95 protein-coding genes and 3 pseudogenes are annotated in these 115,343 nt (G+C 37.3%); 37 read left to right on the top strand and 61 right to left on the bottom strand.

What is annotated here, in order from left to right:
* Window positions 1-642: 642 nt before the first annotated feature.
* The 7 genes from ACTYBU_RS05210 to nikA form a co-directional block, all read right to left on the bottom strand.
* Window positions 643-771: a hypothetical protein gene (locus ACTYBU_RS05210; RefSeq protein WP_445488134.1), complete on the bottom strand. Its 129-nt coding sequence runs from the start codon at window positions 769-771 to the stop codon at window positions 643-645.
* A 562-nt stretch (window positions 772-1,333) separates the two neighbouring features.
* Window positions 1,334-2,926 carry a multicopper oxidase family protein gene (locus tag ACTYBU_RS05205; protein ID WP_445487724.1) on the bottom strand — a complete coding sequence of 531 codons (1,593 nt, stop codon included), beginning with the start codon at window positions 2,924-2,926 and terminating at the stop codon, window positions 1,334-1,336.
* A 169-nt stretch (window positions 2,927-3,095) separates the two neighbouring features.
* The gene (locus tag ACTYBU_RS05200; protein WP_445487722.1) at window positions 3,096-3,905 is read right to left on the bottom strand and encodes an ABC transporter ATP-binding protein; all 810 of its coding nucleotides are present in this window, start codon (window positions 3,903-3,905) and stop codon (window positions 3,096-3,098) included.
* A 2-nt stretch (window positions 3,906-3,907) separates the two neighbouring features.
* The gene (locus tag ACTYBU_RS05195) at window positions 3,908-4,717 is read right to left on the bottom strand and encodes an ABC transporter ATP-binding protein (RefSeq protein ID WP_445487720.1); all 810 of its coding nucleotides are present in this window, start codon (window positions 4,715-4,717) and stop codon (window positions 3,908-3,910) included.
* Window positions 4,680-5,561: a nickel/cobalt ABC transporter permease gene (gene opp1C / locus ACTYBU_RS05190; protein WP_445487719.1), complete on the bottom strand. Its 882-nt coding sequence runs from the start codon at window positions 5,559-5,561 to the stop codon at window positions 4,680-4,682. Before opp1C ends, ACTYBU_RS05195 begins: the two co-directional genes overlap by 38 nt.
* Before the next feature lies 1 nt (window position 5,562).
* Window positions 5,563-6,495: a nickel/cobalt ABC transporter permease gene (gene opp1B, locus ACTYBU_RS05185; protein ID WP_445487718.1), complete on the bottom strand. Its 933-nt coding sequence runs from the start codon at window positions 6,493-6,495 to the stop codon at window positions 5,563-5,565.
* Between the two features lie 92 nt (window positions 6,496-6,587).
* A complete protein-coding gene (gene nikA / locus ACTYBU_RS05180; protein WP_445487716.1) occupies window positions 6,588-8,186 on the bottom strand; it encodes a nickel ABC transporter substrate-binding protein in 1,599 nt (532 codons plus the stop codon).
* A gap of 994 nt (window positions 8,187-9,180) precedes the next feature.
* On the opposite strand from nikA, the gene ACTYBU_RS05175 reads away from it, so the two are divergent.
* The 7 genes from ACTYBU_RS05175 (at window position 9,181) to ACTYBU_RS05145 (ending at window position 19,733) form a co-directional block, all read left to right on the top strand.
* Window positions 9,181-10,383, top strand: coding sequence for a trans-sulfuration enzyme family protein (locus tag ACTYBU_RS05175; RefSeq protein WP_445487715.1), 1,203 nt, complete (start codon window positions 9,181-9,183; stop codon window positions 10,381-10,383).
* Window positions 10,384-11,070: 687 nt separating this feature from the next.
* Window positions 11,071-12,210 (top strand): N-methyl-L-tryptophan oxidase, encoded by a 1,140-nt coding sequence (gene solA, locus ACTYBU_RS05170; RefSeq protein ID WP_445487713.1) that lies wholly within the window; start codon window positions 11,071-11,073, stop codon window positions 12,208-12,210.
* A 780-nt stretch (window positions 12,211-12,990) separates the two neighbouring features.
* On the top strand, window positions 12,991-13,800 hold the full coding sequence (locus ACTYBU_RS05165) for a MerR family transcriptional regulator (protein ID WP_445487711.1): 810 nt from the start codon (window positions 12,991-12,993) through the stop codon (window positions 13,798-13,800).
* 544 nt (window positions 13,801-14,344) lie between these two features.
* A complete protein-coding gene (locus ACTYBU_RS05160) occupies window positions 14,345-15,574 on the top strand; it encodes a trans-sulfuration enzyme family protein (RefSeq protein ID WP_445487709.1) in 1,230 nt (409 codons plus the stop codon).
* 313 nt (window positions 15,575-15,887) lie between these two features.
* A complete protein-coding gene (locus tag ACTYBU_RS05155; RefSeq protein WP_445487707.1) occupies window positions 15,888-16,583 on the top strand; it encodes a haloacid dehalogenase type II in 696 nt (231 codons plus the stop codon).
* Between the two features lie 322 nt (window positions 16,584-16,905).
* A complete protein-coding gene (gene gabT, locus ACTYBU_RS05150) occupies window positions 16,906-18,228 on the top strand; it encodes a 4-aminobutyrate--2-oxoglutarate transaminase (RefSeq protein WP_445487705.1) in 1,323 nt (440 codons plus the stop codon).
* Entirely contained in the window at window positions 18,216-19,733 is a 1,518-nt protein-coding gene (locus ACTYBU_RS05145; RefSeq protein ID WP_445487704.1) for an aldehyde dehydrogenase family protein, read from the top strand. Before gabT ends, ACTYBU_RS05145 begins: the two co-directional genes overlap by 13 nt.
* A gap of 225 nt (window positions 19,734-19,958) precedes the next feature.
* Here ACTYBU_RS05145 and ACTYBU_RS05140 read toward each other — a convergent pair whose 3' ends face one another.
* From ACTYBU_RS05140 to ACTYBU_RS05120, 5 genes are all read right to left on the bottom strand, one after another.
* Window positions 19,959-20,576, bottom strand: a complete 618-nt coding sequence (locus tag ACTYBU_RS05140; protein WP_445487702.1) for a nitrite reductase — start codon at window positions 20,574-20,576, stop codon at window positions 19,959-19,961.
* Window positions 20,577-20,878: 302 nt separating this feature from the next.
* Window positions 20,879-21,448, bottom strand: a complete 570-nt coding sequence (locus ACTYBU_RS05135; protein WP_445487700.1) for a permease — start codon at window positions 21,446-21,448, stop codon at window positions 20,879-20,881.
* Between the two features lie 148 nt (window positions 21,449-21,596).
* Window positions 21,597-22,166: a TetR/AcrR family transcriptional regulator gene (locus ACTYBU_RS05130; RefSeq protein WP_445487698.1), complete on the bottom strand. Its 570-nt coding sequence runs from the start codon at window positions 22,164-22,166 to the stop codon at window positions 21,597-21,599.
* A gap of 171 nt (window positions 22,167-22,337) precedes the next feature.
* Window positions 22,338-23,024, bottom strand: coding sequence for an MBL fold metallo-hydrolase (locus tag ACTYBU_RS05125; protein WP_445488132.1), 687 nt, complete (start codon window positions 23,022-23,024; stop codon window positions 22,338-22,340).
* 155 nt (window positions 23,025-23,179) lie between these two features.
* Window positions 23,180-23,434 carry an ATP-binding cassette domain-containing protein gene (locus ACTYBU_RS05120; protein WP_445487697.1) on the bottom strand — a complete coding sequence of 85 codons (255 nt, stop codon included), beginning with the start codon at window positions 23,432-23,434 and terminating at the stop codon, window positions 23,180-23,182.
* 235 nt (window positions 23,435-23,669) lie between these two features.
* Between ACTYBU_RS05120 and ACTYBU_RS05115 the strand changes: the two genes are divergently transcribed.
* A complete protein-coding gene (locus tag ACTYBU_RS05115; protein WP_445487695.1) occupies window positions 23,670-23,807 on the top strand; it encodes a hypothetical protein in 138 nt (45 codons plus the stop codon).
* 602 nt (window positions 23,808-24,409) lie between these two features.
* Window positions 24,410-25,252, top strand: a complete 843-nt coding sequence (locus tag ACTYBU_RS05110) for a metallophosphoesterase family protein (RefSeq protein WP_445487694.1) — start codon at window positions 24,410-24,412, stop codon at window positions 25,250-25,252.
* Window positions 25,253-25,380: 128 nt separating this feature from the next.
* Here ACTYBU_RS05110 and ACTYBU_RS05105 read toward each other — a convergent pair whose 3' ends face one another.
* From ACTYBU_RS05105 to ACTYBU_RS05060, 10 genes are all read right to left on the bottom strand, one after another.
* Window positions 25,381-25,833, bottom strand: a complete 453-nt coding sequence (locus ACTYBU_RS05105) for a hypothetical protein (protein WP_445487692.1) — start codon at window positions 25,831-25,833, stop codon at window positions 25,381-25,383.
* Window positions 25,834-25,930: 97 nt separating this feature from the next.
* A complete protein-coding gene (locus ACTYBU_RS05100) occupies window positions 25,931-28,618 on the bottom strand; it encodes a YfhO family protein (protein WP_445487691.1) in 2,688 nt (895 codons plus the stop codon).
* A complete protein-coding gene (locus tag ACTYBU_RS05095; protein ID WP_445487689.1) occupies window positions 28,615-28,992 on the bottom strand; it encodes a GtrA family protein in 378 nt (125 codons plus the stop codon). The genes ACTYBU_RS05100 and ACTYBU_RS05095 overlap by 4 nt, the downstream gene beginning before the upstream one ends.
* Entirely contained in the window at window positions 28,973-29,932 is a 960-nt protein-coding gene (locus tag ACTYBU_RS05090) for a glycosyltransferase family 2 protein (RefSeq protein ID WP_445487687.1), read from the bottom strand. Before ACTYBU_RS05090 ends, ACTYBU_RS05095 begins: the two co-directional genes overlap by 20 nt.
* A gap of 31 nt (window positions 29,933-29,963) precedes the next feature.
* Window positions 29,964-30,710 (bottom strand): glycerophosphodiester phosphodiesterase, encoded by a 747-nt coding sequence (locus ACTYBU_RS05085; protein WP_445487686.1) that lies wholly within the window; start codon window positions 30,708-30,710, stop codon window positions 29,964-29,966.
* Between the two features lie 436 nt (window positions 30,711-31,146).
* A complete protein-coding gene (locus ACTYBU_RS05080) occupies window positions 31,147-31,971 on the bottom strand; it encodes a carbohydrate ABC transporter permease (RefSeq protein ID WP_445487684.1) in 825 nt (274 codons plus the stop codon).
* A 16-nt stretch (window positions 31,972-31,987) separates the two neighbouring features.
* A complete protein-coding gene (locus tag ACTYBU_RS05075; RefSeq protein ID WP_445487682.1) occupies window positions 31,988-32,857 on the bottom strand; it encodes a carbohydrate ABC transporter permease in 870 nt (289 codons plus the stop codon).
* Between the two features lies 1 nt (window position 32,858).
* Complete coding sequence (locus tag ACTYBU_RS05070) at window positions 32,859-33,938, bottom strand: ABC transporter ATP-binding protein (RefSeq protein ID WP_445487680.1); 1,080 nt, start codon at window positions 33,936-33,938, stop codon at window positions 32,859-32,861.
* Window positions 33,939-34,272: 334 nt separating this feature from the next.
* Window positions 34,273-35,568, bottom strand: a complete 1,296-nt coding sequence (locus ACTYBU_RS05065; RefSeq protein ID WP_445487678.1) for an ABC transporter substrate-binding protein — start codon at window positions 35,566-35,568, stop codon at window positions 34,273-34,275.
* Between the two features lie 665 nt (window positions 35,569-36,233).
* A complete protein-coding gene (locus tag ACTYBU_RS05060; protein WP_445487676.1) occupies window positions 36,234-37,103 on the bottom strand; it encodes a DUF1835 domain-containing protein in 870 nt (289 codons plus the stop codon).
* A 538-nt stretch (window positions 37,104-37,641) separates the two neighbouring features.
* Here ACTYBU_RS05060 and ACTYBU_RS05055 point away from each other — a divergent pair.
* The 3 genes from ACTYBU_RS05055 (at window position 37,642) to ACTYBU_RS05045 (ending at window position 41,861) form a co-directional block, all read left to right on the top strand.
* On the top strand, window positions 37,642-38,310 hold the full coding sequence (locus tag ACTYBU_RS05055; protein WP_445487675.1) for an HAD family hydrolase: 669 nt from the start codon (window positions 37,642-37,644) through the stop codon (window positions 38,308-38,310).
* A 270-nt stretch (window positions 38,311-38,580) separates the two neighbouring features.
* Window positions 38,581-39,804, top strand: coding sequence for a mannitol-1-phosphate 5-dehydrogenase (locus ACTYBU_RS05050; protein WP_445487674.1), 1,224 nt, complete (start codon window positions 38,581-38,583; stop codon window positions 39,802-39,804).
* 278 nt (window positions 39,805-40,082) lie between these two features.
* Window positions 40,083-41,861 (top strand): glycoside hydrolase family 13 protein, encoded by a 1,779-nt coding sequence (locus tag ACTYBU_RS05045; RefSeq protein ID WP_445487672.1) that lies wholly within the window; start codon window positions 40,083-40,085, stop codon window positions 41,859-41,861.
* Between the two features lie 109 nt (window positions 41,862-41,970).
* Here the strand turns inward: ACTYBU_RS05045 and ACTYBU_RS05040 are convergent, their stop codons facing one another.
* Entirely contained in the window at window positions 41,971-43,545 is a 1,575-nt protein-coding gene (locus ACTYBU_RS05040; RefSeq protein WP_445487670.1) for a response regulator transcription factor, read from the bottom strand.
* A 644-nt stretch (window positions 43,546-44,189) separates the two neighbouring features.
* Between ACTYBU_RS05040 and ACTYBU_RS05035 the strand changes: the two genes are divergently transcribed.
* On the top strand, window positions 44,190-46,784 hold the full coding sequence (locus tag ACTYBU_RS05035; RefSeq protein ID WP_445487669.1) for a glycoside hydrolase family 31 protein: 2,595 nt from the start codon (window positions 44,190-44,192) through the stop codon (window positions 46,782-46,784).
* Between the two features lie 175 nt (window positions 46,785-46,959).
* Complete coding sequence (locus tag ACTYBU_RS05030; protein ID WP_445487667.1) at window positions 46,960-49,497, top strand: glycoside hydrolase family 31 protein; 2,538 nt, start codon at window positions 46,960-46,962, stop codon at window positions 49,495-49,497.
* Between the two features lie 165 nt (window positions 49,498-49,662).
* Here the strand turns inward: ACTYBU_RS05030 and ACTYBU_RS05025 are convergent, their stop codons facing one another.
* Both ACTYBU_RS05025 and ACTYBU_RS05020 read right to left on the bottom strand, forming a co-directional pair.
* On the bottom strand, window positions 49,663-50,928 hold the full coding sequence (locus ACTYBU_RS05025) for an extracellular solute-binding protein (protein WP_445487665.1): 1,266 nt from the start codon (window positions 50,926-50,928) through the stop codon (window positions 49,663-49,665).
* Entirely contained in the window at window positions 50,928-52,760 is a 1,833-nt protein-coding gene (locus ACTYBU_RS05020) for a sensor histidine kinase (RefSeq protein WP_445487664.1), read from the bottom strand. The genes ACTYBU_RS05025 and ACTYBU_RS05020 overlap by 1 nt, the downstream gene beginning before the upstream one ends.
* 188 nt (window positions 52,761-52,948) lie before the next feature.
* Here ACTYBU_RS05020 and ACTYBU_RS05015 point away from each other — a divergent pair, with 188 nt between their 5' ends.
* Window positions 52,949-53,497 carry an aldo/keto reductase gene (locus ACTYBU_RS05015; protein WP_445487662.1) on the top strand — a complete coding sequence of 183 codons (549 nt, stop codon included), beginning with the start codon at window positions 52,949-52,951 and terminating at the stop codon, window positions 53,495-53,497.
* A gap of 207 nt (window positions 53,498-53,704) precedes the next feature.
* Window positions 53,705-54,424 (top strand): metallophosphoesterase family protein, encoded by a 720-nt coding sequence (locus ACTYBU_RS05010; protein ID WP_445487660.1) that lies wholly within the window; start codon window positions 53,705-53,707, stop codon window positions 54,422-54,424.
* A 153-nt stretch (window positions 54,425-54,577) separates the two neighbouring features.
* Here the strand turns inward: ACTYBU_RS05010 and ACTYBU_RS05005 are convergent, their stop codons facing one another.
* Window positions 54,578-55,324, bottom strand: a complete 747-nt coding sequence (locus tag ACTYBU_RS05005; RefSeq protein WP_445488130.1) for an HAAS domain-containing protein — start codon at window positions 55,322-55,324, stop codon at window positions 54,578-54,580.
* A gap of 4 nt (window positions 55,325-55,328) precedes the next feature.
* Complete coding sequence (locus ACTYBU_RS05000) at window positions 55,329-55,655, bottom strand: PadR family transcriptional regulator (protein ID WP_445487657.1); 327 nt, start codon at window positions 55,653-55,655, stop codon at window positions 55,329-55,331.
* 631 nt (window positions 55,656-56,286) lie between these two features.
* On the opposite strand from ACTYBU_RS05000, the gene ACTYBU_RS04995 reads away from it, so the two are divergent.
* The 7 genes from ACTYBU_RS04995 (at window position 56,287) to ACTYBU_RS04965 (ending at window position 62,635) form a co-directional block, all read left to right on the top strand.
* Complete coding sequence (locus ACTYBU_RS04995; RefSeq protein WP_445487655.1) at window positions 56,287-57,108, top strand: inositol monophosphatase family protein; 822 nt, start codon at window positions 56,287-56,289, stop codon at window positions 57,106-57,108.
* On the top strand, window positions 57,086-57,844 hold the full coding sequence (locus ACTYBU_RS04990; protein WP_445487654.1) for a glycerophosphodiester phosphodiesterase: 759 nt from the start codon (window positions 57,086-57,088) through the stop codon (window positions 57,842-57,844). Before ACTYBU_RS04995 ends, ACTYBU_RS04990 begins: the two co-directional genes overlap by 23 nt.
* Window positions 57,845-57,953: 109 nt before the next feature.
* The gene (locus ACTYBU_RS04985; protein ID WP_445487652.1) at window positions 57,954-58,793 is read left to right on the top strand and encodes an ABC transporter permease; all 840 of its coding nucleotides are present in this window, start codon (window positions 57,954-57,956) and stop codon (window positions 58,791-58,793) included.
* Window positions 58,794-58,811: 18 nt separating this feature from the next.
* Window positions 58,812-59,789: an ABC transporter ATP-binding protein gene (locus ACTYBU_RS04980; protein WP_445487650.1), complete on the top strand. Its 978-nt coding sequence runs from the start codon at window positions 58,812-58,814 to the stop codon at window positions 59,787-59,789.
* A gap of 3 nt (window positions 59,790-59,792) precedes the next feature.
* On the top strand, window positions 59,793-60,944 hold the full coding sequence (locus ACTYBU_RS04975) for an extracellular solute-binding protein (RefSeq protein WP_445487648.1): 1,152 nt from the start codon (window positions 59,793-59,795) through the stop codon (window positions 60,942-60,944).
* Between the two features lie 37 nt (window positions 60,945-60,981).
* Window positions 60,982-61,812, top strand: coding sequence for an ABC transporter permease (locus tag ACTYBU_RS04970; RefSeq protein WP_445487647.1), 831 nt, complete (start codon window positions 60,982-60,984; stop codon window positions 61,810-61,812).
* Window positions 61,813-61,921: 109 nt separating this feature from the next.
* Window positions 61,922-62,635, top strand: a complete 714-nt coding sequence (locus ACTYBU_RS04965) for a GntR family transcriptional regulator (protein WP_445487645.1) — start codon at window positions 61,922-61,924, stop codon at window positions 62,633-62,635.
* 245 nt (window positions 62,636-62,880) lie between these two features.
* Here ACTYBU_RS04965 and ACTYBU_RS04960 read toward each other — a convergent pair whose 3' ends face one another.
* The 7 genes from ACTYBU_RS04960 to ACTYBU_RS04930 form a co-directional block, all read right to left on the bottom strand.
* Window positions 62,881-63,747: a hypothetical protein gene (locus tag ACTYBU_RS04960; RefSeq protein WP_445487643.1), complete on the bottom strand. Its 867-nt coding sequence runs from the start codon at window positions 63,745-63,747 to the stop codon at window positions 62,881-62,883.
* Between the two features lie 117 nt (window positions 63,748-63,864).
* The gene (locus ACTYBU_RS04955; protein WP_445487641.1) at window positions 63,865-64,281 is read right to left on the bottom strand and encodes a hypothetical protein; all 417 of its coding nucleotides are present in this window, start codon (window positions 64,279-64,281) and stop codon (window positions 63,865-63,867) included.
* A 72-nt stretch (window positions 64,282-64,353) separates the two neighbouring features.
* Entirely contained in the window at window positions 64,354-65,493 is a 1,140-nt protein-coding gene (ssuD, locus tag ACTYBU_RS04950; protein WP_445487640.1) for an FMNH2-dependent alkanesulfonate monooxygenase, read from the bottom strand.
* A gap of 17 nt (window positions 65,494-65,510) precedes the next feature.
* Window positions 65,511-66,356 carry an ABC transporter permease gene (locus ACTYBU_RS04945; protein ID WP_445488128.1) on the bottom strand — a complete coding sequence of 282 codons (846 nt, stop codon included), beginning with the start codon at window positions 66,354-66,356 and terminating at the stop codon, window positions 65,511-65,513.
* Window positions 66,356-67,360 (bottom strand): aliphatic sulfonate ABC transporter substrate-binding protein, encoded by a 1,005-nt coding sequence (locus tag ACTYBU_RS04940; protein WP_445487638.1) that lies wholly within the window; start codon window positions 67,358-67,360, stop codon window positions 66,356-66,358. Before ACTYBU_RS04940 ends, ACTYBU_RS04945 begins: the two co-directional genes overlap by 1 nt.
* Window positions 67,361-67,379: 19 nt before the next feature.
* Entirely contained in the window at window positions 67,380-68,147 is a 768-nt protein-coding gene (locus tag ACTYBU_RS04935; RefSeq protein ID WP_445487637.1) for an ABC transporter ATP-binding protein, read from the bottom strand.
* Between the two features lie 395 nt (window positions 68,148-68,542).
* On the bottom strand, window positions 68,543-68,980 hold the full coding sequence (locus ACTYBU_RS04930) for a GNAT family N-acetyltransferase (protein ID WP_445487636.1): 438 nt from the start codon (window positions 68,978-68,980) through the stop codon (window positions 68,543-68,545).
* A gap of 125 nt (window positions 68,981-69,105) precedes the next feature.
* Between ACTYBU_RS04930 and ACTYBU_RS04925 the strand changes: the two are divergent.
* Window positions 69,106-69,558: pseudogene (locus tag ACTYBU_RS04925) on the top strand (MarR family winged helix-turn-helix transcriptional regulator).
* Between the two features lie 79 nt (window positions 69,559-69,637).
* On the opposite strand, the gene ACTYBU_RS04920 reads toward ACTYBU_RS04925, so the two are convergent.
* Together ACTYBU_RS04920 and ACTYBU_RS04915 are read right to left on the bottom strand one after the other, a co-directional pair.
* The gene (locus ACTYBU_RS04920) at window positions 69,638-69,970 is read right to left on the bottom strand and encodes a DUF1904 family protein (protein WP_445487634.1); all 333 of its coding nucleotides are present in this window, start codon (window positions 69,968-69,970) and stop codon (window positions 69,638-69,640) included.
* A 611-nt stretch (window positions 69,971-70,581) separates the two neighbouring features.
* Window positions 70,582-71,124 carry a hypothetical protein gene (locus tag ACTYBU_RS04915; protein WP_445487632.1) on the bottom strand — a complete coding sequence of 181 codons (543 nt, stop codon included), beginning with the start codon at window positions 71,122-71,124 and terminating at the stop codon, window positions 70,582-70,584.
* Window positions 71,125-71,556: 432 nt separating this feature from the next.
* Here ACTYBU_RS04915 and ACTYBU_RS04910 point away from each other — a divergent pair, with 432 nt between their 5' ends.
* On the top strand, window positions 71,557-73,728 hold the full coding sequence (locus ACTYBU_RS04910; RefSeq protein WP_445487630.1) for a methyl-accepting chemotaxis protein: 2,172 nt from the start codon (window positions 71,557-71,559) through the stop codon (window positions 73,726-73,728).
* Between the two features lie 174 nt (window positions 73,729-73,902).
* Here the strand turns inward: ACTYBU_RS04910 and ACTYBU_RS04905 are convergent, their stop codons facing one another.
* Complete coding sequence (locus ACTYBU_RS04905) at window positions 73,903-75,084, bottom strand: NupC/NupG family nucleoside CNT transporter (protein ID WP_445487628.1); 1,182 nt, start codon at window positions 75,082-75,084, stop codon at window positions 73,903-73,905.
* Window positions 75,085-75,609: 525 nt separating this feature from the next.
* On the opposite strand from ACTYBU_RS04905, the gene ACTYBU_RS04900 reads away from it, so the two are divergent.
* Window positions 75,610-75,822, top strand: a complete 213-nt coding sequence (locus ACTYBU_RS04900; RefSeq protein WP_445487626.1) for a Fur-regulated basic protein FbpA — start codon at window positions 75,610-75,612, stop codon at window positions 75,820-75,822.
* 111 nt (window positions 75,823-75,933) lie between these two features.
* Here ACTYBU_RS04900 and ACTYBU_RS04895 read toward each other — a convergent pair whose 3' ends face one another.
* From ACTYBU_RS04895 to ACTYBU_RS04885, 3 genes are all read right to left on the bottom strand, one after another.
* Entirely contained in the window at window positions 75,934-76,878 is a 945-nt protein-coding gene (locus ACTYBU_RS04895) for an LCP family glycopolymer transferase (protein WP_445487625.1), read from the bottom strand.
* 193 nt (window positions 76,879-77,071) lie between these two features.
* Window positions 77,072-77,971, bottom strand: a complete 900-nt coding sequence (locus ACTYBU_RS04890; RefSeq protein WP_445487623.1) for an SDR family oxidoreductase — start codon at window positions 77,969-77,971, stop codon at window positions 77,072-77,074.
* Window positions 77,972-78,371: 400 nt separating this feature from the next.
* Window positions 78,372-82,988 carry a lamin tail domain-containing protein gene (locus ACTYBU_RS04885; RefSeq protein WP_445487621.1) on the bottom strand — a complete coding sequence of 1,539 codons (4,617 nt, stop codon included), beginning with the start codon at window positions 82,986-82,988 and terminating at the stop codon, window positions 78,372-78,374.
* 512 nt (window positions 82,989-83,500) lie between these two features.
* On the opposite strand from ACTYBU_RS04885, the gene ACTYBU_RS04880 reads away from it, so the two are divergent.
* From ACTYBU_RS04880 to ACTYBU_RS04860, 5 genes are all read left to right on the top strand, one after another.
* The gene (locus tag ACTYBU_RS04880; RefSeq protein WP_445487620.1) at window positions 83,501-85,717 is read left to right on the top strand and encodes a peptidase domain-containing ABC transporter; all 2,217 of its coding nucleotides are present in this window, start codon (window positions 83,501-83,503) and stop codon (window positions 85,715-85,717) included.
* Entirely contained in the window at window positions 85,710-86,186 is a 477-nt protein-coding gene (locus ACTYBU_RS04875) for an AraC family transcriptional regulator (protein ID WP_445487618.1), read from the top strand. The genes ACTYBU_RS04880 and ACTYBU_RS04875 overlap by 8 nt, the downstream gene beginning before the upstream one ends.
* Window positions 86,173-87,447 (top strand): HlyD family efflux transporter periplasmic adaptor subunit, encoded by a 1,275-nt coding sequence (locus ACTYBU_RS04870; protein WP_445487617.1) that lies wholly within the window; start codon window positions 86,173-86,175, stop codon window positions 87,445-87,447. The genes ACTYBU_RS04875 and ACTYBU_RS04870 overlap by 14 nt, the downstream gene beginning before the upstream one ends.
* Window positions 87,448-87,474: 27 nt before the next feature.
* Window positions 87,475-88,263, top strand: coding sequence for a hypothetical protein (locus ACTYBU_RS04865; RefSeq protein WP_445487615.1), 789 nt, complete (start codon window positions 87,475-87,477; stop codon window positions 88,261-88,263).
* Window positions 88,264-88,359: 96 nt separating this feature from the next.
* Window positions 88,360-88,734 carry a hypothetical protein gene (locus ACTYBU_RS04860; RefSeq protein ID WP_445487613.1) on the top strand — a complete coding sequence of 125 codons (375 nt, stop codon included), beginning with the start codon at window positions 88,360-88,362 and terminating at the stop codon, window positions 88,732-88,734.
* Window positions 88,735-89,642: 908 nt separating this feature from the next.
* Here ACTYBU_RS04860 and ACTYBU_RS04855 read toward each other — a convergent pair.
* Together ACTYBU_RS04855 and ACTYBU_RS04850 are read right to left on the bottom strand one after the other, a co-directional pair.
* Entirely contained in the window at window positions 89,643-90,086 is a 444-nt protein-coding gene (locus ACTYBU_RS04855) for a TlpA family protein disulfide reductase (protein ID WP_445487611.1), read from the bottom strand.
* Window positions 90,087-90,178: 92 nt separating this feature from the next.
* Window positions 90,179-90,721 (bottom strand): peroxiredoxin, encoded by a 543-nt coding sequence (locus ACTYBU_RS04850; RefSeq protein ID WP_445487610.1) that lies wholly within the window; start codon window positions 90,719-90,721, stop codon window positions 90,179-90,181.
* Window positions 90,722-91,157: 436 nt separating this feature from the next.
* Between ACTYBU_RS04850 and ACTYBU_RS04845 the strand changes: the two genes are divergently transcribed.
* From ACTYBU_RS04845 to ACTYBU_RS04830, 4 genes are all read left to right on the top strand, one after another.
* A complete protein-coding gene (locus ACTYBU_RS04845) occupies window positions 91,158-91,682 on the top strand; it encodes a DinB family protein (protein WP_445487608.1) in 525 nt (174 codons plus the stop codon).
* 372 nt (window positions 91,683-92,054) lie between these two features.
* Complete coding sequence (locus tag ACTYBU_RS04840; protein ID WP_445487606.1) at window positions 92,055-92,879, top strand: aldo/keto reductase; 825 nt, start codon at window positions 92,055-92,057, stop codon at window positions 92,877-92,879.
* Window positions 92,880-93,640: 761 nt separating this feature from the next.
* Complete coding sequence (locus ACTYBU_RS04835; RefSeq protein WP_445487604.1) at window positions 93,641-95,194, top strand: PTS transporter subunit EIIC; 1,554 nt, start codon at window positions 93,641-93,643, stop codon at window positions 95,192-95,194.
* 172 nt (window positions 95,195-95,366) lie between these two features.
* Window positions 95,367-96,728, top strand: a complete 1,362-nt coding sequence (locus tag ACTYBU_RS04830) for a sulfatase family protein (RefSeq protein ID WP_445487602.1) — start codon at window positions 95,367-95,369, stop codon at window positions 96,726-96,728.
* A gap of 73 nt (window positions 96,729-96,801) precedes the next feature.
* Here the strand turns inward: ACTYBU_RS04830 and ACTYBU_RS04825 are convergent, their stop codons facing one another.
* The 4 genes and pseudogenes from ACTYBU_RS04825 to ACTYBU_RS04810 form a co-directional block, all read right to left on the bottom strand.
* Window positions 96,802-97,758 carry a formylglycine-generating enzyme family protein gene (locus ACTYBU_RS04825; RefSeq protein WP_445487601.1) on the bottom strand — a complete coding sequence of 319 codons (957 nt, stop codon included), beginning with the start codon at window positions 97,756-97,758 and terminating at the stop codon, window positions 96,802-96,804.
* 342 nt (window positions 97,759-98,100) lie between these two features.
* Window positions 98,101-98,241, bottom strand: coding sequence for a hypothetical protein (locus ACTYBU_RS04820; RefSeq protein WP_445488148.1), 141 nt, complete (start codon window positions 98,239-98,241; stop codon window positions 98,101-98,103).
* A pseudogene (locus ACTYBU_RS04815) lies at window positions 98,225-98,656 on the bottom strand (transporter substrate-binding domain-containing protein); the annotation flags it as partial. The pseudogene ACTYBU_RS04815 and the gene ACTYBU_RS04820, both read right to left, overlap by 17 nt.
* A 301-nt stretch (window positions 98,657-98,957) precedes the next feature.
* Window positions 98,958-100,148 (bottom strand): MalY/PatB family protein, encoded by a 1,191-nt coding sequence (locus ACTYBU_RS04810; protein ID WP_445488126.1) that lies wholly within the window; start codon window positions 100,146-100,148, stop codon window positions 98,958-98,960.
* A gap of 236 nt (window positions 100,149-100,384) precedes the next feature.
* Between ACTYBU_RS04810 and ACTYBU_RS04805 the strand changes: the two genes are divergently transcribed.
* Complete coding sequence (locus tag ACTYBU_RS04805) at window positions 100,385-100,816, top strand: hypothetical protein (RefSeq protein WP_445487599.1); 432 nt, start codon at window positions 100,385-100,387, stop codon at window positions 100,814-100,816.
* A gap of 267 nt (window positions 100,817-101,083) precedes the next feature.
* Here the strand turns inward: ACTYBU_RS04805 and ACTYBU_RS04800 are convergent, their stop codons facing one another.
* The 15 genes and pseudogenes from ACTYBU_RS04800 to ACTYBU_RS04730 all read right to left on the bottom strand — a co-directional run bounded on the left by ACTYBU_RS04800 (window position 101,084) and on the right by ACTYBU_RS04730 (window position 114,345).
* Entirely contained in the window at window positions 101,084-102,022 is a 939-nt protein-coding gene (locus ACTYBU_RS04800; RefSeq protein WP_445487598.1) for a ring-cleaving dioxygenase, read from the bottom strand.
* Window positions 102,023-102,102: 80 nt separating this feature from the next.
* Window positions 102,103-102,501, bottom strand: a complete 399-nt coding sequence (locus ACTYBU_RS04795; RefSeq protein ID WP_445487596.1) for a DoxX family protein — start codon at window positions 102,499-102,501, stop codon at window positions 102,103-102,105.
* A 28-nt stretch (window positions 102,502-102,529) separates the two neighbouring features.
* Window positions 102,530-102,943, bottom strand: coding sequence for a MarR family winged helix-turn-helix transcriptional regulator (locus tag ACTYBU_RS04790; protein ID WP_445487594.1), 414 nt, complete (start codon window positions 102,941-102,943; stop codon window positions 102,530-102,532).
* Window positions 102,944-103,155: 212 nt separating this feature from the next.
* Complete coding sequence (locus tag ACTYBU_RS04785) at window positions 103,156-103,959, bottom strand: DUF4097 family beta strand repeat-containing protein (protein ID WP_445487593.1); 804 nt, start codon at window positions 103,957-103,959, stop codon at window positions 103,156-103,158.
* Complete coding sequence (locus tag ACTYBU_RS04780; protein WP_445487591.1) at window positions 103,952-104,512, bottom strand: HAAS signaling domain-containing protein; 561 nt, start codon at window positions 104,510-104,512, stop codon at window positions 103,952-103,954. Before ACTYBU_RS04780 ends, ACTYBU_RS04785 begins: the two co-directional genes overlap by 8 nt.
* Entirely contained in the window at window positions 104,505-104,828 is a 324-nt protein-coding gene (locus ACTYBU_RS04775; RefSeq protein WP_445488124.1) for a PadR family transcriptional regulator, read from the bottom strand. Before ACTYBU_RS04775 ends, ACTYBU_RS04780 begins: the two co-directional genes overlap by 8 nt.
* Window positions 104,829-105,091: 263 nt before the next feature.
* Window positions 105,092-105,829 (bottom strand): Ig-like domain-containing protein, encoded by a 738-nt coding sequence (locus tag ACTYBU_RS04770; RefSeq protein ID WP_445488122.1) that lies wholly within the window; start codon window positions 105,827-105,829, stop codon window positions 105,092-105,094.
* A 66-nt stretch (window positions 105,830-105,895) separates the two neighbouring features.
* Window positions 105,896-106,783, bottom strand: a pseudogene (locus tag ACTYBU_RS04765) (glycerophosphodiester phosphodiesterase); the annotation flags it as partial.
* A 770-nt stretch (window positions 106,784-107,553) separates the two neighbouring features.
* Window positions 107,554-108,087, bottom strand: coding sequence for a helix-turn-helix domain-containing protein (locus tag ACTYBU_RS04760; RefSeq protein ID WP_445487589.1), 534 nt, complete (start codon window positions 108,085-108,087; stop codon window positions 107,554-107,556).
* A gap of 19 nt (window positions 108,088-108,106) precedes the next feature.
* Window positions 108,107-109,036 carry an oligopeptide/dipeptide ABC transporter ATP-binding protein gene (locus ACTYBU_RS04755; RefSeq protein ID WP_445487588.1) on the bottom strand — a complete coding sequence of 310 codons (930 nt, stop codon included), beginning with the start codon at window positions 109,034-109,036 and terminating at the stop codon, window positions 108,107-108,109.
* Window positions 109,037-109,996 (bottom strand): ABC transporter ATP-binding protein, encoded by a 960-nt coding sequence (locus ACTYBU_RS04750; RefSeq protein WP_445487587.1) that lies wholly within the window; start codon window positions 109,994-109,996, stop codon window positions 109,037-109,039. It lies immediately after the preceding gene.
* Between the two features lie 14 nt (window positions 109,997-110,010).
* Entirely contained in the window at window positions 110,011-110,883 is an 873-nt protein-coding gene (locus tag ACTYBU_RS04745) for an ABC transporter permease (protein ID WP_445487586.1), read from the bottom strand.
* Between the two features lie 16 nt (window positions 110,884-110,899).
* Entirely contained in the window at window positions 110,900-111,904 is a 1,005-nt protein-coding gene (locus ACTYBU_RS04740; protein ID WP_445487585.1) for an ABC transporter permease, read from the bottom strand.
* An 18-nt stretch (window positions 111,905-111,922) separates the two neighbouring features.
* Window positions 111,923-113,512, bottom strand: a complete 1,590-nt coding sequence (locus ACTYBU_RS04735) for an ABC transporter substrate-binding protein (RefSeq protein WP_445487583.1) — start codon at window positions 113,510-113,512, stop codon at window positions 111,923-111,925.
* 188 nt (window positions 113,513-113,700) lie between these two features.
* Entirely contained in the window at window positions 113,701-114,345 is a 645-nt protein-coding gene (locus ACTYBU_RS04730; RefSeq protein ID WP_445487581.1) for a M15 family metallopeptidase, read from the bottom strand.
* 422 nt (window positions 114,346-114,767) lie between these two features.
* Here ACTYBU_RS04730 and ACTYBU_RS04725 point away from each other — a divergent pair, with 422 nt between their 5' ends.
* Window positions 114,768-115,220, top strand: coding sequence for a YfmQ family protein (locus ACTYBU_RS04725; RefSeq protein WP_445487579.1), 453 nt, complete (start codon window positions 114,768-114,770; stop codon window positions 115,218-115,220).
* Window positions 115,221-115,343 lie beyond the last annotated feature (123 nt).

Below are 115,343 nucleotides of genomic sequence, written 5' to 3'. Positions count from 1 at the left end.
CTGAGACTGTCCAGCCATGTAAAGTACCGTTCCAAAAACTGTTTATCAATCCCGAACTCTGTACGCATAGCCTGAATCATTTCATCCGTTGGATAATTAACATGGTTTAACCGAAGCGCATTTTCCACCGGATCCTGACTCTTAAATTGATGATAAACTCTATCGTTGCTAAAAAGTCAATATTTTTTTGAAATTTATTATTTCTATGTTAAGTTATCTTACACAATAGAGCGAATTTACTTTAATTTGTGTAAAATAACATCCGATTCGGTTTGACTATGAAGTAATCATAGAGTTTATAATTTTCAAATAACAACTCTGTTGCATATGAGGAGAACATATCAATGAAGGAAACCAACCTCACCAGGCAAACCGAAATATTAAATAAAGGAGCTTATCAGGACTTACCCACTCATTGGGTATAAACCCCAATTTAATTTCATTTCATTTCCTATCAAACCAAGCCATCGTTAAGTGATGAGGCCAATTTTCATTTAAAAACCTTGCAAATTTCTGTGCCTATAAACTTGAATTGAGTCCTTGTTTTTAACTCAGACTTCGCAGCAGGTATGAAAAAGAAGATCAACTACTTGGCCGTAGATGATTTCATTTTTCTTACCCGTTTTTTTCATTGAATTTCCCTTAAGCAAATCGGACCAAGGATTCAGCAACCATTAAAAGACTTAAATGAGCATGGACATGATTTTCATCGGTTGAATGACAATCGTTTAACCCTATTTCTTGCTTTGCATTTCTGAAATAAATTTCAATAGACCATCTTTTTTATAAATTTGAACAATTTGTGTAGTTTGAGCACCTAATTGATTACTGATCAGCAAGGCGAAAATATCTTCCGATTCACTACTTTCTTGGTCTTCTTCTAAATTTGCGGTGACAACAGCCTTAACAGGTTTTAAAACGGGCTTTTAAGATATCCTTAATGTTCTTTTCTTTCTCCAGAAAGAAAAGATGGGCTTGGCCTCTTTAAATAATGCTTCTGGTCGGATCGCGATGAATCTCTCTTTCTCATGGATCGTTGTCTTGCAGTCAAAGGGGTATTGCTTTTTGCTTTCGTCACCCAATCAAATTCAAGTTTTTTATCTCTAGATAGAGTTCTTTGGCCAAATACCAGCTATCCATAGCCACCCATAGGTGCAAGTTGATTCTCTAATTGTTTCAGCATAGATGAAGCTAAATCTAGTTTCGTTTCATGAGGATCCTTCCCATTGTCTTTTTTCCAAATGGAATAAAGTAAAGGATACTATAACCTTGTCGATTTGATCGCATGAATCAGAACAAGGTTCATAGCTAGAGTGTAGGTCTTCGCACACTACTATTCTGGTATATTATTCACTTCAGGATCTAGTGTGAAATTTGGGGTATAACCTTTATAATTCACCATTGTTGCCATTCCTGCCGAAGCATGATGCAGGTCATGACAATGGAACATCCAATTCCCCGGATTATCTGCTTTAAATGCGATGACATATTCATCCCCTGGTTTTAAATTAACCGTATCTTTTATAATAGTGCCTGTTACCTGCTTCCCGTTTTTGCTTAATATTTGAAAAAATTGTCCATGCAAGTGCATTGGATGATCATCCATCATGGAATTATTAATCAACTTCACTTTTACAAAATCTCCCTCTTTAACGGAGATATGTTCAATATCAGGAAATGTCTTTCCATTAATAGTATAGACCATATCCTTACTATTCATTTTTGTATTAAGATCCATCGTATATTCTACATTGTATTGTTGGTCTAAAGCGAACCCTTCGCTTTTCTTTTCTCCATAATTAACAAATTGAAATTCTGGCAAATCGTCAGCCTGATTGGTTTTATCTTTGGAATCAGCTGCCCCTTCATACTGAATGAGTGCTTTCATCCCCTCTGCACCTTTCATATCACCATGGCACTCCAAATACCATTTCCCCGGATTGTCTGCTAAAAATTCAATATCATATCGTTCACCGGGTGCAATCGTTATAAGTTGATCTTTTATTTCCTTTGGTTCCTTTAATTCCTGTCCATCAATTGCAGCAACCTTAAATTTATGACCATGCAGATGAATCTTATGAGACATATAGCCAATATTCGCTAACCGAATACGAACTCTCTCTCCTTCTTTAACCGGAATAGATTCAACGGAGTTTCCACTCTTTCCATTAATGGTAAAAACATCGTAATTATCCATGCTATGCCCCATCGATTCCATACTGTGACTATCTTCGCTTTCCTTTTCTTCCTCATCCATTCCACTCATATTACTATGGTCCATTCCACCCATGGAAGAAGCCGATTCCTCAGGGCTGCTCATCCATTCATCTAAAAGCAGTGAATAATCACGATCATAGGTTTTTTCTTTCGGCTCAACAATAAAAGAACCATAGAGACCTTTATCCACTTGATTTACACTATCTTGATGAGAATGATACATATAGGTTCCAACATCGGAAGCAGTAAATTCATACGTAAAGGATTCTCCAGGTTTAACAGCATTTTGAGTTACCCCAGGTATACCATCCACTTCATTTGGAACAGGAAGTCCATGCCAATGAATCGAAACTGGATCAGGAAGTTCATTTTTCAATGTAATTTTAACCTTCTCTCCTTCCTTCACTCTTATTTGAGTTCCCGGAACGGAACCATTAAATGTCCATGCATTCACGCTCACTTTTTCATTTAACGAATGCTTTACTTCTTTTGCAACGAGTGTAAATACATTTCCAGTCATTGTTTTCGTTTCTACGGCTTGCACATTATCCACTTTTTTATCTTTTTCTTTCTCTTCTTTCTTCCTATCCATCTCCCCATGGTTCATATTCGTATGATCCATATTGTCCATACTATTATTTTGAGTAGAAGCGCATCCCGCCAATAGCAAAAGAACAAAAGATGCTAGAGCAATAAATTTAAGTTTCATAGAAGTTCCTCCTGTTTGTTATTAAAACGATTCTAGCTAGTAGTGTTTATGTAATTTAAGTTTAGAAAAAAGGAGGCCAAAAAATATTTCTTCTTTTGGCGCTCCCTTTTTCTACGATTATGAATTTTCAGATATCTTTTTCGATAAAAAGGCTAAGCATTTCCTCACATTATACTACTTGAAGGGGAGGAAGATTTTTATTCAGGTTGCATTTATTTTTGCCTATACATAATGGCATTACGGAATTTAACAGCCTTTGCGCATAGTCATTTGTTGCGAGGGCTAATTCATCACTTGCTAAATCTTCTACTATTTTTCCTTTATGAAGAAAAAGAATCCTGTCACACAAATTAGCAACGGCTTGTAAATCATGAGCGACAAAAAGATAGGTCATATTCATTTCATGCTTCAATTTATGGAGCAGTTCTAATATTTGAGATTGAACGGACACATCCAACGAACTGATTGCTTCATCCAAGACGACGAATTTAGGATGAGTGGAAATTGCTCTGGCAATACATACTCGCTGAAGCTGTCCTCCACTAAGCTCATGTGGATATTTATTGATCATGGTTGATGGAAGGCCTACTTTTTCAAGCAGTGCACAAATTTTCTCGTGAAGATTTTTTTTATCCCCCGCCATTATCATAGGCTCTGCAATAATATTTTTAATTGTAAAAAACGGATTTACAGAAGAAGTATAATCTTGAAAAACAACACTCATTCCACCGCGATTTTCTTTCATCCATTTAGAGGCAGAAATCCCTTCAATTATTACAGAGCCTTGCTTCGGCTTTTCTAAACCTAAAATGACTCGGCTTAGCGTGCTTTTGCCACTGCCACTCTCTCCAATCAAGCCCACGCATTCTCCTTCTTTTATCGAAAAATCAATGCCTTTTAATACGTCCAGCTTGCCACTATAAAAAAAACCGCCTTCTTTGTTATAGCTTTTATAAACATTCTCTACTTGCATAAACATGTTTATACCCTCCTCAGCATGGATTGTTGGAATGATTCAGCCAAGCTTACTCTTGTATCGATTAAATATTTCGTAAAAGAATGGCTTGGTTTTGCAAACACTTCTTCTGCATTTCCATATTCTACACTTTCCCCGTTGCGAATAACGATGATATTTTCAGCTAAATATTGCACTACTCCCAAATCATGTGAAATAAAGAGGAGAGCCGTTCCAGTTAGTTCACGAAGTCGCTTAAATTCTTCCACCACTTCTCGTTGATTGATGCAATCCAACGCAGTGGTTGGTTCATCTGCTATAATAATATCCGGCTTCATTGTCAAGGCAATTGCAATCATGCATCGTTGAAGCATTCCTCCTGACAGTTGATGCGGATATTTCTCCATCACCTGTTCTGGATTATGAATACACATTTTTTCAAGTGCTTCTAGTGACAGCTGTACTGCTTCCTTCTTCCTCACCCCTAGGTTTTCACGAAATGTCTCTATCATTTGCTTCCCAATTGTATAAAGAGGATTAAAGGAGGTCATGGCATCTTGTAATATCATGCAGATCCTTTGGCCCCTTATTTTTCTTAGCGACTTTTTAGACTCCTTCAAAAGATTCTTGCCATCGAAAAGTATTTCTCCCGTCACTTGAAGCCATGGTGATGTTAGACCTAAAATAGCTTTTGCTGTCATTGATTTGCCACAGCCGCTTTCCCCTGCGACTCCAAGGCAAGTATTTGCCTCTAATGAAAAACTAAGATTTTTTACAATGGTTAATCCTGTTCGGGTATCATGCACTGATAGATTTTTTACTTCGAGTAAAGACATTCCTTTTAGCTCCCTTCTTTTGATAAAGTTTAGGATTCAGCGCAGATTGGATGCTGTCGCCGAGAAAATTAAATGAAGCAACCACTATTAAAATAGCTAATCCAGGTACAAGCATTTGGGATGGGTAGGTAATCATGATATTCTTTGCTTCATTTAGCATCATTCCCCATTCAGGTGTTGGAGCTTGTACACCTAAACCTAAAAACGAGAGTGCAGAAATATTTAATATAACCCAGCCAGTATCTAGTGTTGCAAAAACCGCGACTTCACCGGATACACCAGGAAGCAAATGCTTCCTCATAATATGATTCGTGCTGCAGCCAGAAACTTTGGCAAAGCGTATATAATTTTTGTTTGTATATTGAATCACAACGGATCGAATCATGCGTGTATACCACGCCCATTTAGCAATAATGTTGGCAATTACTACATTAAGCAAGCCAGGTCCTAATACACCAACAATAGCCAGAATCATTACTTCCGATGGAAAAGAGAGCATGATATCACAAAATCTCATAATAATTTCGTCTACTTTTCCACGGAAGTATCCTGCAATAATGCCTAAGATGGTACCAATAGCAATCGTAATGAGCGTTGTAATTAAAGCATACAAAATTGTTGTTCGAATGCCATAAAGAAGCCTTGATAGGATGCATCGTCCTAAATTGTCTGTTCCTAAAGGATGCATTGCACTCATCCCTGCATATTTATGAACCATATTCATTTTTGTAGGATCATGCGGAGCAAGAATCGGTGCAAAAATCCCAGCAGCAGCAACTAATAGAATAATAGACATACTTAGCACAGCCACTTTGTCAGCCATTAAACGCCCCCAAAAAGTCATATTACATCTCCTTTCTTAATCGTGGATCAAGTAATGTGTTCATAATATCAACTACGAGATTGCAAAAAACAAATAAAATACCCATTAATAGAATATATGCTTGAATAATCGGCAAATCTGAATTAAAGATAGCTGTAACACATAAACGTCCTATCCCTGGCCAAGCAAAAATATTTTCTACAATTACGGTGCCTGCAATCAATTTTGGAATAGACATCCCTAGCGCGGTCAAAGATGTATGGAGAGAGTTTTTAAACAACTTTCTGATGATCGTACTCCCTTTTAGTCCTCTTACTTGTGCATAAAAAGTAAAATTTTCATTTTTGTTTTTGATCATATTGTTTCGAATAAGTCGCACATATGTGGAAACAAAAGCAAGCGACAGTGTTACTGCAGGGAGAATAATAGAGCTTGGCCTCTCCATCCCACTTGTATCAAACCATCCCAGGTTTACCGAAAAGAACCACATGAGCAGAATGCCAATCCAGAAACTAGGCATCGCAGCACCTATAAATACAAAAGCACGTATAAACTTATCAAAAACACTTCCTTCAAAAATGGAGGAAAGAACACCTAAAATAATACTTACACTTAGAATAATAAAAAGGGCAGCAGCAGCAAGAGAAAGTGTAGCTGGCAACGCAATGGCAATTTCATTCAAAACGGGTTGATGAGAAACATAGCTCATGCCAAAATCTCCACGTAAACTATCAGCAATCCATTCTCCATATCGAGCGAGGAAAGGTTTATCCAATCCCAATTCTCTGCGCATCTCTTCTATCATTTCATCAGTTGGAGAGTTCACTTGATTAACACGCAAAGCTATTTCTGCTGGATCACTCGATCGTAAGTTTATAAGGATAAAAGCCAAAAAGGAGATGCCGAAAATAATTGGGATGACCGCAATTAATCTTTTCACAATATAGCCTTTCAAATGATCACTCCTCCTTTATTTACTATAATATGGGATATATACTATCTACCAATCAAACGGAGTAAGGCTTCCGCTTGATTGGCAATGCAAAATTATTCATTAAAATACATTTTTTCAAAAGGAACTTCATATTGATTTAAATTGAATCCAACACCTTTTACATCTTTGTTATAAATTACTTTTGTAACAGAGTATGTTAAAGGCAAATACACATATTCCTCATGTAAATAGGTTAAAATTTGTCGATACATATCCTGTCGCTTCTTATCATCTTGCTCTATCATAAGATCAGTGATTGTCTGATCCAGCCATTCTTTTTTCTCTAGACCAACTTGTGTTTGGTAATCACCGGTTGCTGGAACTCTAAATGAGGATACATAAGTATGAGGATCATACGGCAATCCCCAAGAAAGGGAATACATTAAATCAAATTCACCCGTTTTCTGGCGATCTAAAAATGCTTGTTTTTCTTCCCCTAATATTTTCAAACTAATCCCTACTTCTTTAAGATCGTTTAGCATAGATTCGCTAATTGTCCGTTCTTGGGCATTGTCTGCGTTATAATAAATGGTTATCTCTAATTTTTTTCCATCTTTATAACGATAGCCATCACCTTTTAATTCCCATCCATCTGCCTCTAAAAGTTCATTCGCTTTATCCGGATTGTATTTAATCCCTTTTAATCCTAAATCAGCGTAAGGAATATTAGGTGCAAGCAGCGTTTCTGCTTCTTTTTCAGATCCATTTAAAATTCCCTCCGCAATCGAACTTTTATTAACAGCATATTGAATTGCTTCCCGAATGGTTTTATCCTTTGTGAAGTCTGCGTGAGCATTTAAAAGGATCGCTCTTGATGCAATAGGACGGCTTTTTAGTGTACTATACTTTCCTTTTTCCTCTAACGACTGGAAGGTATCATTGTCAACCATGTCTCCATCGGAACCAAATAATAAATCAATTTCCCCTTTCTGTAGAGCAAGAAGAATGGTTTGCTGATCAGGCATTACTTTCCATTTGACCGATTTCAATTTTGGTTTTTCTCCCCAATAATTTTCATTCGCTTCAAAAATAGCAAATTGATCCTTCTTATGCTCCGTTAATTTAAAAGGTCCTGTACCAGCATAGCTTTTCACGCCATTAGCTGTCGTTCCATCGATAAAGCTATTCGGCGAAATAAATCGGAAAGGACGAGTAAGAGCCAACTCCGTAAGTGTTGGATAATACGGATGTTTTAATGTAAGCTGGAAAGTATTTTCATCAACAGCCTTTGTATCTTTAATTTCTAAGACAAAATTGATCCAAGCATGTCGTTTCATATTTCCTAATATAGCATCAAAATTTGCTTTTACTGCTTCTGCATTAAAAGGGGCACCATCCGTAAACGTTACGCCTTTTCTCAAATGAAAGGTATAAACAAGCCCGTCTTTGGAGATATCCCAGCTCTCAGCCAGTGCTGGCTGAATTCCCTTTTCATTTATCGTAACGAGAGGTTCGAATACCATATTTTGAGCACTCATTTCTCCCGAATAAAGATGTGGGTTAATATCACGGATATCTTTTGTACTCGCATAAACTAACTGATCCGATGATCTATCTTGACTTTTAGTAGCAGCCTTACTGCCTACACAGCCACTCAGTAATAAAGTTGCACAAACTATTAGTAACCAGATACTTGTCCATTTTTTTGACATATTTCGACTTCCCCCACCCATAATTTAGTTACATCTTGAACAATTGTCACAAAATGTCTAAAAACAATTATTCTATTCTTTATGAAGAAACAATGAATTTTTTCATTTTTACACTATGAATACAGTAAAATTTATTTCTAGTAGTTAGTATTTCATAACATTGATGAGGATTTCTTGATGAGTTTGTTCCAAAGTTGTGGTAGGTAGATGATGATCAGGCTAACTTTGCAATTATTGTATCTGTAGTTCTGAAGTATATTGCTTTCGATTCCCCCTTCAATCATTTTATTTACCCTTGGCCAAGGATACATTATGTATAAAGTGAACCTTTCCATCAGTGGGGGCTTTCTTCATCCGCCCACTGATGGTTAGTTGAACTTATCGGACCTTACGGGCACTTATCCCCACCTAGCTTCCTCGATTTCTCAGCATTTAGAGGCAGGGGGCTTACCACCCGTTAAGAGTGGGATAAAACTAGTCTAATTTTATTGTGAAATGCAAGGCTATTACTCATATGGTAGAAAACCTTACGTTTGACTGTTAACTTGATGCTAGTATATAAACAGGAATATTTACTTGTCAATAATAAAAAAATGAAATAATTTTAATTTTTATACTTTTTAGAATATTTATTTTGATCTCAATCGAAACTTTTTTTGCCTCAAATTGTATCCCTTTTCCTTTAAAATTAAGGCTTTGTTGCCTTTCCCCCATTTAAAATAAAAATCTCATAAAAAAATAATGAATATACTAAAAAAAAATTTTTACGAGAAGTCTATTTTTCTAAATTCATTCATGCTGTTGACTGTATAGCAATAATAGAGTTTATAATAATTTCAACAAAGAAATTTATGAGGTTTGGACACATTATCTGATTCATTTTCGGAAAATTCAGATATAAAAAACCAAACGAATCTACGAATCTGCATCTCCCTTTATCTATTTGTTTTATTATCAACCACCTAAATTTCAACAAACTGAAGGAGGAATTATAATGGATGAAAAAATGTTCAGCAGGGAAACAGAAATATTGAATAAAGGTGCTTACCTTAAAGGAAGGGCAGATTCTCCAGAAGCAGCTCCTCTCTATTTAACTACAGCATTTAATGTAGAGGATCTAGATGATTTAGAGGATATGTATTCTGTTCAAGGTTATACCTATATTAGAACAAGAAATCCAAATCGCAATGCTTTAGCAGAATTAGTAACATATCTGGAAAAAGGGGAAAACTCTCTCATTTTCAGCTGCGGAATGGCAGCTATCTCCACAGCTTTACTTTCTATTTTAGAACAAGGTGATCATGTTTTATCCGACAAAACACTTTATGGGGAGACAATTGATCTACTTGAAGGATTATCAAAGTTTGGGATTTCTGTTACTTTTATAGATTTCACCAATTTAGAGGAAGTACATAATTCTATTCAGCCTAATACCAAAGTTTTGTATACAGAAACGATTTCTAACCCAATGATTACTATAGTAGATATAGAAGCTTTAGCCGCTATCGCTCATGAGAATAAAGCAAAGCTGGTAGTGGATAATACTTTCACAACCTCTCTTGTTATACGTCCTATTGAAAAAGGAGCAGATATTACGATCAATAGTTTAACCAAGTTTGCTAATGGTCATAGTGATGTCTCAGTTGGTTCTATTACAGCTTCTGAAGAAATTATAAAAAAAGCCTACAGCCTGCAAGTTTTGTTAGGCACAACCGCAAACCCATTTGATGCCTGGATGTGTCAAAGAGGAATGCGTACAATGGATCTTCGTGTTCAAAAACAAATGGACAATGCTGCAAAACTCGCAAAAGCTTTAGAAAAGCATCCAAATGTGCTGAAGGTTCACCACCCTAGTCTAGACGGCCACCCTCAAAATGAATTAGCACAGAAGATTTTCGAAAATGGATATGGCGGAATGCTCAGCTTCGAAATGCCAAACAATAGAGAAAAAATAAATGAATTTATGCGTCGTTTAAAAATAGCTCATTATGCTATGACTTTAGGAGGCTATCGAACAACCATCTCTCATCCCGTCAGCTCTTCCCATTATGCAGTACCAGAAGAAGAACGACTTAAAATGGGTATTACTTTTGGACTTTTAAGAGTATCTGTAGGAATTGAAAGTCCTGATGATTTAATTGCTGACTTCTCACAAGCACTCGATGTATTCAATGAAGAAATCAGCTATATTAAATAAGAAAAGCTCAAGCGCCTTGGTCATTGCCGTACGAACTGGAAGAGCTTCGACTGAGATAAAGGAAACACGATGAGCGTTAGCGAATCGATGTTGACTTATCGTAGGGAGAAGACCTGAAGTTCGATAGGCAATAGGCGCTGGAGCTAGACAGCTATCTGACTTCAGAAAACTTATACTTTCTTATCTCTTAAGAAAAGCGAAAGCGCCTTGGTCATTGCCGTACGAACTGGAAGAGCTTCGACTGAGATAAAGGAAACACGATGAGCGTTAGCGAATCGATGTTGACTTATCGTAGGGAGAAGACCTGAAGTTCGATAGGTAATAGGCGCTGGAGCTAGACAGCTATCTGACTTCAGAAAACTTATACTTTCTTATCTCTTAAGAAAAGCGAAAGCGCCTTACTTATCGACGTACGGACTGAGGGACTTTGACTGAAAAAGGGGAAGCTTCCTTCCGTATTAATATAGTAAAGAAAAGAATATTTTTTCCTTTTTTTCCGTGTTTCTTCTATTATATAGTGTTTTCATTTACATTAAATTTCTGCTAACAGCAACATCATTTAATTAGATTATTTCATAACAATATAAACTCTCTCATTAGGATAGAGTTTATATTGTTTTAATAGTGAATTATTCGTTACCTGAGAATGATATAAAAACGGATCTAAAATAGAAAAGGGGTGCTAACATGTTTGATGCAGATATTGGTATCATTGGAATTGGAACGATGGGAAGCATGGCAATGTGGCAATTAGCCAAAAGCGGTGCTTCTATCATTGGATTTGAACAATTTGGCACTGGCCATGATCGTTCTGCTGCTGGTGGAGAAACACGGATTTTTAGAACTGCCTACCCTTCTGGTTTAGAATATATCCCCTTATTAAAAGAAGCAAAAAATTTGTGGTTGCAGCTAGAATTTGAAACTGGAAATGACCTCTATACCCAAACAGATGGGCTCGCTATTGGTGACCAAAATTCGATTTCCTTAACAAATATGATTGAAAGTATTCATACATTTCAGTTGGATCATGAAATACTTTCCTTTGATGATGCAAAAAAAAGATTTCCTCAACATAAGCTTTTGCCGAATCAAATAGCCATTTTAGACAAGCATGCAGGCTTTCTCCGTCCTCAATATGCGATTGTTTCTGCTGTACAACGAGCAGAAGAGCTTGGTGCAATGGTTTACCGGCAGACTCGTGTTGAAGAAATTAACTCTGATAAAAATGGTGTATGTGTGAAGGCAAATGGAAGGGAGTATAAATTTGGCCAAGTCCTCATCACTACAGGACCATGGGCCAGTACACTTCTTCCTTATTTTAACAAACTTATCGAAGTGAGGAGATTAATTAATACTTGGTTTGTCCCGAAGGATTTACAATTATTTTCGCCCGATACATTTCCCGTTTTCCAAAGAGAAGGAAACCATGTCTATTATTATGGAATACCATCTGTTGATGGTGCAACCGTAAAAATATCACGAAGCACAACAACAAATGATCGAATGATAGATCCGGATTCTTTAAACAGAACGATTGAATTAGAAGAACTAGCAAGCATTAAACAATTAGTACAAGATCATTTGCCTGATCTTTATCCCGATCCAGTTCGTGTCAGCGCCTATATGGAAGGGTATACTCCTGATCACCATGCTATTGTTGGAAGATTGCCAGATGATAGTAATATCATGGTGGCATGCGGTTTTTCAGGCCACGGATTCAAAATGGCACCTGCTATTGGTAAATTAGCAGCAGATATCCTATTAAAAAACGCAAGCACTTATTCCATTGACCATCTTTCTCCAAATAGATTTATAGCTGTCAATTAAACTATTTCATCTAGCAAAAATTTCCAGAAATCAGGTAGTAATTCCAATCCATCTGATTACAAAAGCTCCCTTCTAAGATATTGGGAGCTTCATCTGTTAATAGGGGGAAATTAGTAAAATAATGGGTACACAAAGATCATTTTCCTTTGCTATGCCCCTTCCTCTTCCTTCATTATTGGTTTTCAATCCTATTTTTTCTATTATTATGTATATATTTTATTAAGGTGGTAGTCAGCAGCTTTTTTATGTTTATTAAAACCCTAATCTTAGTAAAGAGTTATATGAATCTTTACATTTTTTTATATTTGATTATTAAAAATATCTAAAAATTCAGTTATAATAAAAAAAGCGCAAGCTCCCTTGCTCATCGACAGAATAAGCTGAGTTCCACAGGATGTGGATCACACAATGAAGACATAAGGATGTGGCGTTCTTAATTTGTGTACCTTAAGTGAGATAAGGCGAACCTTCCATCAGGGGATGATCTTTCCCTAATGGTTAGTTGAGTCGATCAGGTTTTTACGGGCAGTTTTTTGTGCGCTATCCATTTTTATTGTACTTTCTTACTGCCCGTTAAAACGTGATAAAGGAAACACGAAGAACGTAGTGATTCGATGTTGACTACGCAAGCGAGGTGAGAGAAGCTTTGAAGTGGATAAAAGTGGTCCGACTAAATAACAGATAAGAAAAACCGGAGCTAGACCATTATCTAACTTCAAATATTAATACTGATTACATAAAAAAGGCCTATCGGGCAACATAAATGAAAGGAGCAATCCATTGAAAAACCTATATTCTATCGGAGAAACAGCAAAACTAATGGGTATTTCAGTTCAAACACTTCGACACTACAGCAAAATTAGATTAATCAACCCTCGATATACTAATCCTGATACAGGATATCGATATTATTCAGTAGATCAATTTCACTATATTGATCGGTTAAAATACTTACAAAGTTTCGGCCTTTCTCTTACAGAGATTGACACAATTCTCTCAAATGGCAGTGTTGATACTTTGCTGCCCTATTTAGAAAAACAAAAAGAAAAATATATACAGGAAGTTAAAAAAGCTCAAGAAACAGTGGAAGATATCGAATGGTATATTAATTATTTCCAATATATTGGAACCGATAGTTTCCCGGATATACCGTATAAACTGCAGCTAGATAAACGATATATGGTTGCCGTCCCTTGCCTTCCAGGAGAAAGCTCCACTTCCTACCATATACGACTAAATGAAACAAAAAGCAGTGCACCATTAAAATTGCTAAAATATAAACGTCAATTTTCGTATACATTAGATTTTGATTATTTAATAGAAAAGAAACTAAAACCCCTTCATCTTGGAATGTTTTTAAAGGACGACCCAAAAATGGAATCTGAGTATATTATGGAAATCCCAGCTGGTGAATATTTATGTTTCCGCGGGCGAATTCTGACAGATCAATGGAATCCAGCAATCGTATCAGAATTCTTTAAAAATAGTCCAAAGCCTACTTTAATTTTAGCCAACGAATACGAGGATAATCTTGTTGAATATTCTCATTGTATGTATGAAGTACAAATTCTTCTTCCCCCTTCTAAATAAGCACAGGAAACAGCATGTACCAGCTATGAACATGCTGTCAGGCTGTCGACAAACGCTCGATTTCTTCGTTGTTCGCCTTGCTCGGAGCTCATTACAGGTAAACAGAGGATTAACGACTAAGTACGTATGAAGGGAAAATCGACTAACTGCGCAACGTCCTGTTGCCCGCCGCTCCTCCCAAGGCTTCACGCCTCGAAATACAAACGTTTTCGATCAGCCTTAAGTTCCTGCAAATAAAAATATATCTACACTCTAACAGCATGTATCAGCTATGAACGTGCTGTTTTTTCTTATCGATATCTGCAATGCTTCTCTTTAAAATATATTATTTTAAACTTTTGTGAAAATTTTTAGAAAATTCTGTTGACTCTTTAGCAATGATAGAGTTTATGCTATTGGTAACACAAACAAGCAATAACAAGATATTTACATCTTGTATATGCTTATTTTATATTTTGCAGCTGACAGCTTGTTAAATTTCTTCATCAAAACAAATAAGCGAGTCAGCATACAAAAAATACAAACAAGAAAGGAAGAGAATAGGATGGAATTTTTTAAGGAAGAAATGCAGTTTTCAAGAGCATCAGAGTTGTTATATAAAGGAGAAAAAATAAAAGGGATGGATTTAAAGCCCGAAGTTGCACCTATTTTCTTAACAACTGCTTTTACGATGGATAATTTATCAGAGGTGAAAGATACCTACTCTGAAAAAGGATATACATATATCCGTACTTGCAATCCAAATCGAGATTTGCTTGCAGAGGCTATCTCTTATTTGGAAGGCGGAGAAAAATCACTCATCTTTTCTTCTGGGATGGGAGCAATCACGACTACATTAATGACTGTGTTAAAACCAGGAGACCATATTATCTGCAATTCCGATATATATGGGGAAACATACGATGTAATGGTATTGCTGATGAAAAAGTTTGGAATCGAATCAGATCTTGTTGACTTTAGTTCACTAGAAACGGTTGCTAATACGATAAAACCAAATACAAAAATGCTTTATACAGAAGTAATGAGTAATCCAACAATGGCATTAGCTGATTTGGAAGGATTAGCGGATATTGCTCATGCAGAAGGTGCTTACCTAATGGTGGACAATACCTTTACCACTCCTCTAGCTATTAAGCCAATTGAATGTGGTGCAGATATCGTTATTAACAGTTTAACAAAATATGTAAATGGTCATAGTGATGCAATCGGGGGTTCTATTACCGCTTCTGAAAAGATAATCGACGAGATTCATCCAGTTCGCATGCTTTGCGGAACACCTGGAGATCCATTCAGCTCTTGGTTAATTCTTCGAGGACTGCACACGATTGAGCTTCGTGTACCAAAACAAATGGAAACAGCAGCAAAACTGGCAAAAGCGTTAGAAAATCATCCTTTCGTAACAAAAGTAAACCATCCAAGCCTCAAGAGCTTCCCACAGCATGATCTTGCGAAAAAAATGTTCACCGATAAAGGATATAGCGGCATGTTAAGCTTTATCGTTCCAGAAGATATGGAAAAAATCGATGCATTTATGAACAATCTGCATTTTGCTCACTACGCACCAACATTAGGAGGGCTTCGTTCTACATTAAACCATACATGTACATCTTCCCACAGCCATGTACCGGATGATGTAAGACGTACAATGGGAATCACGCCAGGCATGTTCAGATTATCCGTAGGGATTGAAGACGCAGATGATTTAATTGCTGATTTCACCCAAGCACTTGAGGTTTTTAGAGAATCAGAAGTTGCTTCTGTTGTTGGAAAATAATGAATAGATGTACTTTATCCCACTCTTAACTGGCAGTAAGACCCCCACCTCAAGATCCTGAAAAATCGAGGAAGCTAGGTGGGGGACAACTGCCCGTAAAAGTCCGAACAATAGAATACAGACTAAGAACGCCACGTCCTTATGTCTTCGTCTGCATGGCTTACATCCTGTAAGGCTCAACTAACCATCAGTGGGGGATGAAGAAAACCCCCACTGATGGAAAGGTTCACTTTATAAAGCAGTAGATAATGATCATTTTTACACTTAGTCGCTTATTAAATTTAAATTATTAATATATTAGGAGGAATTGTATATGACTGCACCAAAAGCTATTACGTTTGATTGTTTCGGGACTTTAATTGATTGGGAAGGAGAAATTCAAAAGTTTTTCAAAGGAATCCTTCAAAAATATAAGATCGAAAATGCAGATATCGTTGCCCTGCAAAGACATTGGGAAAATATTCAATTTGATTATATTCAAGAAACATACCGCCCTTATAAAGAAGTGCTGAAAACAACCTTGCCAATGGCTTTCCGCGATTATGGATATCCTTTCAGCCCTCAGGATTGCATTGAATTCTCTGAATCCATGGGAAATTGGCAGCCATTTTCTGATACAAAAGAGGCATTGCTCGAATTAAAGAAGCACACAAAAATTGTGCTTATTACCAATACAGACGATGCTATTATTGCGGAAACAGTAAAACAAATTGGAGTAGAATTTGATGAAATCATTACAGCAGAACAAGCAGGAGCATATAAACCAAGCCATAAAGGCTTCCATTTAGCACTCGACCGATTAGGATTGGATAAATCTGAAATTCTTCATGCTGGTTTTGGATTTAAGTACGATGTAGTGCCAGCAACTGAGCTAGGAATTGAATCCTGCTGGATTAATCGCTATGGAGAAGTGCGACCAGCAAATGTTAAAGAAACTTATTTAGTAGGCGACATGAAAAGCTTTGCCCTCTTGGTAAAAGGAATGGCAGCTTCAGCTGTTACTGTATAACAATTAATCTTTTTAAATAGCTGTTTTCTAAAAGTTTGTTGCTTTTTTAATAAGTTGAAAAACCTTTTAGAATTACGGAGCAGCCTGAATACACGTAAACTCCTGTAGGAATAGCGAGACAGACGAGACCCTGCAGAAGTGAAGCGACGAAGCGGCTCAGGCGTAGCCCCGCGGAAAGCGAAGTGTATTCAGGATGTGGGTTAAATAACAACAATCTATTCGAAAAGAGTTTTTTTAAATAGATGAATGAAGGAGCTTCCTAATAATTTGATGGAGCTCCTTTCAACTTACTAAACCACTAAAAAATGGAGGGGAAATACATATGGAAACAATCGATCAAATAAAGCAGAAGGAACAGTTGATACAAGATTGGGATAAGTATGTAACGAGAGGGGTAGCAACTGCTGAAAAGAATATTGCCGTTAAGTCCCATGGCTGCTGGGTCGAAGATATCGAAGGAAATAAATACCTTGATTTTGCAGCTGGCATCGGTGCTTTAAATATGGGCCACACACCATTTGAAGTGGTAGAAGCCATTCAAAAGCAAACAGCTGAATTAATCCATACATGTTTTAGTGTCATTGGCTATCCATCCTATATTCAATTAGCTAAAAAACTCACAGAAATATGTCCAATTCCTGATGCTAAAGTTTTATTGGCTAACAGCGGAGCCGAGGCTGTTGAAAATGCCATTAAAATCGCTCGTTATGCTACAGGAAAAACTCATGTAATTGCGTTTAAAAATGCTTTTCATGGCCGTACATTCTTAACAATGACATTAACAGGCAAATCTAATCCTTTTAAAATAAATTATGGACCACTTGCTCCTTATATCCATCATGAATATTATCCTTATCCTTACCGTTCCCCCTTTGGAAGTACAGAAGAGAAAGTGGTGGAAAAATGCATGGAACAGCTGGAAGACAATATCAACTCTATTTATACAACAGACGATATTGCTGCCATTATAGTAGAACCAGTTCAAGGGGATGGCGGATTTATTGTAGGACCCCCTCTTTTCTTTCAGGCACTGCGAAAAATATGTGATAAATACAATATTTTATTAATAGTGGATGAAATTCAAACAGGGTTTGGAAGAACTGGCAAGATGTTTGCAATCGAACATGCAGGAATCACCCCTGATTTAATGACAGTAGGCAAATCTTTATCATCTGGTCTTCCTCTTAGCGCTGTTATTGGAAAAAAAGAATTAATGGATGCTCCAAAACCTGGTGCACTTGGAGGGACTTACGGTGGAAATCCTGTCGCCTGTTCCGGTGCATTAGCAGCAATCGACTATCTGGAAAAAAATAATCTCTGTGAAAGAGCAATGATTATAGGTGATCTAATTATGAACCGCTTAAAGGATTTTCAAACCAAATTCCCCCAAATTGGCGATGTTCGAGGGCTTGGTGCCATGAATGCGATTGAAATAGTAAAAGACCCTGTAAGCAAGGAGCCTCATGTGGAATTGACGAACCAAATACTAAAAAATTGCCGTGATAATGGCTTGCTAATAATAAAATGTGGACAATACGATAATGTCATTCGTTTATTAGTGCCTCTTATTGCGACAGAAGAGGAAGTACAAAAAGGGTTAAATATATTAGAGCTGGCTCTGGAGGAATCAATATGGAAAAATTAATGAACATGAACGTAAACAGTAAATCAATGGTATCTGCTAATGAGGCTAAGGTAGAAAAAGAAATGAATATAGATAACGTAATCAGCATGTATAAAAACGGTGAATGGATCATATCTGCTAATGATGCAAGGCTGGATATATATAACCCTTGGAATAAGGAAAAACTCGCTACATTAATAGAACCTACTTTTACCGAAATGAAACAGTTAATTAAAAACTCTGTTGAAACCTTTCACACCAACAAGCTTTCTTTGAATGAAAGATCAGAAATATTAGCCATGACTGCAACTCTACTAAAAGAACGAAGAAAAGAAATAGCTGTTATTATTGTAGAAGATTGCGGCAAAACAATCAAAGATGCAGAAGCGGAAGTGAATAGAGCCATTGATACATTTCAAAGTTCTTCCGAGGAAGTAAAAAGAATGTATGGGTATACGGAAAGTTTAATGCCTTCTGCCGGATCCGATTCCTCTCTAGGAATAACCATTCGAGAACCAGTTGGAGTGGTCTGCGCGATAACTCCCTTTAATTTTCCTTTAAATTTAGCAGCACACAAAATTGCCCCTGCCCTTGCAGCAGGAAATACAGTAATTTTCAAACCCTCTGAGCAAACTACCAGAACGGGAGAGCTCCTTGTCAATCTATTAGCCGAAGCTGGATTGCCAAAAGGCTTCCTAAATATGGTCGTTGGCACCGGTAAAAATGTGGGAGATATTCTATTAGAAGACGAAAGAATAAACTTTTACTCTTTTACTGGAAGCGCCAAAGTAGGACTCCATATTAAGAATAAATCAGGCTTCCGAAGAGTAGCCTTAGAATTAGGCTCCAATGCCCCTAATGTTGTTCATTTCGATGCAGATATTAAACTTGCAGCTGAGACGTTAGTGAAAGCAGCGTTTGCATGTGCTGGACAAGTCTGCATATCAGCACAGCGGATTTATGTTCATTCTGATATTGCCCAAACATTTATCGAATCATTTGTTGCGTTAACAAAAAAACTGCAGGTGGGAGACCCTCAATTACCCACTACGGACGTTGGACCGCTAATTAATCGATCGCAGGCAGAACGCATGGAAGAATGGGTGAAAGAAGCTGTTTCAGATGGAGCAGAAATCATATACGGAGGAAAGCGCACAGGTTCTTTATATGATCCTACCATTCTAATAAATGCAGATAGTTTAAGTAAAGTAATGTGTGAAGAAATTTTTGGTCCAATTGTAAATATTCAAGTGTACAACGATTTAAATCAGCTTATCGAAATGGTAAATAATAGTAAATATGGGCTTCAAGCAGGTGTATTTACAAGTAATATACATACAGCAATCAGCCTGGCAAAACGTTTCAAAGTAGGAGGAGTTAATATCAACAATGCTTCTATTTCAAGAGCGGACTCTATGCCATATGGTGGGATAAAGCAGAGCGGCATCGGAAAAGAAGGTCCTCGTTTCGCAATGGAAGAAATGACGGAATTGAAAGTCATTACACTTAATACGAAGGGTATTTAGTATGGAGAAGGAAAGCGAAGTGTATTCAACCTGCGGACCCTTTTTTCAGGATAGACACCCATGCAAATAAAGATTCGCAACATGAGACATTCCTCAACATCCCCGAGGTGGGGGTCTTACTGCCCGTTAAGAGTGGGATAAAAAAGGATGGGTGTGCCTTGAACAAGTTGGCACATCCATCCTTTTTTGATTCTATCAGCTTTCAATTCTATTATGCTTGAAACGTTAACTTATACTCGCAATAATGTTGTCCTTGCCCATTCTATTAACAAATCGGTGGAATTGCTCTCGTTTTTTCCCACTTTCCTTGTATAAATGGATTATTTGCTCAACTGCTGAATATAATTCTTCCGGTGTTAGTTTTTCCATTACGAGACTGCCCACCGTTGCATCTTTGCCCTTTGCTTTTCCGCCAATATATAAATTGTACGTATCTTTTATTTTCATAATTCCTATATCGTTAACTAAAGGCTCCCCACATCCGATTGGACATCCCGTATAAGCCGGTTTTAGCGTAAAAGGAACAGGAATCCCTGCAATTCTTTTATTTAGCTCGATAGCAACAGGCATTCCCTCCTCCTCTGAACCTTTGCAAAAGTTGCATGTTCTTAAACTCTTGACGAAGTTTCCAACTTCATAACAGCTGAGTCCAGCATCTTCCAATTCAGCAATAATCTCTTCCTTTTTTCCTTCTTCGATTTCCAAATAAAGCTGTTGAAAAGTGGTCAACTCCAGCTCCTCTCCAGCTCCTATATATTTTGCCAGTAAAATTAGCTGCTTTGCATTCAGTTTTGCTCCAAAATGAATACCACCATTAACTGCTATTTTTATTCTTTTATTCAAGACAACCACTCCATTCTAGTTAAATATTTCTCATTACAAACGAAGTCCTTTTTACTATACCCCCCTATAGTATATTAGTTATCAATAATATACTATTTAAAGGTTGTTTTGTAAACCTATCTTCCTTTATTTTATTTATTATTTAAAATATTCTAAAAATAAATAACTCAAAAGTATTTAGAGGTGATAAATGTAGTCCTATAGTTTTTAACGAATATGCTCTTTTTTTCCGCCTCTTGGCACAAAAAAAGGGCAACTAATTAAGCCACCCTTCCCAGCAATACTGTCTTACCCTATATATTCTATCTAGCCATAAAATCACTTATCAATGCTAAAATCAATAATACACTCACTAAACCACTTGTAAAGAGGCCAAGTTTTTTGCTTTGTTTATTTATATCCTTTTTCATGGAGCGATAATACATCATTCCCCCTATTACAACAATCAGCAGCTCAAGCAGCATCGAAGCAACTGGCCATTGCCACAACCCAAATCCTATTTGTGGTAAACGCCCAAGATTGCCTGGGAGTATGCTTAAATCAGGACGGTGAACAATGACATCCAATATCCAGTGGCTGAAAACGACAGATCCGATAACAAATGCCTGTTTTTTCCCTAAAAATCGTGAAGCAATGAGCCCGACAATAAGGGAAATAATGATGGAACTAACGAATGAATGAGAATAATCGATGGAAAAAATGCCGGCACCATAGCCCCCATCTCCTACCGTTTCTATACTTTCTGAACCTGTCAACAATAATGGAACAAAAGCAATATCAAGCAGCTGCGATCCTGCCATTAGTGTCCATAATGGAATATCCGGGTTTTTCGCTTTAACTATGGCTGCGAGTCCAAAATGCCCTGCAAACATAACTAGTTCATCTCCTTTCTTCTTGCCTTGCTATCTAAAATCCCACAGACTATAGTAAAAAGAAGTGTAAAGACAATAAAATTCATTAATGTTGCCCTCCCGTTTTATTGGGACAAATTCGAGTTAAGGCCTAAGGTCACTCCCTAATTTATCCCTTCATTTTTTCTATTCCAGCTAAAAAAGTGTCAATCAATAGTCGGAAGCTTTTATCTATATCCAGTGGAATGCCAAATCCATTTTTCAGCTCGATGGAGGCAAATCCATGAAGAATGCTTCTGAATCCACGAATAGCATGAATGGATGCCCTCTCATCTAAATCATAATCTTGCAGCACATCAACAAGCAGAGCGATAATTTTATCGGATATTGCAACAAGTTCTGTTTGTTCTGGGTCTGGAGCCTGTAAAGTTAAATCATATAATCCAGGATGCTTCCTTGAAAAAGCGATATATGCCTTGCCTAAAGAATGAATAGATTCTTCTTTTTCCAATCCTTCTGCAGCCTGCTTTAATTCTGCGTATAAACTTTCCCCTCCAAGAAGTGTCAAACGATTAAACAATTCCGACAAGCCGTTGATATGATTATAAAGAGACGGTGATTTTATATTCAGGCGTTTTGCTAAATTTGCCATCGTCACCTCCTGCAGCCCTTGTTTATCTGCTATTTCTACAGCTGCTCTTATAATATCTTCTAGTACGATTCCTGCTCTTGGTGACATAATATACTTCTCCTTTACTTAGCTATTTATCTCACTCTTAACTGGGCAGTAAGACCCCCGCCTCAAGATTACGAGAAATCGAGGAAGCTAGGTGTTGAAACTCGCCCGTAAAGGTCCGATAAGTGCAACTAACTATCAGTGGGGGATGAGGAAAAACCCACTGATGGAAGTTTACTTTATTATTTTTTGCAATTGATCTTGCGGGTTTTCCAGCAAGTTCCCATGTCCTACAGCTAAAAGCGAAATGGGAAGCAGCAATATTTTTTTAGCGCTATTTGCTGCTGCTTCCTTATTCCACGTTGCCATGGCTGGGAAAGGAAATAAGAGTTTCCGCTGTCCAGAAATTGCTAAACCGCCTTGTGTTTGAAACGCATCTCCAGCGATTAAACTATTATCCCTAGTGTCTAAAAAAGCCATGCTGCCAGGAGTGTGGCCCGGCATTTTAATACAAGTCAACGATCCTATTCGATCTCCCTCTTTTAGCAAAACATCTGGCTTAGTCACTACATTTTTCGGAAGCCCTCCTCTTAATGGAAAAGGCTCTTCCTCTTTATCAATGGAGTGATCTCCATTTAAAATGCGGGCATCTCTTTCCGAAATATACACTTTTGCATCAGGAAGATGTTGTTTTAATACATCTAATGATCCAATATGGTCTCCATGGGCATGTGTTAGTAGTATTCTTGTTATTTTCTTTTTTAATTTCTCCGCAGTCTCCAGTATTTTCTTATGGCTTGGAGGCAATGCTGCATCGATTAATGTAAGCTCGTTTTCTTCCTCAATAATGTAGCAGTTCACTGGAAATACATGAGGCAAAAAAGTTAATTGATACAAAAAATTTCTTCTTACTAATCTCATTCTTTTCACCCTTTCTAATAAAACTAATGCTGTTAGTTTTATAATAACTAATACCATTAGTTTTAACAAGCACTTTTTTTACAGGATTTAAAAAAATGATGAAAATATAATAATTAGGGTAGTTAAATAACTTCCCCCAGAGTGTAGACAAAGTGTTAAAAGCACAGACAACTGACAAAATAAGATAAATTAGAAGCATATAGGGGAAAATCTGACTGAAATAACCGTACCGAACCAGTGCTTGCCTTCATCAGACCAAGCAGCATTAAAATAGTGGTCGTTTTGCCCGCACCATTCGCACCTAAAATAGCCACTGTTTCTCCTTTTTTTATGGTAAAAGAAATAGCATCTACTGCCTTATGATTGTGAAATAATTTGGAAACATTCTGTAATTGAATAATATTTTCCATGCTCAACACCTCCAACTTTGTACTTCCATTGTAAGACGGATGACAACACTTGATTAGTCGCAGATGTCACCAATCTAAAATGACAAATGTCATAAGGAAGTGAAATGCACCAGCTTTTTCTCGTTGCTCACCCGCTTTTTTCCGGCCGCTCACCACCCATTTTCTATACATCATGTTTAAAATGTTCTATACCGTCTATATAGTAAGTAGAAAATAAAAGGAGGTTTTTTGCTACATGAGTAAAATGGAACAATTAAAAGAAAAAGCAGTGGATGCAGCAAAAAAGGCGCAGCATAATGAAAAGGTCCAAGAAAAAGGAAAAGAAATGGCTGATAATTTAAAAGAAAAAATGAAAAAGAAATGGAATTTATAACATAAAAAGCAAGTCCCCAGTAAACGAATGACCTTTCGTCTGACTGGAGGCTTGCTTTTATCCCACTCTTAACGGGCAGTAAAACCCCCGCCTCAAGATGCTGAGAAATCGAGGAAGCTAGGTGTTGAAACTCGCCCGTAAAGATCCGAGGGAGGTACACAAACTAAGATCGCCACTTCCTTATGTCTCGTTTGTGTGATCCACTTCCTGTGGACCTCAAGCTTTCCATCAGTGAAGGATGAACCAAACCTCCACTGATGGAAGGTTCACTTTATATTTCCTTATACTTCAATTGGGACCTACCTCTTCTATTATAAAATAAACCAACCATCTCTACTTTCTCCAAAATCCACTTTAAATTTTCTTGTTTTTTACATTTATAAACAAAAATAATACTATAGATGGTGTTAAGTTTTTCGTTTTTATTAATGAATCTCTTTAAAATAATACGAAATTCATTAGGAAAACATCCAGATTTTACATTTTATTAATACGATTCCAACTCCCCATTAATATTCATCCATTAACCTATAACTAGTTAGGGAGCCAATTTTATCCTAGCTGATGATGTTCACTAATAAATAACAGATAGGAGAATGAGGATGAAAATTGTTGTAATGGGTGATTTGCATTTTCCGGCAATTGATGAGTCAGTAACAGGTTTATTGGATGCACGTGCTAATTTCTATCGAGTATTTATTGAACGTTTTTTAGAGGTGGATGCGGATATGCATGTATCAGTTGGAGATTTAACTAATTTTGGTCTTAAGCTGGAATTAGAGGGTGTTTATAAACTATTAAGAAAAAGAGACCGGAATTTTTTCCACGTTTTAGGAAATCACGATTTATATGGCCTAACAAGAAGAGAAGTTCTCGCTATTACGGATCAACCTCGCTATCATTCTATTACTACAGAAACTGCAGTATTTGCCTTTTTAGATACGGCGAAAGAAATGGATTTTGAAGATTGGGGAGGCTGGATCGACGAGGAACAATTAAATTGGTTTCAGGAAGTAGTATGGACATCCGGAACAAAACCATTAATCGTGTTTGCACATCATCCTGTATATAACACGACGAAAAACTCTGATATGGATAAAGGCTCCATTCATCCTAGCATCGATATGTGGAAAATTTTAGAACAAAAAGATGGGATTGGCATATATGTAAATGGTCATACCCATGTTGATTCCATCGTACAGCAAAAAAATTGGACTTTTGTCCAAACCTCAGCATGCCTGGACCAACATGCATTCCGAATAATCGAGGTGGAAGCAGATGAAATTAACATTTCTTCCATTGATATTACGGATAAAGACGTTGTAGATAATGCGGCAACTATTTACAACAATATCAAACATTTTAACCATTCACCAGATGCTCGAGGAATGGAAACAGATCGTCACTGCCGCATCTCCATGCCGCAAGTTAAACATTTACTGTAAAAGGATTTGGCTTCATCTTAAGAAAGTTACATAATATCCTTTATTTAGTAGAATACAAGAATAAAAACACCCACTATATGAAAAAATTGGCGGGATTCCCCTTCCATTCACTTCATATAGTGGGTGTTTTATTTTATTTCTACAACAAATGTATAGGAAGAGTCACCGTTCGGCCATTCAGCGAATAATTCAATGACATATTTTCCTTCCTCTGAAGGTAAGCTTAACTGCTGTTTTTTCACAGCTAATTCTTTCCCTCTTTGTTCTCCCTCCCATAAATAGGCGTGTAATTGCGGATGGGATCCGTCACTAAACACTACATCTGCTGCTGAATTTGGTTTTACTAAATTTACGTTCAAATCTTCGGCTATTTGTAATGGTGCAGCAGCATCCGCGATAACGGCATGATTTGAAAATAACCCCTTCTTTTCCCAGCTATAGCCTCCTTTTGTTGTTGCCATCTTTTCATCCTTTATTTTTACAATAGCTGCTGGCGGTTCGTCACTCGATTGAACCGTACAGCCAGTTACAATAAGTAAAAAGAACATGTAAATACCGATTAAATATCTCTTATGGTTCACGCCTGATTCCCCCTTTTTCCTTGTTAGACGTGAACCATTGATAAATGTTACATCTCAGGAACCTAAACAGATTCACTCACTAAATAAAATAAACAAACTACATGGAATGTGGCAAGCGAGCGGAAACAGCAACTGCTTTCCTTCTTCTAAAAACAAACAGAACGATGATTAACGAACTAATCGTTATAAAAAGGGACCATCGGAAATACGGCGGTTCATACACCAGTTCGATTTCATTTATCCCTTTCTGCAGCTTCATTCCAGTAAATGCATAATTAGCTTGCAGAACTTCTTGCTTTTTTCCATTAATTGAAGCATTCCACCCCTTCTCAAAAGGAACAGGTAGAATCATATATTCTTGATTTGTTTGGTTGTTATAGGAAATAGTTATTTTATTCCCTGAAAAAGCAATAGGCACATTTGGTTTCTTATCCGTTTCCTGTTTTATTGATTCTAATACATGATAATCTTCTTCATAAAGTGCAAAATCAGTCAATTTATAGGTTCCTTTAGGAACTCGGATAGAAATCCGGTTCGCTTTTGGCACTCGGATGTTAACCTTGTTGACGTTCGTTTTATAAATCGAATGATTTGATTTCCTTGTAGTCACATAGTCATTTACTTTTAAACTATATTCATCATCTTTTTTGTCTTTTAAACTTTTTAAGTAAAAAGATAGATAATAGTCCTTAACAGCGGAGTTAGGATCATCCAATCTTAAATCCACTCCACCTTCATCAGCTGTTACAGCCAAAATATTTCCATGATAAGAAGCACCTGCATCCTTTATTGTTGCTTCGCCAATCCTATTCTCGGTTTCAGGAATATTCTCTTCTCCTCCAGCTCCTTCTTTTAAAACAATCCCTTCAAGCATAGCTCTTTCTTTGGCAACAGGAGAGGCATTGGCAAGTTCATTCTCAAGATAAACAGTGTCCGTTGTCCGAAAAAACGGCAGACTATTTGTATTTTTATAAGCAACATACTTTCCACTCGTCAGCACCTTTTCAAATCCATAAGGAATGCTTTTATATCCTTTTTCCGCTATATAATAAGTGCCATTTAATAAACTGTATAAATTAGCTCTGTCGCCGAGTGTTCCGTACCGGCTGACACTCTCCCGCCCCATATCTATCTCCAAGTCAAATAAATAGAAAAACAGCAGTTGTTTATTTAGGATGCTCGAATATATACTGAATCCTTTAAAGTTTTGGACAATAGGCGTATTATTGCGCATATCAATCATCCAATCAATTCGTGCAAAAGGGTCTTTTTCCTGTGATTGTATCTTTTTTACTAATTCCAATTGATCTTTTCCATTATATGCATCACTTTGCATAAAATTTTTTGAAGCTTCTTTCATCAATCCTTTATCAGAAAGTTTTTCTTTTTGATACTGGTTTGCTATGTATACACACGAAATGAACAATGCAATCGTTAAGCCAGCAAATATCTTTTTATTTTTTTTCCAACTATAGCAAACAAAAAGAAAGGCAACACCTAATGTGGGATAAACTTCATAAGATTCCAGCACAGAAGCAACAGAAGCTCCTGCATCGTTTAGAAATATAACTATATATAATGCAACTGCTCCTCCAATGGAAAGAGCCACTTCCCAGCTTTTCACTTTATGCATATTTTGCAATCCGGCTGCCGCAACTCCTCCCGCTGTTAAGGATAAAAAATATTCCCAGCGGTACTGTGGTGCCGAAAATCCATTAAAAGCACTTGCTACCAAGGGACTAAAATGCATAAAAAACAACAAAATCGTCATGCACGCAAATAAGCGAAATAAACGGTCTTTATAAAAAGAAAACAGGAAAAGACAGAGAACAGCAAAGATCGGCAAACTCACTATCTTTCCACTCCATAATGGATTATCCGTAAACGCATAAATACGAATATCTCCTTCGTATGGAGGACGATAATTATGTAAATACCCGCTCACAGCAGGAATAAAAGAGACGGAACTTATGCCAAATGCAGCCACCCCGCTACATGCATATATTTTTACTTGCTGCATTTTTCCTGTTTCCTTTTCCTTTAATGGAAACAGCCATCGAAAAATGATATACAAACCTGCCAGCAGCAAATTGATATACGAAAAATAAAAATTATTTACTAAATTAACAGCAATAGCGACTATAAACCAGCCTGCTTTTTTCTCCCTGATTATTTTTTCAATCCCAACAAGCAGCAACGGGAGCCACAGCATTGCATCTGCAAAAAAATCCCAATACGCAGCATGACGAAAATAAATCACACTCGTTCCATATAAAGAAGCACCAATAAATGCTGGAGTTGCACGGAATTTTATGTATCGGAAAAATATTGCGGTAAAGCTAATGATAAAAGTCATCCGGATTATACTGACAACAAGAATGATATTGGCCCAGTAAAAAAGATCCGGTTTATCGATAAGATGAATACTTTCTAAGAAAAAGGTGATTGCCGCTGTAATAAGAAAAACAATAGCGGTAGAAAAATAATAGCCGAGTTGAGAATAAATTCCTCCTCCCAAACCAAATTCATTCGAATAAAAAAAATTTCCTTCTGTATATTCCTTATAAAGCAGCTGCTTAAAAGGAATCATTTGCGAAAGGCCATCACCGACGCCTGCCATATATCTCCCATTAAACCATTCAGACAAAAAGAATAAGTGACTTAAAAAAGCCACTAAAAAACTACTTATTAAAAGAACAACTAAAAATTTCTTCTTCCCCTTGGCAGCCTCTTTCTCCTGATTCAGCAATTCCTTATGCGATGTTTGTTTATCAACTCGTATCATGATGGTTTCATAACTCTCCTTGTCATCATAAAAGTAATAGGAACAGTAAAAAACACGACCGCAATGGGAGCAAAGCTGCTGTTAAGATGAAAAATTCCAACAAAAAGAAATAACAGCATTGCAGTCAATAAAGTATTAGCGAGCTGCGTCAGCGGGAACTGCAAAAACTTTACGAGAGTTGGCTTTATTTTATAAGTAAAATAAGCATTCAAAAAAAATGATCCAACCATGCTGACAAGAAACCCGATTATATGGGATAAAAAATAGTTCAAATGCAGCAAGTGAAGGCACCCTAGATAAATTGCATAATAAGTAAATGTATTAATGCCTCCAACTACTGCAAATCTAGTAAACTCATGATTGATGTATGGCATTATTCTCCCTCTTATCCATATTTGTCTGCTTAATTAAATAATGAGGACGTTTTTTTGTTTCATAATAGATGCGTCCAATATATTCTCCAATAATCCCCATGCACACGAGCTGAATACCGCCTAAAAATAGAACGGCTGATATGGTAGTGAAATAACCTGGAACGGCAATGCCGTTTTGCAGAATTTGAAAAAAAGTAATGCCAATATACAGAAGGGATAACAGGAGGATAAATGTTCCCATATAAAAACATAATCTCAGTGGCTTATTATTGAATGAAATAATGCCATCAATGCCGTAATTCAATAGTTTGGAAAAGGACCATTTTGTTTCCCCGTGCTCTCTAGCTACATTTTCATAACAAATCGTTTTCTGCTCTAAACCAATCCAAGAATACAGACCTTTTGAAAACCGATTTCCTTCACTTAGAGTCAATAATGCTTGAACCGCTCTTCTGCTCAGCAGCCTGAAATCCCCTTCTCCATCGGATAAACGAACATCAACCGCCTTATTCACCAAGCGATAATAACTAGAAGAGAGGAGCGAGCGAATTCGGGAATCTCCTTTTCGATTTCGTTTTGCTATCACCTGATCGTAGCCTTCTTCAAAGCCTCGAATTAGTGGATCTATCAAAGAAGGAGGGTGCTGCAAGTCAGCATCCATCATAATGACAGCTTCTCCCTTTGCATGCTGAAGTCCCGCTAAAACAGCGGCTTCTTTTCCAAAATTTCTTGTAAAAGAAAGGTACTTCACTTCCGGGAAATCAAAAGCAAGCTGTTGAATCGTTTCAATCGTTCCATCTGTGCTTCCATCATCAATAAATAAAATTTCAAAGTGATACGCAAGCAGCTTCATTTCCGTATATATAGCATCAATCACCCCAGCAATATTCGCTTCTTCATTAAAGGCAGGGATAATAAAAGAAATGGTTAAATGATTCATTATTTTCACACCCACTTATTGTTTTTTATCATCATATAGAAGGAGAGGAAAGCTGCTCGGTTTTATCCATCATCAGCAATTCTGGATGATTGGTGGTAATCATAATATCTTTGCTTATATTCTTTATTCTCAAAATGGCTTTGCTGTCATTCACCGTCCATGCTCCAATTTGAATCGGATGATGCTTCAACGAATCCACTAATTCTTTTGTAATAAAATGGTGATGAATGGATAAATGATTAGCACCAATATGGTCCATCTGCTCCACTATTTTTGTAGGACAGCCAAAAAACAGCAAACCCACTTCCATTTTATGATCGAGTTCCTTTATTTTCCGAAGCGATTCATGATCAAATGAAATGATGGTCACTTGATCCTGCATATCAATGGAATGAATCATTCTTACTACCTTTTCTTCTAACCCATTATAAAGATTTCCAAGCTGCTTTAATTCAATAAGAAGATGTTTTCTTCCCTTCGCTAAATACAGCACTTCTTCTAATAAGGGAATCCCCTCCCTTTCAAATGGCTGACTAAACCATTTCCCTGCATCCAATGCTTGCAGCTCTTCTACCGTATGATCGATTACTGCACCATTTCCATTTGTTGTTCGTTCCAAAGAATGATCATGAATGACTACAGGAACACCATCTTTTGAAAGGTGAACATCCAATTCAATTGCATCTATTTGAGGTTCCAAAAGAGCCAGCTTAAACGCTATAAGGGTATTTTCAGGAGCTCTTCCTGACCATCCACGGTGTGCTACACATTTATTCATCTTCTCATCCTCATTTCTTTTCTTTTATTTTAGATATCCTACCATGAAAAAAGGGTTCCGCAGCAGGCATATACTTCGCTTTCCATGGGGCGGGCGTCGAGCCTCCTCGAAGCTTCGCTCCTGCGGGGTCTCGTCTGTCCCGCTAATCCCATAGGAGTCTTCGTATATGCCTGCTGCTCCGTGCTAAAAAATAGGGAAGGGAGACTGCTTTTTTTCATACGACATGGTGTGAATTTCTATTAGCATGGAAGTCTTCCCTGAAAAGTATGGTGTTCTTGCGAGTAGTCCTCAGCTGGCATACACTTCGCTTTCCATGGGGCAGGCGTCGATGATCAAGGCGCTTCCGCTTTTCTTTGTCTAGCTCCAGCGCCTATCGACTATCATACTTTAGGTCTTCTCCCTACGATAAGTCAACATCGATTCGCTTCCGCTTTTCTTACTTAACTCCTGTATACACAAATGCTCTGATAATTTGGCGTTGTGCGAAGAAAAATACGATTAATATGGGAAGGACTAATATCATATTTCCAGCCATTAGGATATTCCATGCAACTCCGCCTTCTACTTCTCGGAGCTTGGAGATACCTAGGGGGAGTGTGCGGGAAGCATCGCTTGTTGTCATAACAAGCGGCCAAAAATAGTCATTCCAATGTGTGATAAAACTAAAAAGGGCAAATGTAATCAGTACTGGTTTTGCAATTGGAACCATAATTTTCACAATAATTTTCCATTCGCTTGCCTCATCTAATCGTGCCGCCTCCAATAATTCTTCTGGTACCTGATTAAAAGATTGACGCAATAAGAAGATTCCAAAGGCACTAGAAGCAAAAGGAAGAATAAGCGCCCATAGTGAATCAAGCAGCCCCCATGCACTCATTTGCAAATAAACAGGAAGAAAAATAAGCTGTGCCGGAATCATTAAGGTAATCATGGTAATGGCAAAAAAGAAATTCTTTCCTTTAAATTGATACCGTGCAAAGGCATAGGCTGCAGGAATAATTGTTAAAAATTGCAGGATTAGAATGCTAATCGCTACGAAAATGCTATTAATAAAATAGTTTAAAAACGGACCAGAACTCCATGCTGTTTCAAAGTTTTCCCAATGAATCGTTTTTGGCAGCCATTCTGGCGGAAATGTCATGGTCTCTCCCAATGTTTTAAAAGCGGTTGACAGCATCCAAACAAAGGGGAGTGCAAAAATACATACTACGATAAGAAGACCTATTCCGTTCATTATTCTAATAGGCAATGATATTTTCATTTCTTTCCTTCCTTTCTTAGCGGTAATGCACCCGGCTTGCAAGCACTTTAAAGTACAGAACGGTTAGTAGACTTATAATGATTAATAATAGGACACCTGCTGCTGAGGCAAAGCCTATCTTAAAAAAGCGAAAACCATATTCATAAATGAAATAAACAAATGTATTCGTAGAGTTAATCGGGCCGCCCTGCGTCATGATCGAAATCGTTTCAAATACTTGAAAAGAGTTGATAATGCTTATAATAGTTAAAAAAAATAACGTAGGCGACAGCATCGGCAATGTCAGTTTGATGAATGTGCGTAATTTACTCGCTTCATCCAATGCAGCAGCTTCATACATATCTTGCGGAATACTTTGAAGTCCTGCGATAAAAATAAGGGTATTAAAACCAATTCCTTTCCATACAGCAACAATAACAAGAGATAACAGCGATGTACTCGGATCTGTAAGCCATGGAACATTGGATATCCCAAGTAAATTCAAAAACCAATTTAACAAACCATAATCTGTATCCATCAGCCACATCCAAAGCATGGAAATGGACACGAGTGAAATAATATGAGGACTAAATATGGCACCTTGGACAAATCCATATACTGCTCCTTGTTTATTGAGCCAGACTGCTAAACAAAGAGAAATAACAATCGTAAGGGATACTGTTAAAACCGTGTAGGTAAACGTATTTTGCATAACTTCCATAAATTTCGGCTCCGACATTAACCCACTGAAATTTTCAAGTCCAACAAAGTTTTTCACTGGACTGACAAAATTCCAATCGTGCACGCTTAAATAAATCATATAGCCGATCGGATATAGAAAAAACAAACCAAATACTAGCATGGCCGGAAGGATCATGGCATAAGGACGAAATCGGCTCCATTCCATCTTAAACTCCTCCAATAACTGCAGGACTTGCTTTTTTTATGGAAGCATGGCGGATTCTAACCCCTTCCCTATCAAAAAAATACAGCTTTTCATAAGGAATGGAAACGATCGCTTTTTTCCCTTTTTCAACTGGTGTCTGAAAGCTTTTAATATTCATTTTCCCTGCAAAGTTTTTTACTGTATAGATCGTTTCTGCCCCTAACGTTTCCATTGTTAAAATCTCGCTGGGAAGCGTTAATTTATTGATTTCTTCTACTTTTTCCGAAAAATGCAAAATGGCATGTTCAGGTCTAAAGCCAACAAACGAAACATCTTTTTCTACTTGAGGTATACGCTGCATCACTTTTTCATATTCGAATATATTCATTGCAGGAGTCCCAATAAATTCAGCAGTAAAAATATTATTCGGATCATGATACACCTTCATTGGAATATCCATTTGCTGGATCTTTCCTTTATTTAAAATAATAATTTCATCACCCATCGACATTGCTTCCACTTGATCATGGGTAACGTATACAAAAGTCGTGCCTAATTTCTCATGCAGTTGGATTAGTTCCGTGCGCATTTGACCACGTAGCTTGGCATCTAGGTTGGATAAAGGTTCATCTAAAATAAAAACTTTGGGCTTCTTCACCATTGCTCGGGCTAATGCGACACGCTGCCGCTGCCCTCCCGACAACTGCTGCGGTTTTTTATCCAGGTATTCTGTCAATCCAACAATCTCGGAGATCTCTTCGATCAGCTGCTCCCGTTCTGTTTTAGGAATTTTTTTATTAATAAGACCAAACTCAATATTGCCTCTAACTGTCATGGTTGGATATAATGCGTAGTTTTGAAATACCATCGCAATATTCCGTTTTCCAGGAGGTGTATCATTGACACACTCGTTTCCAATCCATATCTCCCCGCCGGATTGCTGTTCAAGCCCTGCAATCATTCGAAGTGTTGTTGATTTCCCACAGCCTGATGGTCCGACAAGCACAGTAAATGACCCATCGCGAATTGTTACATTCAGGTCATCTACTACCACATCTTCTTTATATTTTTTTGAAACATTTATCAGCTTGATTTCTGCCATTTGTATCATCTCCTTTAAAGCATCCACTTCTCTTAACATACTTAGAAGCAGATGCTTTTTGTCCAAAGATAAGAAAGTATAAGTTTTCTGAAGTCTGACAGGTGTCTAGCGCAAGCGCCCTATCGACTTCAACGCTTCCCTCACCTCGCTTGCGTAGTCAACATCGAATCACTACGTTCTTCGTGTTTCCTATATCTCTTCAAGGAACACAAAACTAAAACCGCCACGTCCTTATGTCTTCGTTTGTGTAATCCACATCCTGTGGACCTCAGCTTATTCTGTCGATGAGCAAGGGCGCTTGCGCTTTTCTTACCTTCTCTATTTATCTATCAAACTATTTAAGCAATGAATTGGCCTTTTCTGCTGCATCATCCAATGCCTTTTTCGGTTCTAAATCAGCTTGTAAAATGGTTCTTGCCAGTTCATCCTTCACAATATTCACAACCTCTGGATAGGCTTCTTCCATTGGTCTAGCATGTCCGTACTGCAATTGATCAACAGCCACTTTAAATTGCGGCTTCTCTTTATACAAGTTCTGCATCTCATCTGAATTGCCAGCTGAAATACGGCTTGGAAGATAGCCTGTGTACTTGCTTGCATAAATCGTTTGTTCTTTCGCTGTCATCCATTTAATAAATTCCCAGGCAGCTTCTTGTTTTTCTTTATCCAGCCCTGCAGTCATTACAAGATTTGCTCCTCCTGTTGGAACTCCATAAGAATCATTTGCCGGCATAAACGCTGTATTCAAATCAAATTTTTGCTCCTGTGCAATGGACAACATGTAAGATAGGTCAGCTGTAGAAGAAAACACCATCGCAGCACGCCCATTTGCAAAATCCTGTTTAGATATAACGCCAGCTTCATCTCCTCCAGGCACTTTAATGATTCCTTCTTTCGCGAGTTTTTTCCAAAAAGAAAGAGCTTTAACTCCTGCTTCGCTATTAAATTCAGCTTTTTTTCCATCTTCCGAAATCATTTTCCCGCCGCTTTGCGCTACAAACGCTTCAAAAAACCAAATATCTGCCGGCATACTGATGCCAACGCGCTTTCCTTTTACAGTAAGCTTTCGAGCATATTCTTCAAACTCTTTCCAGTTTTTTGGCCCCGATGGATCTAAGCCTGCTTCCTTCAACATCGTTGTGTTTAAATAAAGGATTGGTGTACTTCGCAAGTATGGAAGACCATACAACTTTCCATCTACATAAGAGTTCCCCATAAGTCCTGGATTAAAGTCATCCAACTGAATATCATCCTTCTCTACAAACGGCGTCAAATTTTCAGTCATTCCTGATTTGGCGAATACACCAATGGATGATATTTCATTCATGGTAACTTCAGGAGCATTTTTGGCAGCAAATGCAGCCTGTGTTTTCGCTTGAAGATCATCATACGTTCCTTGAAATTCGGCAGTTACGTGAATTTTATCTTGTGATTCATTAAACATCTTTGCAAGGTTTTGATTGTTCTCTCCGATTTTATCTCCCCACGCATACCAGTATGTAAGTTCAATTTTCTTTCCACTTTTTTCATCCGAATTTGCTTGCGCTTCTCCTGATGTTTTGTTCGATTGACAAGCTGTTAAAATAGAAACGGACAATAATGTAAGAAAGATTGCTTTTAATTTTTTCACTTTTTAATTCCTCCATTTTTTAGCTTGAAAATTCCTTTTGGCAAAAACTTTTTGTTTTAATTTACAAAAAAACTTGCAGCATCTTGCCCCCTTTTATTAAGAGAATTCCATACCCTTTTCATAACTAATGCTAAAGTTGAATTATTAACTCCATGTTGTCTTAGCGTAAATAAACGTCAAGATTTGGAAAATGCTTCTTTACTTTTAAAACTGATATTATTCAGGACAAGAACAAAAGCGCAAGCGCCTTGATCATCGCCGTACAAACTGGCCGATTAACTACGCCACGTCCTGTGGCAACATCGGCACTTGTACTTCCTTATACTTCGGAAAGGCTTCGACTGAGATAAGACGAACCTTCTATCAGGGCGATTTCCCCCTGATGGTTAGTTGAGTCTATCAGGTTTTTACGGGCAGTTTTTTCACCTACTTCACAATTCTTAGGCGATACCTTACTGCCCGTTATAACGTGATAAAGGAAACACGATGAGCGATAGCGAATCGATGTTGACTTATCGTAGGGAGATGACCTGAAGTTTGATAGGCGATAGGCGCTGGAGCTGGACGCGGACCAAACTGCTAAGTTATCCACAACTCTATCTCGTTTATAATTTCCTAGACGATAAAAAAAGCTTAAGGAGAGTCCTTAAGCTCTAACAATATTATTAATTTTCATTTATTTCCATAAGCACTTCCAAACCATATGATGTGATCCAAATAGCAGAATGAGGAGTTGAATTTTTATAGGATGGCAATGGATGGTCACTCTGCAACAATGGATGGTCACGCTTGATGAGTCCATTTAGAATAAAAGCAACATGAAGATCGCTTAATCCATCCTTTATTCGCTGGCTGCTGATATAGTTAAATAACTCGGCAAAAGTGCATTGCTTCACTTTTAAAAAAGCTAGGATCAATAGATCGACTTCGTTTAATCTATCGTTACGTGAAGAGAAATAACTTGTATGTGCCACCATCGCTTGTTTTAAAAAAGGCAGCTTGTCCTGTGACGAATCAATCCAATTCTCCAAATCATTTAGATTAGAAGAAGTGTATGCTTTCCATGCCGATTTAGCCTCATTAATTTGTTCCAGTGAAATAGATTGTTTGCTATTTTCATAAAGTTGTTCCAACTGAGACGAAGATAATTGTCCCAACCCGAAAAATGGTTCTATGCCAGGATACTTGTTAATGCTTACCATGCTCATTTTTTGAAATCCAAGCACAGATAATTCTTCCAATAAATAGAGCAGCATCGTTTGATCATATCGATCATGTTCGAACCATAATGTAATTTCTTCAGTTCTTGGCAGATCAAACAGAAATTGATTTTGTGCAGTACAATTATCCATAAACAGAGAATATGGAATTTCCATCTTTTCCTCGAAAAAGCGGGCACGACGCTTTATCCATTCTTCCTTAGAATCATCTCTGCTTAAAGGCCCAACATCGTACATTTCCCTCCAAACGAGCACTTCCCCAACAAGATTTTTAATTTTTTCTCCAACAATATCCCCATTTACGATATGAATCATTGGGAAATACCCTCCCCTTTTATCAAATTTCTTATTTTATATATTAGCTGTTTCAATAAAGCGAACCTTTCCATCAGTGGGGGTTTTCTTCATCCTCCACTGATGGCTAGTTGAACTTATCGGACCTTTACGGGCAAGTTTCACCACCTAGCTTCCTTGATTTCTCGGCATCTTGAGGTCAAATCATGATAATAACTTTTAAAACCTAATCAATCCATTTTCCAATGATTACACAGACTGTTTTAAACGAGGCATCCACCTAAATCCACTAAAAAAACTGCCCATTTTAAATTTTTTCGAATTTTTTTATAATAGCGGTTCCATTGCTATTATATAGATAGTTCTGTATGTTATATTTTCTTACCATCAACTCCTTTCTGAGCCTTCATTCCTTGAACAGTTTGTAAATTAATGTTACGGTTATATAGGAGATTCACATTTTCCGAATAATTTCAAGGTGAATTTTATTTATTTTTATTTTTCTTTGTCATCTATTCTGACATAACTATTTTATTCTGAAGGGAGAAATGAAACGGATATGATTAAAGCAATTATTTTTGATTTCGATGGTACGATTATTGATACAGAAACAGCTTGGTATATCGCTTTTAGAGATGCCTATAAGGAACACGGTGTTGATTTAACACTGGAAAAATACTCAGAATGCCTCGGCACTAGCCTTAACTCCTTTAATCCTTACACTTATTTAAGCACACATCACAATATTCCGATTGATCTGGATGAGTTCAGAACAAGAATCCAAAACGCACACACTGAAATGATGGAGAAAGAAGCTATTAGGCCTGGTATTCTAGATTATTTACAAGCAGCAAAAGAGGCAGGGCTGAAAATTGGCTTGGCGACTAGTTCTGAAAAGGCATGGATTGATAAATTCGTAGACCTACTTGGCATTAGAGACTATTTTGAATGCTTCTGCACAGCGGATAGTGTAAAAAATGTAAAACCAGATCCTGAGCTCTATCATCAAGCATTAGAATGTTTAGGAGTAAAGGCAAGCGAAGCAATCGCAATCGAAGACTCACCAAACGGATCTCGTGCTGCAGTTGCAGCGGGCATTCATACGATCGTTGTAAAAAATACCATTACCAATCAATTGCCATTCGGTACAGGGCATTACACTTATGATTCTTTAGAAAACTATAAATTAAATGATTTAATTGAAAATTTAACACAAAAAATTGGATAACGTTCGTTTATCCCACTCTTAACAGGCAAGACCCTTACCTCAAGATACCGAGAAGTCGAGGAAGCTAGGTAGGGGATAACTGCCCGTTAAGGTCCGATAAGTGCAACTAACTATCAGTCGGGGATGAGGAAAAACCCCCACTGATAGAAGTTTACTTTATTTCAGGTAGATTTTTAGTCGTCCTGCCATCTAAATTACGTTGGTGCGGCGGCTGCATACCTCCTGAAATATCTGAATTTTCAAAGAACAAACCAAAAGGAGAGAACGTATGTGAATAGGTTAACGAAAGAAAAGAATGATTCAATCAACAGGGTGCGCAGACCACTTGCAGTTCATTTTGGAGCTGGAAATATTGGCAGAGGTTTTATCGGATTGCTTTTAACAAAATCTGGTTATGATGTTTGCTTTGCTACACGCAATAAAAAGAAAATATCCCTTCTCAAACAAAGAAACAACTACTCCGTCCACATCGCCAATCAATCGAACGAGAAAATCCTTGTTCAAAACGTTACAGCTATATCTTCTCAAAATAAAGAATCCGTCTTGAAACAGATTGCAGAAGCTGATTTGATCACTACTGCAATTGGTGTATCAAATTTGCCAAATATCGCTAAGAAGATTGCATTAGGAATCGAGCATAGGCTGAAAACCAACAATACTAACCCTCTTCATATCATCGCCTGCGAAAATGCGATAGGTGGAAGCTCCCAACTAAAAGAATTCGTTTATGAGCATCTGCCAGCAGAATGGCATGAACCAGCTGACCGCTTTATCGCCTTTCCGAATGCAGCAGTAGATAGAATTGTTCCTGCACAACACCATGAAGATCCTTTAGAAGTGACCGTTGAGCCCTATTTCGAATGGGTGATTGACCGTTCTGCGATGCTTGGAGGACTGCCAGAAATCAAAGATGTCAAATTGGTAGATTCCCTTGAAGCCTTTATTGAACGCAAGCTATTTACTGTCAATACTGGTCATTGCTGCGCCGCTTATTATGGCTACCTGGAAGGATACACTACAATCCAAGAGGTAATGGCTGACCCTAAATTAAAAAGTCAAATTGAACAAGTGATGCACGAAACGGGAAATATGTTAACAGAGAAATATGAGCTGGATGAATCAAAACACGACGAATACATCCAAAAAATCCTTAATCGTTTCATTAATCCGAAATTAATTGATAAAGTTGTCCGTGTTGGACGATCCCCGCTCCGCAAGCTTTCGATCGGCGACCGCCTCGTCCGCCCAGCCCTTCTAACCTATGATTTAGGCATGGACGTATCCAATCTTACAAAGGCAATGGCTGCCGGACTGTTGTTTGATTATGATAAAGATCCAGAAGCTGTCAAACTAAAAAAAGCAATACGAAAAAACGGCATTCATCACGTTATTACCAAATATTTAGGAATTCCAAGCTCACATCCCATCCATCAAAAAGTCGTCGATCAATATAAAAACTTTAAAGAAAAATATCAGCTAGTACAAGAAGCTTGATTAGAACTGCTCCCTATTGATTTTTACACTTTATCAATGCGGGAGCAATTTTTTTTTTGGAAAATTTCAGAAACTATTTCTTATTTCTTCCCTCTCCTCGTTACTCCTATATTCATCTTCCAATTGATCTTCGATTCTTTCGGACACTAAACAATTAAATGTACTTTTTTCTGAATTTTCATTGAAATTTTCCTCCCATTGCCTTTATAGTAAAACTAGACTTAATTAATGCAAACGTTTGTCCTAGACAACTAAACTAATATATTCGGAGGAAATAGATGATAAAAGAAGCGATTTACCATAGACCAAAAGATAATTTTGCATATGCATTCAACAATCAACTGCTGCATATTCGCTTGCGAACAAAAAAAAGCGATTTAATAAAAGTTGATTTAATATACGGGGATCCATATGATTGGACAGATAATCTTTGGAATAACAAAAAGAAGCCGATGAAACTAGAAGGATCTGATGAATTATTTGATTATTGGTTTGCAGAAGTGACACCTGAATTCCGCCGTTTACGATACGGATTTGAAGTTTATTCAGATACAGAATCTGCCGTATACGGGGAAAGAGGATTCCTCGATAAAGATCCTCGAGATGGCAGTTTTTATTTTTGTTTTCCATTTTTAAATGCTGCAGATATTTTCCAGGCGCCTGAATGGGTTAAAGATACAGTTTGGTATCAGATTTTTCCTGAACGTTTTTGCAATGGCAATCCTGATTTAAATCCGGAAAACACTCTTCCTTGGGGAAGCGAAAAGCCAAAGCCTGATTCTTTTTTTGGCGGTGATTTGCAAGGGGTTATGAACAAGCTGGATTATTTAGTTGAGCTGGGAATTACCGGCATTTACTTTACCCCTATCTTTAAAGCAACTACCAATCATAAGTATGACACCATCGACTATATGGAAATTGACCCGCAGTTCGGTGACAAAGATACACTAAAACAATTAGTGAAAACCTGTCATGAAAAAGGAATTCGTGTGATGCTGGATGCTGTTTTCAACCACAGCGGATATCAGTTCCCTCCATTTCAGGATGTGATCGAAAATCAAGAAAAATCTGTCTATAAAGATTGGTTTCATCTAAAAGAATTCCCTGTTCAAGCCTTTCCTGAACCAAATTATGACACATTTGCCTTTACCCATATGATGCCGAAATTAAATACCGAAAATGACGAAGTGAAAAAGTACCTTCTCACTGTGGCAAAATACTGGATAGAGGAATTTGATATCGATGGCTGGCGCCTTGATGTAGCAAATGAAGTGGATCATGCCTTTTGGAGATCCTTTCGAAATGCTGTCAAAGAAATTAAAAAGGATGCCTATATTCTCGGGGAAGTGTGGCATGACTCCATGCCGTGGCTTCATGGAGATCAATTTGATGCAGTCATGAACTATCCATTTACAGACGCTGTTTTAAACTTTTTAGCAAAAGACAAAATAAATGCGGAACAATTTGCCCAGCAAATTACAAAAGTTGTTGCCTCTTATCCGGCAAACGTAAATCATGTTGCATTCAATTTATTAGGAAGCCATGATACACAAAGAATTTTAACTACCTGCCAGGAAAATATGGACAAGCTGAAATTGCTCTTTTTATTCCAGTTTACCTTTATAGGAACACCTTGTATTTACTATGGAGATGAAATTGGATTAACCGGCGAAAATGATCCAGGCTGCCGAGAATGCATGAAATGGGAAAGAAGTGAACAAAACGAAAAGCTTCTTTCCTATGTAAAAAAATTAATTTCACTAAGAAATAATCATGCCCTTTTACGAAATAAGGGTGAGTTCAGAATACTAGAAGCATCTAAAGAGTCAAACCATCTTGTGTACAGCAAACAAACTGCGGATGAAACCATTATTATTGCTATTAACAACGCAGCGAATGATTTAGCAATCACGATACCAATTGATTTCACCCATAAAAAACCAGTGAATCTATGGAACGGTGAACCGTTGGAGGAATCTTCAAATCTGGAGCTGGCTCCTTATGGATTTACTATTATTCATTTGGAAAATAACCGAGTGACAGCAAAAAACGACTAAACAAAACATCATAGAAAAATCAAAACCTGCTCCCTTTTCACAGCTGAGCAGGTTTATTTTTCCGATATAATCCTGAATAATCATCATTTAAAAATATAAATAAGTGTTTTTACGTGATAGGAGAACATGTTTCCTTGTATTTTTTTCGATATTCCAACGGAGTTAAACCGGTCATTTTTTTAAAAAGTCTGCTGAAATATTTCACTCCATTGAATCCTAAAGTTTCAGCAACATCATATATCCGGTCATCCTCCTCAGCCAAGAGCCGTTTCGCTTCCCGGATTCGCAGCTCAATTAAATAATCGATAAAGTTATAACCTGTTTGTTGTTTAAAAAGGATACTAAAATAGTTTTTACTAATATGTATGGAATCCGCCACCATCTGAAGCGTTAAATTCTCCCTATAATAGGCGTCGATATACTCCAGCGCTTTTGTAATCAACTGCCCGCCGTTGCCGTTGTCAGGAATTCTTGGGGTAAAAGATGGCTCCATCTCCTCCAATACACATTTAAAAAGTGATGCTATTTGATCCAGCGTCTCTGCCTGTTCAAGCAAATCAAACTGATCCGTGAGCAGGGATCCTGTATCTGCCTGAAGCTCCTTAATATGGAGAAGAAGATCGTAAGCCGCTTTCTTTATTTGCTCAGGATTCAAGCATAAGCCTTTCCATTGATCAATTGCATATTCAACCGCAGAGGAAACTGGATCCCCATTGCGGATAATTTCGAAAAAGGGGGACCAATCAAGCGCTTCTATTTCCATTTTTGAAACGTTTATTGCTGCCTGATTTTCTTTCCACTCGTAAATACCTCCAACTCCTTCAAAAAATCGTCTTTGGCAAGCCATCCGGCTATTGGCTAATCCATTCAAAACTCCATAAATGCCTTCCTCTACTGCAAAGCCAACAGAAATCGAAAGGTTTAATTCCGCTTCAACGGATCGTTTCAATCGGAGAATCCTTATATCCCAATTGCAAACACTGACTGGCAATAAAAGAAACAAGCTTCTTTCTCCCGACAACACCGCAGCACCTTCAGGCATATTCTCATAAAACACTTCCTGGAATTCCTCCAACAATAATTGAACATGCAGATAACCGTGTTTTTCTCTTAATTCCTCCGCACTGTCCAGCATTAGATAAATACAAGCATACTGTTGTCTCATCCAGGAAGGAGCCCAATCAATTGAAGAGAAAGATAATTTTGCTTGAACCATCATTCTTTTGATTTGCTGCTCCAGGCATTTCCTTTCTTTGTAAATAGCCTCATGTTGATAATGATTAAATTCTAGTTCCTTCTTTCTTTCTTCCTTCAACATAGATATGCACCGGTGAAGGACTTCAAGAAGCTCTTCAGGATCTAAAGCCGACTTTAGCAAGTAGTCGACCGCCCCAAGTTTAAGCCCCTCTCTAACATATTCATAATCACTGTAGCTGCTTAACATGATCACTTTTAAACTAGGATAAAGCTCTAACGCTTGTTTCATGAGTTCAATGCCATTCATTAAAGGCATTTTAATATCCGTAATAAGAATATCGGCAGAACAGGCATTTAATGCAGTTAGAGCTTCTTCTCCATTAGCACATATGGCTACTGCCATCATACCTTCCCTATTCCAATCGATAAATGCTTCAATTCCATTGCGGCTAATCGGCTCATCATCCACAATAACAACTCGATACATGGCAGTTCCCCCATATCTGTCAGATTCAAAATTCTACATTGCTTTTTGGCATTATATTTCTTTTAAGTTCACATAATTGCGTAGACAAACATTCAATATTATCCACCAGAAAATTTAGACTTTTGATGAAGATCCATTTTTCTATTTTCCTATTAAATAACTATAGTAAGTTCATGTCTTGATACAACGCAAAATATTACTGTTTTAGTAGGAACATAGTGGAATTCAGAGAAAAATGTCAAATGATATATTCTACTATCCCATATACGAAAGAACTAAACAATTACATATTATTCCAACCAAAAGCACTCAAAATAAATTTTTTTAAGCAAACGTTCTAAATCTTCTAAAGATGTACAAACCCGCTTTATTCCATTATTTGTGCCATTTACTTCCTATTCCGAACACGTTAAATAAAAACGCTTTCTTTACTCTTCTCTGTTCTTTTACAATTTTTTGGTGCGTTATCTCCATTGTTTCTAAGGCCTTTACTATTTAGTGTTATTAGTAACCTCAACTTTTGAGGAACATTCCAAAAACAGAAAGGTGGGAATTTATAAGAAAAAATTTCATTATTCCTCAATTAACTTCAATTAATCATGGTTCAGTATTAAATTTTTATTTCAGACAGGAGTGAAGTCTTTATGAAGAAAGGTTTATCATTAGCATTTGCAACCACTGTTTTATTCACTGGCATTGCGTCTACCACGCTCTTTTCTGCCAAACCCGTTTCTGCGGATCTGCAGTTCCCTATAGAAGCATTTAAGCCTACCCCAGACAGGCCTTTGGATAAGAACAATCTTCAAAAACCGATGACTGTGCAAAGTGTAGAGAAGCTGGAAAACGGAGTAAAGCTTGATTTGGGCGACCACGAAGCTTATATAAGATTGCTTACTTCCGATATGGCAAAAATATCGATCTTAAATAAAGGGGATCAAGAATATACCTCAGTCGGAATCGCTAAAACAGATTGGCCTGCTCCGAAGTTCAAAATAAAGGAAGACGACAATCAAATCGTCCTCACTACCGACAGCTTAACGGTAGACATCAAGAAAAGCCAATTTGGAATTAAATATTTAGATCAAGATGGCAACGTCATTAATGAGGATGGGGATCAAGGTCTAGGCTACGAAAATGGCAAGCCTTACGTCTTTAAGAAAACAGATAAAAACGAGAATTTTTACGGTTTAGGGGAAAAAACCGACGGCTTAAACAAACGGGGCAAGGAAGAAGGAATCTGGCATCAGGATCCGTTCCCATATGAGTCAAAATACATTTACCAATCCGTTCCGTTCTTTATCGGCTTAAAAGACAAAAAAGCGTACGGTATTTTGTTTGATAATACATATCGTACTTATTATAACTTTGCAAAGGAAAGCGACGACTACTATTACTTCTATGCAGATGGCGGAAAACTAACTTATTATTTCTTCAATGGACCTCAAATCAAAGACGTCGTTGACCGTTATACCGATTTAACTGGCAAAATTAATCTGCCTCCTGAATGGTCATTGGGCTTTCATCAATCAAGTTGGGCTTATTCTCAAAACGACATGGAAGAAGTAGCTCAAGGATACCGGGAAAAGAAAATTCCAGCGGATGGATTATTCTTTGACATTGAATACATGGACGACTATAAAGCCTTTACATGGGGGAAAAAAGTTCCTGATCCAGCTGGACTGGGCAAAAAAATGGATGAGATGGGCTTCCATCAAGTGAATATCTTTGATCCGGCTATCAGAGCCTTGCCAGGCTATAGCGTATATGATGAAGGGACTAAAAAAGATCTTTGGGTAAAAAATCCAGACGGCAGCAATTTCCTTGGAAAACTATGGCCTTGGGATCCATCGGCTCCACCATCCTCCGTTTACCCGAATTTTATGAAAAAGGAAACGCGAGACTGGTGGTCTATGCAATATAAGCCATTTTTTGATACAGGTATTGACGGTATTTGGAATGATGTGAATGAACCAGTCAGCTTCATTCCTGAAGACCACTGGACACTGCCGCTGGATGCTGTGTTGGAAGATGACAACGGGGTTAAACATACCCATGAAGAAGTACACAACATTTACGCACATATGGAGGAAGAAGCATCTTATAACGCATTCAAATATCTTAAACCGAACGTCCGTCCCTTTATATTAACGCGTTCCGGGTATACAGGTACACAGCGATACGCTGCAACATGGACAGGTGATAACCACAGCACGTGGGAACATCTGCAAATGTCCATACCGATGAATTCGAACCTCGGATTATCCGGTCACCCATTTGTGGGAAATGACATCGGCGGATTTACAAAAAATAAAGAATTAGGTGAAATAACTACACCTGAGTTATTTGCACGCTGGGTAGAACTTGGTGCCTTCCTGCCGTTCTCTCGTGACCATTATAATAATGACGGTGACAGCCCATCTGTTAAACAAAATACAAATAGACAAGAACCATGGCAATTCGGCAAGGATGTTGAGGACATCAGCCGCAAGTATATTTCCTTGCGCTATGAACTAATGCCATACCTGCAAAATGCATTTAAACAAGCAAATGAAACCGGTAATCTAATTCAACAGCCACTCGTGTTCCAATTCCAAAACGATCCGAACACCTATAACAATGAAGACCAATTTATGTTCGGGGATTCTCTGATGATTGCACCGATCGTTCATAAAGGATCTACATCCCGTGACGTATATCTGCCAACTGGCGTAAAATGGGTCGATTACTGGACTGGAGAAGAGCTTGAAGGCGGACAAACAATCCATAAGGAAGCCGATCTGGGAACTCTTCCAATCTACGTGAAGCAGGACTCAATCATTCCGCGCCGCGAAGTTCAGCAATATGCAGGCGAGAAGAAACTGACAAATCTAGTTCTCGATACCCACCTGAAAAGCGATGCTTCCTATAGCTACTATCAGGACGATGCAACTACTGAGGACTACACAAGAGGCGAATTCAACATAACCGACTTCCATGTTGAAAACAAAGAAAACCATATCGAATTCCAACAAGATAAAAAAGTTCAAAAATATGAATCCGACATACAGAATTATACGTTGAAGCTTCATAACACCGAGAAACCAAAGAAAGTTCAATCTGCCAACTATAAATATAAAAAAACAGACAGCATGGATGAAATGAACCAACAAGAAAGAGCCTACTACTTCGATGCTAATGAAGACGTATTGTATGTTAAAATCCCTGTTAATGAGTTTCACAAAGTGAAGATTCAAAAGTAAAAGAAAGTAGCTGTTCACTTGAATAACAGCAATACCTATTTCAATATTCAAACGATATACGGGAAATCTTACTGTATGCAAATATTGTCAAACCATCATCTATTGATTGGAGACTCTTGTCTCCAATCACTTTTTTAACATTCATAAAAATCATATGTCATTGGAGGAAATCTTGATGAAAAGAATCAAAAAATGGTCGGCATTAGTTTTAGCAGCTTCCGTTGTATTGTCAGGAAATGCTATAACACAGCTTTACTTTGCTCAACCGGTTTCAGCGGAAGTCCAGCAGCCTGCTCCTGATACGCCTCTAGATAAAAACAAACTGCAGCAGCCTATGACCGTAAAAAACATAGAAAAGTTGGAGAATGGCATCAAGCTTAATTTAGGCGATCAAGAAGCTTATATACGGCTGCTTACTTCCGATATGGCCAAAGTGTCTCTCTTAAACAAAGGAGAGGATGAATTTATTTCTCCTGGAATTGCCAAAAAGGATTGGCCAGCTCCTAACCTCAAAATAAAGGAAGACGATAATAGAATCCTCCTAACTACCGAAAGTTTAACGGTAGACATCAAGAAAAACCCTTTTGGAATCAAATATTTAGATAAAAACGGAAACGTGATTAACGAAGACGATATGAAAGGCTCCGGTTATGAAAGCGGAAAGCCTTACGTATTCAAAAAAACAGACAAGAACGAAAACTTTTACGGCTTCGGCGAACAAACCGGCGGATTGAATAAACGCGGCTATGATATCGGCATGTGGAACACAGATGCCTATTCGTATACAAAAGAAACGAAATATGTGTATGCAACTATTCCGTTTTTTATCGGTTTGAAGGATGAAACAGCTTACGGGATTTTCTTCGATAATACGTATCGCTCCCACTTCAACATGGCCAAAGAAAGCGATGATTATTATTATTTTTACGCGGACGGCGGAAAACTTACCTATTATTTCATTCAAGGTCCGGAAATTAAAAATGTTGTGGACCGATATACCGATTTAACGGGGAAAATCAACCTGCCGCCGGAATGGTCTCTTGGTTTCCATCAAAGCAAATGGGGCTATTGGCAAGATGACATGGTAAAGGTAGCCAAAACATTTCGAGAAAAGCAAATTCCTGCAGATGCAATGTATGCGGACATCGATTATATGAATGACTACCGCGTCTTTACTTGGGGACCGAAATATTCCAATCCCGACAAGCTGAAGGAAGATATGGACAAGCTCGGTTTCAGATATGTAACGATTAACGACCCAGGTGTTAAAGTGGATGAAGTTTTCGATACGTACCAGGAAGGTACCAAGAATAATTTCTGGGTTAAAAATTCGAATGGAAGCCCCTATGTCGGTTATGTTTGGCCGGGCGAGTCCGTTTTCCCAAATTTCCTAAAAAACGATGTTCGAGAATGGTGGGCGAAAAAGCACAAAGCCCTGTTTGACAAGGGCGTATCCGGCATTTGGAACGATATGAACGAACCTGCCGTGTTTGGCGGTCCCGGATGGTCTATGCCGCTGGATACATTCTATGATGCAGATGACGGCAGCAAAAAATTGAACATGGAAGTTCATAACATCTATGGCCATCTGGAAAACGAAGCGACGTATAACGCATTCAAAATAAATAAGCCGAATATCCGTCCTTTTGTGCTGACACGTGCCGCATATGCGGGAACTCAGCGCTACGCCGCTATCTGGACTGGAGATAACACCAGCAACTGGGATCATCTCCGCATGACAATCCCAATGAACTCAAATCTTGGATTATCCGGTGCAGCGTTTGTAGGCAATGATATCGGCGGATTTGCAAAACCTACATCACAGGACATACCAACGCCAGAACTGTTTGCCCGATGGATGGAAGTTGGCGCCTTTGTACCATTCTCCCGCGACCATTACAGTTGGGATAAGGAGCAAGAGCCGTGGGCATTCGGCAAGGAAGTGGAGGATATTAGCCGTAAATATATTTCCCTGCGCTATGAACTGCTTCCTTACTTGTATAACCAATTCAAACATGCGCAGGAAAGCGGGCAGCCTGTACAGCAGCCGCTTGTATACAAATTCCAGCATGACCGGAATACTTTTAATATTGATGATCAATACATGTTCGGGGATTCATTGATGATTGCTCCAGTAGTAACTCAAGGAGAGACGTCCCGTTCTGTGTACTTGCCAGACGGAGCAAAATGGATAGATTACTGGACTGGAGAAGAGTTTGAGGGCGGTCAAACGATTCATAGACAAGCCGATCTCGCAACTCTTCCAATCTATGTAAAGCAAGACTCGATCATCCCTCGCCGCGAAGTTCAGCAGCATACAGGAGAGAAGCCACTTACCAACTTGATTCTCGAAACATACCTTGACAAGGAGGCTTCACAGACTTTCTACGAGGACGATGCAGAAACAGAGGATTACACGAGAGGCGAATACAACCAAACAACATTTAAGGTAGAGCGCAAGCCTAACGCAATTACATTTAAACAAAAACAAGAGGTTGACAACTACGAAGAATCTAAATTGGAGCAATATACACTGAAATTAAATAAAGTGGAAAAGCCATCTAGAATTCAAGCTGGAAACCACAAATATCAAGAGGTTGAAACACTTGTGGATACACAAAGAAAAACAAATACCTTCTTCTATGATGCAAGTACTAAAATACTTTATGTAAGCATCCCATCTGACGAGAAGAAAGAAGTTCAAATTCGTTAAGAGAACTCAAATAAAGGGAAAAACGATAGTTAACAGGAAAAGAAAAGGAAATCCCAAAAGTATAACCTTTTGGGATTGCCTCTTTAAGAGTATAGACAAAATAGTATTTGTACAAACAGTAGGCGGTCAACAAACGAGATGAACACTACAATGTCCAACCCGTTTTCATTCAGAATCGGAATCAGCTAAAAAATGATCAATCTCTTCTGCCGCCTTTGTTAATCCCTCTTTCACGGAGATTTCACCCTGAAAAATTTTATTCATATAGATCGTGTATACTTCATCCATTTCATCCCAATTTTCCACCGAAGGTCTTTGGAAAGTAAAATCCAGCGCCTCTTGATAAGGAAGATTATATGAATTCTGCTTAAAATTCAATGAATCTGCTGCTTCTAAATTAGTCGGAAAAATCCCTGCTTTCGACATCATCAACTGAGCCTCTTTACTTGTCATCCATTTCAAAAATACCCAAGCAGCTTCTTTATGCTTGCTTCCCTTCATAATAACCAAATTCTCCCCATCCAGGAGGGAAGAAGGCCCTTTATCATGAGGAAAAGGAACAGATATCGTACTATTTAAAGCTCTATGCAATTCTTTCCCGTTCCATATATTATAAAACCATGGACCTTCACCCGTAATCAGCACGTTTCCGCTTTTTACTCCCTCCCAGTTGTCTCCTCCTTCTTCTCCAACCATACGATCAATTAAACCGTCTTCATATAGAGACAATAGTTTTTCCACAGCACGTACAGTTGCTTCTCCATTCAAATAACCGGTCGCCATTCTAAACTTATCATCGGTCAATGAACCACCAAGACCATATATAAATGGCATAGTCCTCCAGATATTAAGCCCCCCTAGTCCGATGCGATAATGCTCTTGTCTTGCCAAATCCAGAGTTTCCTCCATTGTATGGGGTGGCCTCGAATACCCAGCCCTCTTCAAAAGCTTCTGGTTAAAGATGGCCACCTGCACGTACAAATCCATTGGAAGAGAATAGTATTTATTCTGATGAAAACCTGCCCACATGGTCTTGCTATTAAGTGTATTCAGGACTTTTTGGAAATCTGGAAAGTGATTCAAAGGAAAAAGCAAATCATTTTGATAAAAATCTGGAACCCATTCCATTTTCATCCGAACTACGTCTGGTCCACGGTTGGAAAAAGCGCGGGCAATTAATGTATTCTTCAGCCCATTATTGAAAGGTTTTCTTACAGGAATTACTTTAATAGTAGGAAATTTTCGTTCAAAAGCGGGTATCATCTCCTGTTCTAAAATCCTGCTTTCTTTATCGCTGTATGTATGCCAAAACTCGATCACTTGTCCTTTATTCTCATGAAATGTTTGAGTCTCATCTGAAGTGATAAATTTCGATTTTTCACATCCTGCAAGAACAATGATCAACAAAATAAATATCCATTTCCTTATCATTATGCTTTTCTCTTTCCTTCCTGAGAGTTGAATGCAAAAGGATTTCCAAGTAAGATACGTACAGTTGTTCCTTTCCCAAGGGTGCTGGTTATCATCCATTTAGAACTGCCAGCATAATAGAAACGAAGCGTATCGTAAATATGAAGAAGGCCGATGCCCATTTCTCCCTTGGCTATAGCAATCTCTGGTTGAGATAATATTTTTATCTTCTCCTCCCCGATTCCAAGTCCGTTGTCTGAGACGATAAATTCTGTATAATCTCCCCTTGTAAGAACCTGAATCTTGATAAGGCCGTTCGATTCCTTAGGAACAATTCCATGAAAAATAGCATTTTCCACTAATGGCTGCAACAACATCCGAGGGATGACTAGTTCCATTGCTTCCGAATCAACGTCCAATTCTAATAGAATGGTCCGTTCGTATCGCATTTCCAAAATGGCAATATATTTCTTCAGAAAGTCCAATTCCTCTTTAAAAGTTATCATAACACCGCTTTTGCCCATATGAGAATCCAATAGACGGATTAATGCTTTCAAACACAGAGATGCACGATCTTTATCATCAGATTTAATAAACCACCATAGCATATTAAGTGTATTTAGCAGGAAATGGGGATGTATCCTATGCATAACAGCCCTTAGTTTCGCTTGAAGCTTTTCATCCTGCTCCTCCTTCACCTGATCAACCAGTTGTTCAATTTCTTGAAGCATACTGTTAAATTGCTGACTCAAGAGACCTATTTCATCTTTGGATCTCACATTTGTCCTTACCGTTAAATCGCCATTCTTCACCTTCTGCATATCGAGAGTGAGCTGGTTAATTGGCTTTGTTATTCTGCGAACCATCAGCAGGCCGATGCCTATAGAAAGCATGGCGAGAAAACCAGAGGAAAGGAATATGAAGGTCTGCAGCCGCTCCAATGGTCCTGTGATTTCTTGAACAGGCACAGTACCCACGATCTTCCACCCATTGCTTAGCTGCTGCTTAACTCCATAATATGAAATTCCTTTCAAAGTATATTCGAATTCGGATAAGTCATTCTCCATAATACGGTTAAGTAAGTTTTTGTTTTCCACTCTCTTGTTTATTAAGTGGAGATTAGGGTGAATCATGATTTTCCCTTTGGAATCTACAACGAAAAACTTCCCCGTCTTTCCCAACTGTATTTGTTCCAGAACGTTTAAGATAGATCTCCCATTCAAATTCACCTGTATATATCCAATGCGCTTCATATCCTGATAATTTTTTAATACCCTACCTATAGGAAGGATTAAATCGGTATTTTCCCCACCGCCAATTAAACGGTCATACTGCAACTCCTGCCAAACTAAATCACCGTTCTTCTGTTTTGCTTCCTTTATCCATTCCTGATCTGACGCACGCACTCGTATTAGCTTGTACATGGACGTATTATACATATATGGAGAAAAGATGCTTCCAGCCCAATCACTGTCACCTTCTTTCCATACATAAACATTTTCAATGAAGGAGTTTGAGTAAACAACCTGGTTTAGAATACTATTCATATATTGAAAAATCTGACCTTGTTTTTCAACCTCATTTTTGTTTATATTCAAAACTGCGTTCTGAATGTCTGTACTGCTAAAAATAAAATCCGATGTGTCACTACCCGATTTAAAAATAAAAGAAAGGGAATCTGCTGTTTGCTTCGCAATTTGAATCGTATTTTCACGAACGCTTTTTTTAACAACAGAAGTAGATTCCATATTAAAAGCCAGGCTTAAAATAAAGGTTGGAAATAAGATAACAAATAAAAAAACGAGTATTATCTTAAATACAAAACGGTTGAAAAACCGGAGAGTTCGAATCATGGAGGTCCACCTTTATCTTTTTGTCCATAATTATACAGTAAGTAATAGAAAAATTTAATGGTACTTAAATAAGGTGATAAAGGAACTATAAATTATATTAGGGGATACTACGATTAAAAGAATTTTAAAGAGGGGTAGAGCAATACTAGATGTAACATTTCATTAAGTTGAAGCACTATAATGACTGAATGCATAGCAATATTGCCCTTTCCGAGGTTTCTTCCCAAACATTAATACGTGCAAATAATGTTCATCCAATCGCCGCATTACAATCAGAATTTTCGATTTGGACAAGAGATGTGGAAAAAGAAATATTGCCAACCTGCCAAACACTTGGCATAGCTATGGTGCCATACAGCCCATTAGGAAGAGGATTCCTTACTGGAAAAATTCAATCGGTTGAAGGACTGGACGCCAGCGATTTCAGAAGAAAATCCCCACGGTTTCAAGAGGAGAACTTGCACAAAAATCTGCAGTTAATAACAATGATGGAGGAACTGGCCAAACAATTGAACATATCTACTACCCAATTAGCGCTTGCTTGTCTATTAGCAAAAGACGATCAAATTGTCCCGATTCCAGGAACGAAAAGAAAAGAATATTTAGATGAAAACATTGGTGCTGTTGATATTCACCTGCCAGAAGAAATCAAAAATAAATTAGATGAAATAGCGCCAATCGGCATAGCAGCTGGTGAACGGTATCATGAAGCTGGGATTAGTCTAATTGATAATTAACGAGATGGTCCTCTCCCCTTTTTGTTCAATAATAATTGAATAAGAAGGGGACTTTTTTATGTCCAGACTTCTCTTTACATTGTCTTAGTTAACTTCTTCCTAAAGAAATGATACGATAAAGTGAAACTTCCATCAGTGGGGGTTTACTGCCCGTTAAGAGTGGGATAAAGTCAAATATCATTATTTTAAAAGGAGCGTTTATTGCCGATGAAAATTGCGTTCATTTCAGATATTCATGGAAATGCGGTTGCACTCGAATCTGTATTAGAAGATATAAAGAAGAAAAAGGTTGATAAGATTTATGTTCTTGGCGACATTTGTTATCGAGGACCGGAGCCTAAACGTTCGCTTGACTTAGTTCGAAGCTTAAACACAGATATTATTAAGGGAAATGCCGATGAATGGGTTATTCGTGGCGTTCAAAAAGGCGAAGTTCCTGATAAAGTGTTGGAATTAATGAATCTTGAAAGAGAGTGGATCGTATCCAAACTACAGCAAAGTGATCGGGACTACTTGAACAGCTTACCAACTGAACTCCATTTTGAAACAGAAGGCATATCCATCCATGCTTTCCATGCAACACCAACTAGTTTATTTGATGTCGTACTTCCCCAAACAGAGGATGCAGTGATCGAAGAAATATTAATGTCGGGAACGGATTCGGAAGTCTACATTTATGCACATATTCATAAACCGTATATTCGATATATAAACGGTAAAATCATCATGAATATCGGCAGTGTGGGTCTGCCTTTTGATGGATTAACCAAAGCTTCCTATGGTTTAGTAGAAATAAAGGAAAGAAATATCAGCACCTCCATCGAACGAGTTGATTTTGATTTAGAAAAAGTGATTCAACAATATACAGAGGCAAACTATCCAAATGCAGAAATGATGATCAAGGTTATAAGAAATGCTCGGATATAGCTAATCAAATTATTGATAAAGAGGAAGAGTTAAAAGTGACCTTTAGCTCTTTCTCTTTTATTTAACACTAATTTTATGAGCATCAGCTTACAGTAAAAAAAGACTTTTTTCCACAAGAACGCCCTCTCAGCCACATAAAGGAGTAGCTCTTTTTTACAAACGTTTTTCTTTTTTTCGTATTATAAGAAAATAAATCCCCATACAAACCGGAAATAAAATACCGATCACGATTAATTTTGTACTCTCTTGAACGCTAGTTTTATTAATAAGGATCTCTGGTAAAAATAAAATAATTGGAAGAATAATAGATATCCATGTTTTGCTCCAAATCGATATGCCAATGAAAATGAGAATGGAAAAAACAATTGCTATAATATTCCCAACTGTTCCAAACTGAATAACTGGAGTGTAATAGTATCTATCTAAATACATGAGAGCAACAAATAAAGTCGTTGGAGTAATGCCGACCAAACCAAATATTAGCCATTCTTTTGTTTTGGAAATTTCATTGCTTGCAACATACTTAAATAAAACCGCTGTAAGAAACAAAGTTAATAAGAAGATAAACAGATAGCCAACTATATCAAGCAAGGAGTATTTTATTCCTCCGTGTAAAGCATCCCCCATTAAAATATAAGAAAATCCACCTAGGACTATAATAGGGATATATTTTAGTACAGCCTTAAAGTCAAAAGACATTTCTTTTGCTAATTGTGCCATATACTCTTTCGGTGTCTTTCCAATTATATCTTCAATGTTCTTTCCATTTTTTTCAGCCTCATACAAATGGTCTTCTAATTCTCCAATGATTTCTTCCGTCTCCTTTTCATTTTTCCCGCTAGAAAATAAATAAAGCCGTAAATCTTCTAAAAAACCACGACTTTCTTTCGAGATGTTCATCAAATTAATCTTCCTCCCCCAATAAATTATTAACACTAATGGAGATAGTACACCATTTCTCTTTAAACCCTTCCAATTCTTCTCTTCCTTTTCCTGTTAAAGAATAATATTTTCGCTTAGGACCTCCTGAAGGAAGTTCTTTTTGACTTGTAGTCACTAGCCCCTCTTTTTTCATTCTTAGTAATAAAGGATAAATACTCCCTTCACTAACCATTGTAAATCCATAGGTATTTAATTTTTCCATCATTTCATATCCATAGACATCTCCTTTGGCAATAATCGACAGAAGGCATCCCTCTAAAATTCCCTTTAGTATTTGACTGGAAGACAACAAATCCCCTCCTTTCAACTATCTTGTTTTACAATATAGTTGCGCAAAAAAATTCTTAAACTACTTTGCATTACAACATAGTTAAAATTTAACATAAAACAGAATTTATTTCAAGGATATAAAGTGAACCTTTCCATCAGTGGGGGTTTTCTTCATCCCCACTGATGGAAAGCTTGAGCCTTACAGGATGTAAGCCATGCAGACGAAGACATAAGGACGTGGCGCTCTTAGTCTGTATTCTATTGTTCGGACTTTTACGGGCAGTTGTCCCTCACCTAGCTTCCTCAATTTTTTCAGCATCTTGAGGTGGTGGAGGTCTTACTGCCCGTTAAGAGTGGGATAAATTACTGAAATAGAGCTTCCTACCATCTATAACTAACTTCTCCCTACTGTTGTCATTAGATGAAAATTCAAAACTACACCTTATCTCAGTAATGTTCCATTACCACTGCACTACTTTACAAGACCAAAATAATATCTTAATACTCCATTCACATTAACTAAATAAACAAGCATTACTATTATCCACATAGAGGTTGAGATGTCTATACATCTATTAAAGGAGGATAAAGATAAGCAGGCTATGCCGACTCATAATTTTGAAAAATGTTAAAAAGGAAGGATTTTACTATTGATACAAACGTTAAAGAAATACGCAGAACAAATTGCAGTCGATGCTGGAAAATGGATTGTGCAAAACCGCAGCAATATGGACAAAATACAGTACAAGAAAAATCATTTGGACTTAGTTACAGATATCGACCGCTTAAGCGAGGAAAGAATTACGCGCAAAATCCTAGAAATTTTTCCGGAACATGCGATTATATCGGAAGAAACTCAATCCATCCATAAAGACTTTACCAGCCTTGATAGGGATGAGTATTGTTGGATTGTTGATCCGATTGACGGCACCGTAAATTATGTGCACGATATCCCCTATTATTCTATTTCCATTGGCATAGTGAAAAATGGCAAACCAATTGTGGGGGTTGTGTATGATCCGAATCGAGACGAATTATTTTCAGCTGGACAAGGATTAGGTGCTTATGTAAATGGAAAGAAACTGCAGGTTTCTAGTCGTTCCTTAAAAGAAAGTGTATTGCACACTGGCTATTGTGCAAGTGATTGGACGACAACCAGCCCCCTGCGTCATGAATTTGCAAAATGCTACGCAAAATCGCGCAACATCAAAATAGCCGGATCAGCAAGCTTGGATTTAGCCTATGTAGCTTGCGGAAGAATTGATGGATTTTGGCAAAGAGGATTGTCTCCATGGGATATTGCTGCTGGTATACTGCTCGTAACAGAAGCAGGCGGTACAGTATCAGGAGTGGATGGAAGTGTACTTGATCTAAAAACTGGCGATGTAATGGCTACAAATGGAAGTATTCAACAGCAGCTTAAAACTATTCTATCAGAGGTGGATGAAGATGAGAGAACTATTTCAATCTAATAAGAATTCATTAGTAGGAGCACATAGAGGGGCATCTCAATATTACCCGGAGAATACCATGCTTTCCTTTCATAAAGCATTAGAATTAGGCGCCGATTACATCGAACTGGATGTTCATTTAACAAAAGATGAAGTTCCGGTCGTAATCCATGATTCCACATTGGAACGAACAACTGATGGAAAAGGAAAAATAAGAGACTACACGATGGAAGAATTAAAACGGTTCGATGCTGGAAGCTGGTTCGGGAAAGAATTTACTGGATTGGAAATCCCAACTTTGGAGGAAGTGCTTCAGTGGTCTAAAGGCCGGATGGGTGTAAATATCGAATTAAAGCAAGATGTTGAAAAATACGCACATCTAGAAGAAAAAGTTTTAGAGGTTATTAGAAAAACGAAAACAATCAATCAAATTCAAGTAATGTCGTTTAATCATAAAGCAGTGAAAAAAATGAAGGATTTAGATGCAAATGTGTTTGCTGGAATTATTCTTTTTGCGGAAGCTTATAATCCGATACACCTTGTAAAGGAAGTAAACGCCGATTTTTTCAATACTACTTGGATGTTTCATTCAAAAGCAGTGATAGATGAACTTCATAACGAAGGCTACCTTGTTTGTGGAGGCCATTGCGACGATCCAGAAAAATGGGCAGAATTGCAATCATTGGGCATTGATATGGCGGAAACAAATATTCCTGATGTAATGAAAAAGGTAGAGAAAAAGCAGCAGCTTACTTAACAGTTGCAATGGACAGTATATGGGTACCAGATTCTGTGACCAATTGTAAAGTATTCTCTTCTATAGAAAGGATTGAAATACCTAAAAGAATAAAAAAAGGGAGGGAAACATGAAATATTTAAATCCAAATAGACTCTATCATGCGTTAGGAAAACGAAGATTCTTAGAATTCACCCTATTTTCGATATTTTTATTATTTTTCTATAGTCCGCTGCTTAATACATTTATGCTTGCATTTGCAAATATCTATCAAGTGCCTGCTGTTATACCCCAAGAGTTTGGTTTTCGATGGTGGGAGTTTATTTTATCGAAAGATTCCATAATGTCTTCCATCACAAATTCGTTCATGATTGCAGCAATTGCAACCGTTGTTTCCTTACTTGTCTGTATACCAGCAGCTTATGCTCTAGCAAGATATCAGTTCAAGGGTAGAAAAATTATGATGTTTTCCTTTCTGTTATCTAATGCTTTTCCTAAAATGGGGCTTTACGTTTCCATGGGAATTCTCTTTTACAAGTTTAATTTGATGGGGACTTTTACAGGAGTTATCATCGTCCATATTATTAACACGCTAATGTTTATGGTCTGGCTGCCTATGGGAGCATTTAGAAATGTTCACTCTCAACAGGAAGAAGCAGCGAGAGATGTAGGAGCCTCTCCTTTCCAGGTCTTTATAAAAATAACATTGCCACTGGCCATGCCGGGTATAGCCGTTGCATCTATCTTTACTTTTTTAGGATCGTTGGAAGAAGCAGAAGGAACCATGCTGGTTGGATTTCCGCAAATTAATACAATGGCTACGGAAATGTACGGTATCATCAGCGACTACCCTGCAACCGCAGGAGCAGTATTTGCCTTAATTTTAATCGTCCCTGCCATTTTTATTATTTCGATATTAAAGAAGTATATTAATCCGAATTCGATTTCTGGTGGAATAAAAGTTAAATAAATAGAATGGAGTGTTGAAATGACTACTCTGCCACTAAAAGTACAAATTGAAGGTTTAACAAAAAAATATCCGAACGGAGACGGTGTAGAAAATATTAATCTTGAAATCTATGAAGGTGAAATCCTTACATTACTTGGTCCTTCAGGTTGTGGAAAAACAACAATACTAAGAATCCTCGGTGGATTTAATGACATTGATGATGGAAAGGTCATTATCGATGGTAAAAATGTGGTCGATTTAGTGCCAGAGAAGAGACCAACAGCTATGGTGTTTCAGAGCTATAACCTATGGCCGCATATGACCGTTTATGAAAATCTAGCGTTTGGCATGAAATTGAGAAAAATTCCAAAAGCTCAAATAAAAGCAAAAATAGCCGAAATGCTGGAAATGGTCAAAATGGGTGAATCAGAGAAAAAATACCCAAATCAATTATCAGGTGGTCAACAACAGCGAATTGCCATAGCAAGATCGCTGCTGCTTAAACCATCCGTATTGCTGCTAGATGAACCCTTCTCTGCGTTGGATGCAAAAATTCGGATGCAGATGAGAGAAGAATTAAAAAGAATTCAATCAGAATTAAATATTACAGTCGTGTTTGTTACACATGATCAAGAAGAAGCAATGTCCCTCTCCCATCGAATCGTTGTTATGGAAAAAGGAAAAATTGCTCAGATTGGAACACCTACTGAAATATATGACAACCCGAATTCTCAATACGTTGCTTCCTTTATTGGGGAAATGAACTTTATTCCTCAAGCGAATGCTCTATTAGCAGTTAGACCAGAAGATATTAAAATCTATATAGATGAAACTGGGGACTACAAAGGAAAGATACAAAGCGTTATGATCCTTGGACATTTTGCATCCGTTCATATCAACTATGATGAACAAGATATAAAAGCCTTTGTACCAAGATTAGAATCTCAAACTTTAAGTGAAGGAATGGCAGTTTCTTTTCATATCGAAAAATATCAAACTTATAAAAAAGGAGCATAACAAATGAAAAAGATAATGAAATCAATAGGAGTTCTTTCGTTAGCCAGTGCATTATTAGTAGGTTGTTCAACAAATTCGGAGAAGTCAAATACAAAAAAAGAAACGGTTACTATTTGGTCATATGGTTCCGATAATGTCAAAAATACGTATGAAATGCTTGCTGATTCCTTTAATAAAAGTGACTATGGAAAGAAATATGAACTGAATGTTGAATTTATCTCCTCTGGAACAAATGCTCAGAGCTTAAGAGATAGAACAATCGCTGCGGAAAAAGCAGGAAAAAAAGACACAGACTATGACATTATTGAAGTGGCTGATGCGGAATTATCTGCTTATATGTCTGAAGGAGGAGAAGACTTTTTTGAAAAAATTGACAAAAGCAAGGTTCCGAACGCTAAAAATGTGATCGCACAAACATCCACTGGCCAAGATATCCTTTTGCCTTATAGAGGAACAACAGTAGTTTTAGCATACAATTCTGATAAAGTGAAGAATCCTCCAAAAACAAGCGAAGAATTGTATCAGTGGATTAAAGAGCATAAAGGCAAATTTGCTTATAACTCTCCAGGCACAGGTGGAGCAGGTGGATCTTTTGTCACTACATCTGTTTATAATAAACTGCCTGCTGAAGCGCTAATGTCTTCCGATGCAAAATGGAAAGAACAGTGGCAGCCTGGATTTGATTTATTAACGGAATTACACCCATATTTGTATCAAACAGGTGGAAAAACAGTTTATCCACACAAGAACCAAGGTGCATTAGATCTTTTAGCGAATCAAGAAATTGATATAACTCCTGCTTGGGTGGACCAAGTGGTAAATGGAATAAATACAGGCATCTTGCCAGAATCAATTAAAATGGCTCAAATTGATCCAGCATTCACAGGAAATTTAGCGACATTAGCTATTCCAAAAATCGGCGGAAATTCAGAGGGTGCTCATGCGGTAATGGACTTTATGGTTTCGTCAGAAGCACAAACGATCTTACTTGATCAAATGGGGGCTTTCCCAGTTATAGATACAAGCAATGTTAAATCGGATAATACAAAAATGATTTCAAAATTTGATATTAGTAAATTTAGAACATCAAGTACAGGAATATTAGGCACCGACCTTATTAAAAAATGGGATGAAGAAATTGCCACACTAAAATAGGACTTATGGAAAAGGAGATAACATGACAAAAGAATTCATGAAAAAACTTACGCCTTACGTTCTCATTCTTCCATCTTTTGCGATAGTCATTCTATTTGTTGTCTATCCGATTCTTAACGCTGTTATTAGAAGTTTTCGAGATCCAGAAACTGGATCTCTTACCTTTACTAATTATACTTATTTTTTTACCGAACCAATCCAGCTGGATAATATAGAATACACGATACTTATCTCTATAGCGACAGTAGTGTTGACGTTGCTCTTTACTTATCCATTTTCTATTTATCTGCGTTTCAGCAAATCAAAATTAAGCAAATGGCTTTATAATTTAAATTTACTGCCGCGATTTATACCAGGAATGGTAGCCGTGTATGCGGTCATGCTAATTATTAATGATGCTGGCGTTATTAATAGATTCAGCAAACTACTTGGATTCGATTGGAAATTAGGTGTATTGTACAGCTATAAAAGTATTATTCTTTTAAATTTATGGTTTAATATTCCGTTTGCAACGTTGATTATTACTGCCGCTTTAACCGGGGTTAAAGAATCTTTATTAGAAAGTGCAAAAGATATTGGAGCAAGTAAACTAACTATTTTCAGAAAAATAATTTTACCATTATCCTATAAAGATGCACTTATTGCCGTAACGTTTGTATTTATGAGTAATATTGGATCATTCACTACTCCGTATCTAGTAGGCGGAAATGCTCCAAAAATGTTAGGCATTGCATTGTTTGATCAATTTAACAGTTATATGGCTTACGAAAGGGCCGCGGCTTTATCTGTCATCATGTTTCTTATCTGCTCCATTTCAGCAATTGTCTATATTTATTCCAATTTGAAAGAAAGCAAATGGGAGACTTGATTAGGAACATACAATCCAAGCATACTTTTACCTTGATAGACGATGAATCGATAAGCTATATTATAAATAGGAAAAAGCAGGGAAATGTAATTGGGAGTGTAATAGAAATATGTCAAGTTACTTAAAAATTAAAGAAACACTTGAAAAAATGATAATGGACGGAAAGCTGAAAATAGGAGAAAAACTTCCCTCCGAATATAATATGGCGAAATCGTTCGGTGTTAGCAGAGACACGTTTCGATCTGCTGTAAAGCTACTGGAGCAAGAAAGAAAATTGCTTGTAAAACATGGGGTGGGCACGTTCGTGATTAAGCCTCCCCCTTCTATTCCAAAGAGCTTAGAAAAATTGCAAAGTATAGGAGATTTGATTAAACTCTCTGGCTTAAGTGAGGGAGAAAGGCAGGAAAGTATAACAAAAGAGAAGTGCACAAAAGAATGGGCGGATAAATTAGGCATCCAAGAAGGGGATCCCGTATATCTCCTAAAGCGAATAAGAACGGCAGATAATGAACCAGTTGCATTTTCCATCAATGTTTTGCCAGAAGCAATTGTAGGAGATCTATTTGAACGTATTCCATTTTCAGGATCCCTGTTTCGTTTTCTGCAAATGCAAAAAGGCATCTCCATCTTACATGCAGATACAGAAATTGTTGTGCCTCTCTCTACTGATCGAAATGCTCAGAAGTTAATGTGCACACCAACTACAACCGTACTGATGCTGAAGCTCCTTCATTTTAATGAAAAAAACCAGCCAGTGATGTATTCTTTGGACTATTTAAGAAATGATATTTTTAGTTTCTGGATTCGAAGAAAAAAAGAGTAGCTATATAAGAAAAGCGGCGATCGTCTTTCCAAAGGTTACAAAGATTAAGCCAAACTAGTGGATAAATATCATTTTGTTTTCCAGCTAGTTTGGCTTATTAATTTTTACCGATAGCATTATACTTTCATACTAACTAAATTTATCCCACTCTTAACGGGCAGTAAAACCCCCACCTCGGAGATGCTGAGGAATCGAGGAAGCTAGGTGGGGGATAAAGAAAACCCCCACTGATGGAAAGGTTCACTTTATTGTGCTTCTTCCGTCCAGTTAAAAAGCCCCGTGTCGTTTTGTTCTGCCTCCAATTCTGGATGCAAAAACGGTAAATAGGAAGATTTATGCTTTGATTTTTCGGTCAGCGTTTTGATACAGCTTCCGATTGTGTATTGTATGTCAGGAGAGACCATTCCAAAAGGCAATTCAGCTGCTCTTCCGAAATATACGGCGGTTTCTTTCTTGCTGCTTAGTTTGACCTTTTTGCTATTCATTAAGTATGGCCTGTAGCTTGGTACCGTATAAATGGTTTCCCAATCTCTTACTGTTTCAAATTTAATTTTAGTGAGATGTTCCCCAGCGACAGAGATTAAGATAATATCCGGCTGTAGATACTCCACTAGCTGGTGCCATAGCTGCACACCTTTTGCTTGCAGTTGATGTTTTTCCTCTTTGCTCAAGTCCTCCCAGATCGGCATAGTGGCTAAAGGCGAGCATATATCAGTATGAAGGGCAGTATTTTCTTTCCCTCCATAGAAACTGGCATCTAATCCATTCAATAACGGTTCAAAAGAAGGATCATACCAAGATTTATATGGATTTTCTTTAAAATAATGATCTAACGCGGCAATATATTGTTGATTGAAATGATAATAATGGTCCTGTTTCATTGATTGAAATCTTTGGAAAGGGTCGTCATTAGGAAAATCCCTCTTAGAAGGGTTCAATCCAACAGTTATGATGCGGATGGGGGAATCAAAATATTCTTTGCTGTCGCCAAAGTATATAATTGGCATAGAAGGTTTAATAACATACGAGTAATCCTTATGTGTTTCATACATTTCCCAATACTCTTTAATCAACTGGTTTAGTTTTTCCTCTTGAGTAACAATAAAAATCATCCTTCCATTTTGATTAAGCAATTTATTTGCTTACTAATACTATTTCGCTCTTAAAATGAGCATTTCCTTCCTATTATTATGTCCACAGAAAATATTTTTTTTCGTGCATTGAATAACCTATGATTTTTTGAGGGGAATTTCGTTTTTTCCTGCATTAATTTCGTTTTTTCCTTGTTTCACGGCTTTTCCCGCCACTCTCCCCGGTTTTTCCGCCGCTCTCCCCTGTTTTTCCGCCGCTCCCCCCTGTTTTTTCCGCCGCTCTCCCCTGTTTTTCCGCCGCTCCCCCCTGTTTTTTCCGCTGCTCTCCCCTGTTTTTCCGCCGCTCCCCCCTGTTTTTCCGCCGCTCTCCCCTGTTTTTCCGCCGCTCCCCCCTGTTTTTCCGCCGCTCTCCCCTGTTTTTCCGCCACTCTCCCCTGTTTTTCCGCCGCTCCCCCCTGTTTTTTCCGCTGCTCTCCCCTGTTTTTCTGCCGCTCTCCCCTGTTTTTCCGCCACTCTCCCCTGTTTTCCCGCCACTCTCCCCTGTTTTTCCGCCACTCTCCCCGGTTTTTCCGCCGCTTCTCATAATAAAAAGGCGCCCATCACTGAGCACCCTTCCCTTCCCTTTTCTTATTTTACATTAGCAGTCTGCGGAAAATAATCGTTCCCTACTGTTTCTCCCTGCAAGAAAGCCAACGAATCATTATTCTCCCTATTCCCTTTAAAATTCAGCAATGGAAAAACCAGTTCGGCAAAATGATACGCTTCTTCCAAATGTGGATATCCCGAGAAGATAAAGGATTCTATCCCAATTTCCTGGTATTCTTTTATCCGTGCTGCCACAGATTCAGGACTGCCAACCAGCGCAGTTCCTGCACCGCCTCTCGTTAATCCTACTCCTGCCCACAAGTTAGGACTGATTTCCAATTTGCTGCGATCACCTTTATGCAGTTCAAACATTCTTTTTTGCCCTGTTGAATCTTGGCGGCTAAGGGTTGCTTGCGCTTTTGCAATCACATCGTCATCTACATACTTAATTAATCTTTCAGCGGCTTCCCATGCTTCCGCTTCTGTTTCTCTCACAATCACGTGAAGGCGGATGCCAAAGCGCACCGTTCTCCCTTTTTTCGCTGCCTTCGCTTTTACAGATGCAATTTTTTCTTTTACTTGTTCGATTGGCTCCCCCCAAGTCAAATAAACATCTGTATGTTCAGCTGCCACTTCCTGCCCTGCTTCGGATGATCCTCCAAAATAAATCGGTGGTCTTGGTGATTGATAGGCAGGAAACAGCAGACTGCTATTTTCCACTTTTATATGATCTCCCTCAAAATTTACGTTCTCTCCTTCTAAAAGAGATTTCCATACTGTCATAAATTCATCTGTTTCTTTATATCTTTCATCATGTGACAAGAAAACACCGTCGCCCGCTAATTCTACTGGATCTCCACCAGCTACAACATTAATCAGCAGTCTTCCTTCCGAAATATGATCTAATGCAGAAGCCATTCTTGCGGCAACAGGAGGCTGCATTAATCCTGGACGAACAGCCACTAAAAACTTTAGATATCTTGTTTCAGCTGCTAAAGCGGATGCTGTGATCCAAGGATCTTGGCAGGATCTACCTGTCGGCAATAGAACCCCAGTGTAGCCTAATTGATCTGCTGCTTGTGCTATTTGCTTTAAATACGAATATTTAAATGATCTTCCTCCTCTAGGTGTACCAAGATAATGACCGTCCCCGTGAGTAGGTATAAACCAAAGTATTTCCATTTTCATCTCTCCCATCATTAATTTTTCCCTTGATAACTGTCGCGCCATCTTAATAATCTGGTTTCAAGCAATCTGACAAAGGAGTCTGTCAGCTTTCCTACTACTGCGAAAATAATAATTCCTACAAACACAACACTTGTTTGTGAAAATTGTCTGGCATCCATAATCATATAGCCAATGCCGGCAGTAGATCCCATCAACTCTGCAACAACCAGCCCCAGCCAAGCGACGCCAAGCGATAAGCGAACACCTAACAAGATATTTGGAAGGGCTGCTGGCAAAATTAACTTGGTCATCTGTTTTAGCGGACTGAATTCTAATACTTTTGCTACTTCAAATAGCTTTTTATCCACCCCTCTTATTCCTTGAAACGTATTAATATAGATAGGAAAAAAAGCACCCATGCTAATCAACAAAATCTTCGAAATCTCGCCAAATCCGAACCATAAAATGAATAGGGGGGTGACTGCCAAATGCGGAACAGTTCGCAGCATTTGTAAAGAAGGATCTAAATAATCCTCTGATTTTCTGGAAAACCCTACGATTGCACCTAAAATAATTCCTATGCTTCCCCCTAATAAGAAACCAACGGCAGCACGCCAAATGCTTATTTTCAAATTGGCCCATAATTCACCTGAAGCAATCAAATCTTTAAACGATAAGGCAATGTCCTTTGGTGTCGGCAATACAATAGAAGAAACTAATTGCATGTTTCCAGCCAACTGCCAAACAGCAAGGATAAGAATAGGGAGCACCAGCCCCTTTAGAATCGTTTGACCAAAGCCCTTTTTCGCTTTGTTTCGTTTACTCGCTGTAAACTTTACTGGTCGAGTTTGACCAGTAATTGCCTTTATGTCACTCATCATTTCGCCCCTTCCTCTTTGGAAGACTCTAATGCTTCCTTAATAAACGTATTATCCACTACTTCTTTTACATCAATTTTTTTGCGGATCGCTCCAATTTTATATTGGAAATCCGCTGTTTCCTGCTGTGCCTTTACTATTTCATCTGTTACAGGGTTATTCGTTGCCTCTGTATTATCAAGAACACTCTCTATTATCTTTTTATCTAACTTCTTTGCATTTGCATAAATGTCGACAACCTCTTCCCTATGTTCTTTTTGGTAGGTAACTGCTTTTTGTATCACTTTTAAAAATCGCACTGTTTCCTTAGGATGTTGATTGGAAAAGTCACTTCTAACAAGGAAGAAGGCTGGAGAGTATAGGTTATCTAGCGATTCTCCATTTGTAAGCACCTTTGCCCCATTATTAATGGTTTCAATCGAGATAAACGGTTCCCATATGGACCACGCATCTACAGACCCATTATCAAAAGCCGGCTTTGCTTCATCTGGCTGCAATTGAATTACTTGCACATCATTTGGCTTCAACCCTGCTTTATCGATTGCTTTATAAAGAAAATCAAATCCACTGCTTCCTTTTGCTACTGCTACTTTTTTGCCTTTTAAATCACGAATGCTCTTAATCTTGCTATCTTTATTTACTAAAATTGCATTTCCTTTTAACCCATCTTGATAAACAGACAGCTCTTTAAATCCAATTCCGGCTGCCTGTGCAGCAATAACTGGCGAATTTCCAACACCGGCAAAGTCAATTTTCCCTGCTGAAACTCCTTCAAATTGCGGCGGACCACTTTGAAACTCTGTCCACTTTACTTGAATGCCATCCTTTTTAAATTCTTCTTCAAACCAGCCTTTCTCCTTCGCTAATAAAAGCGGCGTTAAGCTTTGTTGGATAGCGATATTAATCACTTTTAGCTTTTCCTTGCTGCTGGCATTTTGTTTAGCACCGCATCCTGTTAAAAGCAAAAGCAGAAATACTGTAAAAATAATGGTTATCTTTTTCATCGTTGATTCCCCCAAATAGTTAGATGCCTAGTCCCTCTTTATAAGACTCACTCTCTGTATGTTCAAACTCTTTTAAAACACTTTGCCTGAATGTTTGAAAATCCGGCGAAGTTCGATTTCTTGGATAAGATAGCGGAATTTTCAGTTCTTTATAAACCTTTCCTGGCTTTGCCTTCATTATCGCCAGGCGGTTTCCAAGGTAGACCGATTCCTCAATATCATGTGTCACTAAGATCATCGCCATTTTTTTCTTTTGCCAAATATCCAAAAGAACGTCCTGCAAATGCTTCCTTGTAAAAGCATCAAGTGCTCCAAAGGGTTCATCCAACAATAAAACTTCCGGTTCACGCAGAAGTGCTCTCGCAATGGCTACCCGCTGTGACATCCCACCAGACAATTCTTTCGGGTACAATTTCTCTGATCCTTTTAATCGAACAATTTCAATTAATTCATCCACTTTCCTACGCACTTCCTTATTTTTCAAAGAAAGGTCTGCTGCAATATTTTCTTCTACTGTAAGCCATGGAAACAACCGATGTTCTTGAAAAATAAACCCTTGTTGAATGCCAGCTCCTTTTACTGTTCGGTCATTAATCGTAATTTCCCCTTCATAGTCAGTATCAAGACCAGCAATGATTTTTAGCAAGGTGCTTTTTCCACAGCCACTCGGACCAATTATCGTAAGAAAATCCTGTTCCTCAATTACTAGATTAATAGTTTCCAGTGCTTTTACTTTTTTACTTCCCTGCGTAAATGATTTATTCTTCACAACCACTGAAATGGCCATTTTATCTCTCCTTTCCACTTCTCCCAAATAAGCAAAATTTATATATATCAACAAAAACAAATAATTCTGATAAATTTAATCGGTTTTAAAACCATACTAGTCCCCTTTCTCTTTATAGCTTATAAAAAAGGCATATTTCCGCCATCTAAATGGAGAAAATATGCCTTCGGTTTTCCGATCAGCTATTAAGATATCTTGAATAGCATTGTAATACAAAGTTTTCCACGTTGTCAACTTGGTTTTTTGTAATATTTATCAATCTATTTATCAAACGAGAGAATATCTTGAATACAAGATCACTTACTTCGGCCCAATTGCTGTTAGGCGGTCTTAACAAATTGGGCGGTATTTTTTTGTATTTCGTGGTAGAATACAGCTCATCAGATTAATAGGATTTAGGTCGATATTTTTTTTGCCATAATGATATGCGGAATCCCATCTTCTATAAAGATACTAGATGCAGTTTGATAGCCTAGTTTTTGATAAAAACCTTCTGCCTGTGTTTGGCCGTGTAATTTAACCTCGGATACTCCTTGTTCTTTTGCGATTTCTTCTAACGATTTAATAATAACTTTTCCTAGACCAAATCTACGATAAGGCTTTAAGATGCAGATTCTCTCCAATTTTCCTAAGCCATCCACCCATCTTATTCTTCCAGTTCCAGCAGGTTCTTCGTTATAATAAACCAAAATGTGTTCAGCAAGCCCATTCATTTTGTCAAATTCATCATACTCATCTTCTAATGGTACTCCTTGTTCTTCCACAAATACTTCTTTTCGAATAGAAAAAGCTTTTTTAAAATCATTTTCCAGCGTTATTCTTTTGGAACTCATTTTTTCATTCCTTTCTAGATTTATTGAAAACGAGACTAGCCAAAATTAATATTGCGTCTTATACTATTAATAACCCATTTTTGTTGTAAATACAACAAAAATTATTTAGTTAGGAGAATTTATTCATGAAGGAAATTCTACGCGAAATTGGAATGATAGCTAGAACATTAGATTCTATAAGTAATATAGAATTTAAAGAATTAAACCTTACAAAAGGATAATATTTGTACCTAGTACGTATATGTGAAAATCAAGGAGTCATTCAAGAAAAGCTAGCAGAAATGATAAAGGTAGATCGTACTACAGCTGCTAGAGCAATTAAAAAATTGGAAATTCAAGGATTAATTTTTAAAAAAGATAATCCTATTAACAAAAAAATAAAAAAATTATTTCCTACTGAAAAAGGAAAAGAAGTTTATCCTTTCTTAAAAAGAGAGGGAGATTACTCCGAAAAGGTCGCACTATCCGGATTGTCCTCTAATGAAATAGAAACAATGTTCAGCCTACTAAAAAGAGTTAGAAAGAATATAGAGGTGGATTGGGAATTTGTAAAAAAAGGAAACAAGAGGAATTATTGATTCTAAAAAAATACAGAACATAATTCACTATGTTCTGTACTTATGCTAAATATTTCATTCTCGATACTTTTGAAGCCTTTTAGTTATCACAGTGCTTTCCATTAATATAATAGGATGATTCCGAATAAACAGTGAATACAACTTCTAATTCTGGAAGATCAAATCCCATTATGTAAGTAGTAATCTTTTGAGCAACTTTATCACGAATTTCTTGTCCACGCTCGAACCATTTAACCTCTATAAGCGGAAAAGCTTCTATTTCTTTCTCATCAAATACAAAGGTAGAATGTTGCAGTTCAAACGTGAAGTTATCCGTACCGCATTCACAAATCTTTGCGAGATCTTCTACTAATGGCTTGCTAATATTCTTTAATTGTTGAATAGTAATACCACGAAACATAATATGCGGCAAGTTAATCCCTCCGTTATCTATCTTTTATTTTCATTAAACTGATTATGATAGGTATACCTTATCTTTAAAATAAAGTAAACTTCCATTAGTGGGGGTTTTTCCTCATCCCCCACTGATGGTTAGTTGCACTTATCGGACCTTTACGGGCGAGTTTCAACACCTAGCTTCCTCGATTTCTCGGCATCCCCGAGGTGGGGGTCTTACAGCCCGTTAAGCGTGGGATAAAATTTACATATAATAAGATAGTTATATTGTATGATTTATCACATGCTATTACAAACAAGTTTTACTACAAATAAGGCATTGATTAAAAAAAGCGCAAGCGCCTTGCTCATTGCCGTACGAACTGGAAGGGCTTCGACTGAGATAAAGGAAACACGATGAGCGTTAGCGAATCGATGTTGACTTATCGTAGGGAGAAGATCTAAAGTTCGATAGGCAATAGGCGCTGGAGCTAGACACTAGTCTAACTTCAAAAATTTTATACTTTCTTATCTTTTAAAAAAGGATTGCTTGGTAAAGAAACGCATCATACAGTTATTTGTTTCATACTCCATCCTACATTAGAATCGCCTTCAAAATTAGTATTACACTACTCTAACTCTCTATTTTCAGCTCAAATATCCTGTACGCACTAGAGATTTAAGGTAGATGTGAAATTTTTCATTTCCTAACACACACTCTTCTTTTTCCAACCCTTGCAGAACCGACAATTCATCGAAGATCCTTTGACAATGGCCTTGAATGGTAAAACCACTTAAATTGCAGCCATTTTCGCTTTCTAAAATAATATTGATCCTTCTTCCCTCTTGTACATCGACCCACATCGCAACTATATCATTTTCCGTTTCATCTGGATGTGTTTCTATAGTTTTATTCATCCCTATTAACTCGAATATATCTATTTTTTCCTCTTCACTATATAGATTTTCAAGTATATTTAAATTGGTAATGGAATACATTCCAATAATACTTTCAAAATCTACAAAAGGATCTGCTTTTAAATCTTCATAATATTTAGTGTCAACCTCCTTCGCTTGGTATTTTTCCTTCAAATGGTGAATAATGGACTCCATTGTAAAATGATTTGGTATTTTAGCATTCTTATATTTCTGAAATAATTGCTTCAAATAAAAATGAACGGATGATTCCATTTTGCCTTACTCCTTTTAAGCAATTTTATAATACATAGAATTTCTATATAGATTATATTATACTAATGAAATAGATACAAAGAATATAGTCAATAAAGGGGGATAAAATGAAATTTTTTTCCATCTTCATCTATTTTATTATGTATTTTTATTAGCATTCATCTGCTTAATTCCACAGCTATCGCTAGATTCTAATATCTTCAAACTTATCATAATTTTATTAATGATTGGATCATTTAGACATACCCTATTGAAGTTTCTGAAACATCTGAATATAATTAATAATAGCACTATATTACTAGTTCTTTTTTCATAGATAAAATAAAAAACAAGTTACTTCAGAAGCGTGAATGATGACCTTTCAAAGGGAGAAGGAAATAGCTTGATAGATCATTAGTCTTTTCTGTAAGTAGCTTATTGTTGGAGGTAAATATGGGGTTCTTTGATTGGTTAGACTTTCGTGAAGGCCTTCCACTTTGGTGGTCCTGTAAGTTAAACAAAGATATGACAGCATCGGTTGAAGAAATATTTGAAGGCATTGCCAAGACAAGATTAGCAGTACTGACAGAATGGGCAAATGAACAATGGGACTATTTAGCAAAAACATCTGTGGAAATGGATAGGGTCTCACAAGAAAATCTAAGTGATTATCTGAACAACAAGTTAAAGAAAAGCAACGATTTCACTGAGTTATTTTTGCTGAATACAGAAAAACAAGTGGAAGCAACTACTTATTTCCAACATAAAGGAATTTCCTATCAAAATCATTTTAACAGCTATTATCGAAAAGCAATAGATGCGGTTATTGATACGAAAGAGCCTTTCTTATTTGGACCTTTTACCGATGCACTTACATTGGAAATTGGACCACGAAGCTCTAAATTTCACGATGAAGTGACATTACTGTTCCTGCAGCCTGTTTTTGAAGAAGGAGTGTTGAAGTATATATTGGCTGGACGTATTCCAAATGACGTTGTCGGAGATTTGATTCAAAGGGAAGCAGGCCATGTTTATCAGGATTCTGGCGATAATTATTTATTTATGGCAAAGTCCCATTTCAACCCAACAATCGCACAAGGCATCGCATTATCACGAAGCCGGTTTGAGGATCATACGTTTACTTTTGGCGAAAATTTAAAAGATGGAGTTCATACGAAGCATTGGGGTACCGTTCAAATTAAGAAGCATACAGAATTTGAAATTCGCTTTACAGATCCAGCTACTCAGGAATTGCATCCAGGTGTGATGAATACGATTCAAAAAGGCGAAAATTTATTTGTTGAGTTCCCAGGGTATTCCGACTATCGCCATATCCCTGTTATTGGAAAGGGCATTACTTTTCAACTCCCTGGCTCAAAGGATATGTGGGGAATGATGTGTGAAGGGGATTTGGAAGAAGTTTACCGCAACCGCTCCCTCAGTTGGAAACTCGGAAAAAGCTTTGCCCTTCTCCTATTAATTGCGATTCTATTAAATACATGTTTTACGATGATTTTTCCTATTCCATCTTACTATATACTAGCTATGAACGTATTATATGCTCTTTTTTCCACCCGCTATTTTTACAAAAAGGCACTTGTTCCAATTGTTGCACGACTGCAGGAAATGACCAGCATCATTCGGAAAATTGCAGAAGGCGGAGGCGATTTAACCATTCGCCTGGACAACAAGCTTTTATTAAATGATGAGACAGGCTCTTTAGGACGCTGGGTTAACAATTTAATTGACAGTCAGGACGAGCTGATGAGCAAAGTAAAGTCAGTGACACTTGATGTTGAACAAACAAACCAATCATTACGGAAAAAAACCGAATTGGTCGAAAAAGATTCCGTTTCCGTTATTAATCAAATAGAAGATATGCTCCTCGGAATGAACCAGCAGTTGCAGGATGTGGAGCAGGCAATGAGTCAAGTGGATCAAATCAGTGCTACACTGGAAGGATTGGAAAATCTGTCCCAGCAGCAATTAGTACAAGCACAGGATCATGTGGAAAGCATTGATGAAAAAATGAATCACATTGTTCAAAAGGTGCATAGTGCATTAAACTTAACAAATAATTTCACCGATCTTTCCAATAATATCAGCCGAATTGTAGAATCCATTATCTCCATTGCACAGCAAACGAATTTATTAGCCTTGAATGCAACGATTGAAGCAGCCAGAGCAGGGGAATACGGAAAAGGCTTTACAGTTGTCGCAATGGAAATCCGCAAACTGGCGGATCAAACAACTGTCGCAACAAAGGAAATCAGCCAAACATTAGAAAAAATTGAAGGCAGCTCTGCGCTTGTCCAAAAAGCAATTCAAGAGAGCAGCGTAGAAGTGGAAAAGGGTTCCGATTACGTCAATGTTGTTCGGAGCGTACTGAGCTCAATGGCTCAATCATCTGCAACTGGTCCAAACGTAACAGACCAAATGAAAGAGATCATTACCAATATCGCAGACATTAACGAAAAAAATGCTGAAACCGTCCAAAGCATCGATCAGTCTACAGCAAAAATGGTCAATCTTATCCAAGATTCCCGTTTTGATTCCGAACAAAGCTCGCTCGTGGTTTCCACATTAAGACGGATCGTGTCTCGCTTTAAGCTTTCGAAAAAATAATGTTCGTTTTTCTTTATTTGATATAAAAGAAAATACATCGCCATTGTTAATGTGTATAACAATTGGTGATGTATTTTTTGTGGTTTTAATCCTTATTAGGCCTGAAATTTTGCAGCCTTACTTTTTCGACACTCTGACATCTTTTAGTTTTTCTTAGCATCTAAAAATGATCTATTACAAAATAAAACTTACAATAATCGCAGATAAAATACTAACTAACGTTGCGCCGTACAACAAACGCAGTCCAAAACGAGCAACCACATTTGCTTGTTTTTCATCTAACCCTTTTACCGCTCCAGAGATAATGCCGATGGAAGAGAAGTTAGCGAATGAGACTAAAAATACAGAGACTATTCCTAATGTCTTAGCACTGAATTCGGATGCCATGTTTGATAAGTTCATCATGGCCACAAATTCGTTTGTCACCAATTTTGTTGCCATCACGCTGCCTGCTTTTACCACTTCTCCTGCTGGAATCCCCATAATAAAGGCAAATGGCGCAAACACATAACCAAGCATACGCTGAAAAGAAATCCCAAAAATCATTTCAAATAAATTATCAATTCCTGCCATTAAGGCAACAAAACCAATTAACATGGCGCCGACAATAACAGCTACTTTAAATCCATCTAATATATATTCTCCCAACATTTCAAAGAAAGACTGTTTTTCTTCCTCTTGCACTACTAAAATATCTTCTTCTTCCTTAGTCGTATATGGATTAATAATAGAAGCAATAATAAATCCTCCAAACAAATTAAGAACAATTGCTGTTACGACATATTTCGGTTCGATCATCGTCATATATGCACCAACAATCCCCATAGAAACGGTTGACATCGCGGAAGCACAAAGGGTGTATAGACGATTTGCTGGCAGCTGGCCTAGCTGTTTTTTTATGGTAATAAACACTTCAGATTGCCCCACCATCAAGGAAGCGACTGCATTATACGATTCTAATTTCCCCATGCCGTTTATTTTGCTCAGCAAATAGCCAATCCATTTCATAATAAACGGAAGGATTTTAACATACTGAAGGATTCCAATCAGCATAGAAACAAACACAATTGGAAGTAATACGTTTAGGAAAAAGGAGCTTGCCCCTTCATTTGCAAGCCCTCCAAAAACAAATTCTATTCCAACGCTTGCATAAGAAAGCAATTTAGCAAATACACTTGCTATCCCATTTATAATAACCAAACCGAACTTTGTGTTCAGCAGCAGCATGGCTAATCCAAGCTGAATGACAATCATAAGAATGAGTTGTTTATACTTGATTTGTCTACGGTTATTACTTGCCAAGAAAGCTAGTCCAAAAACGACAAGTAATCCTAAAATTCCTATTAAAAATTTCATAAATGCCTCCAAACAATTATCTTGCTATTTTTGTAAATACCCTATCGTTTTCTGTCTATTTTAGATGTAGGACGTCTAACAAATACTCTCATTATAATCATATTTTTTTTAAATTTAAACCTTTTCTACTACTTTTCTTATTTTGGAAAAAATCCATATTCTGCAGGCTGCCTTTAAAATATACAGACTATCTTTTAAAACTTCTTTCTCTTTTTATCCCACACTTAACGGGCAGTAAGACCCCCACCTCGGGGATGTTGAGGAATCGAGGAAGCCAGGTGGGGGATAACTGCCCGTAAAGGTCCGAGGAATGTACACAAACTAAGGTCGCCACTTCCTGTGGCAACGTTTGTGTGATCCACATCCTGTGGACCGCAACTAACCATCAGTGGGGGATGAACAAAACCCCCACTGATGGTTCTCTTTATAAAAGAAGAAGATTCAATTCTTGTCAATCAATGTATTTGTTGTGAAATGAAGGATATAGGAATAATTTAACAGGAAGGAATATTATGACAAAAAATAGTGAAACCTAAATGGGAGGACTCATTTAAGGAAGTGACACAAATGGTAGATTTTTCAAATAGAGAGGGAGCACAGGAAAAAGAGCAGTTAATTTCTCAATTGCTTCAACTGGAATGGTATAAATCGGCAGATAACCGACAATTATATGAGCTAACAGTAAACGAGTTGGAAACGGAATATCAGCTAGTAGCAGAACAACTTAGTAAGAACTGACAAAAAAGGAATGCTCCAGCATTTTGGCTGAAACATTCTCCTTTTTTATTCATGAATAAGTACAGATTGTGAATGAAAGAGAAGGCAGCCAAAAAACGGTGCCTTCTTTTCTTACTTCGATAAATTATCTGTCAGCATTTTATTAACTTTGGCTTTTTCTTCTTCTGAAACATTAAGATAGTAAGTTTGACCAGGTGGAGTTCCTTGCCCTTTTACTTCATATTGTTCGATATTGTTCCGGACATTTCGATAGCTTTTTTGAATATCCATCATTTGATCAAACGTAATATTCGTTTTTACATTTTGTCCTAAAGCATTAAGAATATCATTAAAATGGGTGACAGAAGTCACACTCATTGCTTTATTGATAATTCCATTAATTACTTCCCTTTGGCGTTCATTTCTGCCAAAGTCCCCATTTGGATCTAAATGGCGCATTCGGACAAACCCTAAAGCTTTTGGACCATCCAGCTGCAGTGTACCTTTTTGATAATGATAGCCTTTTTTATAGTAGCCTTCATCGATCCAATCAAGATTGTTTTGCACGGTAATGCCGCCTACTGCATCGACAAGGGCGCTGAGTGCTTCCATATTTACTTGAATATAATAATCCATCGGAACACCAGTAAAGGCTTCTACTGTATCCTTAGCCATCTTTACTCCGCCAAAGGCGTAAGCAGCATTAATTTTATTCACCGTGCCATTACCAACAATTTCGGTTTTCGTATCACGAGGAATACTGATCATTTGCATTTTTTCTTTCGATGGATTCAGGGTCATGGCAATAAGCGTATCCGATCTGCCGACATCCCCTTCTCTTTCATCTACCCCCATAAGCAAAATGGAAATAGGTTCTTTTTGATCAATTGTTTCCTGTCTTTTTTTCGTTTCAGACTTTGATTCCTCTTCAATAGGCTTATACATATCATCCGCTGCTTTTTCGACATTATGATACAAATAATAAACATAAGCACCGGCAGCAATCACAAAAATACCAATAATCGACAAAATAGTTAGGAGAATTTTTTTCTTTTTGCTTTTCTTTTTCGCTCTCATGCAGTTCTCACTTTCTTTTTGAGATGTATTTCTCTTCCAATTTACTTCAAAATTCGACGTTTGTCTATTTATTTTTTGTTAAAATTCCGTTATTTTCCTCTATTATATAAGTATGTATTATCTCTTATAGATTATACCAGAAAAAACAGCTTCTCGAGTAACTCGAAAAGCTGTTTTATATATGGAGAGTTCCTTATGCTGTTGGAATTCCGCCTGTCACTCCATAAACTTGTGCTGTCACATAATTTGCATCCTTAGAAGCTAAGAATACATATACGCTTGCCAATTCTACTGGCTGGCCAGCACGTTTTAAAGGAGTAGGAGGTGTACTTTCTCCAAATTTCGGAATATTTTCACTCGGTTGTCCCCCTGAAATTTGCAGTGGTGTCCAAATTGGTCCTGGAGCCACTGAATTTACACGAACCCCTTTTGCAGCTAATTGTTTTGCCAACGCTTGGGTAAATCCTATAATAGCTTTTTTGGTTGTAGCGTAATCTAATAAAGCAGGATTTGGATTGTAGCCTTCTACTGAACTTGTCGTGATGATAGAAGCACCTTTCGGCAAGTATGGCAGCGCTGCTTTTACAACCCAGAATAAGGAAAAGACATTGATTTCAAATGTTTTCCGGAGTTGCTCTGTTGTAAGATCAGCAATATTTCCCACTGCTTGCTGTTTGCCTGCAACCAATGTTAAAACATCCAATCCACCCATTTCCGCATGAGCTTTTTCCACTAATTCCTTACAAAATGCTTCATCACTTAAATCACCTGGAATGAGTATTGCTTTTCGTCCTTCTGCTTCAACAAGTGCTTTAACTTCTTCCGCATCAGGCTGCTCAACAGGTAAATAGTTTATGGCAACATCAGCACCTTCACGAGCATATGCAATAGCAGCAGCACGGCCGATACCAGAATCACCTCCTGTTACAAGCGCTTTTCTGCCAATTAATTTTCCACTGCCGACATAACTTTCTTCCCCGCAATCCGGCAGAGGATCCATTTGTCCTTGCAGTCCAGGTGGTTCTTGATACTGTGTAGGAAACTCCCCGTTAAAAAATTCCGTTAAAGGATTTTTAGTATTCAAACTAGACATAACTATCTCTCCTTTTCCCATGAATATTTTAGGCATATTTGAGTGTACCCGTGAGAGTGTAGCGTAAACATCTTTTTGCGATTATTACCAAAAAAGAAACCTTATATGTATATATGATGTATATGCGCACTGGGAAAAAGGAAGTTCAAGCTATGTGTTTGTTATTGAAGTTAAATGATAACCCTCCATATATATTTACTATTTTGAAAAGGAAAGCTAACTATAAAGATCCTTTTTAATGGTCTTTTTTAGTCAGCTGCATTTTTTTACTGTTTATCTCCATATAAACTTGCTGTATCCGGAAATTGTGAAAACAAATTCTTATACTAGGAAGGAGTTGGATGTTGATTCTCCTTTTGTCTACCCTTTGGATTTTCCCTTCTTCGATTATCTGATGAGTCTACGGCAGAGTATTTTTCCCTTTCGACAATGTCCAAATATCAGAAACGGTTCTTCCCGTAAAACGATCCTCAGCAACCGCGTACCAAGAATATGGATTATTTTCAGCTAGATCTTTCCAAACTGTCTCCGCAATCTCGCCACTTTGAACATTTTTATCCTTCCCAATTTCTGTATCTGTATATATATTTACAGCAAAGTAGTCGGTAGCAACACGCTTTTCATTTGGCTGAAGATCTACCTGTATGTTTCTCTCGTCTTTTTCAGGAAAAAGATTTGTATCATAGAAATTATAATCGTCTAAATACGGTGAATACGTATTAACCATTATTTTGTTATTTTTTTGATCTACATGTAATAATTTCATATATCCTTGACCACCTTCAGGGCCGCTTTGGTAGTCTCCAAGCATTTGATAGACTTGGCGATCAGGATTTCCATCCCCATTATCGTCAATTGGATCAATCAATGTTTCAGAGTCATGATAGTGCCCGCTTAGTACAGTGATGACATTTTTATTTGGCAATACAACCTGATTATAAATTTTATCCCCTAGCGGACTACGAGTTCCTGAAACTAGCAAATACTCATGGAAGTTTAAAATCGCTTTTCGATCTGGGAATTGCTTTAAGATATCACTCATCCATTTTATATCTTCATCCTGAACGCCCCAGCCCATGTATAACATAATATAATCGTTTCCATTTGCTGAAATTAAGTCATAGTGTCCTCGATTGTTCTTATAAGAACCACCATAGTAGGGCTTATCCTTGAACCTATCTTCACCAAACCATTTGCTAAATTGTGTATAGTCACTTGTTTTATGATCAACATCATGGTTTCCTGCTAGTACACCGTAAGGAATATGATTGTCCTCCAGCACTTTCATAAATTTATCTGCATCTTTCCATTGATACTCTTGGTTGGATTTATCGACAATATCCCCTGTATGGAATACATATTTAATTTTCATTTCATCTTTCATTTCGGCAATCCAGTTCGTCTCTCTTTCATAAATCCATGGATAGCTGTCAGCATAGTATTGCGTGTCAGACATCCAAACAAAAGTATAATCATACTGATTAGGTGAAATTGGAATTTCATCTTGGATTAATACATTTATTTTATTGTTTTTCACGAACTCACGAACTGCGGCATTTCCTTTTAACTCAAAGTCTCCTTGGCCAGCAATTTTGAAATCAATTGTCGTCCATTTATTGGTCAAATGATTCCATGCATACATGGATACTTTTCTGCCTTTTAAAGATTTCCCTTTCCACACCAATTCAACAACATCGGTTTTATCAACAGCAGAATCGACCGTTACATCAAATCGGTGATAAGGAAATTTTGTTTTTGAATCTGTTATTAAATATTGTTGATCTTCTTTAGAGACAAGCGATATATCTTCCGTTGTAAAAGGTTGTTCTCCTTTCGGGACCATTGTATTTGGCGGTTCAACATCCGCCGCATTTTTATAGGCTTTAACATATTGTGTTTTAGACGAATCATATTGGAATCCTTTATAAAATGACACATGTAAAGCATCATTTGTTGGATCCGTTACTTTTACCTTTAACTTTGGATTCACATCTACTTTTGCAGTAGTTGAAATAAGCTCAGGCTTACTCGGATTTTCATTTACAACAGAAAAATGAACGGTTTTCTCTGCTTTGTTTCCTACTTTATCAAAAGCTGCAATTGTCAACTTATGTTCCCCTGGTGAGAGCTTGGATGACGCTGTATTTAATGGAACCGCAATTTCTTTTTCATCCATCATAATTTTTAATGTTTGAACATCAGCAATTGCATCCGTTGCATCTACATTGATGGTAAATTTCCCTTTGTACACTTTACCTTCCACTAGGTTTGTTTTTATTACTGGTGCTGTGTTATCTACTAATACTGCAGCACTTGCTTTTTCATCTGCGTCTTGAACATCAATAACATGTTTTCCATCAGAAACAGACATAGTATCCCATTTATATGATTTAGAAGGTGTATATTTTTCAGGGATCGTAAAGGTGAAATCTTCAAATGGTCGACTTTCTCCCATATCATACGTTTTTTTGGCATCCTTGTGTGTTGGATCCTTTATTACGGTTCCATTTGGCAACATTAAGCGAACATTACGTATTTTAAAATTATCACGATTTTCTTCTAATACATCTAATTGAAATGGTGATACCTTATTTCCCGCACGTATCGTCATGATATTTTCCCCTAATTGAAGACGATCAGCATCAATAGGGACCGTAATGGTGTCCCAATCATTCACACCATCATCAAAAATTCGGATTATATCTTTCCCAATTGTCACACCATTTTGAAAAAATGTATTCACTCCACTCGCTTCAAAAGCGAAATACGCTGAATTTTCCACAGATTTATATATATTTTCAGCTGCTTCAGTCTTATCAATCGATAATTTCACATGATCTGGTGAATCTGTCTTGGATGTTCCTTTCAGTATTTTTTCCCCTCTTAAAATATCACCATTTTTCACATTTAAACGCAGACTAGCATTGTTGAGATCTCTTGTAATCTTCACTTTAAACTTGTTGCTTGTTACTTTATTCGTTCCATCTGAAACGACAAAATAATATTCCACATATTTTTTCCCAAGTATTTCAGGTGGGTGGATTGTATAGTGATACATCAAATCATCAAAATTTTCCGCTAAAATGGCTTGTTTATATTTTTTATCCGTATTTGTTTTGTAAAATAATCGTACTGATTTTATGCCAATATTATCAGTTGCATCAGCAACAATATTAATATCTTCTTTTTGATCAATCGTTTTTATCCCAGTCATATTTTTAATAGTAGGTTTTACATTATCTTCTTCTATGTGAACGACTTCTTCGGGTACTTGAACCCGTTCCACTTTTCCTGGAGTAGCCTTTTTCACACCTGCACTTATTTTCTTTAATCTAGTCGATCCGTCAACAGGATATGTGTAAATGATTCCTTTATTTGAGTGGGTATCATCTACATTGAATTCATCATTATAATAAGAAACAGCGATTTCTTGATTAGAATTGGTAGCAACAGCCAAGCCTTTTGCTGCACCATTTGCCATTCCATCTCTATATATTTTAACAATATCCTTGTTTTCCACTAATTTTGTCTTGTAATTTGCATTAAAATCCGCGACTGTTTTATCACCATTTTGTCCATTCATCATCCAAAATACGAGTGTTTTCCGAGAAGGAATCACTACATTATCTGGACTTGAAGGCCAAATGATATCTGTATTTGGGTCTATCCCGTTTCTGTAGTGAATCTTATAATCTCTAAAGTTAAGATCCTTATCCGTATTGTTATAGATTTCTACAAATTCATACCCATCACCTAAACCTACATTCGTAGAATCAGGTACTAACTCTGTTATCAGAAAGGATGGAATTTTACGATAATCTACTTTAGGTTTTTTAATACTTAACGTATATTTCTTCGTTTTAGCATGATTTGTACCATCTGCTGCCTCAATATAGTAAACGATCTTTGATTCCACACTCATGCTTGGAATTTCAGCAGAATACTTCGTTGAACCTTTTGCAGATTCGTCCATTGCTAAAGAAGTGAATGTTTTGTCTCCTTCTTTTTTATAATAAAGTGTGACAAATGGGTCTGCCACGTTATCTTTAATGACAGCTTTTATTTTTACCTTTGAGAAAACATTGGCATTCGTTACAGGTGTATGTGTAATGACAGGTGCTTTTGTGTCTGCCTGAATCGGATCAATTTCAACAGGTTTCGCTGGAACTTGAATAGAATCAATCGTTCCTGGTGTTGATGCTGCCAATACTTGATGTTTTTCCATTTTTGTTCGAGATAATGGATATTTGTATTGAATATCCGCACCTGTATTATCACTTTCAGCAGCAAGATAGCTAGCAGAAATAATTTCTGCTCCTGATCTATTCTTTATGATAATGACGCGATTCCCCCCATTTATAAACCCGGGGAATACATCATTAAATGCAATTACTTGATCACTTGTCAACGAAAGTCCATTGTTTTTATTAAAATCAGCTAATGTTCGATTTCCATTATTAAACCAAAAGACTTTTACTTTCTGCGGCTCAATGGTTACGGCAGGCAGCTGAAATCTTTTTTCTACTCCAGTGTCCATGTATTGGTATGTAAAGGAATAGTTTGATAAAGTTAGTGGTTGATTCGTATTGTTATAAACCTCAAAAAACTCATAATAATCTACACCTCCGCCACTTGAATTTGGCGATAATTCCGTAATCAGCAGCTGAGGGTAACGATTAAAATCTTCTTTTTCAGGATAATTATTTTTTTCTGTTTCCAAAAGATTGATGGATTGTTCTTTCTCTTTATCTGCCTCCTCTTCTACTCCTGAATCTGCTTGATTTGCAGCAGGTTCCTTGTTGCTCTGTGTTGTATTGATGGAAGCTTTAATTGATGAAGCAGACGAATCTGCATCCAGTTCCGTATTTTGTGAAGCAGGAGAACCTGCATCATCACTACCCCTCTCTGCAAAAATCCGTTTGGATGGAACAGCTAAACTTACGTTTGTCAAAATGATAGAGAAAAGAAAAATAAATAAAATAAGCTTCGTTAATTTTTTTACTTTCTGCTTATTCATTGCTTCCTCCTTATTATCCTTAGTGGATACCCACCGACAATTTTAGAGGGTGATTGTTAATCAAAATTCATATAAATGTAAAATACTATTAATCTATGTAAAGGTTTGATGGATTTAAAAAATAGAACTCCAATCCTTAAATCTTAGCAGGCAAATCCATTAAGAAAAGCGCAAGCGTCAATGTATCTACAAGAGAGAATCCTTTCCTTTTATCCATATTTGGAGTATACCCTTGTATTTTATCATCGTACTATTTTCCTAATTTTGTTATCATCATTTCTCCATTTTCATCCAACAAAAATGACTATTCCTTATCTGGCTAAAACCTGCTTGCTGAAAGGATTTTCCTTCCTTACTCAAAAAGAAAAGCCAATGAATGCTGCAATAGATTCACGGAAGAGATATTCAACCATAAGTACGAAAGTCCTGTTGACGACAATTTTCATAAAATTTATACTTTTTTGTAATAATTAGTAAACTTCGAATAAGATCAAGTCAAAAGGAGGAAAACGTTGAGTTTATTTAAAAAATATGCCTGCACGATGCAGCACGACGCTTCTGACTGTGCTGCAGCTGCCATTTCAACGATTTTATCAGAGTATAAAAGTGAAGTTTCCATTATGAAAATACGGGAAATTATTGGCACAGATTCTTATGGTACAAGCGTTAAGGGTATGGTAGAAGGGTTAGAGAGCCTGCATTTTATAGTGAAAGCAATAAGAACTACCGCAAATGAAATAACCAAAGATATTACATTTCCAGCTATAGCACAAATTAGAACGAGTGAGGGGTTAAACCATTTTGTCGTTATACATAAAGTTCTTCGCAATCATAGATTTTTAGTAGCGGATCCAGAGCGAGGATTATCAAAAATAGATTTGGAGGATTTTGACCATTTATTTACAGGTGTGTTAATCCTTATGGTCCCTTCCAGTGAGTTTGAAAAAAGTACATATAAAGAAATGCGAATCTTCGACTTATTCCGCAAGCTCATCTTACCGCAAAAAAAGCTGTTATTAACAACCATATTCGCATCCCTTTTACTAAGCATTCTAGGCATATTCTTAAGCTTATTTCCCAAAATATTGATGGATGAAATAATCCCGTATGAATTAAAACATAGTCTTTATATTTTCTTATTAATTTTCGGAATTGCGACTCTATTTCAAATTTTACTATCTGCATTTCGACAGCATATTCTTTTGTTCTTATCTAGAAAATTAGATATCCCATTATTGCTGGGATACTATAATCATATTTTACACTTGCCGTATCGATTTTTTGTTACTCGAAAAGTTGGAGATATCATTACAAGATTTCAGGATGCAATGACCATAAAAGACATCTTTACAACGGTATCCCTATCTTTAATAATGGATGTGCTGTTAGCTGCGGTAAGCGGGTTTGTGTTATGGAAACTGAATGCTGATTTATTTTTCATTTTAATCATCATCGTTTTTATCAATATTCTCTTAATTTACTTTTTCAAAAAACCTTATAAAAAGTTAAATTACGAACAAATGGAAACATCAGCTAAGCTTAATTCCCATTTAATCGAGTCCATAAAAAATATAGAAACAATCAAATCTCAGAATGATGAACAGAACCAAATCCATAAGCTGGAAAATAAATTCATTGCTTCCCTCAAGGTCAATTACCGAGAAGGAGTCATCAATAATTTCCAAAGTTCCATTTCCAATTTTATTGGTTCATTGGGAAATTTGGTATTTATGACAATCGGAGCCCTCAGCATCATCGATGGAAAGATGAGTATAGGTGACTTACTCGTTTTTCAAACCTTAAGTCAGTATTTTACAGAACCGGTTCAAAATTTAGTTTCCTTGCAGCTAACCTTTCAAGAAGCGCAAATAGCCATGAAAAGATTAAGCGAATTAATGACATTAGACCGAGAAGATAACCAAAAGGAAAAACTAACAAATATTGAATTAAACGGAGAAATAGAATTTAAGGGTGTTTCCTTTGCTTATGGATCCCGGCCGCCTGTTGTAAATGATTTAACATTGAAAATTCTAAAAGGATCCCGTGTTGCACTTGTCGGGGAAAGCGGTGCAGGAAAAAGCACCATCTCACGCCTGCTTTTAAAATTCATCTCCCCGCAACATGGAAAAGTAACCATATCTGGCTATGACCTAGAGGATATTGACCATAACTACTTAAGATCTAAACTGGCATATATCCCACAAAATATCGAGCTATTTACAGGTACTATTATGGATAACTTAAAAGTTGGAAATCCCAATGCCACATATGAAGAAATAGTAGCAGCTTGCAGAAAAGCTGGTGCAACACCATTTATTGAAAAATTGCAAAACAGATATGGTGCATTTGTTGAAGAATCTGGAAGTAACTTTTCAGGCGGTGAAAAACAGCGACTAGCGATAGCAAGAGCCCTGCTTTCTAAACCTGATATTTATATTTTCGATGAAGCAACCTCTAATTTAGATTCATTTAGTGAACAAAAAATCCAAGATCTTATTTTTGGCCATAACAGGGAAAAAACAGTCATTATTATTGCACATCGTCTATCTACTATTGTTCATTGTGATTTAATTTGCTTTATTGAAAATGGAAAAATAATAGAACAAGGAACACATGATGATTTGATGCGATTGAATGGAAAATATGCAGAGCTTACTCGTTTACAATACGGAGCGACTAATCAGAAAGCGAAGGAGCAATATGAACTGGAGGCAATAGTGTATGAGTAAATTAGAAGTAAAAGAGAATAAGAAGCTAGTTCTAAAAAATGTAATCATTAATGAATTGCGCAGTATTCAAATCGAAAAGCTAGATGCTGAAATTCAAAAGTTTATCAACTTAACGCAAATCCTGCATATGCAAACATTCGGTCCATTAATAACCAAATTAGTTGGAACCAATTTACATGATGATGGATCATTAACTTTTGACTATGACCTTATTGTCCAAGCACATAATTATCATCTCCATAAAGAGCAATTTAAAGTGAAAAAGGAATACAGTTGCAGAAATTGTATTTATCTTCGCTATGAAGGAAAAGCGGAGCACTTGAATTTCGCCCATTCAAAATTAGATTTGCATATATTTGAAAATGATTTACTCACAAATGGAGAAATGTATAGTGTATTCCTATCAAACACACCTGAGAAAATGGTAGTGGACATTTTTAGACCGGTGACAAGAAATGAAACTTTATAATATACACGAACTAAAGGATTCGCGAATATTTTTTGATAAAAAACCACCTGTATTTTTAAGCATCTTTATTTTCTTTTTATTCGGAATTATTTTATCATCCCTCTATTTTTCTAAAGTTTCGGTAAAGCCTTATGTTGTGAAAGCACAAGGTGTTGTAACAACAAGTGATAATCGTCTTATTTCTGTCCAATTAGATGGAGAGGTAGAATCGATTCATGCAGCTGAAGGGCAAACTGTTTCCAAAGGGGAGGAATTATTCACGATATCAAATGGACAAGAAGGTCTGCAAAATACAGCATTAACCGAGCAAAAGGATGAACTGAACGCAAAGTTAAAGATGATGGATCGATATGAAAAGTCGTTAGATCAACAAATAAACAAGATGAAAAACTCGGAGCTAGAGCAAGAATATTACGGAAAAGTAGAACTCTATCTACTCCAGCTGCAAACGGACAATTTTGAAAAAGGGAATATAAACAACCAGTTATCTAAAAAAAGACAAAAAAAAGCAGAGATGGATTCTACTATTACCACTCTAACAAAGGAGCTAAATTCACTAGAAGATACGGAAGAAAATGAGATAAAAAGAAATGAAATTAAAGGGGAAATAGATGCTAAGAAAAACGAAATAGACAGCATGCAAGGAGAAATCAGCCAGTTGGAAGGCCAAATGAACAATCCCTCCTCTCAATCGAAACAAATTTATCATCAATTGATAAGTGAGCTTGGTTCCAAGAGAGCAGAAACAGAAGCAAAATTAACAGAATTGGAAGGTCAGATTTCGATTTATAAGGGGCAGGAATCACCTTTAGTTGTGAAAGCAAAAAATAATGGCATCATTCACTATCTTGTTCCATTAAAAAAGGGAATGTCTATCCAAAGAAACCAACTAGTAGCAGAGGTTTCCCATAATTTAAGCAAAGACTTGGAAGTGGAAGCATACATAGACGCAAAAGATATATCAAAAGTAACAATTGGAGATAAAGTGAAGATCTCCATAAATGGAGTGAACAGCCAAAAATACGGAACATTAAACGGTCAGCTTTTATCGATTGATTCAGGTACGTTAACCCAAGAATCCAGCAAAGGAAACATGATTTTTTATAAATGTTTAATCCGTTTATCGAATGAAAGGCTTATGGCAAATAACGGGGATACGATAAAAGTAATGAAATCCATGCCTGTAGAAGCTAGGATAATTTATGAAAAAGAAACGTATTTCGATTGGTTATTGAAGATGGTCAACTTTAAAATGCAGTGATATTAAAAAGGAGGTATAACAAAGAAAATGAAATTAACCTCGATACTCCATCTATTGTATTATATATGCCTAATAGCATTTATTTGTTTCATTCCGCAGGCTTCGATCCATGCCAACATTTTTAAGATTGTATTGTTTTTATTAACAATCGGCATTTTTATTCTATTATGTACTTTTTATATTGTGATTTCTTTTAATAGAAAGTACGCAGAAATCAAAAAATATGCAAATTCCAATGTGGTATGTATGGTTATTGGCATTGTTTCATTCCTTACTTTTGGCCATATGATTTATAGAAAAACAAACAGCTTTGTCATACTCGCAGTTATATTTGGTGTATTATTTGTAGGTTCTCATCTTTTACAATTTAAGATAACAAATAATCTAGCAAATAATCAATTTGATCTAATGGAAGAAGTTAAATTGTTCTCTAAAATGGGTCATTCCTTAGATAAAACGCCACTGATGAATGCTAGCAGCAAAATGGATATTTTCTTTTTTGGATATGCCGTTGCTGTTGGGGTCGCAGATAATTTATATGTATTTGCCTCTATTGTAGGAATCATTTTGATTCTATCAATGAAACATTTAAAAGTAGTAATGCAGGAGTTTTTTAATAGTGGGCTTATTTCTGCAAAGGAAACCTATTTCTCTCTCTTCTCTTATTATTTCTGTTATTTAATTTCTATTGTATGGTTTATTTTTTTCCCGAACCTTTCAACCCTTTTAATTGGGGGCTCTAGTTTAATTACGATCAAAATATTTATTAAACGAATTGCGATCAAAGTATATGATGAAAAAAATAATTTTTCCTAAGGAAAATTAAACAAATAAATTTTATCTAATAGATTAGTAAATTGGTATAACGTACACATGTACTTTATATAAATAAACATAATGGGAGGAATGATCATGGAATTAGTATTACCTGAAAAGTATGTAGAATTAGAGCAAGAGGAAATGCAGTACCTTGATGGCGGAGCCTATTTGTCAGCTAATGATTGTATACAAATTGCTGCAAGCATTGCTATGTCTCCGGGAGCATTAATCGCAGGAGCAGCAGGAGCAGTCGTCATTTCTAAAATTGTACAATGGGCGAAATTTACTGGCGGACCACTTGGCTGGATTGTAGGAACTGCCGCTGGCTATGCTACTGGATTTATCTCAAAAATTGCTTATGGAATTGGAAAAGGCGCCATATCTGGCAGAGGTTTATCCATCGATTGGTCTTGGGATCCTTTCAACTTCGGCACAAGAACCTTTATCGGCAAAGCAGATTGGGCTTAACAAAAAGAGTATCAATAGACACTTACTATTGCTGAGTTAGTTGTAGCAAAATAACTCTTATCACAGCAAAAGAACAAAATCGCAGGCGCCTTGATCATCGTCGTACAAACTGGCCGATTAACTACGCAACGTCCTGTTGCAACATCGGCACTAGTACATCCTGTACGTCGGAAGGGCTTCGACTGAGATAAGGAGAGACTAACCATCATGGGATGTTTTTTCCCATGATGGTTAGTCAAGTCGATCAGGTTTTTACGGGCAGTTTTTTCATCCACCATCTTTTTTCAGGTACTCTTACTGCCCGTTAAAACGTGATAAAGTAAACACAATGAGCGCAAGCGTAGATGTTGACTTATCGTAGAGAGATGACCTGAAGTTTGATAGGCGATAGGCGCTGGCCGATTAAGTACGCAACGTCCTGTTACAACATCGGCACTAGTACATCCTGTACGTCGGAGTTGGACGCGGACCATACTGCTAAGTTATCCACTACTCTATTTCGTTTATAATAAATTCCTAGAAAATGAAAAATTACACGCTGAAGTCGAGAATCTTCCCCGCTTCAGCGTGTAAAAAAGTATAAAGTGAACCTTTCCATCAGTGGGGGTTTTCTTCATCCCCACTGATGGTTAGTTGAGCCTTACAGGATGTAAGCCATGCAGACGAAGACATAAGGACGTGGCGCTCTTAGTCTGTATTCTATTGTTCTGATCTTTACGGGCAGTTATCCCCCACCTAGCTTCTTCGATTCCTCAGCATCTTGAGGTGGGGGTCTTACTGCCCGTTATGTGTGGGATAAAACCGTAACTCTCCAGTTGTTGAAAAACGTTTAATTTCATTGAAGGAGGTATCGTTATTTGGTCAACGAGCATCCGCACAGGGCAAGCAACGAAGAAAATCAGCGTTTCTTACTCTTCATTTAAAACTCTTTCAATTTTTTTACGCAGCATTGGCATTCCTTGTCCTCCTGCTTGGAAGTGGCGCAGCTTTCCTTCTTTATCAAATAAATAATAAGCAGGAACGTATTTATTTTCAAATACATCTGTTAATTTATGTTCACTGTCAACAAAAATTGGCTGTGTAATATCGTGGCCGATCGCCATTCCTTCAATGACACTCATCTCTAGATCGTCCTCTGAGCGTGGCATATGAACCGCTACTACATTTAAATCGTCTTCGTATTCATCTCGTAATTCATTTACATCTGGCATTGCTTCCTTGCATAGGTAGCAGCTAACAGACCAATAATGAATCAATGTTGCTTTTTCCCCTACTAAGTCTGCTTTTGTTACCTCATCATTAATCCATGCTGTTGCGCCTTCTAACTCTGGCATTTGTTCCCTTAATTTCATCCCTATATTCCCCTTATTCTCTACTTATATTTTTGTGAAACTTGTATTATATGTACAGGATCTGCAGCAGATCCTGCGTTTTTGCTGAAAAATTATAATGTTTTTTGTCCAGGCTTCCAGTTCATCGGACATAATCCGCCCGTTTGCAATGCTTGAAGAACACGCAATGTTTCATCTGCATCACGGCCGATATTGTTGTCGAATACCACTTGATACATTAGCTCACCTTCTGGGCTGATAATGAATAACCCACGCAAGGCGATTCCTTCTTCTTCAATTAATACACCATAGTCGCGAGCGATTTGGTGATTCGTATCTGCCGCTAATGGATAGTTTAAATCTCCTAAACCATTATCCTTGCGATCTGTCTTAATCCAAGCTAAGTGTGTATGAATTGTATCTGTAGATACACCTATCACTTCTGTATCTAAGTCAGAAAATTCCTCATAACGATCGGATAAAGCAATAATTTCCGTTGGACAAACAAACGTGAAATCCATTGGATAGAAAAATAACACCGTCCATTTCCCGTTTTTCATATTCTCTTCCAAACTTACTTTTCCAAATTCCTTATTCGGTAAAACAGCCTCCATCTCAAATTTCGGTGCTGGTTTCCCTACCATACGCTCTGCCATTTAAAATCTCTCCCTTTTGATCATTTTTATATTTTTTGAAACTATTATTTTTTCATTTTTATAGCGCCTTTACTCGCTAACACACTATTTATTATATAAAATATCTATTTGAAGTCAATACTTTTTTATAATTATTTTAATTAAGTATTCATTATCAGTTTGTTTTTATAACTAAAAACACTCTTAACCTATATATAATATAAGGTTTTTGTTAGCTCGTAAAAAATCTATCGACTCTATTTTATATCTAATTGATTTTATTTTTATCTAATTGAAAAAAATAAAATCAATAAACTTTATTCCAATGTATTTAGATGATAAACATTAGAATTCCCCCTGATAAAACGGCCTAAAATCAATATGTCGCAGCGAATGGACAAGATGTTATATTATCAGTTAGAGGCAGTAATAGCAGTGAACAGAAAGGAGCAGTTAAATGAATGTTAATCTAGAAGAGGCTATTGAAATTTTGGAGCGCACACCGCAGACATTGAAGCAGTTTTTATCTGGTTTATCCGATGGATGGCTGCAATGCAACGAAGGAGAAGGAACTTGGAACGCTGCGGAGGTAATCGATCACCTTATCGAAGGAGAAAAAAACAATTGGATACCAAGGCTGGAATTTATTTTTCAAGAAGGAGAAAGCAAACCTTTCCCTCCATTTGATCGTTATTCGCACTTACATGAAAAGGGTGAAAAATCACTAGAACAAAAGCTGCAGGAATTTAATACGATTCGAACACAAAATATCACAAAACTCAAGTCTCTAGTAGACCCTGCATTGCACCTTGAATTAACAGGGACTCACCCAGCTTTTGGCGCAGTAAAAGCAAGCGAATTGATTTCCACATGGGCTGTTCATGATTTAACCCATATTGCACAAATTGTACGGGTAATGGCGGAGAGATACAGAACGGATGTTGGACCGTGGGTAGAATATTTAGGAATATTAAAAAAGTAAGACAAGCGCAACTGCCTTGACCATGGACGTGAGATTGGGTAAATATTGTCTAGTTTTGTAGAAAAATAGCTATATGGTGAAAACTGAAACAAAACAAACAATGGATGACAAAATTGAAACAATGATGCAGAGATGGAATTAAAAACGTTCGTAACAACGCTTCCACTTGGGAATTTCATCTCATTTTTGCATAAGAAGCTGCAACCAAAGTAGAATGGATGCACTTTTTTAGATCTTTTCATTAGTAGTGCTTAAACTAAATTTTTCGAGAAAAATTGAAGCGAATCCTCATTAATGAGAACCTTATATTTGAATTATAGATGGATGAAAGTTAGACTGAATATGAAATCAAATGCAAAAGGAGAGTGTAAAATGAATATTGTTACATTAAACAACGGTTTAAAAATGCCTCAGCTTGGATTTGGTGTTTGGCAAGTGGAAGACGCACAAGCAACTGCTGCTGTTTCGAAAGCAATTGAAGTTGGCTATACCTCCATTGATACAGCCATGATTTATAAAAATGAGGCAGGCGTTGGGAAAGCAATAAAAGAAGCTTCCGTTCCTCGTGAAGAATTATTTATTACGACAAAAGTCTGGAATAGTGATCAAGGCTATGACAACACACTGCGAGCATTTGATGAAAGCTTAGAAAGATTAGGCCTTGATTACGTCGATTTATATTTAATTCACTGGCCTACGCCTGAGTTTGATGAATATGTAGATACATATAAAGCGTTAGAAAAGCTTTATAGTGATGGAAAAGTAAAAGCAATTGGCGTTTGCAACTTTGAAATTGAACATTTAGAACGAATTTTAAAAGAATGTGAAGTAACGCCTGTATTAAACCAAGTAGAATGTCATCCATACTTGGCGCAAAATGAGCTAAAAGAATTCTGTGCTAAACATGATATTTTTGTAGAAGCATGGAGTCCTCTAGATCAAGGTGGAGAAGTACTGCAAGACGAAGTAATTAAAACAATTGCGGAATCCCATAGCAAAACTCCAGCTCAAACTGTGCTGCGCTGGCATTTGCAAAATAACTCGATCGTGATCCCTAAATCTGTCACTCCATCAAGAATCGAAGAAAACTTTAATGTGTTTGACTTCGAACTAACAGCAGAAGAAATGGGACAAATTAACGAGCTAAATAAAGATCGACGCAAAGGACCACATCCAAACGAAATGAGTATGAGATAATTTTATCCCACTCTTAACGGGCAGTAAGACCCCCACCTTGGGGATGCTGAGAAATCGAGGAAGCTAGGTGGGGGATAACTGCCCGTAAAGGTCCGATAAGTTCAACTAACAATCAGTGGGGATGAAGAAAACCCCCACTGATAGAAAGATTCACTTTATATAACGATTAGACAAGGCCACTCCGGATTATCAGCCGGAGTGGCCTTTTATAAAAATCAACTTGATTTATCACCCCTATATACTGTTACGCCTCCCTCCCCATTCCATTTTTATTTTTTCAAAAATTATAAAAAATATGTCCTATATAAGAAAAGCGCAAGCGCCCTTGCTCATCGACAGAATAAGCTGGACTGAATCGAGTGAGATAAAGGAAACACGAAGAACGTAGTGATTCGATGTTGACTTATCGTAGACGAGGTGAGGGAAGCGTTGAAGTCGATAGGGCGCTTGCGCTAGACACTTCTCTGACTTCAGAAAACTTATACTTTCTTATCTTTTAAATAAAAGAAAATTATCATTCTATTTAAACCTACTTGAATTATAGGAATAATAGGTTTATAATCCATTTAATTAATTGCAATTAATCTAGGAATTTTCCTTTTTATTTCAGTATGTTTGTGATTGGACAACCAGTAGCCATACAGTGAGATATTCAATATCTTTTAAGCTAATACATTTCTTTCTAAAATATATTTTTAGATGTATTTACATTCAGTTCATAAAAATCCAACTATTAGATCCATTAGAGAGGAAGCAAATATATGAAGAAAAGAATATCCTTCGATTTTTTTCAACGAATCGGAAAAGCAATGATGGGCGTTGTATTAATCTTGCCTTTAGTGTCTATTTTTATGGGAATTGGCGGGATTATCCTAAATCCCAACATCCAAAAACTATTGCCATTTCTTGCGTCTGATGGGTTTCAAACAGCGGGAATATTACTACAGAAATCTGGGCAAGCCGTATTTGCCAACTTAGCCGTACTGTTCGCTGTGGTGATTGCTGCAAGCTGGACAAATAAAGTAATGGCTGGCTTCTCCAGTTTAATTGCATTTTTAGTGATGCATACGGTTATTGGGGCACTTATTGAAATTAATAAACCTCATTTAAATGAAAAGATGCTAGGAACCGAGCTTGGAATCCCAACCCTTCAACTAGGTGTTTTTGGTGGTATATTTATCGGTTTTCTGACTGCATACCTATACAATAAATTCTATAAAACCAAATTCCCTGATTCCTTAGCTTTATTTGGAGGAGAACGATTTGTTCCGATTGTTTCTTCCATTGCAGCGGTACTATCTGCATGTGTCTTTTATTTTATTTGGCCTTTTGTTCAAACAGGAATTGGTTCAGTCGGACAATACATAGCTACCCATACAAATCCGTTTACGGTTGGATTATACGGTGGGGTGGTTAGATTGCTTGTTCCTTTTGGCCTGCAGCATATTTACAATGCACCACTTCTATTTACCGATATTGGCGGTGTATATACGACGCTTGATGGTACAAAGATAGTCGGAGATCAAAATATTTATATTGCTCAAGTGATGGATGCTTTAAAAGATCCTTCTGTCAATATAACTGGCGGCCAGTATATTGGTGCGAAATTTATCCCTTTTATGTTTGGGCTTCCCGGCGCTGCACTGGCAATGTACCATTGCGCTAAGACAAATAAAAAACAAGTAACAAAATCATTATTACTAGCAGCTTCTTTAACAGCATTTCTAACAGGTATTTCAGAGCCAATTGAATATACTTTTCTATTTGTAGCGCCATTATTATATGTAGTCCATACATTACTGGCAGCATCAGCTTATGCTATATCCAGTGCACTTGATATTCACGCTGGATTCGCAGGTGGTTCAGGTATCATTGATTTCGCCTTATTTAACGCCATTCCAAATATTAATAAAGATTGGATTTTCATTATTTTATTAGGCATCGTGTACTTCTTCGTCTATTATTTTGTCTTTAAGTTTTTAATTAAAAGAAATAATTATAAAACACCTGGTCGTGAATCCGATGAAGAGGAAACTCGCCTCTATTCAAAAGAAGACGTAGAGAATAAAAAAAGAACGGGATCCCCTTCTTTGCCAGTTGAAGTTTTGGCAGCACTCGGAGGAAAAACCAATATTACCAATCTGGATGCATGTATTACTAGACTGAGAGTTGGTGTAAAAGACACTTCATTAGTGGATGATAAGCGTTTAAAACAATTAGGCGCTTCAGGGGTATTAAAAGTGGGAGATGGCGTTCAAGTTATCTTCGGTCCAAAGTCATCTATTATAAAAGCGGAAATAGAAGAAGCCATGTAAGGATATGTTCTACCTTTCTATGGATAAATCTATATAACTATTTTTACTATAGCTATACGTTATATAATAAATAGTATAGGGAGATCTAGTATTTTTTGTTTCATAATGGGGACCTAAGAGTCTAACTACTCAGGTCCCACAATTATAGTAAATTTTAACGGAGGAACTAGTGATGAGTAAACCTAACATTGTTTTTATGATTTCCCATGATACTGGAAGATACCTTGGGTGTTATGGACACAAAGTCGAAACTCCAAACATTGATCAATTAGCTGAAAAAGGGATACGATTTGATAATTATTATTGCCCGGCACCTCAATGCAGTCCTAGCAGAGGCAGTATTTTAACTGGACTTTACCCACATAACAATGGACTTATCGGTCTTGCCCACCTTGGATTTTCCATTAATGGCGACGTAGCAACACTTCCTCAAGAAATGCAAAAAGCAGGATATGAAACGACGTTGATTGGATTAAGCCATGAAACAATTGGAACGCCTCCGCCTATTGAGAATCGTGTGTTCAGTTCTACCTATAAACTTGGCTATGACCGCTTCGAAGAGGTAGAGGGAGATAGAGGTCCTCTTGTAGCCGACAAAGTCATTTCATTTTTACAGGAAAAATCCGCACAATCCTCCAATCAGCCTTTCTATTTAAATGTTGGTTTTTTTGAAACACATCGAGATTTTGATGAATATGAGCCATATGCGGATCATATAAACAATGTAGAGACCTTTCCCTATTTGCCGGATACCCCGAATGTTAGAAAAGACATCTCTCTATTAAATGGTTCAGCCAAAGTTCTTGATACTGCAATTGGGCGCATTATCGATTATTTAAATAAAACGGAATTGGCTAAAAATACAATCGTTATTTTTACCACAGACCATGGGCTTGCTTTTCCTCGTGCGAAGGGAACATTGAAAGATGCTGGGCTGGAAACAGCGCTTATCATCAATGGTCCGCAAATTAACGGTTCCCAAGTAAACAACTGTTTATTATGTAATATTGATATGATGCCGACCTTGTTGGAATTAGCAGGTGCACCCATTCCCGAAGGTCTGGATGGAAAAAGCTTTGCATCGTTAATCAAAGGGGAAGAATCATACATACGAGAAGAGTTTTTCTGTGAATTAACTTGGCATGACCGCTATCACCCTATGCGGGGAGTCCGGACAGATCACTATAAATATGTTAAAAACTTTGAAGATGGACCTGCTATTTATATGCCTTTTGATGCCCATAATAGCCTTTCCGGCAAAGAAGTTCGGAAACAATACTATGTTCCAAATGTACCAGAGGAGCTATATGATTTGGAGAAAGATCCACTTGAAGAAAACAATGTTATTAATGAAGCTTCCTATGCTTGGATCGCAAATGAATTACGCATAAAAGTAGAAAATTGGATGCTTCAAACGAATGATCCACTCTTGCAGGGACCGATAGCAGGAGTCGGTTCGAAAAGATGGGAAGAAGAGATACGCAGCAATAATGCATATCCTGGAAAAGAACATTTTCAAAAGAAGAGAGACTAATAATATAGAAGAAACTCGTGCAAAAACAAATCCTCTTTTGTTTTTGCACGAGCTTCTATTTATGCCCTATATTCTATACATCAGCCGCACACCGAAAACCAATGTTCCCAGTAGAGCTGTCTGGTGTATTTGAGCTTCTAGCAGCTACTCGATATCGGTTGCAGTAGGACTTATGGCAAAGGTAGGAACCACCTTTCATTACCTTCTTCGTGCCAGTAGATGGACCTTTCAGATTTACTAAAGGACGGTCTGTTTGAACATGGGCAGTAAACCAATCTGAACACCATTCCCATACATTTCCTACTGTGTTATATAACCCATAGGCATTTGGCAAAAAGGATTTGGCAGGTGCTGTTCCATTATAGCCATCTTCAGCAAGATTATGAGTAGGAAATTCACCTTGCCAGATGTTGCATCGATGCTCTCCGTTCGGTAGTAATGTATCTCCCCAAGGATACAGCTTTTGTTCAAGCCCTCCTCTTGCAGCATATTCCCATTCCGCCTCAGTAGGCAATCGTTTGCCTGCCCACCCGCAATATGAATTCGCATCATTCCACGAAATATGTATGACAGGGTGATCCAAACGATCCTCAATGGAGGAATCAACACCTTCAGGCTGCTTCCAATAAGCCCCCTCCACCAACATCCACCAAGGTGTTTGCTGAACAGATCCTTTCACCTCTTTTGCTGCCTTTTCTGATAAAAATCGGTAAAAAACAAAGGAGTTCCCAAATGTTTCTGCCTCCGTTTCATATCCAGTTTCCTTTACAAAATCTGCAAATTGCGCATTTGTTACCGCAGTAGAATCAATATAAAATGGATCAATGATTACCTTTCGCACTGGACCTTCTCCATCTGCAGGATGCCCCTCCGGTGAATTAGTTCCCATCAAAAATTCCCCGCCTGGCAAATAAATCATGTCCTGCTTTGATTTATTTTGGTTTTGAAGCAATGATTTACTTTTATCGTCTAATTTGGTGGAGCTTAGTCTGCTTGCACTGCAGCAGGAAGACTTCAGTTGTTTATCCACTTTTTCAACCTCCCTCTATCCATTTTTGGTTCTCCGTTCCTTCTTTCAATCCTTTAGAAAAATAGGAAAATCCCTCTTTTCTGCAGAAAAGGGGATAACCTTTGGAAGTTATAGCTTCAGCATCATCGTGATAAGATCACTCATGAAAACTTCTTCTTTTATAGTTTATTATATTTAATATAACAAATAATTCCGATATTTCAAGCAGATGACGGCGGATTGAAATCAACTGTTCTTCTAATTCCTTCTGATACATAATTTTCCCCCTTTTTCCTTTTCCATTAAAACGATGCCTTACGCTATGAGATTCTTAAAAAATAATGATTGGTATAAACTGATATCTTACCTCCTACCCAACATGCTTGGCCCAATGAAAAAACCAACTATTAGTAGGATAATGGTCAACATCATCGTTACAGACAATACTTTTACAATTTCTGCTAAAGCCGTCCATATAAACGGGATATACTTTTTGCCCGGCATCTACTTGTTTATTCAAAAAATCCACCGCAAACGGAGTAGTAATCGTGGCATCCGCCCGCCCTGTTCAAATTTGGTTGGTTGTGTCATCAGAACCTTGGCCAGAGTACACAATATTAATGCCTGCATTATGCTCTTTATTGTATTTTTCAATAAATACAGCGGAGTTGCTTGTCGTACTCACCACTACTTTTTTCCCTTTTAAATCTTCAATGGAATGTATATCCGTATTTTTCTGATTAACAGAAACTTTAAGCGAAAAAATATTATATGGTTCTTTATTAAATAAGATTTTTTTCTGACGCTCTTCATTTACTTCCATCTGATGGGCAATAAAATCTATTTTATTTGTTTCAAGGCTTAGTAATAGATTGGAAAATTCCATTGTTTTAAATTCAAATTGATATTCCGGCAATTTTAAAGTTTCAGAACATTCGAAGAACAAAAGCGCAAGCGCCTTGATCATCGCCGTACAAACTGGAAAGGCTTCGACTGAGATAAAGGAAACACGATGAGCGATAGCGAATCGATGTTGACTTATCGTAGGGAGATGACCTGAAGTTTGATAGGCGATAGGCGCTGGAGCTGGACGCGGACCAAACTGCTAAGTTATCCACAACTCTATCTCGTTTATAATTTCCTAGACGAGCACAAAAAACCTACCTCTATATAATGGTTATAGAAAGATAGGCTTTCAAACTATATCGAAACCGCTCTGTTCAAACTAAATCTTCAAACTCTTTCGCGATTCTCTCCAATGCTTCCTTTACAATCGACCTGGGAGATGGGATGCAAATTCTTTGGTGGGAAATTCCTTCTTCTCCAAACATGCTTCCATCCTCTAATAGCACATTTGCTTTGTTATAGATGCGATCGTGGACTTCTTCCGGTGAAATACCGTATGTACTGAAATCCAGCCACATAATATACGTCCCTTCTGGAATCGCCACTTTTAGCTTTGGCATTTTTTCATCGAAAAATTCTTTTACCATTTTGATGGTTCCGTCTAAATATTCTTTTACATCCTCCAGCCACCCTTCCCCATCATTATATACAGCAATAAGTGCTGCAATAGTGAATGGAGATGCCATTTGATACCCCATTGTTCTTATAAATTTATTTCGGAGCTTAAAGCTTGGGATGATGACATTTGTACAATGAAGTCCAGCAACATTAAAGGTTTTATTAATCGCTGTACAAGTAATGATATGATCATCATTTTCCACGATTTTGGCAATTGGATGGAAGGTTTGATTTTTTCTAATTAAATCACCATGTATTTCATCTGCCACGATTAATACATTATTCTCTGCACAAATAGCAGATAATTTCTTTAACTCATCCACTTGAAAAATTCTTCCAGTAGGATTATGAGGATTACACATAATAAACATTTTCGTTGTTGGCTGTTTCGCCTTCTCTTCAAAATCTTCAAAGTCAATGGTGTAATATCCTTCCTCATCACAAACAAGTGCATTATTTAACAGCTTGCGATTATTCTTTTCGATGGCAGTCGTAAACGGAGGATACACAGGACGTTGAATAATAATTCCATCTTCTGGTTCGGTATATGCCCGAACTGCCATATTGATTGCATGAACGGTGCCTGGACTGTAGACAATCTCTTCTCTTTTGATATCCCAATCATGTCTTTTTTTAAACCAATTCTGGATAGCATGATAATATTCGTCAGGAAAAAGAGAATAGCCGTAGATCCGGTTATCAACCGTTTTATGCAAAGCATCCACTAAAGCTTGCGGAACTGGCAGATCCATATCTGCAAGAAATAATGGGATCGTATCTTCATCATATCTTTCAGTTAGCTTCATTTCTTTAATGATTTTGCCTCCATCCCATTTCACCGAATACGTATTTCTGCGATTGACTACTTCATCAAAATTATTCAACATACTATCCACCATCCTCTTCTCCAAAATAATTCCTTCTTACTAAACATAAACAAATTTGAAAGAGAGTTCAATGAATGACAATGAAGGTTTGTTCCAACAGGCTGGATATTCAAATTTAATCGAGCAGGACATCTTAAACAAACGTTTGAATCGTGTAAATACATCGCGTCTCCCCTTGTATATATTTATAGAAAAGTAGTTTTTTTCAAACTATAATATTTATAAGGAGGGCTACTATGAAAGATATAATTAAATTTATCGCAGAAATAGTAAATGTTATTCACGATATCATTATGGAAATAGCCGCTCGAATTGGCTGGCAGGCCACAGATAAGGATCTGCATCTATGGATAATTGGTATCATCGGAATCATTTCTTTTTTTATTGTGCAAGCAGTTTTTAAAAGGTTGGCAAAATGGAGTATAACAAGCATTTCCTTTATCTATACGTTTACTTTAATTTTAGTTTTAGTATTTGCGATCGAAATACAACAAGGAATAACAGGCAGAGGGAATATGGAATTTGCAGATGCAGTAATTGGCATTTACGGATTTCTGCTGTTTTTTGGATGTTATGTGGTGATCAGACTCCTACGTATGACACTAGCTCGCACGATTAAAAAGGGGAAAAAAGAAAACGACGGGAAGCAGACTAGATACAATGGATAAAATCTATTTGCTCTTATCATTCATGAGGGGCCTCTCCCCTTTGCAAACTAACCATCAGTGGGGGTTTTTCCTCATCCCCCACTGATGGTTAGTTTCACTTATCGGACCTTTACGGGCAGTTATCCCCCACCTTGCTTCCTTGTTTTCTCGGCATCCCCGAGGTGGGGGTCTTACTGCCTGTTAAGAGTGGGATAAAGCCTACTTTCCCTATTCTTTTTTCCTATAAAGCAATGGGGGGACAGGCGCATAAGCCCTGACCCCTACCTTTTACTTTACCCCCTTCACTTCAATCGGAATCAAAGCGTGTTCTATTTTTTCTCGATGAGGTTCGTACTGTGCTGGCAGCATTAACGACGTTCCCATTGTTTCTTCTGATTCATCATGGGCAAACCCTGGAGGATCTGTTGCAATTTCAAATAAAATTTCGCCATGTTCTTTAAAGTAAATGGCGTTGAAATAATTTCGATCTTGAACAGGTGTAACGCCATACCCGTTTTTTTCAATATGCTGCTTCCAGTCTAATTGATCTTGATCATCTTTTGCACGCCAAGCAATATGGTGAACAGTTCCAACACCCATTTGTCCACGCCCAATGGAAGTCCCTTTCAAATCAATAATATTTCCAATATCACCAGAAGCTCTGAATCGAACAATATCACCATCCACCCCAACTTTCGTAAGACCCATTACGCTTTCCAGCAATTCAGCTGTTTTTTCTGGATTAGCCGACAATAGCGTAGCTCCGCCAAACCCTTTAATCGCTACGTCAGGTGTCACCCCACCAACGCTCCAAGTATTGTTTTCCCCTTCTTCTCTTTCCACTATTTCCACATGCAGTCCATGTGGATCATCAAACTCTAAATATTCCTCCCCAAACCGCTGCATTTTGCTATAGGAAATATGAAACTGATCTAGTCTCTTTTCCCAAAATGCAAAGGCACCTTTTGGAACAACATAAGAAGTTACTCCTACCTGCCCATCTCCTATTTTTCCGCGATACGCACCTGGCCATGGGAAGAACGTAATAATCGTTCCTGGCTTCCCACCTTCATTCCCAAAATAAAGGTGGTACGTTTTAGGATCATCAAAATTAACGGTTTGCTTTACTAAGCGTAATCCTAATACCCCTGCATAAAAATCTACATTTTCTTGAGGGTGACCTACAATTGCTGTAATATGATGAATACCTATTGATTGTTTTGACATTTCGTTCCCATCCTTTTCATTGTTTTTTATTATCAGCATCATTTTTACCTTTAATTAAACTATCTTTATTTCGAGATATTTTAGAATAAAAAAGCATCTAGTGCATATTTACCTGGTCCAATAAGAGCAATTCCAACTGCTACTGCTATCAGTGTTAAATTATACTCATATCCATTTTGAGTTGCCCAAATTCCATTAGCCCCGTGAACCTTTGCGATTGCCATTACCATCGTTGCTGCTATTAGCAAGCCTCCTATAGGAGTAAGCAGACCTGCAGCAAACAATACACCACCGATCAATTCAGATAATCCAGCGAATAATGCCACCGTGTAGCCAGGCTTCATTCCAATGGATTCAAACCATCCTCCAGTTCCTTTTAAACCATAACCGCCAAACCATCCAAATAGCTTTTGAGCACCATGACCAATAAATAATAATCCAATCACCAAACGAATAACTAATAATCCTAAATCCATCATCTTTTTTTCCTCCTAAATAATATTTTTTTTATTGCATTTTCCCAAGTAAGCTGATCATCATTTTTTTCTCTTCAAGATTTAACCCTCTAAAAATTTCCTGCATACATTTTCGATGGTCAGGAATACATCGATCCATTAATGTTTTCCCTTTATTGGTAATAAACACATAAACAGCTCTTCGATCCTGACGACAATCCGTTCGTTCGACTAACTCTCTTTCCTGCAGCTTATCAATAACATAGGTCATAGAGCTACTAGCAAGAAGTGCGCCTTTTGAAATTTGCTGAACCGACTGTTTTCCTTTTTGGTAGAGAATTTCCATTACGGAAAACTCTGTCATTGTTAAGTCATAACCATGTAAGTTGCGTTTCATTTTATCCTGAATGGACCTTGCTGCTTTTAAAAGCACCACGGAAGATTCAAGCGCTAAATCTTCATTCATCTCACCACCCCTAACAATTTATCTCGAATTAAATTATCTTGAATATGAGATAATAATATTACATAGATGATAGGAAGTCAATGCTTTTGAAAATATTTTTTTAAATTTTTAAAGGAAATAAACCAACGCGTTCATTTGATCTAGCTTTTGCAAATCTATCCATAAAAAAGAAGCCACCCTCCTTCGAGTAAATTGGCTTCTTTCATATGTCCTTATTTTGTAACGGTGATTCTTCCGTTGTTCGTTTTTAGTTTGATTAAATTGTCACCATCTCCAATAACAGCATTTCCTTCATATTTATCTAAAATATTAATACTGCCGTTATCAACATGCACATCAAAGCTAACGTTGGATGGCTCTTTTTCTGTCTCCACTTCAATACTGCCATTATCTGTTTCTAATTGCATTGGTCGATTTAAATCTGCTGTCTTAATCGAGATTTTTCCATTATTTGTTTTGGCTTTGATTTTCCCGCTAACATGATCCAGCACTAGTCTTCCATTATCGGATTCTACTTCTACATTTTTTGAAGAAATATTTTGCAACTCGACACGGCCATTATTCGTTTCAGCTTCTAATTGATCCACTTTTAAATCGCTTAGTTGAACATACCCATTATCGTTGTTAATGTCCATCGATTTGAATTGCTTTTCTGGTAAATATATCTTTAAAGTAAGAGATTCTGACAGAAAGTCTAAACTAATTAACTTAAATTGCTCATCCTTTAATTGGACTACTAGTTTGTTTCCTTCTACATTTGCAGAAAAGCTTTTCTTCGTTTCTTTAGAGCCCCTTCCAGATAGCTCAACTTTCGCAACCTTTTCCTTTGTTGGCATTATTTCCACACGCGTGTTGTCTGAATCCACTTTAATTGCAGCAATGTTATTATTCTCAAATGTTTTTTCCTCTGCAACGGTAACACTTTTATCCATTAAGCGAAAGGTTAAAATACTTCCAATCATTCCTATCACTACTAGTATAAGTGCTATAACCGATATCCTTTTTATATTAATCATGCTTTAAGCCGCCTTTCACAAGTTTTGCATTAAATTTCAAGTAACGAACAAATCCTTTTACCACAGCTTTTGTGGAAAAGAGCATTCCAATCCCAATAAAAAGTCCTATTCCACAAAGCAAAACAGAAAAAAATAAAGAAAAGTATTCAAATGTGTCTGGCTGAATTACAATAGTAAGAAGAACAAGTATTGGTGAAACAACAAAGGAAACACTAACGGCCCATCCTGACAAGATCAAAGAAGCCAATGCGATAAAAGGACCCAGGACAATAACTAAATTAAAGAAGCCTAATCCAATCACAGCCCAAATAGCGCGAAATATATTCCCTGTTGTTACAGTCGATTCGACCTTTTCCAGATGATAAGAAGCCAATAATTCCTTGGCGATTTGATTCGGCGATCCTAATGCATCTGCTATTTCCTTTTCTGTTTTTCCTTCTTCCAAACCGATTAGAAAATGTTCCTCATAATCTTGTATAATATCCTGACGTTCCTCGTGAGACAGCCTATTTAAAGCGGAATGTAATTGTTTTAAAAATTGTTCTTTAGTCATTGTCTACACCTTCTTTTATCAATTGATTCACACCATTCGAAAATTCATTCCATTCAGCAATAAGCTCGTGAAGATATAGCCTTCCTTTTTCTGTTAGTTTATAATATTTCCGCGATGGCCCTTCCGTCGATTCCTGTAAATAGGTGGTAAAGTATTCTTCTTTCGTTAGTCGTCTAAGCAGCGGATAAACCGATCCTTCGGAAATTTCAATTTGATCCGATATTTTCTGAACCAATTCATATCCATAACGATCCTTCTTATCCAAAAGCACCAGCACACATAGCTCTAAGACTCCCTTTTTAAATTGTACGTTAATGATAAATCACCCTATCCTTGGTATTGTTTAGTACAGTTTATTGTATAGTACTATTTATTGTATAGTACTGATTTATAAAAACACCTGATAGATACAATATAACACTCAGTATTATTCATTGCAAGGTACTAATTAAAAAATAGACAAATATTTTTTAATCCACCCATGTTTTTTTCCATTTTCCATAAAACATAGAAGAACGCTTGGATTTCCATGCGTTCTTCTATTTCATGAATCATTAATCCTCAAAAATTATGTTTTTTCTATTTAACCTTTAAAACATAACCTTCACTTACATTCCCGCCTTTATCGCTTGCAGTAACCACTACCTGTTTCTTTCGTTTTTGCTTTGGAATTTTTACTTTAAAGTTGCCTTTCTTATCCACTTTGCTTGTTCCTATTATTTTATCGTTTGCTTTCACTTCTATCTCTGCACTTATTTCTGCTTTCCCTGTGACAGAAGTGTTGGAAGAATAAAGCTTATTTACTTTTGTTACAATAGGGGCTGTTTTATCTTTTACTTTCTTGCTTTTTAAAAAGCTTGTATTATTAGCTGCATCTTTAATAGAAACAGATACTACTTTCCCCGCTTGCTGCTTTGGAATTTTCATTTTAAAATTTCCATTTTTGTCTACTTTCCCTTTTGCTATTATTCTTCTCGACGAATAAATAATAGCTGTTGTATCCTTCTCTGCTTTTCCACTTATGTAGTCATCGGCATCAGAAAAGCTATCAATAAAAGCTGGTTTTGGCTTTGTTTTATCAATTTTAATGATGATTGATTTTTTCTCTTCTCTATTTCCCGCGTTATCAATGCTCCAATATTCGACCTTATTTTCGCCTTCTGCAGAAAGAATAATATCTCCTGTATAAGTCGTCCAATTCTTACCCTGCTCTTTATACTCAATCCGGTTTGCGTTGGAACCAGCATCCGATGCTGACAATTGTAATGCAACATTCGTGTTGTACCAGCCATTGCTAACCGAACGTGCGGACTTTATTTTCGTTTTTGTGGAAGGAGCTATCTTGTCCGAAGTATAGCTTAAAAAATTTTGTTGGACGCGGATCAGCGCGTCTTCAAAGTAATCTGTGTTATCAATAAACATACCAGCAGCGCCCCAGGCTAAAGCATTTTCTACATCCTGTTTATCCTTATACGTATAGGGAATGACCTCCAGCCCATTTTTTACAGCTTGCTGCACATAGTTTCGATCGATTTTATCAAAATTTGGACTGATTCCAAAAGCATATTTCTTTATTTCATCGATTTCTGAAGTTGAAATAATGGCAGGATCTGAATAACTTAAGAGCTTCACCAATGGGATGTGAGGATTCAAAGACTGTATCTTTTTTAAACTAGCTTCACTAAATGATTCAATCACAATTGGACTTGTTTTCGGATTATTATCGCGAATTAAATTATACTTTTCCAATAAACTAATCAATGCTTCCTCCATACCCGGATTTGTTTCAGGGGCTTTTGTTTCGATATAATACCTTGTACTACTGCCAAATTTCTTAAAAATCTCTTCTAATGTTGGCACCTGTAGTCTAGCATATTCTGCTTTCGCATAGCCTTGATTTGTTTGATTAAACCACGAACCTGCATCCAGCATTTTTATTTGATCCAAGGTTAGATCCTTCACTTCGCCTGTGCCATTTGTCGTTCGATCGACTTTACTATCATGCATTGCAACAAGAACTCCATCCTTCGTTACCTGCAAATCTATTTCTATAAAATCCGCGCCCATTTTTTCCGCCAGCTCATAGGATTCCAACGTATGCTCCGGTGCATAACTCGAAGCCCCTCTGTGCGCAATATTGGATAAATGATTACGGTCAAAATCATTTTCTACTGCCAAACCGGATGAAGGGGTGAGAAAGTAGATAAACAATGCAATATGTAAAGAAAGTATGAGCAGCGTCCTTATATGTTTGTTCTCACTTGACTTCATTTTCTTATCTTTATCCTCCATATTTGTCTCTCCCCTCCTCTTTGATTCGGTAAAAATTATATATTTTGAACGATAGAAGAAAAGAGAATTGTATCTGTTTAAATTATTATTATACTTCATGAAAGACAATTATCCCGTAAAATTCTACATTTATTTACATATGTTTTTGAAAAATTAAAATGCATATTCTACAAGCTGCCACAACAACGATATCGACAGTATTTTTCATATTTAATTTCGGATCTTTCTGATAGTTCTTTCCCTTTTATCTATTCAAAGTACATAAGTGACGTATTCCTCTCTGGACTCAATTGAATAGGGACTTAAACCTAAAAGCTGGGTGAATATGAAATATAAAAGCAACATTAACGTGTAATCTACTATTGCCTTCAACCGGCGACTAAATATATGAAATGTAGAATAAGAAAAGCGCAAGCGCCCTTGCTCATCGACGAAATAAGCTGGACTGAATCGAGTGAGATATAGGAAACACGAAGAACGTAGTGATTCGATGTTGACTTATCGTAGACGAGGTGAGGGAAGCGTTGTAGTCGATAGGGCGCTGGAGCTAGACACTAGTCTAAGTTCAAAAACTTATACTTTCTTACCTTTAAATAAAACCTGCTTTTCTTTTATGAGAAGGCAGGTTTTTCAAAAAAATTATGAATGTATCCATCACACTTCGTTCTGCTTTCAAGAACCTCATAAACGTACTTCTAAAAAGGACATTTTCACTACTTTTTCCTTCCGGCTTTAAAGAAGAAGTCCCTTTAAGGAGAAGTCATCACCCAAATGGAAACGGCTGTTTCCTTTCCTCTATTTAAGTAGCGGTGGGGGGTGGTGCTGAGAAAGTGGATGCTGTCTCCTTCTTTTAAGTGAATTTCTTCTTCTCCAAGGGCAACGGTCAATTCTCCTTTTAACACAAAGCCGCTTTCTTCTCCTGGATGGGAAACCAGCTCCTTTTCGCTCATTTCTCCAGGCTGAATTTCGACTAGGAGAAATTCTTGCTTTCCGGTTCTATTTGGGATTAATTCATGATAACGAACTTTTGAATTGGAAAACTCCAACAATCGATGTTCGCCTTTCCGCACCAATAGCCGGTCTTCTTCCGATCCTGGGAAAAAATAGGTCAGTGGCACATTTAAGGCAGTGCATATTTTCCAGAAGCTGCTTACGGTAGGGTCAACCAATCCTCTTTCGATTTGGGAAAGAAGGCTGGAGCTAAGGCCAGTTTTTTCTGCCAGTTCCATTAAAGTAAGTCCTTGTTTCTTTCTTAATTCGCGAATTCGTTCTTGTCGAATCATGACAAACTTCCCCCTTTCGTCAATAATGACAGGCACAATGATGATGTTCTTCCCTTTGTTCGAAAGAAGGAGATTCTTCACATAAACTCGTGCGGCTTGGACATCTTTCAAAGAAAACACAAGCATTTTTTGATTCACTTTTTTCAGGTGCAGCGAACAAAAGCTTTTGGCTAGTTGTATCTTGAATGCTTAGCAAAGAAGACAGGAGAATTTTTGTGTATGGATGCTGGGCATTTTCAAATATACATTTTGCAGTCCCCATTTCAACGATTTTCCCCTTATACATGACGGCAATTTTGTCACACATATAACGGATAACAGACATATTGTGTGAAATAAATAAGTAGGTTAAATTTCGTTCTTGTCTTAGCTCTTTCAGCAAGTTTAATACTTGTGCTTGCACGGAAACATCGAGTGCAGATGTCGGCTCATCCAATACGATAAAAGAAGGATCGGTAATTAGAGCGCGTGCGATCGCGATTCTTTGTCTTTGCCCTCCACTAAACTCATGTGGATACCGCTCCAAATGCTCGGCTTTTAATCCTACCCTGTTTATTAACGCCATCAACTTATCCAGACCGCCTTTTTCCTTTCTAACCTTGGAAGGAAGTGCATATAAAGGCTCTAATATAATCTCTTTTACCGTCATCCTTGGATCAAGGGACGATTGAGGATCTTGAAAGACGGTTTGTATTTCTCCAGGAAGCGATCGTTTAAATTTCGTTTTATTCCAAAGATTAGCCCCTTGATAAGTAATAAAACCATTTGTTGGCGCTTCAAGGCCAATTAGCATTTTCCCAATGGTGCTTTTGCCAGATCCTGATTCTCCCACTAATCCGATAATTTCTCCCTTCTCAATGGTAATGGCTGCATCACTTACTGCATGGACAGAATGACGTCCCTTTTGGTAAATTTTCTCTACATCTTTCATTTCAATCAACGCACTCATCTACAGATCCCTCCGAAGCCAACAAGATACATCGTGCTCTTTTCTTACCAGTTCAAGTTCTGGATGTTTGCGTTGACAAAGTTCCATTACATGCTCACAGCGGGAAGCAAAGGCGCACCCTTGTGGACGATTGCTTAAATTCGGAACTTCACCAGGTATTGCCTTTAATGCTTCATTGCTATCTTTTCCATCTGGAAGTGCCTCAATCAACGCTTTTGTATACGGATGCTGTGGTTGCGATAACACTTCCTTTGTTTTTCCTGACTCAATCATTTCTCCAGCATACATGACGATGGTTCGATCACAAATTTGCGCAACAACGCCAAGATCATGGGTAATAAATAAAACAGCCGTTCCTTTCTTTTCATTCAACTCTTGAATAAGCTGCAAAATTTCGTGCTGAATGGTCACATCCAATGCAGTCGTCGGCTCATCGGCTATTAATAATTCCGGCGGTGCCGCCATCGCCAATGCAATAACAATCCGTTGCCGCATTCCGCCGCTTAATTCAAATGGATATTGCTTAGCCACCTGCTCCGGATGATGAATATGGACATCTTTTAATGCTTCTATCGCTAAACGATACGCTTCTTTATTGGAAATTCGGCGATGTCGCTTTAACACTTCCGCCAATTGCTTTCCGACCTTCATGGTTGGATGCAAGGCAGTCATAGGCTCTTGAAAAATCATAGCGATTTTTTTTCCTCTGATCGCTTGCAATTCTTTTTTTTTAAGTGCCAGAAGGTTTTGCCCCATATACGTAATTTCTCCATTCGGAATCTGAGCGTTTTTCTCCAATAATCCAAGAATGGAGAAAGCAGTAATTGATTTTCCTGATCCCGATTCGCCTACAATGCCGACAATTTCACCTTTTTTTATCGTCAGATTTATATTTTTTAATGCTTCTATTTTTCCTCTCCTGCTATCGAAATCAACACGGAGATTTTTAATTTCCAACATATGCTGTCCCCTCTCTATTTGCTGGATTTCGGATCAAGAATATCCCGGATGCCATCTCCCATTAAGTTCAAAGCGCAAGAGGATAAGAAAAGAAATAAGCATGGAAAAGTGGGATACCACCAATAATCCAATAAATACTTCCAACCTGTGCTGATCATGGCCCCCCATTCTGGAGCAGGAGGCTGTGCGCCCAATCCTAAAAATCCTAATGTAGCAATCATTAAAATAGCATCCCCAATATCTAATGTTGCTTGTATAATGACTGGGGAAACCGAATTAGGAATAATATGCTTCCCAATAATCCTCCATGGTTTAATGCCAAATGTTTGAGCAGACTTTACATATAGCATTTCCCGCAATCCTAATGTTTCACTTCGAGCTAAGCGAACATATACAGGCAGTTTGACGATGGCAATGGCGATCATTGCATTTTGAATGCTTGGACCGAGAGATGCCGCTAGCGCCATCGCTAATATAAGCGTTGGAAAAGCTAAAATCATATCCATAATCCTCATAATTATTTGGTCGAGCATTTTCCCAAAATAGCCGGAAATTGTGCCAATTAATATGCCTGCTGCACTAGCAAGAAGAATGACCGATATTCCAATACCTAAAGAAAGCCTTGCACCATAAAGAATTCTTGTGAGAATATCTCTCCCTACTTCATCTGTCCCGAACCAATGGATAGATGAGGGTGGCATGAATTTATCTGTGATATTAATTTTTGTAGGATGATAAGGTGTTAAAATGGGGGCTAAAAGAGATAAAACGACAATCACCCCTAATAAGGCCAGCCCGACTAGTGTCAACTTGTTCTTCTTCAGCTTATAAAGAAGGGGATTTTTGTTTATTTTGCTTGGCTGACTTATTTCTGTTTGCAATTCCACTATGCTCCCTCCCATCTTATTCTTTTAATTGTGGGTTTAATGCGTAATAAGAAAGATCTACTACTAAATTAATCAAGACATAGCCAATCGAAATAAAGAGTGTAAAGCCCATCATGGCTGGGAAATCTAAATAAGCGATCGAATCCACTACATATTTCCCCATCCCCGGCCAGCCGAATATCGTCTCTGTTACAACCGCCCCGCCTAATAAGGAACCAAAGGATACACCAATTACAGTAATTGTGGGAATAAGAGCATTTCGTAAAGCGTATTGGACCAATAGGAATGGTCCGTTGATACCATTTGCGATAGCCGTTCGTATATACTCTTTTTCCAGCACTTCCAGCATGCTGGATCGTACCTGCCTTGTAATAATGGCCAACTGGGCAAATGACAAGACAATAGCTGGTAAAAAAAGATGGTGAATGCTGCTTTTAAAGGCGATCCAATCACCACTTAATAAACTATCGATTAAATAAAATCCTGTTATATTTGTAGGAGGGTTAATGCCGATATCCAAACGGCCATTTGCTGGAAACCAATTTAATTTTCCGTAAAAAATAAGAATCATCACTAAGCCGCTCCAAAAAACCGGAGTGGATACACCGCTGATCGTAAATAGTCTGCTGGCATGATCCCAAAAACTGTTTTTCTTTACTGCGGCAAGAATGCCTAGTGGAATGCCAACAACAATAGCGATAAAAAAAGCAGCAACTGCTAATTCTAATGTTGCTGGAAAAAATGCGGCTAAGTCTTCTATTACTGGCTTTTGCGTTCGAATAGAAATCCCTAAGTCTCCTGCCAATAACCCTTTCATATAATCCATGTACTGAATCCAGACCGGCTGATCCAACCCCAGCTGTACACGAATTTCTGCCAAGGCTTCCTTGCTAGCACGCTGGCCGGCCATCATGCTAGCAGGATCACCAGGGATTACATGGGACAGCATAAAGGATACAAAAGTTACGCCAAACACAACGAAGATTAATAGAAGTATCCGTTTTATAATCATCTGTTTCATGTAATGCTCCTCCTGTTTCTATTCCTTTGACATATTAGCTAGATTGTAAATCCCTTCTAACATCGGATTATAAACAAAGCCTTTCACTTGTTTGCTGATTGGAAGAATAAAGTCTTTCTGATAAAGAAGTATATAAGGCGCATCTTCTATTACTATATCTTGTGCCTCGCTATATAATGTTTCCCTTTCACTCTTATCATTTGAAGAAGCCGCTTTATGAACGAGCTGATCTACTTTTTCATTTTTATAAAAAGCACGATTTCCTGCTAAGCCAAAATTATTGGAGTCATACCAGTAATTCATAAACATAAATGGATCTCCGAAGTCTGGACTCCAAACACCTAAAGCTAAATCAAAATCGCCCTTATCAATCATTTCCCTTGAGGTGGCATATGCTACTTTTTTCAAATTCACATTAATGCCCACTTCTTTTAAATTAGCCTGCAGGGTCAGTGCTTCCGTTTCCCACCATGTTTTATTGTCAGAATAAAGCAAATCTAAGGATAAATTAGAAACTCCTGTTTCTTTTAATAAGGATTTCGCTTTGTCCACATCGTAGGTGTATTGCTTTTTCGTCTTATCATGTCCCCATAAACCATCTGGAATCGGTCCAACCATCGGAGTTCCAAACCCTTGCTGAACAGCTTTAATCAGAGAGGAATAATCAATCGCATAGCTTAATGCTTGGCGAACTTTGACATCTTTTAATGCTGCATTGCCTTTGCTTGAATTTACATAAACGTAATCAACCAATAAGCTCGGATTTTTAAACAGCTCCGCATTTTTCATCTTGCTGACAGCATCTGTCTGCTCTACCGGTATTCCTTCTGCAATATCAATTTCGCCTTTTTCGAGCTGCAATCTCTGTGCAGAGGAGTCTGCCACAATTCGGAAATAAACATCTTTAATGGAAGGCTTAACCGTGGATTCAGGATTAACGGAAAGCTTGATATATTCCCCTTGCTTCCACTCAGATAGCTGATACGCTCCACTGCCCATTGTATTTTTCGCCAAATAATTCTGCCCCATGTCGCCATTTTCTTCATGGTCCATTACTTTAGGGTTGACGATGCCTCCATAGTTGGCTGCTAAAGTTGATAAAAACGGCGGGAAATTATCTTTTAACACAAAGGTTACACTGGTAGCTGAGTCTGCTTTCACTTCTGAAATAACGTTATATACTTCAGATGGACCTTTTGCAATTTTTAATAGGCGATCAAAGCTAGCCTTGACAGCATTAGCATCCACTGGCGATCCATCAGAAAATTTATGTCCTTCATTTAGCGTAAAGGTCCATGTTTTTCCGTCTTTGCTAACCTTCCATTCTTTTGCTAAGCCTGACTTAACCTCTGTTGTATTACCATCATAATCTACTAATCTTTCATACGTTGGATACGTAATTTTCCATGCAGAGTTGTCCATTGTCACAGCAGGATCCAGTGTTCCTTGATCAGCAGTGATGGCTACCGTAAGTGTATCCTTTTTGCTGTCGCTGCTTTTTTCGTTTGATGCATCCTTAGATGCTGGCGCATTGGAATTTTTCACACAAGCGCTTAACAATAGACATATGGATAGGATAACAACAGCTATAAACGATTTCTTTTTCATGTTTCTCCTCTTTTCTTGTTTTTTATTAAAAAGATATTCAGTATATTTCAGTATTTTTTAATATATTAAAATATCAAGCTGTCGACTAACGCTCGATTTCTTCATTGTTTGCCTTGAAATACAAAGTTTTCGATCAGCCTGCAGTTTGTGCAAATACTACTTTGTCTACACTATGATAAGTAGGACAATTAAGTATTTAACACACCATGGTACAGTGTTTTTGTTTTTTTCTTCGATGCCCATGTTCTTGTTCCATATTCAAAATGCCACCATTCGTCTGTGATACATACAAAACCGGCCTGCAGCATGCTATCTTTTAATAGTTTGCGATTTTGCCTGTATTGCTTTTCATTTTCCGTTAATACTGCTTTCTCTTCATACCAGTCTATCTTGGACTTTTCAGAAAACTCATCAAATTTCGTTCCCATGGGAAGCCAGCCATTTTGATCAGCAATGGTTAGATCAACAGCCCCTCCCGTGAGATGAGGCGGAGACTCCATGATATTTTTGGATGGAAAGGCGACGTATTTGCTCAGCTCCGTTTTTAATGCTTCCCCTAAAAATCCCTTTGCTTGCAGATCCTTTTGAAATTGTTCATAAATAGCCAATTGGGTCTCATAGGATCTCCAGCCATCCAGTACAACAAGAGAAAGTCCATTCGGTAGATTTTCTGCTATTCTCTTAATCTTATTTGCTGCCCCCTCTCGTAATAAACAATCATTAAACGCTCCAGCAATCCCCTGCTTGTAGTAATATGGATGCACTTTGACCTTCTTTGAAATAGCAGACAATGAAATAAGCGCCTCCTCATGAACAGCACCGAAGATTTCCATTGCATCCCACCTTTTTCAATAAATTTAATTTTTTATTAATATACTTAAGTTAATTACTATATTAGACTTAATATTCCGAATTTCCAGTTAATTGTAAGGGTTTCTTACACGGTTTTACAAATTTTCTTCCAGCCTTCCTTTTCACTTCAATCAGTTGATACTATTAATACAAAAAGCCTTCCTTACTAAATGTATAAAAAGGCAGACTTTTTCAAACTAAATTTGTAATAACCTCTGTGAGATGGTGGAAGAAAGGGAGATTAAAAAGTTAAGGATGGTGTTGTAGATGAGAATGCTGCTGTATGCTGAATGGAAAATACTCAAACATACGCACTTAAATACTTGTCCGTTCTAAAATACATTATGATATATTAATAACGTAATAATATTATTTAAAAAATAGCGGAGATGATGAATTAATCATGACATGGACTGTTTTGATTGTAACAACGATCATATGTATTATTAAAATATCAATGACCTGTCTCCCAACGGGTGTTGTGGAGTGGCTTATCCGTAAATTTGAAATGCATTCCAAACTGAGCGAAGCGAATACCACGGTAACCATCGCTGGAAAACATTTGGAAGGTGCTGACAAACTTCAAGTTATTCATTTATTTAACGAAGCTTCCGTTTTAGAGAAATATACGATATTTAAAGGTTATAACGAACATGTTTATTTAAATCCTGAGAACGGTGGAACTCCGATCGTTATAAATACGAAAAAAGGCAAAAAAGAGGTTAAGTTACTAGTTTTCAGCTACTCCGATCATGTTGATATAGTCAAACAATACAAAAAGAAGGTAGTCGCATACAGCGTGCATTCTGACAGCCTTCAAAAACGTAGTATGTTAGCAGCAGGAAATCTCGTTTAAACCATACATTAAATCAAGGCTGTCGAGAACTCTCAACAGCCTTGATTTTTACCTCTATTTAAATATATGGAATTTTGATCAATCAATACCCAAAATACCATGCTCCATTTTTGTAAATACGCT

This window comes from Niallia sp. 03133 (assembly GCF_052663225.1).
Note: the sequence above shows the minus strand (reverse complement) of the source record. Positions and strands in the feature narration are given on the sequence as shown.

What these genes read in the sequence shown, in the direction of transcription:
- ACTYBU_RS05205 (WP_445487724.1), bottom strand. Translation starts at nt 2,926, where the DNA reads ATGAAACTTAAATTTATTGCTCTAGCATCTTTTGTTCTTTTGCTATTG.
- ACTYBU_RS05200 (WP_445487722.1), bottom strand. Translation starts at nt 3,905, where the DNA reads ATGTTTATGCAAGTAGAGAATGTTTATAAAAGCTATAACAAAGAAGGC.
- ACTYBU_RS05195 (WP_445487720.1), bottom strand. Translation starts at nt 4,717, where the DNA reads ATGTCTTTACTCGAAGTAAAAAATCTATCAGTGCATGATACCCGAACA.
- opp1C (WP_445487719.1), bottom strand. Translation starts at nt 5,561, where the DNA reads ATGACTTTTTGGGGGCGTTTAATGGCTGACAAAGTGGCTGTGCTAAGT.
- nikA (WP_445487716.1), bottom strand. Translation starts at nt 8,186, where the DNA reads ATGTCAAAAAAATGGACAAGTATCTGGTTACTAATAGTTTGTGCAACT.
- ACTYBU_RS05175 (WP_445487715.1), top strand. Translation starts at nt 9,181, where the DNA reads ATGGATGAAAAAATGTTCAGCAGGGAAACAGAAATATTGAATAAAGGT.
- solA (WP_445487713.1), top strand. Translation starts at nt 11,071, where the DNA reads ATGTTTGATGCAGATATTGGTATCATTGGAATTGGAACGATGGGAAGC.
- ACTYBU_RS05160 (WP_445487709.1), top strand. Translation starts at nt 14,345, where the DNA reads ATGGAATTTTTTAAGGAAGAAATGCAGTTTTCAAGAGCATCAGAGTTG.
- ACTYBU_RS05155 (WP_445487707.1), top strand. Translation starts at nt 15,888, where the DNA reads ATGACTGCACCAAAAGCTATTACGTTTGATTGTTTCGGGACTTTAATT.
- gabT (WP_445487705.1), top strand. Translation starts at nt 16,906, where the DNA reads ATGGAAACAATCGATCAAATAAAGCAGAAGGAACAGTTGATACAAGAT.
- ACTYBU_RS05145 (WP_445487704.1), top strand. Translation starts at nt 18,216, where the DNA reads ATGGAAAAATTAATGAACATGAACGTAAACAGTAAATCAATGGTATCT.
- ACTYBU_RS05135 (WP_445487700.1), bottom strand. Translation starts at nt 21,448, where the DNA reads ATGTTTGCAGGGCATTTTGGACTCGCAGCCATAGTTAAAGCGAAAAAC.
- ACTYBU_RS05130 (WP_445487698.1), bottom strand. Translation starts at nt 22,166, where the DNA reads ATGTCACCAAGAGCAGGAATCGTACTAGAAGATATTATAAGAGCAGCT.
- ACTYBU_RS05125 (WP_445488132.1), bottom strand. Translation starts at nt 23,024, where the DNA reads ATGAGATTAGTAAGAAGAAATTTTTTGTATCAATTAACTTTTTTGCCT.
- ACTYBU_RS05120 (WP_445487697.1), bottom strand. Translation starts at nt 23,434, where the DNA reads ATGGAAAATATTATTCAATTACAGAATGTTTCCAAATTATTTCACAAT.
- ACTYBU_RS05115 (WP_445487695.1), top strand. Translation starts at nt 23,670, where the DNA reads ATGAGTAAAATGGAACAATTAAAAGAAAAAGCAGTGGATGCAGCAAAA.
- ACTYBU_RS05110 (WP_445487694.1), top strand. Translation starts at nt 24,410, where the DNA reads ATGAAAATTGTTGTAATGGGTGATTTGCATTTTCCGGCAATTGATGAG.
- ACTYBU_RS05100 (WP_445487691.1), bottom strand. Translation starts at nt 28,618, where the DNA reads ATGATACGAGTTGATAAACAAACATCGCATAAGGAATTGCTGAATCAG.
- ACTYBU_RS05095 (WP_445487689.1), bottom strand. Translation starts at nt 28,992, where the DNA reads ATGCCATACATCAATCATGAGTTTACTAGATTTGCAGTAGTTGGAGGC.
- ACTYBU_RS05090 (WP_445487687.1), bottom strand. Translation starts at nt 29,932, where the DNA reads ATGAATCATTTAACCATTTCTTTTATTATCCCTGCCTTTAATGAAGAA.
- ACTYBU_RS05085 (WP_445487686.1), bottom strand. Translation starts at nt 30,710, where the DNA reads ATGAATAAATGTGTAGCACACCGTGGATGGTCAGGAAGAGCTCCTGAA.
- ACTYBU_RS05080 (WP_445487684.1), bottom strand. Translation starts at nt 31,971, where the DNA reads ATGAAAATATCATTGCCTATTAGAATAATGAACGGAATAGGTCTTCTT.
- ACTYBU_RS05075 (WP_445487682.1), bottom strand. Translation starts at nt 32,857, where the DNA reads ATGGAATGGAGCCGATTTCGTCCTTATGCCATGATCCTTCCGGCCATG.
- ACTYBU_RS05070 (WP_445487680.1), bottom strand. Translation starts at nt 33,938, where the DNA reads ATGGCAGAAATCAAGCTGATAAATGTTTCAAAAAAATATAAAGAAGAT.
- ACTYBU_RS05060 (WP_445487676.1), bottom strand. Translation starts at nt 37,103, where the DNA reads ATGATTCATATCGTAAATGGGGATATTGTTGGAGAAAAAATTAAAAAT.
- ACTYBU_RS05055 (WP_445487675.1), top strand. Translation starts at nt 37,642, where the DNA reads ATGATTAAAGCAATTATTTTTGATTTCGATGGTACGATTATTGATACA.
- ACTYBU_RS05045 (WP_445487672.1), top strand. Translation starts at nt 40,083, where the DNA reads ATGATAAAAGAAGCGATTTACCATAGACCAAAAGATAATTTTGCATAT.
- ACTYBU_RS05040 (WP_445487670.1), bottom strand. Translation starts at nt 43,545, where the DNA reads ATGTATCGAGTTGTTATTGTGGATGATGAGCCGATTAGCCGCAATGGA.
- ACTYBU_RS05035 (WP_445487669.1), top strand. Translation starts at nt 44,190, where the DNA reads ATGAAGAAAGGTTTATCATTAGCATTTGCAACCACTGTTTTATTCACT.
- ACTYBU_RS05030 (WP_445487667.1), top strand. Translation starts at nt 46,960, where the DNA reads ATGAAAAGAATCAAAAAATGGTCGGCATTAGTTTTAGCAGCTTCCGTT.
- ACTYBU_RS05025 (WP_445487665.1), bottom strand. Translation starts at nt 50,928, where the DNA reads ATGATAAGGAAATGGATATTTATTTTGTTGATCATTGTTCTTGCAGGA.
- ACTYBU_RS05020 (WP_445487664.1), bottom strand. Translation starts at nt 52,760, where the DNA reads ATGATTCGAACTCTCCGGTTTTTCAACCGTTTTGTATTTAAGATAATA.
- ACTYBU_RS05015 (WP_445487662.1), top strand. Translation starts at nt 52,949, where the DNA reads ATGCATAGCAATATTGCCCTTTCCGAGGTTTCTTCCCAAACATTAATA.
- ACTYBU_RS05010 (WP_445487660.1), top strand. Translation starts at nt 53,705, where the DNA reads ATGAAAATTGCGTTCATTTCAGATATTCATGGAAATGCGGTTGCACTC.
- ACTYBU_RS05005 (WP_445488130.1), bottom strand. Translation starts at nt 55,324, where the DNA reads ATGAACATCTCGAAAGAAAGTCGTGGTTTTTTAGAAGATTTACGGCTT.
- ACTYBU_RS04990 (WP_445487654.1), top strand. Translation starts at nt 57,086, where the DNA reads ATGAGAGAACTATTTCAATCTAATAAGAATTCATTAGTAGGAGCACAT.
- ACTYBU_RS04985 (WP_445487652.1), top strand. Translation starts at nt 57,954, where the DNA reads ATGAAATATTTAAATCCAAATAGACTCTATCATGCGTTAGGAAAACGA.
- ACTYBU_RS04980 (WP_445487650.1), top strand. Translation starts at nt 58,812, where the DNA reads ATGACTACTCTGCCACTAAAAGTACAAATTGAAGGTTTAACAAAAAAA.
- ACTYBU_RS04975 (WP_445487648.1), top strand. Translation starts at nt 59,793, where the DNA reads ATGAAAAAGATAATGAAATCAATAGGAGTTCTTTCGTTAGCCAGTGCA.
- ACTYBU_RS04970 (WP_445487647.1), top strand. Translation starts at nt 60,982, where the DNA reads ATGAAAAAACTTACGCCTTACGTTCTCATTCTTCCATCTTTTGCGATA.
- ACTYBU_RS04965 (WP_445487645.1), top strand. Translation starts at nt 61,922, where the DNA reads ATGTCAAGTTACTTAAAAATTAAAGAAACACTTGAAAAAATGATAATG.
- ACTYBU_RS04960 (WP_445487643.1), bottom strand. Translation starts at nt 63,747, where the DNA reads ATGATTTTTATTGTTACTCAAGAGGAAAAACTAAACCAGTTGATTAAA.
- ssuD (WP_445487640.1), bottom strand. Translation starts at nt 65,493, where the DNA reads ATGGAAATACTTTGGTTTATACCTACTCACGGGGACGGTCATTATCTT.
- ACTYBU_RS04945 (WP_445488128.1), bottom strand. Translation starts at nt 66,356, where the DNA reads ATGAGTGACATAAAGGCAATTACTGGTCAAACTCGACCAGTAAAGTTT.
- ACTYBU_RS04940 (WP_445487638.1), bottom strand. Translation starts at nt 67,360, where the DNA reads ATGAAAAAGATAACCATTATTTTTACAGTATTTCTGCTTTTGCTTTTA.
- ACTYBU_RS04935 (WP_445487637.1), bottom strand. Translation starts at nt 68,147, where the DNA reads ATGGCCATTTCAGTGGTTGTGAAGAATAAATCATTTACGCAGGGAAGT.
- ACTYBU_RS04930 (WP_445487636.1), bottom strand. Translation starts at nt 68,980, where the DNA reads ATGAGTTCCAAAAGAATAACGCTGGAAAATGATTTTAAAAAAGCTTTT.
- ACTYBU_RS04915 (WP_445487632.1), bottom strand. Translation starts at nt 71,124, where the DNA reads ATGGAATCATCCGTTCATTTTTATTTGAAGCAATTATTTCAGAAATAT.
- ACTYBU_RS04910 (WP_445487630.1), top strand. Translation starts at nt 71,557, where the DNA reads ATGGGGTTCTTTGATTGGTTAGACTTTCGTGAAGGCCTTCCACTTTGG.
- ACTYBU_RS04905 (WP_445487628.1), bottom strand. Translation starts at nt 75,084, where the DNA reads ATGAAATTTTTAATAGGAATTTTAGGATTACTTGTCGTTTTTGGACTA.
- ACTYBU_RS04895 (WP_445487625.1), bottom strand. Translation starts at nt 76,878, where the DNA reads ATGAGAGCGAAAAAGAAAAGCAAAAAGAAAAAAATTCTCCTAACTATT.
- ACTYBU_RS04890 (WP_445487623.1), bottom strand. Translation starts at nt 77,971, where the DNA reads ATGTCTAGTTTGAATACTAAAAATCCTTTAACGGAATTTTTTAACGGG.
- ACTYBU_RS04885 (WP_445487621.1), bottom strand. Translation starts at nt 82,988, where the DNA reads ATGAATAAGCAGAAAGTAAAAAAATTAACGAAGCTTATTTTATTTATT.
- ACTYBU_RS04875 (WP_445487618.1), top strand. Translation starts at nt 85,710, where the DNA reads ATGAGTAAATTAGAAGTAAAAGAGAATAAGAAGCTAGTTCTAAAAAAT.
- ACTYBU_RS04870 (WP_445487617.1), top strand. Translation starts at nt 86,173, where the DNA reads ATGAAACTTTATAATATACACGAACTAAAGGATTCGCGAATATTTTTT.
- ACTYBU_RS04865 (WP_445487615.1), top strand. Translation starts at nt 87,475, where the DNA reads ATGAAATTAACCTCGATACTCCATCTATTGTATTATATATGCCTAATA.
- ACTYBU_RS04860 (WP_445487613.1), top strand. Translation starts at nt 88,360, where the DNA reads ATGGAATTAGTATTACCTGAAAAGTATGTAGAATTAGAGCAAGAGGAA.
- ACTYBU_RS04855 (WP_445487611.1), bottom strand. Translation starts at nt 90,086, where the DNA reads ATGAAATTAAGGGAACAAATGCCAGAGTTAGAAGGCGCAACAGCATGG.
- ACTYBU_RS04850 (WP_445487610.1), bottom strand. Translation starts at nt 90,721, where the DNA reads ATGGCAGAGCGTATGGTAGGGAAACCAGCACCGAAATTTGAGATGGAG.
- ACTYBU_RS04845 (WP_445487608.1), top strand. Translation starts at nt 91,158, where the DNA reads ATGAATGTTAATCTAGAAGAGGCTATTGAAATTTTGGAGCGCACACCG.
- ACTYBU_RS04840 (WP_445487606.1), top strand. Translation starts at nt 92,055, where the DNA reads ATGAATATTGTTACATTAAACAACGGTTTAAAAATGCCTCAGCTTGGA.
- ACTYBU_RS04835 (WP_445487604.1), top strand. Translation starts at nt 93,641, where the DNA reads ATGAAGAAAAGAATATCCTTCGATTTTTTTCAACGAATCGGAAAAGCA.
- ACTYBU_RS04830 (WP_445487602.1), top strand. Translation starts at nt 95,367, where the DNA reads ATGAGTAAACCTAACATTGTTTTTATGATTTCCCATGATACTGGAAGA.
- ACTYBU_RS04820 (WP_445488148.1), bottom strand. Translation starts at nt 98,241, where the DNA reads ATGCCGGGCAAAAAGTATATCCCGTTTATATGGACGGCTTTAGCAGAA.
- ACTYBU_RS04810 (WP_445488126.1), bottom strand. Translation starts at nt 100,148, where the DNA reads ATGTTGAATAATTTTGATGAAGTAGTCAATCGCAGAAATACGTATTCG.
- ACTYBU_RS04805 (WP_445487599.1), top strand. Translation starts at nt 100,385, where the DNA reads ATGAAAGATATAATTAAATTTATCGCAGAAATAGTAAATGTTATTCAC.
- ACTYBU_RS04800 (WP_445487598.1), bottom strand. Translation starts at nt 102,022, where the DNA reads ATGTCAAAACAATCAATAGGTATTCATCATATTACAGCAATTGTAGGT.
- ACTYBU_RS04795 (WP_445487596.1), bottom strand. Translation starts at nt 102,501, where the DNA reads ATGATGGATTTAGGATTATTAGTTATTCGTTTGGTGATTGGATTATTA.
- ACTYBU_RS04790 (WP_445487594.1), bottom strand. Translation starts at nt 102,943, where the DNA reads ATGAATGAAGATTTAGCGCTTGAATCTTCCGTGGTGCTTTTAAAAGCA.
- ACTYBU_RS04785 (WP_445487593.1), bottom strand. Translation starts at nt 103,959, where the DNA reads ATGATTAATATAAAAAGGATATCGGTTATAGCACTTATACTAGTAGTG.
- ACTYBU_RS04780 (WP_445487591.1), bottom strand. Translation starts at nt 104,512, where the DNA reads ATGACTAAAGAACAATTTTTAAAACAATTACATTCCGCTTTAAATAGG.
- ACTYBU_RS04760 (WP_445487589.1), bottom strand. Translation starts at nt 108,087, where the DNA reads ATGATTCGACAAGAACGAATTCGCGAATTAAGAAAGAAACAAGGACTT.
- ACTYBU_RS04755 (WP_445487588.1), bottom strand. Translation starts at nt 109,036, where the DNA reads ATGAGTGCGTTGATTGAAATGAAAGATGTAGAGAAAATTTACCAAAAG.
- ACTYBU_RS04750 (WP_445487587.1), bottom strand. Translation starts at nt 109,996, where the DNA reads ATGTTGGAAATTAAAAATCTCCGTGTTGATTTCGATAGCAGGAGAGGA.
- ACTYBU_RS04740 (WP_445487585.1), bottom strand. Translation starts at nt 111,904, where the DNA reads ATGAAACAGATGATTATAAAACGGATACTTCTATTAATCTTCGTTGTG.
- ACTYBU_RS04735 (WP_445487583.1), bottom strand. Translation starts at nt 113,512, where the DNA reads ATGAAAAAGAAATCGTTTATAGCTGTTGTTATCCTATCCATATGTCTA.
- ACTYBU_RS04730 (WP_445487581.1), bottom strand. Translation starts at nt 114,345, where the DNA reads ATGGAAATCTTCGGTGCTGTTCATGAGGAGGCGCTTATTTCATTGTCT.
- ACTYBU_RS04725 (WP_445487579.1), top strand. Translation starts at nt 114,768, where the DNA reads ATGACATGGACTGTTTTGATTGTAACAACGATCATATGTATTATTAAA.